The organism is Labrenzia sp. 011, assembly GCF_003075075.1.
GTDB lineage: Bacteria > Pseudomonadota > Alphaproteobacteria > Rhizobiales > Stappiaceae > Roseibium.
This window is the reverse complement of record NZ_QCYM01000001.1, coordinates 401,990-517,332: the sequence shown is the minus strand read 5'-3', so window position 1 is coordinate 517,332 and position 115,343 is coordinate 401,990. Positions and strand designations below refer to the sequence as shown.

The following is a 115,343-nucleotide window of genomic DNA, read 5'->3' as shown; positions in this document are numbered from 1 at the left end:
CATGAAAGACCAGACCGGCACAGGCATCGATGCTATTGGCGAGATGCAGCGCATCGGCCGGGGTCTGAACGCCGTTCCGGCCACCGCCGGTGTCACATTCGACCAGCACCTTCAGGGGCCGGTCCGCCTGAAAGCCGGCCGCAAGCGCTTCCACGACAACAGCGTTGTCGGCGACAACCTGAAGATCCACCCTGGCGTTCAGCGCCTTGAGCCGCTCCAGCCGCGCTGCGCCCAGCATGTTGAAGGTGATCAGAATGTCCGTGAACCCGGCATCGGCGAACACTTCCGCCTCGCTGATCTTCTGGCAATTGATGCCTTTCGCGCCCGCCGCCTGCTGCAGGGCGGCAAGGGCCGGTATCTTGTGCGTCTTGATATGCGGGCGGAAATTCCGGCCTATCCTGTCAAAATAGTCCTGCGCGACCCTGATGTTGTTTGCCATGACCGTTTCGTCGATCACCGCGACCGGCGTCATCAGATCATGGATGGAAAGTCCGACGGTCATTGATCACTCTCCCGGAGGAACGGCGGGTACAGGAGACATGCGGTGCGAAACAGGCCGGATGTCCCGTGGTGCTTTTCATAGGGTATTTTCCGCAAGTCCGACGGATAGGTACGTCCCGGCGAACAATACAGGATCAGCGGGCTCAGCCGCACGCATAACCGGTAACAATGCCCGGTCGATTTCACCACCGGAATTTTCCGCTGTCCCCGGACCTTCGGCCTCCTGCCAATTTTGTCGGGATGGCACTCCCCGGTGACGCTTTTTGTTTCAGTCAGGAATTCCCGCACTCGCCAAAGCGCTCGGCCCCTCTCCTGTCCGTCCGTTCCAGACGGTCGTCGACCGGACGCCGGCAGCGAGGCCTTCCCCATGGATCGCCATGACAGATTGAAAAACTGGCAAATTCCTGTACAATGGGGCTTCCTGACGCAATGAAGAGTCTTCCGTCTCTCGTGATGGAACGGATACTTCGTCGGGATTTTTCTGATTATTTTGAAACTTTATTCGCCGTCGGACATTAGTATACCAAGTCACAATCAATAATTGACGCCAAACAACACTGACAGTTTTGACAGGCCATAAAATTCACTTTGAAGTGAAATGTCTTGAATATTGGCGCCGAAACAACAGTTATTAACAAAAGGTAACTGAAAACGTTCCAAACTGTGATTAGAATTACACCTGGAACGCAGATTGTGGTGTGATAATGGCCAAATCGTGACAGGGCACCTGAGTGCGTTTCACGACATAACGACACGATAACGGTCAAATCTGCAAAAAGAGTCCAAAGGACCAATAACAAACGCCGATTGTGGTGAAGACAGTTGTATTAGCCCTGGGAGGCGAACATGCAACGGAATAGAAGAACTGGAATATTTGCGCTTGGTCTCATCCTCGCCTTCGCGGCGGGAAGCGCAGTCGCGGCCCCTCTTCCTCAGGAAACGATCACGTTGCCTGAGGACCAGCTTGCCGTCACGGTGGCCTCGGCCACGCAGGACCAGAGCGATCCGCTTGAAAGCGAACTCACGATCTGGGTTGGCGAGATCGAACTGGAAGGCAGAAAAGCCGTCTGGGTCGAACTGATCGATTCCTATGGTGAGGTCATTTACGACTCCGAGGTGAGCACCAACGAGACCCATCTGCTTCCGGACGGCCGCGCGGTCGTCGTGCGGGCGATGGATCCGGACATGGTCGTCGCCGGCAAGGATGAATCGCGCCTGGCAACGGAAGCGACCCTGACGGTCACCCGGCGGGTGATCAATGACGGAACAGCCGCCACGACCGTCGAATTGATCGAAACGCAGGACGAAGCCGACAAACGCGGCCCCATGCTGCAGGCAGCCGATTTCGGCCAGTCAGTCTGGGACCGGATCGTGTCCTTCTTCGACACGGCAAGATCGCGGGTTCAGGTCGCCTGGAACTGGATCGTCGGCACGCTGCAGGCCTGATCCCTCCACGCAGGGAAGTAGGCGGCTTGCCACGGCTCGCGATCAGTGACGTTCTCAGCCTCGCGCAGACAGGCATGCCTGCGCGAGACCGGTGCCGTACTTCAGGTGCGTCGCCCTCCTGCGACGGAATTTTATTGCATATTCATCCAACTACGTGATCCGCCTTGTTCCCGGCGCCGTAAGCCTCCAGACAACAGACAGGAACAAGTTCACCGCCGGGCGTCCCTGGGACCTGACCGGGGAGACCAAAGGATCGAATATGCGGATTGCCGTCATCGGCTCCGGAATTTCCGGAAACAGCGCAGCTTGGGCACTCAGCCAGACTCATGAAGTGGTCCTCTACGAAAAGCGGTTGAGGTCAGGCGGGCACAGCGCGACGGCCGACATCGACCATGACGGAACGAAGCTCTCCGTAGACACCGGGTTCATTGTCTATAACGAGCGCAACTATCCGAATTTCACCGCCCTTCTCGATCATCTGGGTGTCGCGAGCGAGACCAGCGACATGAGTTTCGCCCTTTCGGCCGACAACGGGATGCTGGAATGGTCCGGGCACAGCTTGAACGGGGTATTCGCGCAACGCAGGAATCTCGTGTCACCGCGTTTCCTGCGCATGCTCTGCGACATCCTGCGCTTCAACAAGCGCTCCGTGGAACATCTGAGAACAGGAGCGCTGCGCGGGCAGACCCTTGGCGGCTACCTGGACAGCCACGGCTATTCGCAAGGCTTCATAAACGACTACCTGCTGGCCATGGGCGCCGCCATCTGGTCCACTCCCCTAAGCGAAATGCACGCCTATCCGGCGGAGAGTTTCGTCGCCTTCTTCGAAAACCACCGCCTGCTGTCCTTTGAAAGGCCTCTGTGGCGAACCGTGTCCGGCGGCAGCCGAACCTATGTGGACCGGTTGCTGGCACCTCTCAGGGGCAAGATCAGGCTCGGCACACAGGTTGTCGGAATCGAACGCCGGAATGGCAAGGTCACAGTCACCGACACTTCGGGCAACATCGATGTTTTCGATCACATCATCCTTGCCGGCCACACAGACCAGAACCTGGCCATGCTGACCGACCCGAGCGCAGAGGAACGGGACATTCTGGGAGCGATCCGCTATCGCCCGAACGAAGTCTATCTGCATCGGGACGAGGATCTCATGCCGAGAAACAAGCGGGTCTGGGCGTCCTGGAATTACATGTCGGACAGGGATGCGGGCGAGACCCGGGATGTCACGGTCAGCTACTGGATGAACCGGCTGCAGAACATTGATCCCGCGAAGCCGGTCTTTGTCACCCTCAACCCCTTCAAGGCACCGCGCGAGGACAGGACCTTCGCAAGATATGTCTACGATCATCCCCAGTTCGACGCTGCCGCGCTCTCCGCCCAGAAGCGCCTGACCGACATTCAGGGTGTCGGCAACACCTGGTTCTGCGGCGCCTGGACCGGAAACGGTTTTCACGAAGATGGCCTCCGCTCGGGATTGGCAGTCGCCAGGGCTCTGGGTGCGCAGGTGCCCTGGGAACTGCCGGTATCGGACAACTGCTTTCTGGATGCCGCCGAATGAAGAAGGCATTCCGGTCAAACCGGCTGAGTGATAACGGCCCCCTGCCCGCCTGCGCCGCAGCGCTCTACTCCGGCGAGATCATGCATGCCCGCATGAAGCCGAAGGAACACCGCTTCACCTATTCGGTCTTTTCGCTCCTCCTCGATCTGGACCGTCTAGACGAAGCGCGGAGATCAAGCCGGCTTTTTTCGGTCAACCGCTTCAATCTTCTCTCATTTCACGAGAAGGACCACGGGCCGAGGGACGGCTCCGGTCTCAGGACTCATATCGAAGACCTGCTGGGTAGACAGGGGCTTGCGAAGCCCGACCGCATCCTTCTTCTCGCCTATCCGCGGGTACTTGGCTACGGTTTCAACCCGCTCAGCGTCTATTACGCCTATGGTGCCGACGGGCAATTGAGCGCGCTCGTCTATGAGGTACGCAACACGTTCGGTGGCATGCACACCTACGCGCTGCCGCTCGAACCGGGCCAGTTGAGCGATGCCGGCGTGCGCCAGGAGCAGCGGAAGGCATTCCATGTCTCGCCCTTTATCGACATGGATCAGAAGTACCACTTCCGCATGCTTCCCCCCGGCGACGCGGTCCGGGTGCGCATTCTTGAAAAGGACCCTGAGGGCCCGTTACTGTCCGCGACGTTTTCGGGAGTAAAGCTTCCTTTCACTAGCAGGTACATCCTGCGTGAATGCTTGCGCATTCCCTTCCTGACCTTCAAGGTGATGTTTGCCATTCACTGGGAAGCCGTTAAACTCTGGCGCAAACATATACCATTTCATTCCGCCCCCGCACCGGATCAGGGGGACCACAAAGATACCCGCCACACGTCGCTGGCATCAAAGAGCTGATATTTCAAGAGGTTCTGTCATGAATCAACTGATTGTCCTGACCCCAGACAATTTCAGAGACACCTTGAGGGGAACATCGCGCCTCGTCCGTATGGCCGCCGGTCTTGCGCTCAAGATACGGTACGGTTCGCTGGAAATCACCTTTCCGGACGGCAGGACATTCCTCATAAAGGGAACCGAAGAAGGCCCGCACGGTGTCGCGAAAATCCATGACTGGCGCTTTTTCCGCATGGTGGTTCAGTCGGGAGATGTCGGTGTCGGCGAGGCCTTCATGTCCGGGTACTGGTCCTCACCGGATGTGACCACCTTTCTGGAAGTCTTCTGCATCAATCAGGAGACGATGCTGGAGGCGCTGCAGGGCCGTCCGCTCACACGCATCCTTCTGTCCGTGCGCCACTGGCTGAACAGCAATACGAAACGCGGCTCAAGGCGAAACATTTCCGCCCATTACGATCTCGGCAACGCCTTCTACAAGGAGTGGCTCGACCCGTCGATGACCTATTCCTCGGCGATCTACAGCAACGAGACCAACAATCTGCAGCAGGCCCAGGCGGAAAAATACGCTTCCCTGGTCCGCCATACCGGCATCGAACCCGGGCACACGGTTCTGGAAATCGGTTGCGGCTGGGGTGGCTTTGCAGAACATGTCGCCAAGACGGTCGGCGCGCAAGTGCGTGCCCTGACCATCTCCAGGGAACAGTTCGACTATGCCAGAGAACGGATCTTCAAGGCCGGCCTCAACGACAAGGTTGAGGTCGTCTTTCAGGACTACCGCGACGAAAAGGGCACCTTCGACCGGATCGCGTCTATCGAGATGTTCGAGGCAGTGGGTGAAAAATACTGGCCGACCTATTTCGGCCAGTTGTCCCGATGCCTGAAACCCGGCGGCAAGGCCGGTCTCCAGATCATTACCATTCAGGACAGAATGTTCGACGACTACCGTCGGGGGACCGATTTCATTCAGCGCTACATCTTTCCCGGCGGCATGTTGCCACCGCCCGGAAGGCTTGCAGACATCAGTAAGTCGCTTGGCCTGAATCTGACGGAGCAGACCATATTCGGCCAGGACTATGCCCGCACGCTTGCCGAATGGCGGCAGAGCTTCCGAGAGGCCTGGCCGCGGATCCGGCCGCTTGGCTTTGACGACAAGTTCAAGCGGCTCTGGGAGTTCTATCTCCACTATTGCGAGGCCGGTTTCCGGGCGGGCAACATCGACGTTCGCCAGATGGTCTACGAAAAACCGCTCTGAGGCGCGATTGACTGCCGAGCGCCTCTCCCCCCTCAGTCAGCCGGCCGCTTGCCGCTCCAGCCCGTGGCTCTGGCAATGAGCGGGAAATACAATCCGTACGGGAGACAACGCAGCGCTTTCAGCTGGCGGACAAATGTCGCGGGAAAGGCGATTTCGAATTTCCGGGGATGGGCAAGTCCCTTGCGGATCTGCTTTACAGCCTCTTCCACGGAAACCAGATGCGGCATGGGGAACGGATTGGAGCTGGTAGCCGGCGTATCGACAAACCCCGGACTGACAAGCTGAATGCGGATGCCCGCACCGTCCAGGTCGAACTTGAGTGATTCGGCAAGATTGGCGAGACCGGCCTTGGTGGCCCCATAAGCAGCGGACGTGGGCAGACCGCTGTATCCGGCCACCGATGAAACCACGGCAATCTGCCCCCTTCCCTTTGCCTTCATCGTGTCGATCGCGGGAAGAATCGTGTTGACCGTCCCCATCAGATTGACGTCAAAACTGCTGCGGTACTCAGCGGCCTTGCCGTTCAATCCGTCCTGAGGCAGATAGATCCCGGCGTTGGCGACTACGAGCGCCGGAGCACCCAACTGCCGGATGATCGCACCGCAAAGCTCCCCCATTGCACCCGTGTCCGTGACATCTCCGGGAAAGGCGTGAATGTCTCCCGCAAGCCCTTCGGACAAGCTGCTGATTTCCTGAAGCGCGTCCACGGAACGCGCCGTCGCGGCGACCCGCCAGCCATCGCGGGCCAGATCGAGCGCCAGCGCCCGACCGATGCCGGAACTGGCGCCCGTCACCCAGGCGCATCCGTCCTCGGGACACGCGACATAAAATCTTGAGAACACGTCAGTCACCTCGCTTTTGCCTCATACGCGGACACCGGGAAACCGGATCGCTTTCAAGGCACGCGATGGGGCAGCCTGAGCGGATCGCGCAGAAGGCTCTAACTGATAAACGGATCGAACCAGCGTCCGATCGGGCCAGTCAATTCCAGACGTCCTGCCGTGACCGCGAAACAGATGCAGTCCTCGCCCTTGTCGGCGATCGGCTTGTGATCCACATCGCCGTCGGCAAAGGCGATGTCGCCGGTGACAAAATGACCGTCGTCGTCGCTGAATCCCCCCTGCAGGACCAGCGTCAGTTCGGCACCATGATGGGTGTGTGAAGGCAATGCCCGTCCGCCACGCACCCAAAGCAGACTCGTATTGCAGCCGTCAATTTCGCCGAACCTGCATTCGCGCACACCCGGCAGGAGTCTCTTCCAGGCGACATCGTCCAGGGACGTTCCGATGATGGCCTGCAGAGAGCGCGGCAAAGCAGGGACCGGCGAAAGGGATTCCCGCGAGCCCGATCCCAGGTTGCCGACGAAGGGGTCTTCGGTGCTGAAAATCGCGCCGAGAGCCGTATCACGATCGCTCAGCGCAACCGGTTCGGCCGCCTCCAGATCCAGGCCGGCCAGCGTTTCGAGAGAAGATACATACCCCCTGTTCCGGCCACTGAGTTCCAGATGCGCTCCAACGAGCGCCTGTGCCGGATAGGACAATGAACCGGCCGCGTATCCGGCCAGCAATTCATCCATCCCAGTCACATTCGTTTCCATTATCGCTCTCATTCGGCTCCGGACACCCAGATTGCTACAAGACTAATACGTCAGGCAGCGAATTGCGGATCAACCCATACACCAAAATTGTTGATTTTTGAATTTTCGCCGGGGGGCTTAAAACCGCCAACAGCATGCGAAAACCGGGTCGGTTGACGGGAAAACAGACCTGAGGCCGGTCAGAATGCTGGCATTCCGGACCTGACGCCTTACATTGCGCCCTTGATCCACTTGGTCGGGACAATTAGCGTCCGGTCTCATCAGATTCCATCAGGCCGCACCGGTTTCGGCCAGATCATCCGGGATTGTAAAAATGTCTGTGTCTGCTTCCGTTGTCGATGCCATCGGCAACACGCCCCTAATTCGCCTCAAGGCCCTCTCCGAAGAAACAGGATGCGAAATCCTGGGCAAGGCGGAATTCATGAACCCGGGCCAGTCGGTCAAGGATCGCCCTGCCCGTCAGATGATCCTGGCGGCCGAGGCGCGCGGTGATCTCCGGCCGGGAGGCGTGATCGTCGAGGGGACCGCCGGCAATACCGGTATCGGACTGGCCCTTGTGGCCAGCGCCCGCGGCTACAGGACGGTCATCGTCATTCCGGAGACCCAGACCCAGGAGAAGAAGGACATGCTGCGCCTTTGTGGCGCGGAGCTTGTCGAGGTTCCGGCAAAACCGTTCAAGGACCCGAACAACTATCAGCATGTTGCCCGGCGCCTTGCGGAAGAGCTGGCGAAAACCGAACCCAACGGCGTCATCTTCGCCGACCAGTGGAACAATCTCGACAACAGCAAAGCCCACTATCTGACGACCGGACCGGAGATTCTGGCACAGACGGACGGCAAGGTGGATGGCTTCATCTGCGCCGTCGGCTCCGGCGGAACCATCGCCGGTGTTTCCAGGTTTCTTCAGGAAAACAGACCCGGTGTGGTGATCGGCTGCGCCGATCCCCGCGGCGCGGCCATGCAGTCGCTCTTCACCACCGGCGAAGCCGTGGCTTCCGAAGGCGGCTCCATCGCCGAGGGCATAGGCCTTGGGCGCAGCACGCCGATCGTCCGCGATGTGAAGGCCGATTATGCCTATACGATTTCAGACGAGGAGGCCTTGCCGCTCGTCTTCGATCTTGCAGAGCATGAAGGGCTTCTGCTGGGCGGTTCCTCCGCGATCAATCTTGCCGGCGCGCGCCGGCTTGCCCGGGACATCGGGCCCGGGAAGACCATCGTCACGATCCTGTGCGACCACGGCACCCGCTCCCAGTCCAAGCTTTACAATCCGGAGTTCCTGCGGTCCAAAAACCTGCCGGTTCCGGCGTGGCTGGAGCGGTCTGCTTCCATCCAGCCGCCTCTGGTGTGATGAAAACCGAACGGAGCCCACATGGATCCTGCTGATCACGTCCTCATACAGGGTGGAACGGCTGTAGAAACCGTTGTCAGAGACACGGTGCAGGACGTCGACCTCCTCGACGTCATGGCGCAAAACCTCGGCCTGGTCGCGGCCTTCGTCGCGATCATGTATGTCACCGCCTGTATCTGCGCGGTCCGTGAGGTGATGAATTCGCGCACCTCGCAGGGATCGGTCGCCTGGCTCTTGTCCCTGTTCTTCCTGCCCTATATCACCGTGCCGCTGTATTTCATCTTCGGCTGGCGCTCGTTTTCGGATTACTCAAGGATCCAGGCCACTCTGGGCCGCGCGGAACGAGCGCGTCGGGCGGACGAGCTCGGCCTCACGGACCATGAGGAAACCCGCGACTGGCCGGTCCTGTCTCGCGTGGCGGGTGTCCCCTTCCTGGCCGGCAACAAGGCCGAGCTGCTGATCGACGGAGACGCAACGTTCTCCGCCATCAAGGAGGCCATCGCAGCGGCGCGGAAGGTGGTTTTCTTCCAGTTCTTTGCCGTGCATGAGGATGCGCTTGGCCGGGAAATGGCCGACGCGCTGATCGCAAGTGCCCGAAAGGGCGTGCGCGTCTATTTCCTTTATGACGACGTCGGCAGCCACTCGCTGTCCCGTGCCTATCTCAATCGTTTGCGCGCCGCAGGCATCGACGTCTGCGGCTTCAATGAAAACCACAAATTCCTTCGCCTGCTGGGACCGATGCGGCTCAATTACCGCAATCACCGCAAATTGGTGATCACGGATTACCGCACGGCTTTCGTTGGCGGCCACAATGTTGCCGATCAGTATGTCGGCCGCAACAAGTGGTTCGGCCGGTGGCGCGACACCCATGTGAAGGTGGAAGGGCCGGCCGCTGTCGGTTGTGCGCTGTCCTTTGTCGAGGACTGGCTGTGGGCAAGCGGCGAACGGATCGAACTGCCACCGGTGACCGACCTGCCGATGCCCGGCGATGAATCCGTGCTGGTGATGCCCACCGGACCTGCCGACAAGCTGGAGGAATGTGCGATCGCCTTTGTCGAGGCGGCTGCCCGAGCGAAAAAACGCTTCTGGATCACGACCCCCTACCTCGTCCCGTCCCTGGATGTACAGACAGCCCTTTGCGCAGCCGCGATGCGCGGTGTCGACGTGCGTATTCTGCTGCCCGAAAAACGCGATCACTGGACGGTCTGGCTCGCCAGTCACGCCTACGAAGACACGCTGGTCCAGCGGGGCGTGAAGGTCTACCGCTATACGGACGGCTTTCTGCACCAGAAGGTCACGCTTCTGGATGACGACCTCGTATCGGTCGGTACGGTGAACTTCGACAACCGCTCCTTCCAGATCAACTTTGAACTGACCCTGTGGTTCACTCATGAACGCATGATCCGCAATGTGGAGGCCATGCTGGAGACCGATTTCAAGAGTGCCAGGCTCACCTGGCCGGACGCCTTCCAGTCCCGCAGTTATGTCTTTCGCGTGCTGGCCCAGGGCGCACGGCTTCTTTCCCCAATTCTCTAGACCCAGAACTTGCGTTGCCGGGCAGTACTCCCGGCGCGTCATGGGACGATTGCCAGAACCGCTTCGATCTGATCTTTTTCCGTATGAATGATCCAAAGGAGTTTCTCATGACGACACCGCTGTTTCGCGACGATGCCTATCTGCGGACCTGTGAAGCGGAAGTGGTGGGCGTGAACGAGCGTGGCGGGGTTCTGCTGGACAGAACAGTCTTCTATGCCACCGGCGGTGGCCAGCCCGGCGACAGCGGCTATCTGGAACTGGAAGACGGCAACCGGATCACGATCGCCACGGCAGTTTATGACGAAGACAAGCGGACTGTTGTCCATGTGCCGTCGGAGGGGCAGGCTCTGCCTGCACCGGGCATGAAGCTGACCGCCCATATCGACTGGGCGCGTCGTTACCGGATGATGCGCATGCACACCGCCCTGCATCTTCTTTCGGTAGCATTGCCCTTTCCGGTCACCGGTGGCCAGATCGGCGATCCGGAAGGGCGGCTCGACTTCGACATGGGGGAAGAAACCATCGACAAGGAGAAACTTCTCGAAAAGATCAACGGTCTTGCCGGCGGCGATCATGAGGTCACCACGGAATGGATCACGGACGAAGAACTCGACGCCAATCCGGGGCTCGTCAAGACCATGGCCGTCAAGCCGCCGCGCGGGTCCGGACGGGTCCGGCTGGTGCGTATCGGGGGTGACGTGGACCTGCAGCCCTGTGGCGGAACCCATGTTTCCAGAACGTCCGAAATCGGTGCACTTGCGCTGGGCAAGATCGAAAAGAAGGGCAAGCAGAACAGGCGTGTCCGTATTCGTCTGACGGATTAAAGCCTTTCCCCGGGGCGCATGCCATGCGGGAAACGCGCAGAATCGGACATGTCCGAGGAGCGGTCAGGGCTCGGCCGGATACAAAAGGAAGTGGCGGGGGGACATGAAACTTTCAGGAAGTTGCCGGTGTGGCGCCGTGAAATTCGAGATGGAGAGCCGGACTCCCTACCCCTACATGCGCTGCTACTGTACCGTCTGCAGGAAGACTGCGGGCAGCGCGGGATATGCCATCAACCTCATGGCAGCCGCTGACAGCCTCGTGATCGTGGAAGACGGCGCAACGGCGGTCTACAATGCCACTATCAACGGACAGACCAGCCCGGCGGAACGGCACTTCTGCGCCCGTTGCGGCAGCCACCTCTGGCTCCGGGATCCACGCTGGCCTGACCTGATCCATCCCCACGCCGGAGCGATCGATTCCCCCTTGCCAACGCCGCCAGAGACCGTCCATATCATGCTTGAGTTCAAGGCGGACTGGGTCGAGGTACCGGAAGGGCCCGGACATGTTCACTTTCAGCGCTATCCGGACAAGTCCATCGAAGACTGGCACAAGTCCTGGGAACTTTATGAAACCTGAGGAGACAGAATGACCGACCACCCGCTCGTAACCACCCAATGGCTGGCCGATCACCTGTCGTCTCCCGATCTGGCCGTGATCAATGCATGGATGCCGCCGGTAACGACACCCGATGCACGTCCGGTCTATCCGAATGCGCATATCCCCGGCGCCGTGTTTTTCGATGTCAACGAGATCTGCGACAAGGATACCGACCTGCCGCATATGCTCCCGGCTCCGCATGTTTTTTCCTCCGCCATGCGAAAACTCGGCATCGGTGACGGGCAGACTCTCGTGGTCTATGACGATTTCGGACTCTATTCCTCGGCACGCGTCTGGTGGACATTTCGCAGCATGAGAGTCGAGCGGGTCTATGTTCTCGATGGCGGTCTGCCGAAGTGGCAGGCCGAAGACCGGCCGGTGGAAGACACGAAACCGTTGCGCGTGCCCAGCCACTTTACCGCCCGTATCGACCATGGCGCGGTGGCGGACATCGACCATATACGCTCTGTCAGCAGCAACGGTTCCAGACAGATCCTCGATGCAAGATCGTCCGCCCGTTTCGCCGGCACCGCCCCGGAGCCACGGGCCGGGTTGCGCGCCGGTCACATACCGGGTTCGCTGAACCTGCCATTTACGGAACTTCTCAATGAAGATGGAACCTTCCGCCCGAAGGAAGACCTTGAGGCAGCTTTCGTGAAAGCCGGGATCGATCTGAAAAAGCCGATCACGACAACCTGCGGCTCCGGCGTTACCGCCGCCATCCTCACCCTGGCGCTCACCATTGTGGGCGTGCGCGATCTCGCGCTCTATGACGGCTCATGGGCGGAATGGGGCAGCCGGGACGATACGGATGTAGTGACCGGCCCGGCCTGACCCGCGGGCCTTCAGGAGCCGGTCTTGAGCGTGTCAAAAAAGGTCCGGATTTCAGATGAAATCGCATTGGCGCTATCGGTCATCCGGTTTGCGGCCGATAGGAAGTTCTCTGCAACCCGGCCGGTCGACTCGATCGCGCCGCCCACGCCACCGATATTTTCATCCAGAGTATCGGCGCCGGCAGCAACGGTCTGAACGCTCATCGAAATTTCCTGGGTTGCAGCGCCCTGTTCTTCCACGGCCGCCGCAATGGTCGCCGTCATTTCATCGAGGCGATTGACCACCTCGGAAATCGCCTGAATGGATGTAACCGCACCATCTGTCGACTGCTGGATTTCGTTGACCTGCTGACTGATGTCCTCTGTCGCCCTGGCCGTTTGCTCCGCTAGGGTCTTGACCTCGCTGGCAACGACGGCAAACCCTTTGCCGGCATCCCCGGCGCGGGCCGCCTCGATGGTGGCATTGAGGGCGAGCAGATTCGTCTGTTCGGCGATGGCCTGGATCAATCCGACCACATCACCGATCTTCTGGGCAGCGCCGGCCAGACTTGAAACCTGCTCGCTGGAGCGCTCCGTATTGTCGGCTGCTTCACTCGCTGTCCTGGAGGCATTCGAGATCTGCTTGGCGATTTCCTGGATGGAAATCGACAGTTCCTCCGCGGCCGATGCCACGGTCTGTACGCTTCCGCTGGAATCCTTGGAAACGGCCTCCGCAACCGAGACCTGTTCCTGCGCGGATTTGGAGACGTCCATCAACTGACCGGCTTCCGCGGCCATGGCGCGCGCATCCTCGTCCACGTCCAGCAGAGGCTGTTCGACCTGTGCCTCGAACCGTTCGATCAATCGATTGAGACGCTCGGTCTGTTCGGCACGTTCCTGCAGAAGTCTGTCCTGGTATGTGGAGATCGCCAGATCCATGTCCAGCAGAACGGCTGACGTGACATGATCGAGCGCCTGCCCCAGATCCCTGAACGACAGTCTGTACTTGCGAATGATAATGTTCTGGAGCCGGGTGAGCACATAGCTGTAACCGGCGATATACCAACGCGGCTCGAGACCGATGCGGCAGTGTACATGGCCGATTCTGTTGATGCTTTCCAGATAGGACTTATCAAAGCCGCCGGTGAACAACTTTTCCCAATGGGTCTTCTGTGCCGAGATGAGCTGCGGTGACCGGGCGCCAATCATTGATGCCAACTCAGGCTGCGTCATGACATGCGCATAGAACCCTTGCAGCAGACCGTCCAGAGCCGGCTCGACGATCGGCCAAAGCTCTCTGAGCGAGGCAATGGCCTGCTGATCAATCTGGATGAACGCCAATCGGGACTGAAAATCGATATCGCTGTCGTGCATGGTGACCTACCGTTTGAGACTTCTCCCTAACTCGCCCCCCAACATTCAACAAATCTTTAACGGCCACCTTCAAACCATCTATTTTTACGGATGTTTTAAAGCCCGCGCGAGAAAACGATCTGGTGCTTCTACCCATGCTGGCGAGACCGCTCAGCACCAGCTCCCGGCCTGCACGACAAGTTCGTCTCCTCAGGTACATACTCGCTCAACTGCGAGGGCAGTCTCGCCGGAACCGGTTCACCGCCAGATGGCAAGCATGAGGCTTCAAGCACCGCATGTGCCGCACTTCGAAAATACCAGAGAACCAAAAGAAAGGCCCTGGAGCATCTGCTCCAGGGCCCGGTACGCGGTGAAGAAGGAAAACCGATGCGACCTCTGTCCGCATCCTGTTTCCCAGCTACCGTCAGTGATGCAGGATCTGGCTGAGGAACAATTGTGTGCGCTCATGCTGCGGATTGGTGAAGAACTCTTCCGGTTCGTTCTCTTCAACGATCTGGCCCGCATCCATGAAGATGACCCGGTTCGCAACCTTGCGGGCAAAGCCCATTTCGTGAGTGACGCACAGCATGGTCATGCCCTCTTCCGCAAGGCCGACCATGACGTCGAGAACTTCCTTGATCATTTCCGGATCTAGCGCCGACGTGGGTTCGTCGAACAGCATGATCTTCGGGTTCATGCAGAGCGACCGGGCAATCGCCACACGCTGCTGCTGACCGCCGGAAAGCTGACCGGGGTATTTCGCTGCCTGCTCGGGGATCTTCACGCGCTCCAGATAGTGCATCGCGATTTCCTCGGCTTCCCGCTTGGGCATCTTGCGGACCCAGATCGGCGCCAGCGTGCAGTTTTCCAGAATGGTGAGATGCGGAAACAGGTTGAAATGCTGAAAACACATGCCGACTTCGCGCCGGATTTCATCGATCTTTTTCAGATCGTCCGTGAGTTCGATGCCATCCACGAGAATTTCGCCGGCCTGATGCTCTTCAAGCCGGTTTATACAGCGGATCATTGTGGACTTTCCGGACCCGGAAGGGCCGCAGATGACGATCCGTTCGCCGCGCATCACTTTCAGGTTGATGTCGCGCAGAACGTGAAAATCGCCGTACCACTTGTTCATGTTCTTGATTTCGATCGCCACATCCGTATCGGAAATCGTCATTTTCGAGCGGTCGGCTGCGAGTTCCTCGTCGCGAACTGCGTTGTTTGTCATGATGTCTACTCCAAGAGTGTCTCGGGGTCGGGGCGCAGCGCATGTTCGCGCGCCCCGAATACGGATTTGCTAGCGTTTGTGTCCGGTATGCAGCTTGTTCTCCATGAAAATGGAATAGCGCGACATGCCGAAGCAGAAGCACCAGAACACCATCGCCGCAAAGAGATAGCCTGTGTGGCCCGTGCTTGGCGTCGACCAGGTCGGATCCGTGAAGGAGGACTGGATCTGGCCGAGCAGATCGAACATGCCGACGATCAGCACCAGGGTCGTATCCTTGAACAGACCGATGAAGGTGTTGACGATGCCCGGGATGACAAGCTTCAGCGCTTGAGGCAGGACAATGAGATACATCATCGGCCAGAAGCGCAGCCCGAGAGCCATTGCGCCTTCATACTGTCCCTTCGGAATCGCCTGAAGCCCGCCGCGAACCACCTCCGCCATATAGGCGGCGGAGAACAGCGTCACACCAATGAGCACGCGCAGCAGCTTGTCGAAAGTGACCCCTTCGGGCAGGAACAGCGGCAGCATCACCGAAGACATGAACAGGACGGTGATCAGCGGCACCCCCCGCCAGAATTCGATGAAGATGATCGACACCATCCTGATGATCGGCATTTTCGACCTGCGCCCGAGCGCCAGGGCGATACCGAGCGGCAGAGACGCGACGATGCCTGTCACGGCGATCACCAGGGTCACCAGGAGCCCGCCCCAGACGGCCGTTTCCACGATCGGAAGCACAACCTTGTCCCCGATGACCAGGCCGGTCAGCAGGAAGTAGGCGACGATCGGAAAGACGATGAGGAACAGCAAGGCATTCAGACGCTTGAACGGGACGCCCGGGATTGCCAGAGGCACCAGAAGCATCAGGAACAGGGCGTAGACGATATTGACCCTGTACACTTCTTCACTCGGATACCGCCCGTAGATGAACTGCGGGAAGTAAGCCTTCACATAGGCCCAGCAGGCACCGCTGTGAGCCCCGTCCTTCGGCAGGCAGGCCTCCCGATTCTCGCCGGTCCAGACCGCGTCGATCAATGCGAACTGAATGAGCGGCTGGATCAGGGAATAGGCAATCAGGATGCCGATGATCGTCAGCACCGTGTTGCCGATGGACGAGAACAGGTTCTTCCGCATCCAGCCGATAATGCCGGTGGTCGAGAGGGGCGCCGCCAGGTGCGGCGCCTCTTCGGTTCTGATGTGGAACATTTTTGTGGTTGCCATGATTTAAGCGCTCCTTACCGTTCCACGAGCGCCATGCGCTGGTTGTACCAGTTCATGAATGCCGAAGTGATCAGACTGAGCGACAGATAGACCGCCATCCAGATTCCGATGATTTCAATCGCCTGACCGGTCTGGTTCAGAACCGTGCCGCCCATGGACACGAGATCCGGATAGGCAATGGCAACCGCCAGTGACGAGTTCTTCGTCAGGTTCAGATACTGGCTGGTCAGCGGCGGAATGATCACGCGCATTGCCTGCGGTATGATCACCAGACGCAGCGTCGGCCCGTTGCGCAGGCCGAGCGCGTGCGCCGCCTCGGTCTGCCCGTGATTGACCGCCTGGATCCCGGCTCGCACAATCTCGGCAATGAAGGAAGCGGTGTAGATCGACAGGGCAGCTGTCAGAGCCAGAAACTCGGGAATCACGTTGATCCCGACATTCAACTCAAAGCCCCGAAGCATAATGGGACCGGTTTCGACGAAGTTCGGATGCTCCAGGGTCATGGGCATTCCGGTAACCAGGTACGTTATGATCGGCACACCGACAATGAGCCCCATCGCGGTCCAGAACACCGGAAACTGTTGCCCCGTATCTTCCTGGCGTTTGCGCGCCCAACGGGCGACGAAGAAGGATGCGGCGATACCGATGATCACGGCATAACCGATCCACTCGGCGCCGGGTTCCCAGATAGGCTTCGGAAGCCGCAATCCGCCGATGTTCAGGTGCACCGTGTCGAAGATCGACCATTTGTCCCGTTTGCCCGGAATGGACCGCAGCACTGCGAAATACCAGAAGAAGATCTGAAGCAGCAGCGGGATGTTGCGTACCAGCTCGACATAGCAATAAGCGAGCCGGTTGATCACCCAGTTGTTGGACAATCGAGCAATACCGATAATGAATCCAAGTATCGTCGCGAAAAGGATGCCGATTGCCGCAACAAGCAGAGTGTTCAGAAAACCGACGTAAAGAGCCCGGCCGTAACTGGACGTTTCGGAATATTGGACCAACGACTGGTTGGTGCCGAAGCCGGCCGTATTTTCAAGAAAGCCCCAACCGGACGCAATATTCTGTCGTTCCAGGTTGGTGATCGTGTTCGAAACGATGACATATCCCAGAGCCACCACAACAACAACCAGTAACACCTGGTAAAAGATGCTGCGGACTTTGGGATCGTACAACAGCGAAGCACGCGCCGGCGCCCCCGCCGAGTCCTGCTCCATTACTGACATAGAACCTCGCCCAAGTTATACGGAAAGAGCCCGGCACGAAGCCTCTCCTCTTTCACGCCTGAACCTGTCTCTGCAGAGCGCATTGCGCTTTCCCCTGTCGGTCGAGACAGTCTGTCCCCCACGCGCGTATCGGTATGTTCCGAATTCTGATGCGTGGAATTAATTAGGGGCTCCGGCAGGTATGCGCCGCCGGAACCCCATCAACCCTCGGATTAAATGAGGATTTTAGCGGACCGGCGGAGCGTACATGAAGCCGCCGTCGTTCCACAGAGCGTTCACGCCACGGGAGATACCGAGCGGAGTGTCCGGACCAACGTTGGCATTGAAGGACTCTTCGTAGTTGCCGACGTTCTTGACGATGCTATAGGCCCAGTCGTTGGACAGGCCGATCGCTTCACCAAAAGCGCCTTCGACGCCCAGAAGGCGTTTGACAGACGGATCGTCGGAAGACTTCATGTCGTCAACGTTCTCGGAGGTCACACCGAGTTCTTCGGCATTGAGCATCGCGTTGAGCGTCCACTTGGTGATGTTGAACCACTCATCGTCGCCCTGACGAACAACCGGACCCAGAGGCTCCTTGGAAATGATTTCCGGCAGAACCATGTGGTCGGCCGGGTTGGTCAGCTTCAGACGCTGTGCGTACAGGCCGGACGCATCCGTGGTGTAGACGTCGCAACGACCGGCATCATATGCAGCGACAACTTCGTCGGCTTTTTCGAAAGCGACGATTTCGTACGGCATATTGTTGGCACGGAAGTAGTCGGCAACGTTCAGCTCGGTGGTGGTGCCGGTGTTGGTGCAGACAGATGCGCCCGACAGTTCCAGAGCGGAAGTGACGCCAAGATCCTTGCGGACCATGAAGCCCTGTCCGTCATAGTAGTTCACACCAGCAAAGTTCAGGCCCAACTGGGTGTCGCGGGACATGGTCCAGGTGGTGTTGCGTGACAGAACGTCAATTTCGCCGGACTGCAGAGCGGTGAAGCGCTCCTTGGCAGACAGCGGAGTGAATTTCACAGCGGAGGCATCGCCGAACACTGCGGCTGCCATAGCGCGACAGAGGTCAACGTCCAGCCCGGTCCAGTTACCCTGTGAATCCGGATTGGAAAAACCCGGCAGGCCCTGGCTCACGCCACACTGAATGAAGCCCTTGGCCTTGACGTCTTCCAGCGTCGTTGCACCGGCAGCCGTCGTTGCGGCGACTCCCATAGCAGCGCCGAGTACGAGCGGAAGGAATTTTTTCGACATGGATATGCAGCCTTTATTTGTTACCCATACTTATTCCATCGGGCCGGATCAGAAGACGTCCTCATCGTCATTCTTCGAGGACGATTGCGGCCTTTCCGGCCACTTCCTCCAGACGTCTTTGGTCCCACCCAATGATCCCATACGATGGCATTTGGGGGTGCGGGTCAAGTACTTGGTGTCGCATTCTCGTCAAATTTCTTGACCGAACAGTCAATTCGCCCCGGCACGAATGCACAAAAGGCGAACATGGTCACTTTCTCCGCACAGGCTGCCCAAGTTGCAGTCAACACTCGGAGCCGACACGTCGCCGGATCTTGCGCAGCCCCCCGGAAACACGCCCCAAAGGGCCGCACGGCAGGCCGTTAAGTTGTTTGCAGACCGGCTGAAACTCGGCTCCCCTCCGGGCGAAACGCACCGCCGCGTCGTCCCGAAGCGCCGCCCGAACGAACACGCACGCGCCCCGCTCAGGCCCGCACTACGACGGCCGGCCTCTGCTCCGAAATTGCTGTCTCCAGCTTCATGGGTGGCAATCGGCCGAAGATGGCGCAATTGTGATACAGGCCGGGACGCAGGATGCGCCGCGACCTGGCTCCTCCCCCGGCACGAGACGACATCGGTTGAAGATACCGCCCGTTCCGCTATCGTTCACAGACAGTCAGGAACGATGATCGGGGGCCTCTGGCCGGTCATGATCATCGCTCCCGGCTACAGGCCTTGGCTCCTGGCCCTGACGCGGGAGCAAGGCATGCCAAACAAGCAGGACACCATGAACAACAACTCTTCTGACGCGCATAACAAGATCGACACGCTAATTGCCCATGCCGGCCGGCATCCGGAGACATTTCACGGCTTCGTCAATCCGCCTGTCGTTCACGCCTCGACCGTTCTTTTTCCTGATGTCGAAACAATGGTCGCGGGGAAGCAGACCTATTCCTACGGCAGACGCGGCAACCCGACCACGGACTCCCTGGAGGAAGCTCTTACGGAGTTGGAAGGCGCGGCAGGAACCAGACTGGCAAATTCCGGACTGAACGCGATAGCACTCGCCATACTGTCCTGCGTGAAAGCCGGCGACCATATCCTGATTGCCGATACGGCCTACGGACCGACCCGGAATTTCGCCGACACGGTGCTTCCGGGCTACGGGATCACGGTGGAATATTACGATCCCCTCATCGCGGGCGATATCCGCAAGCTGTTCCGCCCGGAAACCACCGCGGTGTTTACCGAGGCCCCGGGATCACTTTCCTTCGAGATGCAGGACGTTCCGGCAATTGCCGCGGCCGCGCATGAAATCGGCGCGACCGTCCTGATGGACAACACCTGGGCAAGCCCGATTTATTGCCGTCCGATCTCCCTCGGGGTCGATCTGTCGATTCAGGCGGGCACCAAATACATCGTCGGTCATTCCGACGTGATGCTCGGAACGATCTCCGCCAGCGAGCGGGCCTGGGAGAAACTGGACAGGCTGTGCGGCGCCATGGGCAGCCATGTCGCCCCCGACGATGTATACCTCGGCTTGCGCGGATTGCGGACCCTGTCCGTACGGCTCGAGCGGCACCAGAAGAACACCTTGACCGTGCTCGACTGGCTGAAGGATCAGCCGGGGATCGAGAAGATTCGATATCCGGCCCTTGACTCCGATCCGGGTCATGCGATCTGGAAACGCGACTTCAGCGGCAGTTCGGGTCTGTGCGCGTTCGATTTCCAGGCAGGAACAACCCGGGATGACGCCTATGCCTTCCTGAACGCCCTGGATCTGTTCGGACTCGGATATTCCTGGGGCGGCTTCGAGAGCCTGGCGATCCCGGTCCGGCTGAAGGGCATGCGCACGGTAACCCCGCTCGATGAGGATCTGCAATCCGTGCGGCTGCACATCGGCCTGGAAGATCCGCAGGATCTGATCGGCGATCTCGATCAGGCCCTGAAGCGGACTTTCGGCTGACGGCACGATTCACGGCAGGATCAGATCGTCGGATCCTGCCGCTTTTCCTTGAAGATCAGCCAGAGGTTCCGGAAATAGATCAGCAACCCCAGCCCCTGGCCGGCAATGAACACCGGATCCTGACGCTGGATGGAATAGATCAGCAGCAGTGTCCCGCCGGCGATGGAAAAGAACCAGAAGGCCACCGGCACAATGGAGCGGCCCACCCGCTCCGACGCGATCCACTGAATGACGAAGCGCATCATGAACATCGCCTGGGCAATGAAACCGAGGATGATCCAGAGATTCAATTGCTCGACGAATACCGCATGAATCCATTCAATAAGAGCGTCCATGTGAGGTCCTGTCAGTGTTTTCGTTCTGTCAGTGGTTTATCTAGCGCGCCCGTCACGTCAGCGGCCTGACTTCCGGAATTTTCTTGCGGCGCCGGCGCAGCCACCACACGCCGGCAAGATCGACGATTCCGACAAACGCCCGGTCGAAGATGCCGTATTTCGAGGTGCCGTGCCGCCGCTGACGGTCCTGCACATCGATATGGGTCACCCCGTAGCCTTCCCGGATGACAAGCGCCGGCAGAAACCGGTGCCAGCTGTCGAAATAAGGCAATTGCAGGAAGATTTCCCGACGCAGGGCCTTCAGGCCGCAGCCGCTGTCGCGCGTGTTGTCCTTCAGGACGGCGCCACGGATCCTGTTGGCGAATTTCGACGCATATCTCTTGGCGAGACTGGCCTTGCGGCCGAGCCTTTGTCCGGCCGCCAGCGCGACCGCGGGTCCCGCGGCTTCCAGCGCATCGAGAAGTGCCGGAATGTAGGCCGGGTTGTTTTCGCCGTCGCCGTCGATCGTCGCGACAACATCGCCCCGGGCATGCTGGAGTCCGGTGCGCACTGCACAGCTCTGCCCGCAGGAGCTTTCATGCCGGATCGGCCGCAGCCAGCCATGGGTTGCCGCGTAATCCTGCAGGACGATGTCCGTTCCGTCTGAGGAGCCGTCATCAATGACGATGACTTCAAAGGTCCGGCCCTCGAGGGCCGTTTCGATTTCATCGAGAAGGATCGGCAGGTTTTCCGCCTCGTCCTTGGCGGGAACGACAACGGTCACGGCGAGCGATCCCTTGTTTGCCGCCAGCCCTTCCAGGTAGCTTTGGGTCATGAGCCTGTCCGTTCTGCGTCTTCTGCCGTTTGCGCCGCCGGGAGAACCCGGTACACGCCGCGCTGTCCCCGGATGACCTGCCAGACAGCGCGCAGGCAGGCCTTTGCGGACAGGAGGTTCATGTTGGGCTCTATCTTGCCGGAAGAAGAAAGGTGAAAACCGATCCGCCGGCGCGCCATAGCCCGAACGGAAAAGAAGGTGAAGGTCATGCCCAGCAAGGTGCCTGCAATGACGTCGCTGGGATAATGAGCACCAACCATGACCCGGCTGAAGGCCAGCCAGAAGGCAGCCACGACAATCAACCAGCGGTAGGCGGGAAAGATAAAGGCCAGCGCGGTGGCAAGCGCCGCGACGGTGGTCGAATGGCCGGAAGGGAAACTCGTGTAGCTGCCGTCGAATGTGAGAAAGTCGAAGTGGACCGGGCCGACTTCCTCATAGAGTTTCGGCCGGGCCCGGCCGAGGGTCCACTTGAAGGCGATTGCCAGAAGGCCGGTGGCGGCGACCGAGTAGAAGATGAAGGCCGCATAGGTGAAGACGGCGCCGATGGTCATGCGCAGCCGGAAGGCATAGCGGCCCGCGTCGACCGCCAGCAGGGCAAGGCACGTCAGCCCCGTGGTTCCCAGAATCCAGTCCGACTTGCCAAGGTCGGTAAAGACCCGGAAGGCGGAGCGGTATTCGCCGGGCAGAGAATGCAGCCAGGGAAAAGTCGGAGCGTCGAAGGCGACAACCGCAATGCCGACGGTCAGCAGCAGCACCGCCAGGATGTCCTGCGGCCGCTGACCGGGCAGCAGCGGATCCCGATTGTGGCGTGCGCGCTCCTTGCGCCCGGCAAACAGGATTGCAGCCCGTCTCACATTCCCGCGCATGCGCGCCAGAATCCGCCAGACAAAATTACTGCTGCTCGTCATTGCCGACCTGTGTATCCGTGACCGAACCGGCGTTCTGATAAAGCGCGATATCGACCTTATCGCCACCATTGATGTTGAGGCCGTCTACCCTTTTTCGGACCACCGGCACAAGACCAATCTCTTTGGCGGCCGCCAAAAAGGCGGTTTCCTCCCGGCTTTCTACAGCCGCGACGCGGCACTCAGCTTGCGCGGACTGTCCGGCGTCCTCAAGAAATTCCGCGGCGCCTTTCGGCGAGATGATCCGGGTGCCCGTTCCCTCCAGAAAGATGAAGCTCGGTTCGTGGAAGCCGGTGGTGACCACCTGCCGGCTGTGCCGGTCGGCGCAGCCTGCAATCTCGTCAAGTGCCTGAACGAGCCTCGGACTGACCCACACGGGAGACAGCGCCGGCCCCACGAAGCCCCAGACCCCGACGGCCACGCAGATGGCCGTCATGGATACGGCGGGAAGCGCATGAACCGCCGGGCCGCGCAACAGGCGGGTGGAGGCGGCCACCGCGAACATCGCGCCGATGGCCACGAGAACCGCTCCGGGCGGTGACGGCCAGACGCCAAGGGCAAAAGGCCCTGCGAAGGCAGCAACAGCCAGACCGATCACCGGGAGGGTCAGCAGCACGGCCGCAATCCAGCGGATCCAGGTTCGCGTGTGTGTGCCCGCGCCGTCGAGCATTGCAGCGGCGACGGGAAGCGCCAGAGCCGGCAGAAGCGGCATGGTGTAATGCGGCAGCTTGGTGGACACCAGTTCGAACACGATCCAGCCGGGCACGAACCAGGCAAGAGAAAAGACCACAAGCGGGCTTGCCCGCTCGCGCCAGATCAGCGGCAGGGCCACCAGAAAGAAGGCAGGCAGCGGCCAGAAGACGCCGAACATGGCACCCAGATGCGTCAGAGGCGGTGCACCGTGTCCTTCCTGCCCCTGCCCGACCTTTCCGAGCAGATCCTTGCCGATCGCTTCGGTGAAAAAGCCCCCGTCGGTCGCAATCCATATGGCCACGAACCAGGGCGAGATCAGGAGCAGCATCCAGACGACGCCAACAATCGGAGAAGCTGCCTTGAACCACCGGACCTTGCGGCGCACGATCATCAGCCCCGCGATGGTCAGCCCGACAATCATGGGACCGACCGGCCCCTTGACGAGGACGCTTGCGGCAAGGGAGGTCCAGAAAAGGAACCCCAGACCCCACAGACGCCTGTCCGGATCCTTGAGCCATATTCGCGCCAATGCGCCCTGCGCGATGACGATCGTCGCAAACAGCACCGCGTCCGTCTTCGCCAGACGGGCCTCGACGCCAACAATGATCGCCATGGCCACGAAACCACCGACCAGAAGGGCCCCCGCCGGCCCCATGAAGGCGCGGGCCATCCAGAAGCTTGCCAGGACACTGATCACGGCGCCGATCACCGATGGCAGCCGGTAGACCCACAACGGTGCATCGGCGTCCTGTCCGGTCAGTTTCGCGGCGGCGGCCTGCAGCCAGTAGATGCCCACCGGCTTCTTGTAACGCGGCTCTTCCTGGAAACGGATGTCGATATAGTCCCCCGTCTCCAGCATCTGTTTGGTCGCCTGGGTGAACCTGGGCTCATCCCGGTCGAGGGGAGGCACGGTCCACTGTCCGGGGACGAAGAGCACCAGAGACAGAAGCAGAAGCAGGAAGGGGGCCGTCACGTCATGGCCGAATATACGGAGCCAGACCGGCTTGCGCAGTGCCGTAGCGGCCCCGGCGGCGGCATCCTGCTGCGCCGCCGATTGCCCGGTGGCCGCGGTGTCCGAACCCGCGCCGGCATTTGCGGGCCCGGTTGCCCCGTCCTGTGCGTTCATCTTGTGATCGTCGCTTTTGTCAGCCATCTGTTCCAGTTTCCGATACCTGCGCAGAGCCTGTCCCCCGGTCCCGGCACTCGAAGACATCTCCTACATGAGCTTTGCAAAAAGGGAAACAACCGCTTGCCTTGCCGGCCTGCTCGGCTATCGTCCGCAGACCTGAACCACCCGTTGACCCCCGAGATTTTCCAATGACTTTAATTGCACATATGACGGACCTGCACCTCCGCCCGAGAGGGCTCGCGTGCTACCGGGTTTCCGATACCAACATGTTGGCGGAACGGGCGATGCGGTCGCTCAGAGCCCTCAACTCCACCCCCGACGCCCTCGTAATCACCGGCGACCTGACCGACCGGAGCGACCCGCGCGAATACGCGCTCGCCCGCGAATTGCTCTCGCGGCTGGACATGCCGATCTACATGATTCCCGGCAATCATGACGGCAGCGCGGACATGCGCCGGGAGATGGGTCATTTTCCCGGAATCTCGGAAAACAGTGAAGGCAAGATCTTCTACAGGGCCGATATCGGCGATGTGCAGCTGATCGCACTGGATACCCATCTGCCCGGCCGACCAGAAGGCGAACTCGGTCAGGAACAGCTTTCCTGGCTCGACGCAACCCTGCGCGACTGCGCGAAGCCGGCACTTGTCGCTCTTCATCACCCGCCGGCACTTTCCGGCATCGCTCATATGGACAGGATCGGCCTGACCGACGCCCCTGCCCTTGCGGAGGTCATAGGGCCGTACAATCATGTCGAAAGGCTGCTCTGCGGTCATTTGCACCGGCCGATCATCGCCGGTTTTGCCGGCAAGATTATGACCCTTTCACCAAGCACGGGACACCAGGTGGTTCTGGACCTGAGGGAAAACGGCCCCGCGCATTTCAACTTCGAGCCGGCAGCCTATTTTCTCCATTTCCATTCCCCGGACACCGGCGTTGTGTCTCACATGGCCTATGTGGAAGACTTTCCCGGCCCGCATGACTTTTTTGCTGACGAGGGTGTTGTGTGGCCGGGAGATGAAACCTGATGCCGGCGCTCCACAGGCAGCTTGCACCGGCCTTTGTCTTGTCCGCCCTGCTCGCCTTGGCCCTGGCCGCATGCGGAGCCCTGCCGGGCGGCGGAGAGCTGGAAGAAAAGGCCGTTCTCACGGATCAGCCTGTCGACAAGTCGCAGATGCTGTCGATGATCAATTCCTATCGCAAGGAGCATGGTCTACCGGCACTCCAGCACGACCCGGCCCTGGACGCGGTCTCCCAGAAGATGGCGCGCCACATCGCCCAACGCGACAGCATGGACACCTGGGCCCACAGTGCCTTCGGCCTGTCGCAGCGTCTCGACAAGGCCGGATATGCCAATTACGCGGGTGCGGAAAATCTCGGTGCGGGCTACGCGGACCTTCCGGCCGCCTTTCGCGGCTGGCAGGGGTCGGAGGGTCACAACAAGAACCTGCTCAATCCCTATGTGACCCGCGTCGGCATCGCGCGCACCAACCGCAATACCGGCAAATGGCGCAATTTCTGGGTGATGACCCTTGCGCGCCCCCATGCGGACGGGCGTCCCACGCTGCGCTGACCGGCGAGACAAAAAAAGAGCGGGGTCTCCCCCGCCCGAAAGTCATTTCCAGAGATTGGATGACCCAGGATCATCCCGACGGCCGTCACTCTAATACATGAGTGTCAGTGTCATGTTTTTAGTAGCGTGCGCCAGGGTGCCTGTCAAACCCTTTGAGTCCGTGCGCAAATGCCTTGCATCGCATGACATTTTCAGAACGGAAACGGGCGGGCGGCGAATTCCGCCTCCGTTGCCGGCACCGCGCGAAGGCCCCGGTCAACGACCCCGTCAAACAGCCTGCGCTTGCCGAAACGGGGCTCCCAACTGCACAGATCCGGAGACAGAAGTTTGACACAGGGAACATTCACATCCGCGCGGGTTGCGTCGAATTCCCAGATTTCCAGCCCTTTTTCGATGCAGCTTTGCAGAAGCCCGTCATAGCAAAAGGTTCTTTCGCAAGTCGCCGGAGAAGCCGGGGACGCTTCTCTCAAAGGCATTTCCTCAAGGATCGACCGTTCCCTGGCGAACACCAGTTGCCGGGGCAGGGAGCCGGCTTTTTCCCCGGAGGCATCGGCTGCGGAATAAGCCTTTTCCATCAGCTCCAGAGCGTATTCCGACTGAAGCATTTCCTGCACCGCGCTTTCGCAGGCCGTGGCAAGATCCCAACCGGCCGAGGATCCGAACGCCGCACGACGACCGTCCTGCTCATGGGAAACGGCCATCACGACGACCGCGTCAAGATCCGTATCGACTGCAAACAGACCGGATTGACGGTGGCGATCCGACAAAAAAGCCGACAAGGAAGCCGGGAGAATTTCACCCAGGCGGCCGCTTTCCAGTGAAGTTATCCCCAAACGGTTGTACCAGGCCTGCGCAACAGCATCCCGCTCGACAAGCTCGAGCAGTGCCCGTTCACGCGCCCCTGCCAGATCGCTCCAGACTGCGCATCCGGCGCTTGAGGCAAGGGAAACCACTCCGTCAGCCGCCTGCTCCATTTCATTGAACAGAACCCCAATACTGGGAAACGGAACGCCGGCAGCAGCATGACCACCACTCCCGAGACGGCGGATCAGAACCTTGCGACCCGAAATCGCCGACCAATCGGGAGTCCCCTCTCCCTGCGCCGTCCCGCGGCAAACAATCCTGGCGGCAAGCGCTCTCTCCTGATCGCAGCTTAGCCCGAGCATCCGGGGCAAATCTACCTCTGGTTGTGATTTGTCGTCAGTAAAAATACGAGCGTCCCTTTTTCCCTGGGAGTAAAGGCTTATACGCTCAGCCAACTCACCGACACAACCAATAGCTGCACCCGCTGGTGTCCTGCCCTGCCCGCCTGCCGGAATGTTTTTTGACAGGCCGGCGTCAGAAGGCGATTCAGCGGAAGGTATTTTCAAAAGGCCCGAGCAGAAACGTACCGGACAGGCGTCATTCACCACCGGCACGAGTCTCACATCGAAAGACGCCAGCAAAGGCAAAAAGACGGCCAGTCCCGGATGAGCCATACGCAGTTGGCCTGTTCCGTTGTCATCGACCAGAAGCCCAGCCCTCACCAGATCCGTAACCACCTGGCCAGGCAGATCGACGTGTCTTTTTTCAGCCCCCACCGGCAACGACGGCCCCTCACCCATCGCGCAGCAACCCTGACACGTTAACCGTAAAATACGCACCTTCACCCTGCAATTGTACCACCTGTAGATTCAGCCGACCACTATTGAGAAAGTCCGTTAACCGTTCTTACATTGCTCTCGAAAGCAGTCAAACAACGGTAGCTACATCAAACATGTATCCACTCTACCAAGGTTTGCCTTTCTTCCGATTAGCCAGGTGACCATCCCGCCACCAGCTAGGTTACTGCATACCTTTAACTTCAGGAGGCCTGAAATGCACGCCCAAAAAACTTTCGACGAGAACCTCGAAATCGGCGCAAAACTTGGTGACATCATCCAGAATTCCGAAAGCCGCACGCAACTGATCGAGAATCCGGCAGAAGTCCTGGCAACCATCGGCGTTAACGCCGACGTCGAGATCTTTGCCGATACGGCTGACATGGTCCACCTGGTTGTTCCGGCCGAAATCGATGCTGCCCGTGTCGCAGCCGGTGACGAAGCCTATTTCGAAGAGCTCGGCAAGGCCGCTCTCGGCAACTGCTTCTATGAAGATCTGCCGAAATAGGCCTCCCGTTGCCCGAAACAATATCAGCCCGAACTTTCAAATTCCGGGAAGTTCGGGCTTGCATTTGGAGGTGATCAACATGGCCAGATTCCCATTTTACAAGAGCAACATAAAAGATCTTGGCAAGTTGATTGCCAAGGCTGCCCTGGATGAGGATTTCCGCCGATCGTTTACGGAAAATCCTTCTGCCCTGCTGGAAGAGATCGGCCTGCCGCCGCAATCGACAAAGCTGCTCACCTTCAAGGTGGTCGATCAGGGCGAAGTACCCAACGCCGTTGCCTTGCCCTACCGCCTCAGCACGGAAAAACTCAAAACCGGAAACGAGACCTACCTGAGAGACCTGTCCAGAACGTTTTCACTAAACTGACCCTGAACCGTCGAACAGGAACTTTTGCACCAGCGCAGCTCCCTTGTCGAAGTCGTGGCGAACCTTTTCATTCTGAAAGAAGTTGATTTTCAATCGCCACCCGACCGGGTCCTGTGCCGCTTTCGGAGAGTTCTTCAAGAACGAAGCACGATGCTCGCCATAGCGTTGCAGGGTCTGAAGGGCCTCGCCTTCACGACCGGCGCACATCAGCGCTGCTACACGTGTCGTTAGACCGCTGATACCAACGCCTGCACCGCGTTCGATCTGCTTGATTGCGTTTTCATAATCTTCGGCAGCAAAGTAGATATTGGCCAGATATTCATAGAAGACCCGCGGAACGAACGCGAAGAGCGAGAAAGCCCTTTGCGCCGTCGCACGTGCTTCGCTGACATCTCCGGAAAAGGCCAACCCCTCCGCCACTGACATCAGATTTGCCGGGTCTGCCGAGCTGAGCCGGCCGGCGTTGTGAAACGCGCGCCTGGCTTCCTCTGGCATGTTGGACAGAATCAGCGCCCATCCATAAACACGCTGGTTAACCGCCTGCCAGGGATCAAGCATTATGGACTTTTCTGCCAGATTGAGGAGGCTGTTCTCCCCTTCCCTGATCGTTCTGTCCAGAAGCGGGAAGTGCAGCTCCTGCTTCATCATGATCGATGCCTTGCCAGCATAGGTCATTGAAAATGACCCGTTCGTTCGCTCGAGATCGTCAAGCAATCGCATGGCTTTTTCATCTGATTGCTTGGTGAAGTCCCACAGGAGGGATTCTGCCTGACACCAGCGCGCGAATACCGACGTGTTCGCCGGATTTCTCAGTCTGGTCGTAGCGTGCATGTGGATGCGACTTACGATCTGACTGGCTACCGAGGTAAGTCCTTCAAACTGCGAAAGATCGACAATCTCATTGAAAACGATCTGGCCATTGCTGCGATCCTCGAACTGGATCACGATTTTCCGGGATCGTTCGTCCTGCCTGAAACGAAGCAGGTAGCACCCCAGTTCGTGGCCTTCCAGAAGGGTCGGTTTCGGTACGTTTTCGTCGCCAAAGTATTCCGATTCGAACAGATCAAATGACCGGAAGGAAGACAGACCGGAAACAATTTCTTCCCTGAGGTGCACCGCATCACTCAGACCCTTTTTCGAAAGAGACGACGATAAAATGGATATTTCAGGGAGCCGGACCACATCGTCGCTGTTGGGAAGATAGGCTCTGATGGGCTTCACTTTCGCGGGAAGCCCCGCGAGGCCTTCTATATCTTGTGCCCCGTCGCCATGGTGCAGGAGAATTTTGGTCTCCGCCTCCGGTTCGGCATCCAGATGCAGACGCAACTCGCGTTCACAGGCCCGCAACTGCTGTTCGGCCCGGTCGCGCTGCCCCAGCTTCAGATAAAGCCGGATAAGCACCCGGTGCCCGGCCTCGAACGCCGGATCGATCTTCAGCAGGAAGCGGCCGCCGGCCTCGACCTGCTTCCCGCCGTCCTCGATCGAAATCTGGTTGAGGTGGCGGAAGGCGGCGTTGGTCACTTCCGAGCGGACACGCTCGCGTTCCACCATCAGCCAGTCGGAAAAATCGGAATCGATATCCTCGAACCCGGTGAGAAAATCACCGCGCCACAACGCCTCCGCCTGCTGGAAGTCGGAAGTGCCGCCACGCTCCAGAAGGTCCATCACTCTGGTCAGGTCCGAGGAAAACAGCGCCGGATCGAGCTGGATATGTCCCGGGGAGGAAATCACGACATCGACACCGGCTTCCTGCTCGGCGGTCTTCAACTGGCGCAGGGCCTGACGTAGCGACTGCATGGCCTTATGGCGGTCAGCACCGCTCCAAAGCAGGTCCGCCAGAGCCTCCCTCTGGGCGGTCATCCCTCCCATTCGGCTCAGATATCCCATGACCGCCAGTGCCTTACGGGTTTTAACAGCTACAGGCTCCTGGTTATTATCCAGAAGCAACGGCCTCCCGAGGCAAGCGAAGCAGAACGCGTTTGCCATCAATTCCCCGCAATTGAATTGCACATTTTCGATTACGTGATATCGCAACCGCGAATATTGCGAAACCGGAAACACAACAGTACCTTATCACGCTCCTTTCACGCCGCAACATCATGATTTTCGTGGATGGTCACAGCAGCGCCGCTGCAATCGGTAACTATTACTGGTGGGTAGTATTATGTCTAAGTCAGTCGACAAACCGAACTCTGCAAGTTCCGTACAGGAACCTGCGATCGAAGCTATCAAGCGAATGATTCGCTACACCAAGAAGGAATCGGACAAGGACGGCAGAACCTTCTGCTCCTACTTCCTCGACATGGCGCTTCAGTCCCTGGAAGACGGGTCCGAGGATCTCGACATGATCCTGAAGACAAAAATCACCCCGCTCATGGTGGGCCAGCAGAACAGCTCTTCCAAGTCGGATTCCGCCTGACAGCCTCGACGAGGTTCAGAAAGTTTCTCCGGGTCGACCGGCCCTGCCAGCTGCCACAGGGCCGGTCTTTCCATGTCCGGACCGCCGCGGCGACCCGCCCCGTCCGGCATGCGGCCGCTTCGGTTGCGGAATTCCATCTGAAAATGAAGGTTGGCGACCCCGACAGGATTCGAACCTGTGACCATTCGCTTAGAAGGCGAGCGCTCTATCCAGCTGAGCTACGGGGCCTGTTTCGACCGCGGGTGCAGTCATTCCTGCCACGATCTTTTTAATGCGCCGAGAAGAATGTCCGTGTCGATACGAGAATCTGGGTTTCAACAGTCAATTCCAGCCTGGGCCGAAACGAACGGACAAGTTGCATCCGGCGCCTTGTCTTCAGTGGGTCCAGGGCGCGACACGGTTGAACTTGAAATTGTCCGCATAGGCCGAGCCACGTACCCGCCGGTCCTGAGCCTTTTCCACCCTGTAGGGAATTCCGTGCCGACGCGCATAGGCAACGGCATCATCCTGGGTTTCGAAGAACAGACGGATCTGCTGCTTCATGTCGGCAGACGAGGTATAGCCCATCAAAGGCTCCACGGATTTGGCGATCTCCGGCTCGTAGTCCAGAACCCAGCGATGGGTCTTCGCCTTGCCCGATTGCATGGCCGTTTTTGCCGGACGGTAAATGCGCGCAACCATGTTTCTGTGCCCTTCATTCAAGGTCCAGGAGTTTCACAACGTACCCAGAGCTTTTTCCCGCCTTTTCAGCGGAAGTCAACACCGTTCTTGGCCCAGCCCTCTGCGGGACCGACGCCGACAGGCTCGCCGGAAACAGAAAAGTTTGCATTAACGGTGTTTTCCGGTGCCGGAGCGAAGACCCCTATTTGTCGTGGCGCCGAAATACAACCTATGCTATCAGAGCCCGATCGTTATATGCCCCACAGCCCGATGGCGGTTCGCCGACCAGCGGGGATCGGGTTCAGACTGAAACATCCTGATCGGCGGTTATCGCTCGCCAATCAGGATGTTTCAGCGTTATACGATTGATCCGGCTCGGCGAAGCTGACGGATCTATCCGATGTTCAATCACGAAGGTTCCCGGAACCAAAACGACAAGACCCGCTCATGCACTATGGATTCATCAAGGGCTTAGGTGCCTATGTTCCGGAACATGTTCAGCCGAGCGCTGTCAAACCGGAAGATCTCAAGGCAGCCATCGATGCGGCAAATCTCACCGAGATGTGGGACATGATTCTGACACTGGACTACTCTGTGTCCGATCCTGCGGATCTGTCCGCCGACAGGCGCGAGGAATTCATGAATGTCATGTCCCTGCTTCTGAAGGCCTTCGACCGGTAATTTCACGGTCCGTCAACTTCCAGTACGATTTTTTCAGCTCCCGAGAGCCGCTTCATCACGGCAGCTCTTCGGCGTGTGCCCTGAGCGCACGGCAACACTGCACCGGTGGAATTTCCATTGCAGATGCCGCCGGACGGCACAGCCGATCGACCGGACGACTGGAATCCGCCGAGAAGTCTGAATATATGAGGAAAGTTGGTCGGGGCAGCAAGATTCGAACTTGCGACCCTCTGGTCCCAAACCAGATGCGCTACCAGGCTGCGCTATGCCCCGATCCGTTGATTTGTGGGGTGTATCCGTGATCCGGGCTTGCGTCAAGTGCGCGTGCACCCGAGGCATTCCCGCCTCTGTGGAAAGCCTCGCGCTGGCGCCCTGCCCCGGCCCGTTCTTCTTGTGAACCGCGCGTGATACCCGCTGCTAGTCTTTCGCCATGGACGGGCTGGACACCATGTCTCCGGGGTCAATTCCGAGCCGGGCGGACGTGCCCGCATTGAGCTCCAGAACGAATTTCGCCGGCCCTGCCGAGGGGATCACATCTTCCGAAAAGGGGGTCGTGTCGGCGGCAATGCTGACGATCCGGCCGGCAGCATTGATATAGATAATATCCAGCGGCAGTGGCGTGTTCTTCATCCAGAAATAACGGTCGCCCTCGGCCGCGAAGACGAACAGCATGCCCTTGTCGGCGGGCATTTCTTCCCGGAACATGAGACCCTTGGCCCTCTGGCGGTCGGTTTCGGCAACTTCCACCTCGAAATTGTGCTCCCGGTCTCCCGACCGGACCACCAGGCTTTCCGTGCGCAGCGGAGTCACGCCGTCCTCGGCGTTTGCGAAAAGGGGCGCCGTGAAAAAAATCACGCAGAGCGTGAAACCGGCGATGGCCAAACGGCGGAAGCGTGAAATCATCGTGAAAACCCGTAATCTGGTCAGAACAATCGAAACAGACTTCTACACCGATCCGCACCGGAAGGGCGAGCGATCAAGCTGTTGTTATCGATCCGAAGGGGAGCGGGGGGTTCCCGGTTTCAGGTTCGGCATACAAAAAGGCCGGAACAAGTCCGGCCTGAATCACTGTCTTCGAGACCGGAATCCGATCAATGGGATGCGGGGATATGGGTCCCTGCCCCCACCGGCCGGATTTCGGCGGCCATCCGGCCTTTCGGTCCCTGGCCGAACCGCACCAGAACATCCTGCCCGGGCCGCAACTCCGTGATCCCGAAACGGCGTAGCGTTTCCATGTGGATGAAGATATCTTCGGTTTCCTCACCCTGGGTGAGAAAACCGAATCCCTTGACCCGGTTGAACCATTTCACCGTCGCTTTTTCGAATCCGCCTTCGGGAACAACCTGAACATGGGTTCGCGATGGCGGCAGTTGCGAGGGATGGGTTGCCGTCGTTTCATCCATCGACAGGATCCGAAACGCCTGCAGCCCGCGTGGCCGGTCCAGCACTTCGCAGACGACCCGGGCACCTTCATAGGCGGTCTGGAAGCCGTCCCGCCTCAGGCAGGTCACATGCAGAAGAATGTCGTTTTCACCGCTGTCCGGTACGATAAAGCCGTAGCCCTTACCGACATCGAACCATTTAATCGTTCCGGCGATCTCATATACGTCCAGGGCGACATCATCCGCCAACGTATCGAGTGCGCGGGGTTCCCGTGCGGTTTTAACCCCCATAGCCATTTGTCCCGTCTCTGGTCCGTATCAAGTGGCTGGTAGGCAATTAACGACTCACCCTTCAGCCTATTTCTGACAAAAGGATAACATTGCGTATTATCGCGAGAAGCAAAATTGTGGGACTAACCACAGACCATTTACCTTATTTACGGCGTTTCTTCGCCAAAACTCGCAAAGGTCTCGGCCAGAGGCGTGCGAATGACCATAGAGGCCAGAGAATCGAGCGGTGTTTCCTGACCGTTCAGAATCACCAGTTCGGCACCGCCGCGCACGGCCAGCGCAGGCAGGGTGGCAGCCGGCTGGACGACAAGCGATGAGCCGAGCACCAGGAACAGGTCGCAGTCCTGTGCTTCCTCTGCGGCCACCTGCAGTTCCCGTTCCGGCATCTGCTGACCGAAACTGATCACGGCCGCCTTCAGGTAACCACCACAGCGACCGCAGAGCGGGCTGTGCCCGGCCTCCACCTGGGGCCGTTGCACCTCCAGCTCCGCCCGTTCGCCACAGGACAGGCACGTGGCATAGGTCGAATTGCCGTGAATCTCGATCAGCCGGTCCGCGGGAAATCCGCTGGCCTGATGCAGACCATCGACATTCTGCGTGACGAGCATTTTCAGAAAACCGGTGTGCGCGAGATGGACCAGAGCCCTGTGGGCGGCATTGGGGACGGCCCTGGAGAAGAACTCCATCATCTCGAAGCGCCGGTGCCAATCCTCCAGCCGGCTTTCCTCGAATGCCAGGAAGTCCCCGTATTGAACCGGACTGCGGGTTGACCATATGCCTCCAGGCGACCGGAAATCCGGAATTCCCGATTCCGTCGATATGCCGGCGCCTGTCAGCGCCACGATCCGCCGGTAGGCACCTCCCTGAAATTGTGCCACAAGGTGCCGGGCTTCCGGCAGGCTGGTGATTGGTGTCATGGCAGGTCCGGCGAGCTCCGCTAATTCCCTCGATCGAGGAAAAGGATAGGACATGCGTTATCTGCACACCATGGTTCGCGTAACCAATATCGAAGACTCCCTGGATTTTTACTGCAACAAGATGGGCATGCAGGAAATCCGCCGCCACGAGAACGAAAAGGGGCGCTTCACCCTGATCTTCCTGGCCGGGTCGCACGATGTGGAAGCCGGAAAAGCCAATTCGGCGCCTCTGCTCGAACTGACCTACAACTGGGACCCGGAGACCTATTCAGGCGGCCGCAATTTCGGGCACCTCGCCTATGAGGTCGATAACATCTATGACTTCTGCGAAGACCTGCAGAAAAAGGGCGTGACGATCAACCGGCCGCCGCGCGATGGCAGAATGGCGTTCGTTCGTTCGCCGGACAACATTTCCATCGAGCTGCTTCAAAAGGGCGAAGCCCTTGAAATCAAAGAACCCTGGGCATCCATGCCCAATATCGGCGAGTGGTGAAATCAGCCGGTTTTCAACAGTGGCAGGCCCGGATTTCCGGGCTTGCAAAAAATTGTCGTATTGGCCCTTGCGGGCAACTAATTTCCCGCCTATAAGCCTCCCCACGACGCAGCCGCGTCGACCGCGCGCCCATCGTCTAGCGGTCTAGGACGCCGCCCTTTCACGGCGGAAACACGGGTTCGAGTCCCGTTGGGCGTACCAACTTTCCCGAAAATAACATGACCGATGTCCGCCGCCAGTTCAGCCGGCGGCCGGTGATACGTAGCGGCCCTCGATCCGCTGCGCGGGATCGTCTTTTCGAAACAGTTCACGGGCGGGAAGTTCGCGCTGATAGATAGCGGCGATCCTCGCCGCCGTCGGACCGGCATAGTCAACCCGACCGTCCGGAAAGAACACATCCAGATCGTCGTCCTCATGTGAACACGCATAGGTTTCCTGCGATTCATGCAGGGCCATTGGAACACCTGTCCTGCTGTCGACGAAATTCCGGACATCAAGAAACTTCGGCGAGCGCGCATGGGTCTGGCCCAGTCTTTCCTCCCGGCATGAAGGATCCGGTCCGGCACGTCCATATCGACGATGCCATAGAGGTCGAAATCGCCGTGAATGCATTTTCCGGCGGCAATCAGCGAACCTGAGGTAAATTTCACGCAGCCGTAATAAGGGTCCTCGGGGTTGCATTCGACGAAATACTGGCCGCAGCCCGGACAGCGTGAAATCAGCAAAACCGGTTTGGCCGACGATGTGATACCGGTCACGCAAGCAGCGTCCCTTTCCCGGCCATGCCGAAAGCATGCCGGGCCAACGCGCGTATCGGCCAGAATTGGACGAAACGATGGCCTGTCCACGCATTCCGGGCGAGAATAGGCCAGAAACAAGACGTCAATTGTGGCGTTCCGGTGATCTATTCGATATAATGCGCCGGCAGATTTGATTTTTAACAACCGACCGGCTCGCTACAGAGCCGTTTTATTGGTCACCGGGGCAGGTTCCGCAAACACATGTTCCTGTGACGCTAATTACAGAAACATCATGCCGCACGAGGTAAACCCTTCTCCCAAGAGGAAAAACCTCGAGTGAAGATCGGTCGAACCGACTGGCAACATTGATCGACGAGAGGACAGGACATGTTCAAACGAATGATCGCCGTGCTGGCAATCGTGATTGCAGGAACGGCCCCGGCACTGGCCAAGCGCGTTGCCCTGGTTATCGGCAACGGCGCTTACGAACACACGGTGCAGCTGCCCAATCCGGCAAACGACGCCGAGTTGATGGCAACAAAACTGCGCGGCCTCGGTTTTGAGGTCGTTGCAGGTCAGGACCAGACCTATGGCGACATGCGCCGGACCGTCATGGAATTCGCGAAAAAGGCCTATGGCGCCGAAATCGCCCTTCTGTTTTACGCCGGACACGGCATGCAGATTGCCGGCCAGAATCTTCTGGTGCCGATCGACGCCAAGATCGAGGATGAAACCTCTCTCGATTTCGAAACGATCTCGGTCGACTTCATCCTGCGCCAGATGTCCAAGGACGTGAAAGTGCAGATGGTGTTCCTTGATGCCTGCCGCGACAATCCGCTTGCACGGACGCTGGCCCGCCGCATGGGCCCCAGCCGCTCTGGCAACGTGGGAGCAGGCCTTGCCGAGATCAAGGTGCAGGAAACCGGCGGTGAAGGCTCCGTTATCGCGTTCGCCACCAGCCCCGGCGATGTGGCTCTTGACGGTGACGGCAAGAACTCCCCGTTCACATCCGCGCTCATCCGTCATATCGACACGCCGAATGTCTCGATCCAGACCGTGATGACCCGCGTGACCGGCGATGTCTTCGACGAAACGGAAAAACGCCAGCGGCCGTGGGTGAATGCCTCCTTGATCGGCGAAGTGTTCCTGAACAAGCAGGAAACAGCCGCTGCGCCGACAACGGAAGTTGCCTCGCTCGGCACAAGCGCGACCACATCTCCCCAGGCCTCTGCCGCCAACCAGGCAGCCATCAGTACGGCCACGCAGTCCACCATCGCGTGGGAACGGGAAAAGCTGGTTTGGGAAACCGTCAAGGACAGCAATAACGTCGCCGATTACCAGTCCTATCTGGACACCTATCCGAACGGCACCTTCGCCGGGTTTGCCCGCAATTCGATCAAGCGGCTCGAATCCCAGTCGCAGGTTGCGTCCCTGACCCCTGCCGGCACCGCTCCGCAGACCGGGACCGGCGTAATCGCCAGCCTGCCGGATCCGCAGAAAGCGATTCCGGGAACCCAGGCCACCGAGGCCAGCCTTGGCTGGAACCGGACCGCACGGCGGGAAGTTCAGGCTCGCCTGAACCTGTCCGGACAGAATGTCGGTAATCCGGACGGTGCCTTCGGGCCGAAGACCCGTGCCGGTATCGCCGCCTGGCAAACCGCAAACGGAATTGTGGCAACAGGATATTTCACTGCAGCCCAATATGCCCTGCTGACCACGCAGACCGCCGTTCAATACACGGCCTATGCAGCTGAACAGCAACGCAAGCAGAAGGCAGCGGTTGCTTCCCGCAGCGCCAAGAGCACACGCAAGGCGTCAAACACGAAGACCCGAGCGAAAAACAACGGCGGGTCGATGAATCCGGCCGGTGCTGCCTTTCTCGGCGGTGTTGTCGGCGGTATCATCGGCGGTGCCATCGGTCGCTGACACGATCCGCAAACAAGCAACAAAAGCCCGGCACATCGCCGGGCTTTTCGATTCCCGGCCCCGACCGGTGCGGTTCCGCAATCGCTGTGCCTGCGGTGTTTCCGTCAGAAAGCCATCAACGGCCCCGTTCCGCATGGATACCATTGCCCCCCTTGATTGCCGGGGGCTGCAACGCCTCGGCCCGGTGTCTGTCAGTCCAGTTTCAGGCTCACTCGTTTTATCCGGGAGGATTTTGCTTCATCCAGAATGCGGACGACCTCCTGAAATCCGGTTCCGCCAGCAGGCATCAGGACGGCGCTTTCGGCACCGAGGCCGGCCAGCCTGTCGAGTTCGGCCGCTAGCTCTTCCAGCTCCACATCCAGACCGTTCACGTTCAGACGGAGCGTTCCCGTTGTGTGTTGCGTACGGGCAAGAATCAGCACCGAGGGCGCGGACTCCACCGCCGGGGGCGGGCTTTCACCCGCCGTTTCGCCCCCAAGCGAAATCTCCAGTGGCCGCCAGATGCCAAAGGTCGAGGACAACAGAAAGAACATCACCAGAATGAAGATCACATCGATCAACGGCGTCAGAGGAATACGCCTGCGTTTTGCAAGCGGTGTCCGGATTGAAATCATCAACTGGGCCTTTGTGATGCGTGGCCGCAAGGCGGTTTCACCCCACTGTCGGCAGTCTGCCCCTGCCGCAATCACTCCGTCAACTTTTCCGCGCCGGTCGCGCGCAACGGAGCGTCATGGGAAATTGACCCGCGCAGCGCATTTCCGTAGCGTGCCTGACAGGCAAGAAACCGGGTCAGCACGACGATGCGAACACCGCCATTGAAAAATCGGACCGAGGGTCTCAGGCACTGGCGGAATTCTGCAGCCGGGCTTCTGGCCTCCTGTGCCTTTCTGGCCTTTCCGAACATGGCCGAGGCCGGCTTGCGGGTCTGCAACGGGTCCGTTGACCTCGTGAATGTCGCCATAGGGTATGAAACCGATGAAGGTGTGCGGACAGAGGGCTGGTGGACAATCACCTCGAACGCCTGCAGCCAGGTGCTCCAGGAGGCGCTGACCAACAAACGCTATTATCTTCATGTCGCGGACGGTTTCAGCGAAAGCCGTCTTGGCGGTGACATTACCCTTTGCATTCGGGAAGAAAAATTCGTCTTGTATGACGGTGACCAGTGCTGGCAACGAGGCCTGATCGAGGCGGATTTTTTCCAGATCGAGACCGAAGGAGCCCAGGACTGGACCGTGCTGCTGTCTTATGACTGACGCCGTTTGCAGGGCATCGGATCGTGCCGGCCCGCCTTTTCGGTCGGCACATATTTTCGAGGGAGTTACATGCATTTTTCGATAAGGTTTGTCCTGGCTGGAATTTTGTCAGCCGCTTTCGCAGTCTCCGTCCAGGCGCAGGATGTGACCGGAAAAATCGGACTTGAGCTCAATCATGTCCAGCCCACGCAGGATGGCGGATGCCGCCTGTCGGTCATTGCCACGAACGGTCTGGAACGGCCGATCGACCAGCTCGGCCTGGAAATGGTCGCCTTCAATACGGATGGTCTGGTGGATCAGTTCCTGCGTCTCGACTTTTCCAGGATTTCCGCCGGAAAAACCAAGGTGCTGCAGTTCGACCTTGCCGGAAAACCGTGTGATGGCCTTTCCCGCCTCCATATCAACGATGTCCTGAACTGCGTCCCGCCAAGCATCACTGATGTCTATTGCCTCGATCTACTCGATCTGAAAAACCGCACCCCGATCCAGTTCGGGGATTGATGAGCCTGCACTCAGAGCACAAGGCGAGACTCCGTCCCGTGTTCGGACGAACAAGGAAACAGCGGCCGCATGATTGAGACCTCTTCCTCTTTGCTCGAACTCGGGGGACCGGTTGTCCTTGTCCTTCTGGGGATATCCGTTGCCGCGCTTGCGGTGATCCTCGCCAAGGCGTTCCAGTTCTCAAGCGCCCGTGTCGGTCGCCATGGCCAGGTCCGGCGCGCCGTCGCCCAATGGCGCACGGGCGAGAGAAACAAAGCGGCCCAGAATCTTCTCAAGGACCGCTCCCTGTCCGCCGCCCTAGTCCGAAACGCGATGGACGCAATTCAGTTGCTGGACCGGCAGTCACTGTCTTCCCAGGAACGTGACATCCGGGAAGAGCGACTGAGGGAAGAAATTTCCGCCCGGGCCGCCGACCGGCTTTTCGGTCTGGCAAGCTGGCTGCGGGCTCTGGATCTGATCACCCAGATCTCGCCGTTGCTCGGGCTTTTCGGGACGGTTCTCGGCATGATCGAAACCTTCCAGACCCTGCAGGACTCCGGCGCCGCGGCCAATCCGGCCACCCTTGCGGGCGGCATCTGGGTCGCGCTGCTCACCACAGCTTGCGGCCTGGCCGTCGCCATACCTGTTTCCGTGGCAGTCACTTGGTTCGAAACGCGGCTGGAAAAGGAACGGGTCGCGATCGAAGTGCTGCTGACGGGTGTCTTCACCGCCGGGTCCGGAAGCATGTCAGACCCGGCCTCCTCAACCGCCTGACGACGATCATGTCAGCGGGTTACCTTGAATGCCGTCAGGGAATAGACCCCGGGTGCGGACAGGACCTCGGCGACCCGGTCGGCAGGTAGACTGGAAAACCCTTCAGGTTGACGGTCCTCCGGCCGGTTCCAGATGGCGAGCAGAAGCGCTGTCTCGCTCTCCTGTTTCGACAGAAGCGTGACAGGCACGGAAAAGCGCCATCCGCCCGCGGTCAGCGCATTTGATGCCGGAAGGATATAGGCTCGGCCGTCGTGGATCTGTCCGCCATCGTCAATCAGATAGAGCTCCGGCGGTCCCTTTCCGTTCAAGGATACGCCGGTCCCTTCCGCCGCGGCGATCCGGTCCAGCGGCAGATCCCGCTGAACGACCCCGGAAACCCTGGTTCCGCTGGCAACGATCGTCCTGTCCAGTTCCACAAGTCCGGCCGCCTCGACGCCTTCCGACACGCCAAGTGCGTTCAGCAGAGCGCACTGCTCTCTGGTCACCAGGCGTACTTCGATTTTCGCCTCATAGCCCTGATCGGCGGCAAAACGCTGGTCGAAAATGGCAAACGGCGCAATACCGGCTCCATAGGCGGTGACCGCCGCGCTGTCGGCGCCGGCCGACATGACGGTCAGATGAGCACAGTCGCCCGGATCGTAGCTGGCAACATAACCGGAGACCTTCGCCAGCGGATCGATGCTCGCGACCTCGACCGGTGCAACGCCCTGGGCCGGTTCCGACGTCTGCGGCGCTGCCGGAACAGCAGATATTTCGGGCCGTGCAGGGTCTATGGCCGTGACATCCTCCTCGGCGGGGCGAAGCGTGGCGATCTGCTGCTCCACGGGCCTGACGGCCTGAACCGGTCCGGTGCCGGTCTGGCCGGAGCCCGAAACAGCTCCTCCTGTACCGACCGCACCAACCCTGGCCCCGCTCACCGGCACGAGCTTCTTTGGTGCCGAAACCGCTGCCTTCGGAGCCGAAGGAGCTGCGACGAGCGCGACACTGTCTTGAGCCGGACGGACATTCGAATTTTGCGGCACGGGCTCTGGTGCTTCCGCATTCCCGGAGGGCGGGCCGGTTACCGGTGAGACAAGCGAAACAGCCGGCTTGACGATGCGCCCGCCGACCTGAGCCGCACCAGCACGCGCGACCGGGCCCGGCTCCGCGACCGCCACCTGTTGAGCGGGTGTCAGGGTCTGGTCGACCGGACGCAGGGCCGTCAGGGTTTGAGGCTGTTGTGCGGGCACAACCGGAGCCGTGGCCACCGGGCTTGCCTGAGGTTTTGCCGCTGCGACAGCCTGCAGGACCGGAGCCTTGGAAGGTTGCGGCCTGTCGGGCCGGGACGCTTCCGGCTTGACCGGCTGCAAGGCGTCCCCTTCCACCGGTCGGGCGGAAACAACCGGTGCCGGAAGAACCGGTTGCGGCGTTGCCGAGGAGGATACGACAGGCGCCGCTCCCGGGACGGCTGTCTGAGAAGCCTCACTCTCGACGGCGGGCACGGGGGCAAACGTCAGACCGCCGCTTTCAATGATGACCTCGGTTTCATGCTGCGGCACCGGCTCGTCCGGAAGAAACGACATATCCGGCAGGCCGTAGATCAGAACCGAAATATGGATGGCGACCGAAGTACCGAGAACTGCCGGCCACAGGAACCCCGGAATGTCCCACTGACCGTCATCATTGTACGGCGCCGCACTCACGGCCCATCCGCCTCGATCGTTACCAGCGTCAGATGCTTGATGCCATTTGCCCTGAGCCTGTCCGCAAGGGCTGCGACGGCCTCCATTTTCGCGCGTTTGTCGACCTGAACCGCCAATCTGTCCGTCTCATCGGAAACGCCCTGCAGAAAAGTCTCGAGCTGGGCAGCCTCCAGCCGCTCGCCCTCGAACCACACCTCACCGCTGCGAACCAGAACGAGGCTTCCCTGAATACTGCCGTTTCCCGTCCCGGAAGATGTCTCCGCCCATTCAAAATGCTCAGGCAGTGTGGGTTTCAGGGTTCCGGCGACCAGAAGAAACACCAGCAGCAGAAACACCACATTGATCAGGGCCAGCGAACTGTCGGCCGCCCGATGCGCCATGGCCCGGGGAAGATGGATGGGTTTCGTATACCGCTTCATGCCTGTTTCACGCCCCTGTCACGAGTCCCCCGGCCTGTTCACGGCACGACCTTGATCGTCGTCGCGGTCGCCCGCAGAACCGGCACATCCTGCGACAGGCTTTCAAAGAATGGCTTTGCCTGTTTTTCGCTCCGGCTTCGAAGTGCAGAGGCGATGTCCGGTCCGACCATGGCGATGACCAGGCCGGTTTCCTCCGACGAGCTATTGAGACTGAGCGGAACCACGAACCCGGCGCCGCCGTCATCGCTCTGGATATAGGGCGACAGGTTGACCACTTCGCCGGTGCTGGAAATATAAAGCAGACCGAGACCACCGGTGGCCGGGTCATGGCCGGATATCCGCCCGGCCATGTTCTCGCCGTTCGGAATGACGGTACGTTGCATATCCAGGTAGAGCTTCGTCTTTGCGCCCCCCTGAGGTGTTGCCCTCAGGAACGCGATGGCCGGGCATTGCGCGTCGGTGACGAGATTGACCTGAATCTTGGCTTCGAAGCCCTGGCTTTCGGTGAAATCACTGTCGAAACTGATGAATGGCGGTGTGCGTGAGGCAAATCCCTCGATTTCCGCCTTGCGACTGGCGATCTCCACCGGCTGCAGATACATGCAGTCCCCCGCCTGATAGCTGCGGACGAAATTGCGGATACGGTCTTCCGGATTCACCGCCTCCGGCGGGTCCTCATTCACGGGAATGTCCGGCGGTGCGATATTGGCAACCTGATCGCCGGTTTCCTGCGAGACCGCGTCGCTCCCGCTCTCCTGCGCCCCGGAAGTCTGTCCCCCGCTTGCCGGGAGATCCACAACAGGGGGGACGGAAGGATCTGTCTGTCCGGGACTGGCCGGTCCCGTTTGCGTCTGGTCCGTCCCGGGATCCGGCGTTTCCAGGCGCACCGGGGCTGCAGGTGCGTTTTCGCGCGGCGCGGCCACCAGAACCGGCTTGTCTTCCAGATCCGGCACCGTCTGGCCGGCGAGAAAATAGACCCCGCCTGCCCCGAGCCCCGCAAAGCCCAGAAGGGACACGGCGACAAGAATGCGACGGCCCCATCTGACCGGCGGTGGTGTTTCGTCGAGCGCGGATTGTTCCGGCGGCGGTCCAGAGGGCCGGATGATCGTCGCCTCCTGAACGCGCCGGGTCATGGGGGCACCGAGCGTCCATTCGGCAATTTCCGCCATGGACGCCGGTCGGTTGGCCGGATCGGGCTGCAGCATAGCTTCCAGCAGCGGACGGAACCGGGCGTCGATTCCGTCGAGCGCGGGCACCTGACGTCGTTTTTCGACGATCTGCACCTGGGTGCCGCCCATGTCGATCTGTTTGCCCGTCAGCGCCTCCGCCAGAACAAGACCGAGCGAATAGATGTCGCTGCGCGGGGTAACCTTGCCGTCGTAAATGCCCACCTGCTCGGGGGATACGTAGTTCACCTTGCCGGCGAAACCGTCGCCGATGATCGTCGGGCCGCCGGTATTGGACCGGGAAATGCCGAAATCGATGATCTTGGCCTGACCGACATCGCCGTTCTGCAGGATGATGTTGTCCGGCGAAAGGTCGCGATGGATGACTTCCCGGTCGTGGACGGCCTGAAGCGCCGAGGCGACCCTGTGGAGGAGACGATAGACCGCTTCGGGCTCAAGGGGACCGGCTTCGATCCGCTTGCTCAGGGACGGACCGGCGACAAATTCCATGGCCAGATAATAGATGCCGAGCGTCGGCTCCTTGGCGAAGACGAAATACTGCGTCAGCGCATCATGCTTCAGTTTTCGCAGGATCTTGGCTTCGCGCTTGAACAGATCGAGGATCATCGGATCCCTGGCGAAACTCGCCAGCAGCACCTTGATGGCGACCGGGTCGCCGCTTTCCACATCCCGAGCCCGATACACGGTGCCAATGCCGCCGTCGGCGATATGCTCTTCAATCTCGTAAAGATTGTTGAGCCGTGTTCCTTTCGGCAGCAAGTTCTGAGCAGGGCTCATCTGTCGGTAGCTCCTTCACCCGCGGCAACGCGGTCAATATCCACGATCACCACGGTCACATTGTCCGAGCCGCCTCCATCGAGCGCCCCCTTGATCAGGCATTGCGCGGCCGCGTTCGGTGCACCGTTCATCAGGAAGGTTCCGATCACGGCATCGTCCAGATGCCCTGTCAATCCGTCCGAACATAGCAGAAAGCGGTCGCCCGGCAGCAGATTGCCGGAAACCATTTCCAGCTCGAGATCCAGACCGGAACCGATCGCGTGGGTTATGACATGACGCCGCGCGAAAGTCTTGGCCTCCTCCTCGGTCAGGACATTCTGGTCCACCAGCTCCTGGGCCTCGGTGTGATCCGTGGTCAATTGCTCCAGCTGACCGTTCCTGAACCGGTAGACCCGGCTGTCCCCCGCCCAGATGCAGGCAAAGTTTGTATCGTAGGTCAGAAGCGCGGCAATAGTTGTCCCCATGGGACCGTTTTCGGCCCGGTCGGCCGCACTTTCTATCCGGTCCTTTGCGACGATCACGCGGCTTTCGAACTGTTCCAGCAGATCCTCGGCACTGCGCGGGCGGGAGATGTTGCAAAGGGCCTGTCTGACGAGATCCGAGGCCATTGCCCCGCCACTCAGTCCTCCAGCCCCGTCCATGACCGCAAAAACGCCCTTGCCTTCGTCAACGAAATAGGTGTCCTGATTTTCTTCCCGCACCCGTCCGGTGTGCGTGACCCCGACCGCGAATCCGCGAAGGGCTTCCTGAGTTTTCCCGATCATGTCCGACTGTCCTCCGGATGATACAGCCCACGAGTTGTCCCTGCTCCGTCTTCATCGCCGGCAACCGTGCCACCATGGTTTTCCGGTAGTATCAGCCAGCGGAAGGCTGTCGCATGCGGCAGGCCGGCACAGGCAAACGCATATTCGCGATCCCCTGCCCGGCAGCGAAAACCGGCACTGAGCCACCTCCCGGTTTCCTCCATTGCCGCAAGCTCGGGCGTGCCGGAGGGAGCATCCGCCGGAGCCGTCTCCGCCGGCAGGCCGAGACCATCCACCGCGTCGCGAAATCCGTCCAGACCGGCATCCTCCCGCAATGTCTGCAGCAGGATCGCTTCGGTCGCCTCGTACCAGTCACCGACGGGCCTGCCGCCCTCCTGCTCCGCCGGGTTGACGGGTGCGACCACCGTCAGGGGGAATTTCCGCCCGACCCGATCCACATTGGGCATGAAAACTCCGGCCACGGCGCTTTCAAGTCTGCCGCCGTCCGTGGGTTTTACCCAGAATCGCCAAAGCGGCATGGTCATATAGGCCTCCTCCCAGGCGTCTTTCAGCTCCAGCCGGGACTGCGCAAGCCCCTGGATCAGGAACGGCTCCCACAGCCTCAGGAACCCTGCCGGGCAGGAACCGGTCACGAAGTCGGCCCGCGCCGGCAATTTGCCAAAATAGCCGCTGCCGGCCGTCCCGCCTGCCATGCCCTAAAAACTCGTCGGACAGCTGAAGTCCCCGACAGCCGACAGGAAGAACGGATTGGGTTTCGACCGCAAGGTGATCGTGAAGGCCACCTGCCGGCCGCCGAGCGTTTCCCGGACCACGAACTTGTTCGGATCGGAGCTCACCCGGTTGGAGCGGATGAAACGGTAGAAGGCCCAGTCGCCATGGATTTCCTGCCGCGACCGGTATCCCGGCACTTCCGGCTGGATCACCAGCACGACCCGCGGCGTTGCCGTGTTGCTCGGCCAGTCGAAACTTGCCGGGAGCGGCTCGATCTCCGCGTTGAATCCCGGTCCGCGCGTGACCAGAACCAGGTTGCCGTTCACCTCCAGGCTCGCGGCGTCCGCCTGTTGCGACAAGGCACGCGGAACAACCTGAAGACCGACGGAGGGAAAGGCGTTTCCTGTCGGAAAGAAGGCCTGCTTGATCAGGTCAGCACGCTCGAACTGACGCAAGGTGGCGTTGGACAGCCGGTCCGATTGCGAGACTTCCGGTTTCCACGTCCACGGCCGCACCGAGGTATCGACCAGGGGTTTCAGGTTTTCGTCGAAAAATCGCTGCATGATCCCCGAGGGCGAGAACAGTTTGGCGAATTCGGTCATCGGAACTTCCGAACGCCCGTTGGTGAAGGGGAAGTTCCTGCCGACGATCCCCTGACACTGGCCGACAACCTGCGACTTCAGCTTCTCGTTGAGCTGCGTGATCGAGGTTTCCTTGAACTCCTCGTCGAATTCCTTGGCCGCCTGCAGGATCAGTTTGTCGAAAGGATTGGGAAACCGCGTCGCATTGCTCCTGAGCAGGGACGCCTGGATCTGGACATTTGAGTTTGCCGTCTCGCTCTGCAGCGGGTTGTTGGCAACCACCAGAAGATTGTCGAGAATATTCTTGAAGTTGACCAGCAGGGCATCGATCTTGCGGCTGTTTTCCCCTTCCACCAGCACGTGGTAGGGGCGGAAATGATCCTCGATCGCCTTGCCGGGAATGATTTCCGGTCCGCCACCACCGCCCCCAGAAACCGCACCCAGCGCTCCCGAGACTCCATTCGGCGCAAGCGCCTTGATTCCGGCCTCGAGACCGATGCGTTTCAGACCACCGGAGGAATCGAGAACATAGCGCTGGAAGATCTTCTGCGCCGCTTCGCCACCGGCATCCTGCGCTTCCCCCCCGGAGGAGATTCCGGCAATGCCCTGGCTGGAAAGGTCCTGGGTCAGCAGCGTTTCCCGACGAATGCTTTCCAGAATCTGGACGACGGGTGACGTTGGAGCGGAAACCGCCTGAAGCGCCGTATAAAGCGGCTTGTCGTCCCGCATGGACTTGAACTTGAGGTTTCCGAGGGCATCTTCCCAAGCCTCTATGAAGTCCCTGGTATAGAGAGACAGGATTTCCCCCGGCAGCGACTGGTACTGATCGGCAAAGGCATCGGCTTCGCCGATGTCGCCGAAGACCCAGTTGTCACGTTTGAGTTCCTCCCGGATACCGGCCAGATTCGGCAGGACAGTCAGGTGGAACCCCGGGTAGGTAAAGAACTTGTCGACGGAGACCGTGTCCAGTGTATCGCCGTTTTCCGTCTCGAAAACGGTCTCCATGTCCGGGCCGCCACGCTCTTCGGCAATCCAGTTTTCGCTGGCCAGGCCCTTGGCCCGGGATTTCAGCAGGGCATAGCCGCGCTCGGCGACGCTGACGCGCGCAAGCTCGCGCTGGACCTCGGCAACCAGAACACCGTCGAGCTGGCTCGTCAGAACATTGCCGCCGAAATCCAGATCCAGCATGGCCCCGACATGGGAATTGAGTTCATTGCGCAGAACCTCTCCCTGGGGGCCGGGGAAACTCTGAAGGAAATCCGCACGGAAGGAATTCTTGATCTGCTCCTTGTCGATTTCCGGCGCGTCACCGGCCACCATACGGTAGAGCTTGGTAAGATTGTAGAGATCGTCGATGTCCTGCCCGCCTGGTCCCGTCCGGTTGTCGAGCACGTCGGTCATCTGCTCCTCGATCCTGAGCAGAAGACGCGGGCGCAGCAGGCGCTCAAGCCCGCTGCGGTAGGACGTGACGCCTGCCGCCTCGAGGCGTTCGCGCTGGCTGAGGCCGAATTTTTCCATGAAGGGCGTCGGATTGTTCCGGCTGTCATAGCCGGCAGGCAACGCGCGCAGCAGCGACAGGATATAGGCCGTGTCACGCAGGCTGTCGTCACGAACCACCCGCTGATCCAGCACCCCCTCACCTTCGGCGCGCACGGCCGCCACGGCCTTGGCGGTCTCGTCGATCAGGGCCCTATTGTTGAGATAGCTGACCGTCCACAGAGTGCCGAGGCCGATCGTGACCAGCGCTATGGCCGCATAGGCACCGATCCGCGCAGCCGTGGCCATGCGCACCGCCTGGCGGTTGTGGGTGACCCAGCCCGCTTCGCCGATGATGACCTTGGTCAGGAGATCCCGGAGAAAGTAGCTCTTGCCCTGACCGGACAGCGCGGCTGCCTGATAAGCCGTGCCGAAGGCCTGGCTCATGGAGCCAATGACCCGGTCGATCGCCGTTCCGGTCTGGGTGCCGGAGGTGAAGTAGAACCCGCGCAGGACCGCGTTGGGGTAATATCGGCTCGGCTCGAAGATCGCATTCAGGAAACCGGTCATCCGCTCCCTGAGAGCGGCGACCTGTGTCGGAAAGCCATAGAGCATCAGACGCGCGCGCGGATCGGGTTCCTCCTGCAGCCTGTCAGCCATCTCCTCGTTGAGGCGCTCGACAAGAAGATCGAATTCGGCGGGCACTTCCGCCACCATGTTCTTGTTCTTTTCGCGTGTCTGGAACGTCGCGCCCCATACGAGATTGCGGCGGCTTTCCGGATAGGAGCCGAAAAACTCCATGAAGCCGGCGATCGTGTCGGCCTTTGTGAAGATCACATAGACGGGAAAATCGATCTTCAGGGTCTTGTAGAGTTCGATCAGCCGCGACCGGATGGCGTCCGTATGAAGCTTCAGCTCCTCTTCCGACAGGGTCATCAGGTCTTCCAGGCTGATCGACACCATGACGCCGTTGACCGGCTGGCGCGGCCGCGCCTTGCGCAGCATCCTGAGGAAACCCAGCCAGCCCTCCCGGTCATGCTCGGCGTCGGAGTCCTGTGTGGTGTAGCGTCCCGCCGTATCGATCAGAACGGCATTTTCCGCAAACCACCAGTCGCAGTAGCGCGTGCCACCGAGGCCTTCGAGTTTCTGCGCTTCACCTTTGCCGCGGGCATTGGCGAATTTCAGACCCGAATGAACCAGAGCCGTCGTCTTTCCCGCGCCCGGCGGTCCGATCATCAGATACCAGGGAAGATCATAGAGATAGGTGCGTCCGCCGCCGCTGGCGGTTTTCAGGGTCTTCAGCGCATCCTTCATGCGCTCGGACAGGATCTCCATGTCCTCATCGCTGGCCTTCGGCTGCAGGATCTCCTGTTCCAGTGCCCGGTTGGCAGCAATGCGCCTGTAGATGCGGTAAGCGGTCCATCCGCCGATCGTCAGCACAATGAGCGACGCCAGAAGCAGGCGCACCCAAAGCGGCTCGAACGGGCGCACGCCGGCAATCGCCAGGAACGGTCCCCCGAACCAGATCAGTGCGACAAGGGCAAGAATGCCTATCAGAATTGCCGATATTCCAAGCCAGAATTTCATTGATACTGCCTTAATACTGCGGTTGCCCGGCCTTGAACTCTAATTGTTGATCACCAGACCCTTGGTCGGCGGCTTCAGGAAGACCTCGACACGGCGGTTGAGCGCCTTGCCTTCCCGGCTGGTATTGGGCGCGATCGGCTCATCGGCTCCGCGTCCTTCCACCTGCACCCGTCCGGGGTCCTGGAGGACGGCGTCCATCACCGCCGCGACGGACTTCGCCCGCTCGACGGACAGGTGCCAGTTGCTCGGAAAACGCGGATTGTTGCGGATCGGGTCGCTGTCGGTATGTCCGACGACGAGAATTTCCCCGTCCACCTCGCCGAGCGTCTGGGCCACCTGTTCGACCAGAAGCTGGAATTCCGGCCGCAAAGTCGCCGCGGCGACGTCGAACTGGGCGCGCATGCGCAGCATGATCGCAGGTCCCGCCTGCGAGATTTCCAGGCCGTCCAGACCCGCAAGCTGTTGCGAAACCGTGTCGATCGTGGCGTCCTGGGGCGGTGGAGGCGACGGCGGCGGTTTGGGCTGGTAGCCTTCGCGTGCCAGTTCCACCGGGCCGTTCGGATAAAGAGCGGCGGCACGGCTGGCGAGGACTTCACTGCCGCTGGACAGCAGCAGCATCAGGGTCACATATCCGCCGAGCAGCAAGGCCCCGGCGACAGCGGCCACCGACCAAATCGGAACGGAAAAGCCGGTCCGCTTCTGCAAGAGCTCCAGACCGCGCCAATGAGGCGACAGATCGTCTCCCGGCCGGGGCCGGACACGTCTGAGAATCTCGTGCAGGTCCCGCCGTTCGCGCTCAAGCCCCTGCTGACCGCCCTGAATGGCCCGGTATTTTCCGTAAAACCCAAGCGACAGGCAGGCATGCATCACCTCCAGGACACCGTAGTTCCGGCCCGGGTCCTGTTTTGCCTTTTCCAGGAGCTGGTAAAATTCGACACCGCCAGTGGCCTGCCCGAAAAACTGGGTCAGCATGGAATACTGCGTCCACTGATGCCGACCGGCGGACGGCAGGTTCTGAACGATATCGTCCGACGTGGCGCAAAGCGCATAGGCGGCGGAGCGAATCTGGTCATCGGTGATGCCGGCGCTGCGCAGATCCTTCTCGAAGGTCTTGATGGAATTGTAGACATCGCGCATCAAAGCATCGAACTGCGCGTCCGTCATCGTCAGATGCAGACGCCCCAGCAGCAGAAGCAACGGCGCGGCCGCGCGGGAAATCGGATTGCGATTGGCAACCCGGATCTGGTTGATATCCGGTGTCTGGGCCAATTGTCCGGCGCCCTGCGGCGCGGCGGGACCGGAAGCGCCATAGGGCGGCGGTGACGACTGGGGACCGGGGGGCGGCGTCCTAAGATCGGGGGCCTGCTGCTGGCCGTATTCGTAGCCGGCCGGCGTCGGCGCATAGGGGTCCGGCCCCGCTCCGGCGCCTCCCTGCCACGGGTCCGGCGCACTGGCCGGGCGCTGTGGCTGCGCAGGCTGTCCCGGAGGAGCCTGAGGCGGCGCAGGTGTCTGGGCCGGTGCCTGGGGCGCGCCGGGCTGCGTTTCGCTCCAGCGGCCGCCGGGATTGGGCCGGACAATGGTTTTTCCCTTGCGCTTGGATACACCAAAGGGATCGTCATTATCGGGCATCAGCGGCCCTCCCGGATGGCATAGAATTCAAGCTGCAGATCCGGCCAGTTGCCGGAGAACTGGAGCCCGATCGCGGAATCCTGGCTGAATTCGCGCCAGAGCGGCGTTGTCTTGTCGAGCCTGAAATAGACCCTGTCCGTCAGGGCCCTGATCTGCGCGGGCGGCACCGGCATGTGGATCAGGGGAATGCCCGGCAGGTTGGAATAGACGATCTGGCGCATCTGTCCGAAAGGCCCGACCTTGAAGAGACGCGGAAATTCGGTCTGAATTTCCGTCAGCGGACGGCGGGCGGCCACCTCGATCACGAAGCTTGCCTGAGAGAACAGGTTGCGATCGACGATCGTCGACTTGAAGGCATTGGGTGCCAGTTGTTCCAGAGGCAGGCGAATCGCACGGCGGTCGTAACCGGCGGAAAGGAACGCCTGGATATCCGCCAGGACCGGCTTGAAGATGTCGTGCAGCCTGTCATGGTCATAGACCGGATAGTTGCGTGCCCGGCGTTCATCGGTGGCGAAGGTCGCCAGTTCTCCGGCAAGCTGCAGGAACTCCGAATAGACGCGTTCGGGATGAACATAGGCCGACTTGCGCAGATGCATCAGCATCGGATGGGTCCGGTTGAGCATCTGCAGCGTCAGGTAATCGAAATTCTGCAGACCGCCGCCGGCGGAAGTATCGGCTGCATAGCGGGCCAGTTCGCTGAGCTTGCGTTCCACCCAGCCGATGACCGAATCGATCCAGCCGGTGACGACGGGATGCACATGACAGGCCAGAACCGGCGGCGCGAACGCTCCGTCGGTAATGACGATACGGTCCTTGATCTCGGTAATCCGGGCAACCGGAAGACAGACCTGGCCGGGGTGCGGCGTGGAGCGGATGGAATACATCAGCCGCGGATGGGCAACGTCGATTTCCTCTTCCTGACGGATTGCCGAGGTCGAATCGATGATCGTCTCGCGGCCCTGAAGATAACGGGTTGCCGCGTCCTCGCGCCCGTTCGACACTTCCACTGCATTGACCGTCGTTTCGGGTATCCCCAGCCAGACGATCTGGCCTGCGGCATCCTCGGGAACGTCGATCGCAGGCGGGGGCGTGCCATCCGCCGGAAAGTTGAACACCGTACCATCCGGAAATATGCCCCGGCCGTGACGCAGGGCGAAGCGGCATTGCTGGCCGACATCCTGATCGATCTCAAAATCGGAGAAGCCCCAGGGATAGGCGGACGCAAGCCTTACCCGTTCATCGAGCAGATGCTCCGCATAGCGATCGCTCTGCTGAAGGTGGTGCGGCCTCAAAAACAGCCCTTCGGTCCATGCGACCTTGCTATACCACGACATAAAGGCACTGCTCCTTGACATATGGAACGCCGTAGCGCTCTACGAATTCAAAATACGGTATTAATCAATCTGCCCGGATTGCTGCTCCGGGTCTTCGCTTGTCAATTCTTCATAGCTTTCCGTAAAATACTGAGTGAATACACCGACAAGACCATCGTCATATGCGCCGGACAGCGAGGTCCAGCGTTCTTCCATCCGTTCCCAGAGTTTGGCCTTCTGACTGCCGAACGGACTTTTCGCAGCCTTTCCCTCGCGTTCAATCGCCCTGGGTGACAGCGTATCATCAAAACGCGCAGCCGCCTTCTGCATGGCGGAATAAGTCCAGACGTGATGCTTTTGAATGTCCCGGAAGGCGGCCCGCATCGCCTGGCCCATCGGCAGATAACCGTTGTCTTCCGCTCCCTGGGAAAACATGGTCTGCAGGGCCATCTGCGGGGTTGGCGAGAATTTCAGGGCGTTGTTGCCGCTGCGGCTTATCAGGGTGCGATTGGCATTGCGGGTCATCGCCTTGACCTGGCTGCGGGCCTGCAGCAGGCCCATCAGATCGCCGGTAACCCCTTGCAGGATCGTTCCGAGTTCGCGGGCGAACTCTTCCGGATCCCGTCCCTGAAGCACATTCTCAGGAATGCCCGCCCCCTGTGCGAATGCCTTGATGAAATCGTCACGCGCAGGCGCTGGTGTGGCGGCTGCTGCGGCTGGAGTGTCAGCCGGCGACAATGCCGGAGCTGTTTCCGGCTCCGGATCAGCGGCAGATACGGTTGCCGGAACCGCTGCAGGTGATGGCGGCTGGAGCGGCGCAGGAGCCCCCTCGGGCGGGACGACCGGCGCTGCCGGGGTCTCCGCTTCAGCCGTCGCAGCGGGCGCGGCGGTTACAGGAGCTGTCCAGGAATCCGCCTCGGGAAACGGTGACGCGGCAGCCGGTTCCGCTACAGCCGGCGGAACCGGAGACGGTTGCGCGTTCTCCTGAGCCACTCCTCCACCGCCGAGATCGGGCATGTCGAACAGCGGCGGCCCCGGTTCGTCAGGGGCGCCGGACAAGGGTGGAAACGGCGAGGCAGGCGCCGGCTCGGACGGTGCGAGACTCGGCTGTGAAGCAAGGTGATCCAGGGGATCTGCCTGCGCGGGCCTCGCAGCTTCCCGATCGGGAAATTTTGCCTGCGGATCGTAGAGCGCGGGATCGGCGCTGCCCCATCCGTGTCCCTGCTGACTCCAGACATCGTCCGCAGGCGTGCCTATGCCGGGGGCCGACGATGGCGGAGCGTGCCGCCCTTCCATGCCGGACGAAGGCGCGCCCCAAGGACTGCCACCGGACTCCTGAACCGGGTAGGGCGCCGGATCCGGAAGGGTTGAACCTGATGGCCAGCCAGGATCAGGGGCGGCCGGTTGCGGCGCATTCCACAGGGGCGTTTCACCTTGGGGCATGGCAGCCGGGCCCGCGGACACCCCTCCCCCGATTGTTTCGCCTGCTTCCAGCGCAACGGAGATTATGTAATCGCCGATCATCAGCCGGTCGCCGGAGCGCAGCGCATGCGCCCTGTCCATACGATTGGGACTGCCGTTCAGGAAGGTGCCGTTTGTCGAGATGTCGTGGAGTACGAACTGGCCGCCCTCGAAACGCACTTCGCAGTGCTTGCCGGAAATCACACGGTGGGGATCGGGCAGACTCCAGTCGAGATGCTCGTGGCGACCGATATCGAATCCCCGGTCGGCGCAGCTGTAGGAGACCTGGCCTCCGCTCTCAAGCCGATCGACATTCTCGATCTGCAGCGTAATACGCATTCCAGCACATCCCTCGGATTGCTTACGACAGGACCGGAACCTGCCCCTTGAGGCTGACCACCGGCATTGAACCACCTTCGGCGAAGGACAACCCCGCGGAAAGGCATGATTTGAGCGCTTCGTCCCGCCTTGCGAGATCCACCGAGCCCAGCGCGATCAGCAAGGCCGTATTGACCGCCTTCGCAGTCAGATCGTCGGGCATATCGACCCGCTGCTCCGGATTCGGAGACAGGGACCCGCCGGACCAGCCGGCCGCCAGCCCGATCCATACTGCGGCGCTGTCCGATCTGGCGGCTTCGGCGGCCGCATGAACGGCCGCGCGGGCATCCTCGTCACCTTCCCGTACCCAGGTTTCGCTGAGCACCAGAATCTGACGGTCATCCTCTGTACTGTTTCCGTCCAGACCTGCGACGCATTTCATGCCCCACCACACGGATTCCCGTTTCGGCAGCACATGCGCGAAATAGGCAAGCGCGGTCACCGGCTCTTCGCCGTCCTGAAGCTCCAGCGTATAGTCCTGTGGCGCGATGTCGGAAGACGGCACTTTCACCGTCTCCGACAATTCAGGATAGGTTTCGAAAACCTGTTTTGCCCTGGTAAAGCGGATACGCGATCCCATCTGCTCTACTCCGTTTCTTCCCGTTGACGTCTGTTCCGATTGCCGCAATTCCAGTGACCGGTTCTAATTGATCAGAACAAGCCCGCCTTTCAGCGTCAATACCGCGCTGGCACTCACATTTGTCAGCGTGCCCTTGGCGGTCAGCGTCCCGGACGCCTTCACATCGATGATCGGTGACTCTATCTTGATCGAGGAGGGGGTCATGACGATCTTGCTGGCGCCGCAGATGAATTCGATCTTGCTCCCGGCAGTCACCTTCCAGGTCTTGCCGATGGTTTCCGTCGTGTTGTTGCCGACGTCTTCCGTGCGGTTCACGCCGATCCTGGTCTCGCGGCAGTTTTTGACGTGCAGGCTTTCATCATGCTCGATAACGGTCTCCATGTCCTTCTGGGCATGCATGCCAATGAGCTCCTGGCCCTTGGTGTCATCGAGAACGAACTCGTTGTAACCGCCGCCGCCCTGGGTGGAATCGGACTTGATTCCGGCCTTGTTCTTTTCCCCGGGCAGATCGTAAGGGGGCATGTTTTCGGCGTTATAGACGGTTCCGATGACGATCGGCTTGTCCGGATCGCCTTCCAGAAACTGGATAATCACCTCCTGGCCGACACGCGGGATATAGATGCCGCCCCAGTTCTTTCCGGACCACACCTGGGCGACGCGCACCCGGCGAGACTGGGTCTTGTCGCGGTCCCAGTGGAATTCGACCATGATCTGGCCGTACTCGTCCACATCGATTTCCCCCTGGCCGACAACCTTGGCCGTCTGGGGACCGGGAATGCGGGGCTTGCGGGTCGTGGCCGGCGTCCTGAAGGGAATATCGGAGGCAAGGACGTCGTAGCTCCCGGTATAGGCCTCCCCCTGGGCCCCACCGCCACCACCGCCAGTACGGTATTGTTCGGCAATGATCTGATGACTTGCCCGCACCACCAGAAATTCCCGGTTCTGCGGTTTGTGCGGATGATCCTTCAGGGTGAAGAGACCACCGGCGTAAAAGCGCGGAACCTCGCCGGCCGTCTGAATTCGCTTGTCGGCGGCCTGTTCCGCTTCCAGGCGGATGTTGCTGTATTTGGAGCCCTTGTCCTTCTCGGTATAACGGCCCGGATAATCGTAATGCTCCAGGGAGCCGGCCCGGTACTTGGACCCGGCGTCGCGTTCCGCCTCCAGCGAGGCACTCGGCTTTTCAAAGTCGTAGTCGTTGACCGCGAACTTGCCGGTCCGGAACTTCCGGCTCGGAATCCAGTGATAGACATGTTCCTCATCCCGTTGGCTGTCGCCGCCAAGCGGAATGAAGGGAATTGTGGAATCGCCGACGATCGGACTGAAGGACGATCTGGCGTCGGCCAGGATCATTTTATGCTTGCCGTCCAGATGCTCGAAGAAATAGGAAATTCCGAATTCCTCCATCAGGCGGCAGCAGAAGTCGTAATCCGACTCCCTGTACTGAACGCAATAATGGATCGGATCGTAGCTTTCGGTCAGCTTGTCCTGAAAATCTGCAAAATCATGGGCGCCGAGAACCTCCGCGATAATGTCCGGAGCCGATTTGTCCTTGAAAATCCGGCAGTTCGCATTCTTGGTCAGCAACCAGAACCAGGGTCGCAGGGTCAACCTGTAAACATAGTAGGCGTCCCGGTGCCCCTGCCACTTGGCATCGGTCAAAAGCCCGTCGAAATACCGCGTGTCACCGTTGTTGGTGACCACCTTGACCGTCATATGCGTGGCGATCGCCTTGTCGAAATCGAGATCTTCCTCCTGGCTGAAAACCTCCAGGCGGATCTCGAAATCCTCGCTCATGCCCTCGTCGCACTCAACGGTGACGACCGAGAGCTCGTCCTTCCCGTAAACCGAAGTCAGTTCGGCCATCCGGTTTGCTTGCTTGAGTTGTCCCTGGGCCACGAAATTCTCCTCGGAAATACGGTTCCTGACAGCGTCGGCACTCCGAACGCTTTCAGTCAGTATCTAAGGCGTTTCCGATAAAAATAATGTGCTCAACAGCACAGTTGTTGCAAATGCTTTAAACGCCGGTCCATGTCTTATCCGAACGTTTTAATACGCCCTGCACGATTGTCCATGAAATTCAGGCTGGCACGCACTAAGTTGTTTAACCTGCTCAACAACCTTCCCATCGTGCTCCCCCTCTTGCTAATTGAGCGCAAAAGGACATACTGCTATCAAATCGTACTTTAGTGACTTTCGCCACACCAATATATTTTGAAATCTGGCACGATGCATTTCTGAACCCATTGCCACAATGCATTCCAACACTCCACGAAGGAGGATTGATATCGTGACCACACCCTTGACCACGCGTGACCGGAGTTCCTTCCGGCACCTCAAGCCCGGCCGCCTTCTGCTGGCCGCAGCGCTGTCATGTACGATCACCGGACTTGCAGCCGGCTACGCAGCTGCACAGGATGCGACCTATTCCGCCGATGATGTCACCCGTCACTTCAAGCAGCTGAAAACCCGTTCCCTCAAGCCGACCGGCACGAGCCGGGCGCTGTGCATCGGGACCCGAGACGAATGCAACCCCGATGCCGCCAAGGCGGAAGGCGGCCAGGTCGCCGTTACATCGGAAACCGAGGCCGGCAGCAATTCGGACCAGAACGCTGGCGCTCTGGTCGCGGACCCGGACACCAAGGCCATCGGCGAAGGCTTCAACCTGCTTGTCTCCTTTGAATACGCCTCCGCACGGCTGAGCCCTTCGGCCAGGACCAATCTGCGCGAATTCGCCAAGGGGATCGCCGATCCGGACCTTTCAGGCGCCACCTTCGTCATCGAAGGGCACACGGACGGCATCGGATCCACCACCTACAACCAGCGCCTGTCGGAAGACCGGGCGCTCGCGGTGACGGAATTTCTGGTGTCCCTCGGGGTCGGCCGGGACCGTCTCAAGACTGTCGGCTACGGCAAGACACGCCCCAAGGTGGCCGATATCAACGACCCGGCCAACCGCCGCGTCGAAAGCAAGCTGGTGCTCGAATAAGAGCTATCCGCCAAATTGTCTCCAGCCAGCCTCGGGGCTGCTGGAGCAATTCGATCCGCGCCGGGAGGGTGCATGAGTTTTGATCCCGATACATACGGAACAGAAGTGTCCCCCGGCGCAGGCTGCGGTCCGGACCTTTATGACACCGAACCCGCTTTCGCCGCGCTGCTCGATTCATGCGAGGAAATGCTGCCGGAACGGTTCAGCGAATTTGACCGTTCAGAAATCGAATTCACCGACTTGTTCAAGCAGATGGACGGCTTCCTAAAGCAGTCCCGAGACGTCAGACTGCTTGTGCTTCTCGCCCAGTTCGGCCTGCTCAACGGCCAGATCCACCAGTTTGCCGATGCAGTGCGCATCATCCGGCGTCTGCTTGAGACCTACTGGGACGAAGTCCATCCTTCGGACTCCGATTTCGGTCACATGGAACGGATCGGCGCGCTCGAGGCACTGAACAACCGGCCGACCACCATCCTGCCTCTCGAAGCGGCGCCGCTGATCAGAACCCGCAGAGCGGGCCCGATCAGCTATCGCACCATTCAGGTCGCCGCAGGAACAGCCACCGCCCGGCCGGATGAACATACGATCTCCCTCGGGGCGATCGAGGCCGCCCTGACTTCCGGCGAGCTGGAGCAGCAGGACATCGACGAGGTGCTGAAGGATCTTTCGGAGACGCCCGAGGAACTTCAGGCGATCACCGCCATTTGTACCGAAAAGCTTCAGCAAGACGGTGCCAAGACAGCACCGCCGGATTACGAACACCTGGTCACGCTTCTGCAGGAGATGAGCCGGGAACTCAACACCCGCCTCGGACGCATTTCCCCCGACACCGAGGAACCGGACGAGGATACCGGCCTGGAGGAGGCGGACACCGCCTCCACGGGAGAAGCGTCACAATCGGAAATCAGGAACGCCGCCCAGGCCAAACTGATTCTGGATGCGGTCCAGGACTATTTCGCGTCCAGGGAACCGTCCCACCCTGCTCTCTTCCTCGTGCGCGAGGCGCGCGGTCTTGTCGGAAAATCCTATCTTGATGCCCTGAAGATCCTGATGCCACGCCGGTTTGACGACGTGTCTCTGATTCTGGGCACCAGCGGTCTTCAGCTGTCCAATGACAGGCTGGTAGACCTCAACGACGGCTCCGATCAGGAACTCGGCGACGTTGACGGCTTTTCCGTCATGGTCATCGAGAACCGGAACGACGCCATGAAAGGCATCGCGGCGGTGAAGGGCTATTATTCGTCCAACGAGCCCACGAGCCCCATTCCTCTGCTGCTGGAGGAGGCGCAAAACATGAGCTCCGGTTCCTTCACGGGCCTGCTCAACCTGTTCCTGAGACCGGAAGACGATTGACCAGGAAAAAGGAAAAATCGCGACACCGGTCCGCTCCCCAGGGGTTTCGGCGCTTCTTTCTTGACACTTAGAGCCAAGGGGTCCTCAATATTCCGGTTTTCAGCATTTAAAAAATTCCCAAAGCGGCCAACGTGTGACTGTCGTCACTTCCCCGCAACCGGTAATCGAATTACATAGAAATCAACAAGACGAAACGCAGTTTCTGAATAAAAGCAAAATCAAAAAGCCCTGCGTGAGTATTTGACGAAATTTGACCTTTCCTAATCCGGGTCAATTAAACGAAAGGCAAGTACAATGGCATCGAATAGCGGGCAAAGCTTTATCAAGCGCAACAGGCCTCCTCGCGTTCATATTTTCTACGAGGATCCGTTCGACGCGGAGCAGAAGGTCGAGTTGCCCTTCGTCATGGGGATCATGGCGGATCTTTCCGGCGACAACCCGGGCGTCGAGAAGGCTGATATCGACGAGCGCAAGCTTCTCGACATCGACATGGACAACTTCACCAAGCGGATGGAAGCCATCGAGCCCGGCACCTCCTTCACCGTGAAGGACAACCTCTCCGGAGAAGAAAATTCGAAGCTGAGCGTTCAGCTGCGGTTCAAGAGCATGGACGACTTCACTCCGGGCAAGGTTGCCGAGCAGGTTCCGGCCCTGAAAAAGCTTCTCGATGCGCGCCGCAGTCTTGCAGCCCTGCGCACCATGATGGACGGCCGCGTGCAAGCCATCAGCCAGCTTGAAGAGCTGACCCGGGATCCGGCCCTGATGGCGGCTCTCGCTCAGCAGATCGACGCCGAAAAAACGCAGCCTGACGGCGACGCGAAAGACGGCAGCGCGACGGAGGAGGCGTAAATGAGCAACACCGATACCAGTGCCCAGACAAGTGGCGCAGCTGCCGGCGAAGCCGCGGGCGAAAAAAGCCCCGAGGAATTTGCCTCCATCCTGAAACAGAATTTCCGCATCAAGAGCGAAAACGAGACTGCCAACGCGCTCGTCGACAACGCGATGTCCACGTTTCTCGCGGAAGCCCTGTCCGACCAGGCGCTCATCAAGGAAGATGTCTACGACACCATCGACGAGATGATCGCCAAGCTCGACGAGAAGCTCACGGCGCAGGTGAATGAAATCATTCACGCCCCGGAATTCCAGAAGCTGGAAAGCGCCTGGCGCGGGCTGGACTATCTCGTCCACCAGTCGGAAACCGATGCCTCCCTGAAACTCCGGTTTCTCAACATCTCCAAGAGCGAGCTGGCAGGTGTTCTCAAGAGCTACCGCGGCGCGAAGTGGGACCAGAGCCCGCTGTTCAAGCAGATCTACGAAGCCGAATTCGGCCAGCTCGGCGGCCAGCCATACGGTTGTCTCGTCGGCGACTACGAGTTCTCTCACGAGGCCCAGGACATCACCATCCTGCGCGGAATGGCCAAGATCGCTTCGGCGGCGCATGCACCGTTCCTCGCGGCAGCCGACCCGCAGCTCATGCAGATGGACAGCTGGACCGAGCTTCCGGCCAAGCGCGACCTGTCGAAGATCTTCGACACGGAACTCCACGCACAGTGGCGCACCCTGCGCGAATCCGAGGACGCCCGGTATCTGGGTCTGACCATGCCGCGTGTGCTTGCCCGCCAGCCCTATGGCGCCAAGTCCGACCCGGTCGAGGAATTCGCCTTCGAAGAAGAGTTCGGCGAGGACAGCCACGACAATTACTCCTGGATGAACTCCGCCTACGCCATGGCCTCGAATATCAACAAGGCCTACAAGGAATTCGGCTGGACCGTCCGCATTCGCGGTGTGGAAAGCGGCGGGCTGGTCGAGGAACTTCCGACCCACGTCTTCGAGACCGACGACGGCGGTGTCGACCAGAAGTGTCCGGCGGAAGTCGCGGTTTCCGACCGGCGGGAGCACGAGATTTCCCGCCTGGGCCTGATCCCGCTCATCCATCGCAAGAACACCGACCAGGCAGCTTTCCTGGGGGCCCAGTCGGTCTTCAAGCCAAGGCAGTTCTCCGGTCCGGACGGAAAGGATGCGACCGCATCCGACAATCTGTCCGCCCGCCTGCCCTACATGTTCGCGACCACCCGTTTCGCCCACTACCTGAAGGTGATGGTGCGCAACAAGATCGGTTCCACCAAGGAATCGGCGCAGCTTCAGCGGTGGCTCAACGACTGGATCATGGACTATGTCGATGGCGATCCGGACAATTCGACCGAGGAAACCAAGGCGCGCAAGCCGCTGCGGGAAGCCAAGGTCACCATCGTCCCGGACGAGGAGAACCCCGGATACTACCGGGCCCAGTTCTTCCTGCGTCCCCATTATCAGCTGGAAGGCATGGATATCGGCATGAGCCTGGCTTCCAGAATTCCGCAGGACGGAAGCTGATTTCAAGAATTGCCAGCGGGCGTGAGCCCGCCCGCTGGCAAGCATCCCTCGCGGATGCGATCCGGTCATTTCACCGGGTGGAGGTACAAACGGGCCATATACGGCTCAGGGGTTTGGACCGCGAGGTCCGAGGTAGTTGTCAAAAAAATAGCAGACTTAGTGCCAGGCAGATTTCCTGGCCGTCAACAACCAAGAGGATCTATTATCATGGCTGTCGATTTTTTTCTCGAGCTTGAAGGCATCAAAGGCGAAGCACAGGACAAGACCCACAAGGACAAGATCGACGTCCTGTCCTGGTCGTGGGGCGCGTCCCAGTCCGGCACCACGCATATGGGCGGCGGTTCCGGTTCGGGCAAGGCACATTTTCAGGATCTGAGCATCACCAAATTTGTCGACAAGTCGACCCCGGTGCTGCTGCAGCATGTGTCCACCGGCAAGCACATCACGAAAGGTACGATGTTTGTGCGCAAGGCTGCTGGGGACAGCCCGCTGGAATACATCAAGATCGAGATGAAAGACATTATCGTCACCAATGTCTCGACCGGTGGCAGCGGGTCTGACGACCGCATCACGGAAAGCATCACGCTGAACTTCGGTGAGTACAAGTACATCTACACCGAACAGAAGCCGGACGGCTCGAAGGGCGCGGCTCCGGAGTTTGGCTGGGACATCGCGGCAAACGAAAAGAAATAAGGCATTCTGCCTGGATTGGCTGCCGCAATATCCCGCGGCAGCCAATTCGTTTTCAGGTTCGAATGGCGGGATGCCGGGACCGGTCGGGAACCGCCGGTTTTTTCCAGGTCAATCAAGAGGCGGCAGTCAGCGTGGGCGTGGCCAATGGCTAAATCTAGTATGAAAATGCACTCGCCGCTGATGTGGGCATTCCGTGCGAGCGACGACCCGGACTACAAGGCCGCCCAGGCCCGCCAGAAGAGTCCCTCGGACGGACAGAAGATCAGGTCCGGCCGCCGCCTGTCACGGTCCTACGGGATTTCCGAACACACGCTTGTCGCGGAAGTCCGTCGTGACCTTCAGTCGCTTCTGAACACCGTGAACCTGAATTCCACCCAGAATCTCTCCGAGTTTCCGCAAGTCACCACTTCCATTCTCAACTATGGCCTGCCCGACCTGTCCGTGCATATCGTCGACACGGTCCGGATCGACAGGCTCGCGGACGATATCCGCGAAGCCCTTCTCCGGTTCGAGCCGCGCATGGACCCGCGCACGCTGCAGGTCATTCGGGACGAGGAAGGCAGCGGTGACTCCTTCAAGGTACGCTTTCTGATCAAGGCGGAGATCCGCTGCGATCCGGTCCGGATCGGCAGCGAATTCATTGCCGATGTCGATCCCGCCTTCGGCCGCATCAAGATAATCGGGGCTTCGGGATGAATCGGGAATTTCTGGATCTCTACAATCAGGAGCTGACCTATCTGCGCGAGCAGGGGTCGGCCTTCGCCGAAGCCTATCCCGCAGTGGCCGAGCGTCTCGGCGGGCTCCTGGAAGACCGGTCCGACCCCATGCTGTCCGGCCTGCTGGAGGGCGCGGCCTTCCTGGCGGCGCGGGTCCAGCTGAAGATGAAACATGAATTCTCCGAGTTCACGTCCAATCTTTTCGAACAGCTTTATCCTTCCGCGCTGGCCCCCATCCCCTCCATGGTGCTCGCCCGGATCACGCCGAAATACGGCGATGCGAATTTGCGCAACGGCATCAGGATCGCCCGGCACGCCCCCATGGAAGCCGTCTTTCGTGAGCGCCAGGGCGAAGTGCGCTGCCGCTTCACGCTCTCCGCGCCGATCACCCTGACACCGCTGGAACTGACAGGAGCCCGTTACCTGAGCTCTGCCGCCCAGATCTCCGGACTTGGCGCGGAAATGGCCGAAGACAAGCGGGCCCGGGCCGGACTGTCGATCACCTTCACCCACCGGATGGCTGAAGATCCGGAAAACGAGGTCTCGGCGGAAGAGGCACTCAAGAAGCCGGAATACCAGGTGGCCGGCTGCCGGATCGATGAGCTTCCCGTCCGGCTGATCGGACCTGTCGATCTTGCGGCGAAGGTCTATGAGCAGATCTTCGGTCATACGATCGCCCTATACCTGAGGACCGAGGATGCCTTCGGACAGACCTCCCTGCAGCGCCTGCCCGTTGATGCCATCAGGCAGCTCGGCTTCGACGAGGAGGATGCCCTGCTTCGCAACGACCGCAGGATGTTCACCGGCTTCGACTATCTGCGGGACTATTTCAATTTTCCCCGCAGCTTCCTTGGCATGCGTCTGACGGGATTGCGCCGCTACCTCGACCGGGTGCATGCAAAATCCTTCGACCTTGTATTTGTTTTCGACGAGACGGAAACCCGCCTGTCGGCGCATGTGGAACCCAAGATCTTCGCATTGCATTCGGCTCCCGCAGTCAACCTGTTCGAGCGCCAGACCGACCGGGTCCCGATCAAGAAGGGACAGCACGAATTCGCGGTGATCGCGGACCGGACCCGTCCGCTCGATTACGAGATTCATTCCGTGACGGAGGTCAACGCGCATTTTTCCGGCGGTGAAAAACGCGCCGTGGAACCGCTCTACAGTGTCGCGCCGGACACGGAAAAGGCGGGGCATGAATGGTTCTATTCCATCCGCCGCATGCCACGACGGCAATCCTCCTCGGAACTGCGGCGCATGCAGCCGAGTTCCTACATCGGCACGGAGACATTCGTTTCGATTTCCAGCGGCGCCCAGGCCGCCGCATTGCTCCAGAGCGGTGACAAGCGGCTTGCGGAGCTCTCGCTGAAGGTGATGGCATCCAACAGGGCCCTTGCTGCCGACCTTCCGGTCGGCACCAATCCGGACAAGTCCGATATCGGCGATTTCCGCGTTCTTGAGGATATCGGTCTCAAGGTCGAATGCATCGCCGGTCCCACCGCGCCGCGACCGCCTCTTCTTTCCTACAATGAAAGGCTCGGCGAGGAAGGCCATACCGGGGCAATCGCCTGGCGGCTGATCAATATTCTTGCCCTCAACCACACCGGACTGGTTCACGATGCCGCCGGTGAGGACGGCCGGTCGTTCCGCGACATCCTGAGCGTGTTCGCTCCGCTTGCCGACAATTCGGCCGACCGGCAGGCCCAGTCCGTACGCGCCGTCTCGACCCGTCCGGTGGTCCGCAGGCTGCAGCAAAAATCCGGCACTGGCGTCGCCAGGGGTCTGGAGGTCACCATAACGCTCGACGACAAGGCCTTCGAGGGCGCCAGCGCTTTCCTGCTGGGCGCGGTGCTCGACCGGTTCATCGCCGAATACGCCTCTTTCAACCACTTCACCCAATGCGTGATCGCCACCACGGAACGGGGAACGATCATGAAGTGGCCGCCCAGGATCGGTGCGAAGGGGATCCTATGAGCGGAGCGGACGACAAGGATCCGGAACAGGACCCGGACTTCCCGGACAGGCCCACGGCACGGGACAAGACGGTGCTGCGGCTCGCAGACAGTGCGCCAGCCGTCTGGCCGGACGACCGGCAGCCTTTCCCGGAGGCCTCCGACACCGACGCGCCGGCAGTGGAAGCCGTTGCCGAACCGGATGTGCCGCCAGCCGGCGAAGCCTTGCCCGACACAGATGACGCGATCCTGTCGCAAGCGATGGAATCGCCTGCCGGAGACTTGCCCGAGCCGCCTGCTCCAGCGTCACCCGCAGACACGGGATCCGGCGCAGAAGACGCTCATCAACTGACCGGAAGCGCGGCGGAAGACCACGAAGACATCTTCGGAGACAAGCAGGACGCGGAACCGGAAGCCGAAACGCCGCCGCCCGCCGAACCGAGAATAGAAGTTCCCGTCCAGCAGCAATATGCCTCGCTGCTGTCGGCGCTGAGCGCGCGGATCGAAAAACATCCCGGAGGACACGATCTTCTGGCGGTCCTGCGCATGCTTGAGGGCCAGACAGCCCCGGGCGCAAAGGTTCCGGGACTGGGCGGTCCCGCGAAGACGGAAGAACCCGCCCCGCCCCGGATCGGCAAGAGCCGCCGTCTCATGGAGGACATCGTCCGCTTCGGGCAGGATCCTTCCAGCGAATTCGCGACCTCGACCATTGAGCGCGCGACCCGTGACAACTCCGGCGGTCTTGTGCTGCTGGAACGGTTTCTCGGGCTGCTGGGCCCGCAAGGCGCCCTGCCCGCGCCCTATACCGATGAAGCCATCATGTGGGGACTGCGGGGAAACGACGAGTTCCCCCGTTTTCTGGACGTCTTCAATAACCGCTTCATCCAGCTCTTTTACCGAGCCTGGGCGGATGCAAGGCCGATCGTCCAGCATGACCGGCCCGACGACGACCGCTTCCTGGCCTATATCGGCTCTTCCATCGGGCTCGGTGCACCCATCTACCGTGATCTGGACCGGATAGACGACCGGCTGAAGCTGCTCTACGCGGGCCAGATGGCGCCCAAGACCAAAAGTGCGGCGCGCCTGAAGGCGCTGATCTCCGGTGTCTTCGGGGTCAAGGTTGAAATAGACCAGTGTGTCGGAACCTGGCTGCATCTGGACCGGGACGACCAGCTCAGCCTTGGCGGCCTCGGCCCCGGCGGCGCCGGCCGTCTGGGAGCGGACACCATCGTCGGCGCCCGGGTCTACAGCGTCAGCGACAAGATCCGCATCCGCATCTTCACCCGCTCGCTCGACGAATACCGCAAGTTTCTGCCCCCGACGCGGAGCAAACCCAATCCGTGGACAGAAAAGCTCTTCGATCTCATCGATTTTTATCTGGGTCTGGAGATCGAATACGAAATTGAACTCGCCCTTCCCAGACGCTGTGCCTCATCGGTGCAGATGAACCGGAACAGTTCGGCGACGCTTGGACATATCGGCTGGCTGAAACCGCCTGCCGGACCGGCCGTGGAAGACGCGGACATCGAGGAAGAGGACGAGGACATGCTGACCGACACCCGTTTCCGGCCCGTGCGCCGCCATACATCCGTTTATCAATAGGTCTCAAATTTGAAAGGCCGGTACCATGAGTGACATTCTGGTTGAAACCATTGCCAATAAACTTACGACTGTCAGCTACGACTGCCTGGAAAAGGCCATGCGGCTGACGAAAAGCTCAGGCCACCGGCACCTGGAGATCCTGCACTGGCTCTACTATCTGGCCCGCGACGAGACCACGGATTTCGTCCATATCCTGCGCCATTTCGGCATCGATGTCGCAACGGTCTACGATGACCTGCAGCAGGCGATCGCCAAGCTGAAAATCAACCAGACCGAACTGCCCTCCATGGCGGCGCCCTTTCAGGAAGCGCTGGAGCGCGCCTGGTTCGAAGGCACGCTGAGATATGGAGACTACAAGATCCGCTCCGCCTATGTGCTGATCGCCATGATGGGCGACCGGACCACATGGCGCGAGCTGCGCGGCTATTCCCCGGCCCTGGAACCCCTCAACCGCGATATCCTGGTCCGGGACCTCGACAAGATTGCCGGTGCGTCCGGTGAAACCGGGGCGCGACCCGTGGACGGCTCCGGCCCCAAGGCCGCGGCGCCGGGAACGGGCGGAGACAGTGCTCAGACGGCCCCGGGCGGCGGCGCCGGCGAAGATGCCCTCGCCCAGTTCACGGTCGATTTCACCGCCCGCGCCCGGGCGGAAGAATTCGATCCGATCGTCGGCCGCGACGAGGAAATCCGCCAGGTGATCGACGTGCTGATGCGCCGGCGCCAGAACAACCCCATCCTGACCGGGGAAGCCGGCGTCGGCAAAACCGCCATCGTGGAAGGCTTTGCCCAGAAGATCGTGTCCGGAGATGTTCCGCCTGCCCTTCTCGGCACCCGCCTGTGTGCGCTCGACCTCGGCCTGCTGCAGGCAGGAGCCTCGATGAAGGGGGAATTCGAGAAGCGCCTGCGCGCCGTCATCGATGCGGTTCATGCCTCCATCGTTCCGACGATCCTGTTCATCGACGAAGCCCACACGCTGGTCGGCGCGGGCGGCGCGGCGGGAACGGGCGACGCGGCGAACCTGCTGAAGCCGGCGCTCGCACGCGGCACCTTGCGCACGGTCGCGGCCACCACATGGTCCGAATACCGGCAGCATTTCGAGAAGGATCCTGCGCTGACCCGCCGCTTCCAGCCCGTCCAGGTGGACGAACCGGATGAGGAAAAGTGCTTTGCCATGGTGCGCGGCCTGCTTGGCCCCATGGAAGAGCATCACCAGGTCCGTATTCTCGACAGCGCGGTGAAGTCCGCCGTCTCCCTGTCGCACCGCTATATTCCGGCACGCCAGTTGCCGGACAAGGCGGTCAGCGTGCTCGATACCGCATCGGCGCGGGTGAACATTTCCCAGGCGGCGCAACCGGCCAGACTTTCGGATCTGGTTGCGAAAAAGGGATTCCTCGAAGCGGAACGCCAGGCGCTGGCCAATGACGCCGAGCTCGGCATGGAGCACCAGGAAAAGCTCGATACGCTCGACACCGCCATCCAGGACACCGAAACCGCGATAGACACCCTTCGCGGCGAATGGGAACGCGAGCGCAAGCTGGTGGCAGAGATCCGCCGCCTGAACGCCGCACTGATCGCCTTGAATGGCGGCGAAGCGGCCCCGCATCCGGAAAGTGCGGAAATCGGGGATCCGGAACACGAAGGCCCCGCACTGGTGGGTATCGACGAGATCGACCTGGATCTCGATGTCGACCTCGGGGATGAGGCGGCCATCCGCACCGCTCTCAAGGACAAACGGGACGCGCTGTCGAAGATCCCGGAAGACGACCGCATGGTCTATGCCTATGTGGACGACGAAGCCGTTGCCAGCATCATCTCCGACTGGACCGGCATCCCGGTCGGCCGGATGGTTCAGGACGAGATGCAGACGATCCTCAATCTCACGGAAAGCCTCAACAAGCGCGTCATCGGTCAGGCGCACGGCCTGGGCATGATCGCCAAGCGGATCGAGACAAGCCGCGCGCAGCTCGGCAATCCGGACAAGCCGATCGGCGTATTCATGCTGTGCGGCCCCTCCGGTGTCGGCAAGACGGAAACCGCGCTGGCGCTTGCGGAAACCCTTTACGGCGGCGAAGACAGCCTGATCACCATCAACATGTCCGAATTCCAGGAAGCCCATTCGGTTTCCGGCCTCAAGGGCGCACCTCCGGGCTATGTGGGCTACGGCGAAGGCGGCCGCCTGACGGAAGCGGTCCGGCGCAAGCCCTATTCCGTCGTCCTTCTGGACGAGGTGGAAAAGGCCCACCCGGATGTGCATGAGATCTTCTTCCAGGTCTTCGACAAGGGCTGGATGGAGGATGGCATGGGCCGGAGGATCGACTTCCGCAACACCCTGATCCTGCTGACCTCGAATGTCGGCACGGAAACCATCATGAACGCCGCCCGGCACATGCTGGACGCACCGGTTTCCAGCGACCCGGATCTTGCAGCCACCGATCCGAACGCGCCCGATGTGGAACAGCTGGCGGAAGCCCTGCGACCGGCGCTGCTCGACGTGTTCCCGCCAGCCCTGCTCGGCCGGATCGTGACCATCCCCTATTACCCCCTGTCACCGTCCATGCTCGGCTTCATCGTCCGCCTGCAGCTCAACCGGATCGTCAGGCGTGTTCTGGAAAACCGGGAGGCGGAGCTTGGCTATGGAGAGGATGTGGTTGCCCATATCGTCTCGCTGTGCCGCGACCCGGACAGCGGCGGACGGATGATCGACAATATCCTGACCAACGACCTGCTGCCCAAACTCTCCCGCGCCTTCCTGACGGCGCAGATGAATGGCGAGGCGATCACGAAGGTTTCGATCAGGGCCGGCGACGACGGCCTGGAAATTCAGCCGGAGGCGGTCGCGTAGACTTCAAGGAGCTCCTGCCAGCCAGGCGACCCATTTCCGCCCTCCACACCCTGTCGGCCCGCTTTCTCACGAAAGCGGGCCGAAGTGTTATTGGATGCTCAGGATTTCGCCTATCGAGGCGCGATAGTTCTTGAGATCGGTGTTTGCCACCGACTGCGGCGCATCCGCACCGGTTTGCATTTCGAATGCCAGTGGATCGGTCGGCTCGCCGCGTTGACGTATTTCGAAATGCAGATGGGGACCGGTCGACAATCCGGTCGTGCCCACATAGCCGATCAGGTCGCCTGCCTGAACCACCGACCCCAGCTCAATGCCGTCCGCGAATTCGTGCATATGCGCATATCGGCTGGTGATGCCATCCTTGTGGGTGAGTTCGATGAAATTACCGTATCCGCCGCGCACGGCACGATAGGTGACCTTGCCGGAAAAGGCCGCACGGATGGGCGTTCCGGTCGGCGCCGCCCAGTCGACCCCTGCATGCAGACGCTCCGTCTTCTTGATCGGATGAAAGCGCAACCCGAATTTCGACGTCAGAACCCCCTTGACCGGCACCAGCATCGCACCGGACAGGCTGACCTTGCCTCCTTCGTTGACACAGGCAAAGCCGCGATTTCCCGGCGCTTTCAGTACATAGCAGCGCACAGACCAGTCATCATCGCGGCGCACACCTGCGAAAAGGACCCGGCCACCGCCGCGCTTTTCGTCCCTCGGCATATCGGTGAACACCAGCGTGAACCGTTCATCCGGCTCAATCGTGCGCTTGAGATCCGTCGTCGGTGCCAGATAGGCAATCGCCTCGCCCACGATGGAAGCCGGAACCGCGTTGCGCACCGCCGTCGCATAAAGGCCGTCGATAAGACGGTGCTTCTTCGAACCGCCCGCCACCTTGTCGGGGGTGGGCTTTTCCTCGGCAATGGGTTTACCAAACCAGGGATCGGCACCATGAACATAGGAGGCACCCTCGCGCGACGTCGAATAGGCCGCCGTGCCGAGATATCCGTCCTTGCCGTAAAAGGAGATCTGCACCGGTCGGTAGTAGTCGCCGATGCGCCCGACCTTGTTCGGCATCCGGACGCCCCGTACCGCGATCCTGTCGCCTGCGATCAAATCGCTCTTCTGAAACTCTTCCGTTGCGAATTCGACAAGCGGTTTGCTGGCATCCTCGTCAAAGCCGTTTTCCTTCAGAAAGTCCGCAAGCGTCGTCGCTGCGGTAATTCCGGTGCGGATTTCAATTCGGCTTGGTCCCTGACCGATCGGACGCTCCGACAGGAACAGGTTCAGCGTATCCGTCGGTGGCTTGAGAAAAACCGGCAGATCCGGCGATGCGCCATCCGCCTGTTCGCCGGCCTCCTCGACCACGATCCCTTCGGAATCGTCACCGCCGCCGTAATTGCCGAACTGGAAATCCGTTTCACTGCCCGGCGCGCTGATCACCAGATTTCCGTCGTCGTCCAGCATCTGGCTGTCGAGAAAATAAGCGCTGGCCGCGGGTACATAGGCCGAATCTTCCGGCTTGGCACTCGCCGGAACCGGTCGTTCGGTCAGCTCGATCCGCCGCGTTGCGGCTCCGCGGCCGAGCAGCACGGGATCTCCGGCGAGCGGAATGACAGCGGACATCGCCATGTCGAAAAAGGGATCGGCGGGAATATCCAGATCTTCTTCGTTGAGGCGGTCCGCTTCGCTTTTCGCCGCTTCCGATGCGACGGGTCCGGGATCGGTATCCTCCGCAAGGAGTGTGGCGTCGGCGACCGGAGCAGGTGTATCCGGCTCTCCCGAGCTCTCCGGAGTCCCGAAGGCAGCTGTTTCCACGGGCGGCGAAAAGGAGATCGCACCGGATGCGAAAAGATGCGCCACACCGCCCGCCCCTGCGCCCACGACAAGAAACCCTATGGCCAGGCCGGCATACATCAGCTTCGTGGACCGTTTTGGCGCCGGACGGCCTGCCGATTGCGGACCGCTCTTGCCGGCACCGACAGACCCGGGCGCCGACGACGCCTTGCCGGACGGACGGATGATCGTCCGGTCGAAATCGGGCCGGTTCGCTCCGGGAGTCTGATTGTCGGGCCATTGAGCCATGCCGGGAACCCAGGTCTTCAAACGGACGTAAAGTGTCAAAGCATCTTGTCGACGTTCCTGCGAACCCCGGATACTCCAGAAAATTCAGCTTGCGCTCCACCGATCATGCCGGAGGAACCATCAGGATGCAAAACCGGCACGCTCTCCAGCTCGCGCACCGGGAGCGAGCATGACGCGGCAGTGCAGGCTCCGGCCCATACGGCTCTAACGAGGAAAATTCAACAGTTTGCTGCGATCCTGTTCGTCTTTGCTGACCGGACGTGTGTCGGACGGCTCCATATACATTTCCGGAACATCGAGTGTGAACACCGAGATATCGCTGCTGAGACCACGCAACTGTCCCGACCAGATTTCCCTGACAGGATAAGAGCCGGGCAGCTTTTCGGCGACCGACTGGCTGACGGCAAGGCGGACCTTTTGGTCCTTGGCAACGGATTCGATCCGGCTCGCGGTGTTGACCGTGGTTCCCATGACCGTGAAGGAGCGCCGGTGTTCGCCGCCGATATCGCCAACCAGAACCGGCCCGGCGTTGAGGGCAATGCGCAAATCCAGCGGCGGCTGGCCGGTGATTTCGCGTATGTGATCCAGCTTGCCGATGATCTCGCGGGCGGCATCCACCGCAGCCTGTTCGGGATGTTCGACGGTATTCGGCGCGTTCCAGACGGCCATGATCGCGTCGCCGATATATTTGTCGATATAACCGTGATGAGCGGTGATTTCCTGACCAATCGCATCGAAACAGGAATTGACCACCCGGACCACGTCCCTGTCGGCGAGTTTCTCGGACATCTTGGTGAAGCCGACGATATCGATGAAGGCGACAACCACATTGCGCGTATCGCCGCCCAGTTCCGGCAATTGTTCCGACTGCGCCATCCGGCTGATGACATCGGGTGCCAGATAATGACCGAACAGCCGCACGAGCGAGCGCTGTCTACGTTGCAGGATACCGACCTTGCCGATGCCGGAAACGATGATCGCGCTGACACAGGCAACCGGCGCGACCCCCGGCGATAACAGGACGCCGGCCTCCAGCCCCACCAGACTGGCTCCGAGCCCGACGAGAATTCCGCCGACCGCCACGAAGGGCAGCGCCACCAGGGGCAGGAGCAAGCCGGCTGCCGTACCGGCCACGGAGAACACCGATGCCAGTGCCGGGAGCGTACCGGCGGCAGGGGCGACCGCCATACGATCCGACAGCGCCGCGCCGATCAGATCCGCCAGAATGAAAACACCGGCAGTATAGGACTGGACCCGTGGCCGGCCGCTTGCCCCGGTTTCCGACAGATCCGCCGGCGTTCGCGGCAGGAAGCGATCGGAATACAGATGCTCGTCTTCATAGGGCAGCAAACCGCCGAAGAGAACGATCCGGCCATCGACGAACCGCCTGAGATCCTGCCTGCCCGTTTCGGTTTCCTGCATCTTCAGGACATCGAGCAGGGAGAGATACGGAATGGAAACCGCGAGCCGGGCGGATGGTATGGTGGTGTAGGCCTCTGTCACCTCGAAACCGGCCGCGCCGATCAGGGCATCGATGAGGGAGGAGGACTCCGTCAACGGAAACTCGGGAGAATGCCTGCGCACCACGCCGTCGTTTTCCGCCGTGACGGTGACCGAACGCACGCCGCCAGCGCCGGCGGCCGCGGAAAAGGACCGGTGCGGAACGCCGACCTCGGTGTGGGCGATAAACACATTGCCCCTGTTGCGGTAGAGAAACCGCTGGAACGGCTGGTCGAACCCTTTCAGCCGCGCCTCGCCTGTCCCGGGATCCGCGAAAGCATCGGCGCTGTAGGCGAAGACGAAATCATAGCCCAGCGCACGCGCACCCGCGTCGAGGACCGCCTGCCCCGCCTCGGCCATGACGGGGGTCATCAGGACGCGCGGGATCGGGGCCAGCCGCTCGGAATTGAGGGCGGTCTGGTCGAGGCCAACCACCACCACCGGCGCAGGGGCACTTTTCCGCCCCGGCGTCAGCATGGCCCGGACCTGAAAAAGCCGGTCTGTAACCCAGCCTTCCCAGATGGCCCCCTTGGCGGTCAACCCGATGGCGATGCCCGCCCCCACCGCAGCAAGGGCGATGAGGGCAAAAAGCGTCTTCCGGCCAAGGGGAGCGTCCGCAATCCGGCCGCCCGATGTCATTTTACGATGACAACAGCGGTTTTCCGCCCGACCTGTGCCGGATCGATGGTGAATTTGCGCATGACCACCCCATAGTCCGGAGCCTTGCCCTGCAGAAACAGTTCGACATCGATCGCTTCGTCTTCAGCCTCCCGGTCCGGCATTTCCGTCATGATGTTGTCCAGTACATCGAACCGTTTGGGCTCTCCGCCTTCGAAGGAGACGAAGACCGTGTCGTATTGGTCGCGCAGCCGGTCGTCGAAGCGCAGCATCAGTGAAGCGGCCTTCTTGTTCGACAGGGTCAGCCCGCGCAGGGTCACGGTCAGTCCCTTGTCGGCGGTCTCGGCACTGGAACCGCTATCCGCCTGAAGACAATTGCCGGCGCGCAGAACTTCCTGCTGTCCGCCCTCAATGGCGTATCCGGAGGAGGTCACGGAAATCGTGCCGGATTTGACACGCACCTCCTGGCAGGCAGCATAGTCCAGAAGATCGATATGGCCGTCCGCTCCCAGATCGACCACATCTCCGGGCATCAGCTCGGTAAAGGCCGAAACCTGAACCGCTTCGGACTTGTCCAGGATCAGCGCGATCGGGTCTGCAAGGGCCGGTCCTGTCAGGCCGGCAATCGCGAGTGTGAAGGCTGCCGCCAGTCCGGTGGCATAAAGGCTTTGCCGGACACGGCCTTTTTCAGGCAAATGCGTCATGACTGTCTCCCAAGTCTTTGGTCCACGTCTTTCGATCGGTGGCAGTATGCGCTCCGGTCGAGCGCGGTGCTGTTCGTGCGTTCATTTATAACAGAGGAATAGCGGGACGAGTGTGGCCATGGTCACATAAAAGGGGTTTCCGCATGGACGGCGTCCATCTCCGCTCTATCCGGCAGGCTCCGTGTAGACAGCGGCGATGCCGATGGCGTCGGCTGAATCGCCGATCAGTTTCAGCAGATTGGGAAGCAATCCGGCATTGAGCGGCCGCCCGTCGAGCGCGGACAGAACCCCGACAAGCCGTGGCATCGGGCTGGACGAGCGTACCATGACAATATGATCCGCTCCGAAGGGCAGCGCCGCGCGCAGATTGAGAACATAGGGATCCCCGGCTTCCACCGAAGTATCCTTGCCCAAAGGATCCGCCGCCTTGTCCGGAGCCAGCAGGCGCACCGTTCCGTCCGCTTCCAGTGCGAAGACCGCCATATATCCGGTCTGTTCCGATGTCAGTCCGACCTTGAAGGGCGACCCTTCGGAAATATGACCGACAGCAGGCTGCAACTTGCCTTCAATCGGCCGCAGGTTTCTCGACAGCCCGTAGAGATCGGAGAGAAAGACCCACTTGGTCACAACCTCCGAAAAACGGTCGGCATTCCCTGCCCCATCCTGAAGAACCACATCGCCGAACTTGGTCAGGACATCGCCTTCTTCAACATCCCAGAAGAGATCGGCGCCTCCCTCGCCCATGACCTTCACATGACCCTCATGCTGCTGGGCGAGCCTTTCGAGAACAGGATTGGCGGCCTCGGAGCTCGCGGCCAGCGTCAGCTCGCTTGCGCCGCGATCGAATATGGCGCCATCGACCCTGGGAAGGACCGCCGCGCGTGTCTCGCCGCCGATGCTGAGGCTTGGAGCTTGACGCCCCTCGGTGGCAACACGCACGGTTTCCTTCAGGAACCGGCTCAGCTCCGTCATGGAGATGCCGCCGTCCCGGTCCAGGTCCGCTCTTCCTTCGACGCCCCGCGCGAAGGCCCAGCTCAGGGCACCGCGCGGCTCACCTGCAATCAGCAATTCCGGTATCACCTGGCCATCGACGGTCGCACCGACGTAGATGACATTGTCGAGTTCCTGGAGGTCTTCTCCGTCGGCACCCGACTGCGCCAGAGCCGCCGGCAGGGGTGAGGATCTCAAGACGTCGTTTTCAAAGGGTGGCAGACCGACCAGCCGTGTTCCGAGCCGCTTGATGCGCGGATCGATCGACCTGGTCATGGTTCCGGAATGGCAGCTGTCTGCAAGAACCAGAACGCTGCGCCCGCCTGCTGCGCGCAGCATCGCGGCCACGTCGTCGTCGCGCAAACGCTCGCCGTTCCCGGGCGCGGCCACATCGAAGCCTGCCAGCAGGAAAACTTCGTCGAACCCGTCGTCCTCCGACCCCGGCACCCATTCAGGTTCCTGGGCGCCATGGCCTGCATAGGACAGGACAAGAACGTCATCGGGATCCGAGCGGGAAATCAGGGCCTGCCAGGACGACAGGATTGCCGCGCGCGATGCCTCGCCATCGTAAAGCGCAGTCAGGTCACGCACGCCGGCCGCTTCGAGCGTCTCGGCAATGTCGCGCGCATCATTGACCGCGCCTTTCAGCGGCGAGACATGCTCATAGGCATCGACCCCGATGACAAGAGCCCGCCATTCACCCGCCACCGAAGGAACGGAGAGCAATGCCAGACACATGAGGCCAAGACTGCTCTTTGCAAGCCATCGACCGGATCCTGCATGAAACAACATACCCATGAGGGAATTCCTTCAATCGGTACCGGGATCAGCCCCAGGAACCGCCACCGCCGCCGCCGGGACTTCCGCCACCACCGCCGCCGCCACTGCTTCCACCGCCACCGCTGCTATTACCACCTCCACTGTTGCCACCGCCCCCACTGTTGCCACCACTATTGCCGTTGTTCGTATCCCGCATCGCCGGGTCATTGATCGGGTCGACAACGCCGGACCGAGTGTCGGACTGTTGCTGGGTCTGGCAACCGGCAAGTGCGACCAGGGCCGTGACAGGAACGACATACAAAAGTGATCTCATTATCCATCTCCTCAAAATAGATCGTAGCGCGGACGATCTTGTTCCCATTGATGTTTGACCAATGAAATCAGAGCCTCGTCACCTTGAACAGGCTGACGTCCGGAAGCCTTGAAAAAGCCCGCGAGCGCTTCCCGGGTCTTGCGGCCCGGCTGGCCGTCCACCGGTCCCGGTTCGTAGCCGAGATCGGTTAGGGCCTGCTGCAGGACCTTGGCCTTGAGCCCTCTGTTCGCCTTGCCGAGCGCTTCCCTGCCCTGTTCGGCAGCCGGTGAGGACGGATCCACGGCAACAGCCATGGCCAGCATCCTGATCCGGTCGCGGCCTGCTTCTTCTCCCGACTGTTCGCCGAGCATGAAAGCGGTGTTGAAGGCGCCCCAGGCGTCACCCCGCATGGCGCTTTCGCGGAACCAACGGGTCGCCTCAGCGGCGTTTTTCTCCACGCCCTGGCCGTTGAAATACATCAGGCCGATGGCGGTTCCCGCTGCCGGATGGCCGCCTTCATGAGCTTTCTTGAACCAGCCGAGCGCCGCCTCGTAGTCCTGGGGCACACCTTTGCCGTCCCGGTACAGCGTGCCCATGTTCAGGAAGCCGTAAATGTCATTCCGTCCCGCGGACCTGTTGTAATAGTAAACCGCCCGGTCGACGTTTTCCGCCACGTGCTCGCCATTCAGATAGAAACCGCCGATGGCGTTGTAGGAGAACGTGTGCCCGGCCTCGACCGATTGCAGCAGTTTTTCCAGGCCGGCCTTTTCGTTCTGCGCCGTCCCGTCTCCCCTGATCTCGGCCAGACCGAGCGAATGCAGCGCATAGGCGTCGCCCCGTTCGGCGGCCTTGCGATACAGTTCCACGGCCTTCTTGCGGTCCCGGTCTATTCCTGCTCCCAGGAAGTACATGCGGCCAAGCACCTGTCCGGCGCGCACGTGTCCCATCTGATAGGCGCGATCGAAATAGGCAATCGCCTGATCCAGATCCCCCGCCGCGAAAGCGCCACGCCCGCGCTGGAACACGAAGCGGCCGATCTCGGGATAGGCTTCCATGGCCTCCGCACAGGCCGTCTCGATGGCCTTGGGATCGAGATCGTTCGCCAGGCGTCCTTCCGTGACGGCCTGAAGATCGAACGGCTGCGTGGCCAGCTGATCGCAACGGTCCACGCGCGGCTGTACGATCTGGGTGACGGTCTTGAGGGTTCCGCCGGATTCGGCCGGGAGTTCCAGTTCGAATTTTCGCGCGTTCCGCTCGCTGCCGATCTGCGGACGAACCGTCAGGGACGGCAGCGCGGAGACGGGGAAGCGGTCGCCGGCCTGGAGCAGACGGCCCTCCGTGGACAGTTGCAGATCGGAATCGACAGAAACCACCTTCAGCCAGTCGCTTGTGGCCGGAAGACCTTCCGCAGGCGCTTCGGGATAGATCGCCACAGGCCCAACGCCGATATCAGCCTCGACCGCCCCGGAGGCCGATCTTTCCGTCAGCCAGGCCAGCAGCGCGGCCAGACGCGCCTTGCGGGCTTCCAGCTCATCGTCTTTCACGACGGCGGTCGCCGCCTGTGCAACGGTGATGGAGGCAATGGCAGAGACGCTGCTGCCCCACTGGTCGGTAACTTCGTAGCCGATCAGTTCGACATCCCCGGCCCCGGCATCATTCGGAACGAACTCGAGTTCGGCAAGTTCCTCGGCCTGGAGAACATCTCCTTCGGCGACGGGTTTTCCGTCCGGAAGCCGCAGTTTTCCCTTTTCCGGTGCCAAGGTCAGCGTTGCTTCCAGCGTCCCGCCTTCAGGCTGAACCGGCGCGGGAATATTGAGCGCAACCGCGTCGCCCCCCGCCGAAACACTGACGCGGTGATGCGCCGTGACGATCGGCTCCGGCTTGGGCGGAACGAAATAGAAGTTGGTGACCAGCGTCGAGTCCTCATAGGGGATCTGCTGGCCGCCGGTCTTGCGGACAACCTCGTCACGGACCCTGGTCATCAGGTCCTTGATCTCCAGCTTGGGATCGAGAGCGTTGCCGACAACGGAGGATGTGAACGGGCTCAGCGGGCCATCACCGTCAAAGGCGACCTGGCCCGGGCGGGTGGCGTAGGAAATGAAAGTGCCGAGCTTGTTGGGAATCCGGCGCAGCCCCCTGGTCTTGCCGAGCGAATATTCCTCTTCGCCCCAGAACAGGCTGGCAATCTCGAAGGGATTGTCCCGGCAGGCATCCAGCATGACGATCTGCAGGCTGGATGCCGCTTTCATGTAGTCAAGCAGATGGGACACCTTGAGGCTTTCAAACTCGAGGTCATATTGCGACGACAGCTTTGCATCGACCGGCAGAATGAAGTTCGCCTCACCGACCTGCAAGGCATGGCCCGAATAGTAGAAAAGTGCGGTGTCGCCGTCATTGAGCTCGCGAAGGAACCGCCGGACGACCTGCTCCATTTCCTTCTTGTCGAGGTTCATTCCAAGCGTAACGTCGAAATCGGCTTCCTGCAGAATCCGTGAAATTTCCTTGGTGTCATTCACCGGATTGAGCAGTGGCTCCACATATTCGTAGTCCTGATTTCCGATGACGAGCGCGACCCTGCGGCCGGATTCGTCCGGCGTGGCAGCGCCCGCCTGCGCACAGGTCAGTGCAAGGCCGAGCGGCAGACTGAACAATCCGATGCGTACGGCGCGCCGCAAGCGCACTGTGGGCCGGACAGCATTTCCGGAAACCGGCCGGGGAGCAGGTCCATTGTCGAAAGGCAGAATGTTGCAATTCTTCATAACGTCCTCAGCGCTGAAATTCATGCTTCATATTGGCGCCTGAATCATTGTCTGTCTGTGACGAAACGCACATGGGGCACATCTGAACGACACCTGGCCCTGCCCCAAAAAGTAAAAAATATCCGATGCAGCTCTCTCGTCAGCGAAAAATCCATGAGAGCATTACCTTTGGTAAAGTGATGCACACTTGTCGCCCGGACGCAAGCTGACTTGCGATCGGGCGCGGGCTTTTACCGAGGGTACAAACGCAAAAGTGAAGGCAATCAAGCGGGAGGTTGCGCCGGAAGTCCTCTCAGAAATGCCGTCTCTTGCCAAAGCTCTTCGGCAAGAGACGATTTTCAATTCCGACCGAGTCATTTTAAGTTGCCGCGATCCAGATACACAAGCCGCAGCGGGAAGAGTACATGTCCGAACCCCTAGAGATCCGTCACCTGCAGGTGGACGAAATGCAGATCGCCCTCGATATGGCGAAGGAGGAAGGCTGGAATCCCGGTCTTGAGGACGGCGCGGCCTTCCATGCGGCAGATCCGAACGGCTTTTTCGCCGGAAAGGTTGCAGGCGAGCTCGTCACTGTCATCTCGGCCGTGCGGTATGGCGACGTGTTCGGATTCATCGGGTTTTACATCTGCAAGCCCGGCCATCGCCAGAAGGGCTACGGTCATCAGATCTGGCAGCGGGCGATGGACTATCTCGGCCCCAGGCTTTCAGGCCTCGATGCGGTCAAGGAACAGATCGCCAGTTATACCGAACACGGCTTCAAGCCGGTCTACCGCAATATCCGGCATGCCGGTACCTCCCTGTGCGACACGCCAATGGACCCGCGACTGGCGCCGCTCGGTCAGGGTATTTTCCCGGCGATCCGCGACTACGACCAGCGATTCTTTCCGGGGCCTCGGACCGAGTTCCTCAAGCTGTGGACAGCGCCGATGCTTGAAACCCGCCGCGGCTTCGCCTTTGCCGAAGATGGCCAGGTGAAGGGTTATGGCGTCATCCGCCAGTGTCATGACGGCTTCAAGATAGGACCGCTGTTCGCCGACACGCCTGAAATCGCCGATACCCTGTTCCGGGCACTGGCAGGACAGGTCAAGGGTCAGGCCGTCATACTGGATACGCCGGAACCCAACGGGGCCGCGCTTCTGCTGGCGGAAAAATACGAGCTCTCGCCGGAATTCGAGACCTTTCGCATGTATCGCGGCCCGGCGCCCGAGCTGCCGATAGATCAGACGTACGGCATCACGACCTTCGAACTCGGCTGAGCGCTTCCCCCTGCGCATCGCGGCAGGCAAGGATCGCGCCGGCCAGATCTTCCAGGTCCGCGCCGACCGATTTGAACAGGCGGAAGTCCGGCGAAACGGCACAATGCATCAGGCGATATCGAAAATCATCATCACATAGGCCGCAAACAGGGACAGATGCACGGCTCCCTGCAGATAATTTGTCGTTCGGGCACCGAAGGTCAGAATACTGACAACCAGCGTCAGGACCAGAAGAAGGATTTCCGGGGTGTCGAGCCCCATCTCGACTTCAAGACCCATGATCCAGCCGACCAGCAGAACCGCCGGAACGGTGAGGCCAATCGTTGCCACGGCAGACCCGAGGCAGATATTGACCGCACGCTGCAGCCGGTTGGCGACTGCCGCCTGCAAGGCGCTCAGGCCTTCGGGCATCAGGACCAGCGCCGCGACGAAGAAACCACTCAGCGCCAGCGGCGCCCCGATTCCGTCCATGCCGAAGTCCACATAGAGCGCGAGTTTCTTGGACAGCAATATGATCGGCAGCAACGCACCGAACAGCCCCACGACGTGAAAAGGTATGGACCGGACTTCGCCGCCATGATGGTCGTCGTCCTCTTCCACGCTTCCCTCGACAACCGGCTGGCGGAAGATATTGCTGTGGGTGACGGTCTGCATGGCCAGGAAGACGCCGTACAGCAACACAGACATGACCAGTGCAAATCCGGTCTGAAGAGCCGACAGTTCGCCTCCCGGCGCCGATTCCGTCATTCTCGGCAGAACAAGCGCGAAGATCGCCAAGGGCACCAGAATCGACAGAAAGGCGTTGGCACCCTGAAGATTGTAGGTCAGATGCTTGTGCCGCAATCCGCCCATGAGAAGGCAAAGTCCGATCAGTCCGTTCAGGACGATCATGATCACGGAAAACATCGTTTCACGGGCCAGCGTCGGCGCAGCGTCGCCCGAGAGCATGATCGCGACAATCAGGGCGACCTCGATACCGATAACGGCAAGGGTGAGTATCAAGGTGCCGAAGGGTTCTCCGAAGATGGACGCAAGACACCCGGCGTGGCGGACCACGGAAAAGGCGCACCACAGCACCGTCGCGAAAATCCCACCCAGAAGAACAAGGGAGACGCCGACGCCAACCGTTTCAGGTTTCAGACCGTCACCGGCCGCAACAAAGGCCGCAAACACAAGGAAGCCGACCAGGCTGGGTAATTCTGTTCTGAAAAGTTTCACAGGCCATACCGCGCTGGAGAATTCTTGAATTCGGCTGCGAGACTATAGTCTCCGGCCGCTTTTTCCCGCAACCGGCGCGTTCCGCACACCCATCAATGGCAAAACTGTCCACAAAAAAGACCGGCGCGGGATGCGCCGGTCTTCGGGTCTGGATGGGGCAATCATGGGCAGGGAAAATCCGGTTCCCCTGACTGCAATGGATTTACCGCATTGATATGGCTTGTTTTTCTTTTGGCGCGGAATGCTGCGAAAGAAGGCAGGCCTAGATGGCGAGATACTCCTGACGCAATTGGGCGTTGTCCAGGACTTCCTGTGCCGCACCGTCGAAAACTACTTCCCCCATGTCCAGAATCACCGCCCGGTCCGCCAGATGAAGGGCGGCGATGGCGTTCTGCTCGACAATGATGGTGGTGATTCCCAGGTCCTTGACGCCTTCGAGGATACGCTCGATTTCCTGCACGATCACCGGAGCCAGGCCTTCATAGGGCTCATCGAGGAGAAGCAGCTTGATGTCGCGCGCCAGAATGCGCGCCAGCGCCAGCATCTGCTGCTCCCCGCCGGACATGGTCACCGCGTCCTGTCCCCGGCGCTCGGCGAGGCGGGGGAAATGATCGTAGATCCGCTCGATCGACCAGCCCTTCGGTTCAGCGATCTGGGACAGCTGAAGATTTTCCTCAACGGTCAGACCGGGAATGATGCACCGGTCTTCCGGCACAAGCCCGACACCCACTCTCGCCGCCTGGTAACTTTTCATGTCGTGCAACGGCTGGTGGTCCAGCCATATTTCACCGTGGGTCAGATTCGGATTGTCCATGCGGGCGATGGTTCGCAGGGTCGAGGTCTTGCCGGCTCCGTTGCGGCCCAGCAACGCCAGGATCTCGCCCTCCCGAACGTCGAAGTTCACCCCCTGGACGATGTAGCTTTCGCCGTAATAGGCATGAATATCCCAGGCGGAGAAAAATGCCGGCGCGCCACCCTGCGCCCTGCGCGGCTGCACACCCGGCGCGGTTTTGCCTGAGAACTGATCTTCGGTAATGGTCACAGGTGTGCTCCTCCCAGATAGGCTTCCTGAACGCGCGGATCTCCCTTGATCTCCTCCGGCTTGCCTTCGCAGATCACCGTCCCTTGCGCGAGCACGCTCACCTTGTCGGCAAGCGAAAACACCACATGCATGTCGTGTTCGATCACCACCTTGGTGATGCCCCGGTCGCCGATGCGTTTCAACAGGTCGATCGTGTTGTTGGTATCCGCGCGCGACATGCCGGCGGTGGGCTCGTCAAGCAGCAGCAGTTTCGGATCCTGAACCAGACACATGGCCAGTTCCAGGCGTCGCTTGTCGCCGCGCGACAGGGAGGCGGCGATCACGTCCTTCTTCTCCGCCAGCCCGACGTCCTCGAGCATATGCATGGACTTGTCCAGGATCTCCGTGTCCTTGTCGATCCGCTTGAAGGCGTGAAGCGCGAACTCGCCGTCCCGCTTGGCCATTGTAGGGATCATGACATTTTCCAGAAGAGTGAGATCGGAGAAGATCTCCGGCGTTTGAAACACCCGGGAGACGCCGGCCTGGTTGATCTGGTGGGCCTTCAGTCCGATCAGCGAGGTGTTGCCGAACATGACGGTTCCGGTATCGGGGATCAGCCGCCCGACGAAACAGTTCAGCAGTGTCGACTTTCCTGCGCCGTTCGGTCCGATGATGGCGTGGACATTGCCTTCTTCGACGGCAAGGTTCACGTCGTTGAGCGCCTTGAGGCCACCAAAGGCCTTGTTCACGCCCGAGACTTTCAGAATTTCCATCAATGTGTTCCTTACTCGGCTGGCGCGGTGGCACCGCTTTGGTCCGACTTACCGGAGGAGCGCTTGAACAGGCGGCCGATGCGGGAGAAGCCTTCCATAAGCCCGCCCGGGAGGAAAACCACGATCAGCATGAACAGGACGCCAAGAGTCAGGTGCCAGCCTTCGCCAACGAACAGACTGGTCACCGCAACAACCGGGACCTCGATAAAATCCGGCAGGAACCCGAAGATCTCATGCAGGGTCTGTGCGTTGAATGCGGAGAAGATGTTTTCGAAGTACTTGATCAGCGCCGCGCCGAAGATCGGTCCGAGCAAGGTGCCGGCACCGCCGAGAATGGTCATCAGAACCACCTCGCCCGACGCCGTCCACTGCATGCGTTCCGCCCCGGCCAGCGGATCGGTGATGCACAGCAGGGCACCGGCCAGACCGGCATACATGCCGGAAATGACGAAGGCCGCAAGCGTGTAGGGACGCGGGTTGAGGCCCGTGTAGTTCATCCGGTTCTGGTTGGTCTTCACCGCCCGCAGCATGATGCCGAAGGGCGAGCGGAAGATCCGCTGGGCGATAAAGAAGGCGATGAGCAGAACCACCGCGCAGAAATAGAACCCCGCATAGCCGGTCATTTCGATGCCGAACAGATTGGCGATCAGCGGACCGTCAACGGCGTTCGAGGAATCGAACAGGCGCGGGTCGGTCCGCAGGACCCTCAGGCCGGTCTCGCCGTTGGTGATCGGTGTCAGCACGGAATAGGCCAGGTTGTAGGACATCTGCGCGAAGGCCAGGGTCAGGATCGAGAAGTAGATCCCGGACCGGCGCAATGAAACATAGCCGATTGCCAGGGCGAAGATCCCGGATGTGATCACCGCCACGATTGCTGCGGGGACCGGATTCATTCCGAGCAGCTTGAAGGTCCACACGGCCGAATAGGACCCGACGCCGAGAAATGCCGCGTGCCCGAAAGACAGATACCCGGTGAGACCGAAGAGAAGATTGAAACCCGTTGCGAACAGACCGTAGATCGCGAATTTCTGCAGCAGGTCCGGATAACCGGCACCGATCGGTGCCAGCCAGACAGGCATGGTGAGCACCGCGACTGCGAAGACGACAAAAAAGATCAGGTCGCGCATGGGAGATGTTTTGGTTGCCATGTTTCTAGCTCTCCATGACGCCTTTGCGGCCCATCAGCCCGCGCGGACGCACGAGCAGGATGACCACAGCAACGAGATAAATGATGATCTGGTCGATACCCGGCAGGATTGCCTTGACTTCGTTCATCGAAGCGAAGGACTGCAGGATGCCGAGCAGGAAGCCTGCAAGGACAGCACCGGGCAGCGAGCCCATCCCGCCGACGACGACAACAACGAAGCTGAGCACGAGGAAGTCCATGCCCATGTGATAGTCCGGCGGCAGGATCGGTGTGTACATGACCCCGGCAAGGCCGGCGACGACGGCGGCGATTGCGAAGACGACCGTGAAACGTCGCTCGATATTGATCCCGAGAAGACCGACCGTATCGCGATCCGCCATTCCGGCGCGCACGACCATCCCGAATGTGGTGAATTGCAGGAAGGCGAAGACGGCGCCAATCACGAGGCCGGCAAAAGCCAGATAGACCATGCGCCAGTAGGGATAGACGATGACACCGGGATCGAAACCGAATGCAGCCCCGATATCCGCAGCGCCGCGCACCAGCTCAGGCGCCGGCTGGGGGATCGGGTTGGCACCGTAGATTGCCTTGATGACTTCCTGAAGCACGATCGCGAGCCCGAAGGTCACCAGGATCTGGTCGGCATGCGCGCGCTTGTAAAAATGCTTGATCAGGCCGCGTTCCATGATGAAGCCGACCAGCAGCATCACCGGAATGGCGAGAAGAATGGACATGGGAACGGAATAGTTGAGCATCCAGGTTCCGAAATCCCCCAGAAACGCCTCGACGTATGGCGTGCGGATCTCCATCGGAGACCCCCAGGCCGTCGTCTGGGTCGGATCCGTGGTCACGACCTCCAGACTGAGCAACTTGTTGAAGGTGACCGCGCAGAACGCGCCGAGCATGAACAACGCCCCGTGGGCGAAGTTGACCACGCCGAGTGTTCCGAAAATAAGGGTAAGACCCAAGGCAATCAGTGCATAGGCACCGCCTTTGTCCAAACCGTTGAGCAATTGTAGAAGAATCACATCCATTGTTTTGCCGCTTTTTGCCTGGAGCAACCTGCGTTCAACTGAATGCAGACATGAGGCCCCACCACTTCAGGGTCGATCAACTATTCCACTTTTACACACGTCATGCGTAAGCGGGTTGATCTGTAGCAATCCACGTTCGAAAGAACGTAGATTTCACTCTCCACACTTTCTGGTTGCCGTGTTTTCCGCTGTCATGTGGAGACCAAAGGAGACTGCCCGCCATGGCCCCGCGCTGCGAAACGAACGGCAGCCGCCGGCGGTACAACACCGGCGGCTGCCAATTTCGAAGCGTCAGGCGCCGTTGTTGCAGGTGCCGAGTTCGCCACCGAGCATTTCCGCCGGGTATTCGACCTGGGACCGCGGCGTCACTTCGACAACTTCAAGAAGGTCGAACTGCGAGGTCGGGTTTTCCTTACCCTTCACCACCAGGACGTCCTTGAAGCACTGGTGATCGTCAGCCCTGTAAAGGGTCGGACCGTTGCCCATGCCGTCGAACTCGAAGCCTTCCAGCGCCGCTGCAATCGCGCAGGGATCGAAGGTTCCGGCCCGCTGCGCAGCATCCGCATAGAGCAGAGTCTGAACGTAGCAGGTGTGAGCGGCCTGGCTCGGCGGGAAGCCGTATTCCTGACCGAAGGATTTCACGAAGGCTTTCGAACCTTCGTCCTGCAGTGACCAGTGCCAGTTGGTGGAGCCGAAGATGCCCTTGACGTTCTCGCCGGCGCCCTGCGCCATCAGGCGGGAATAGAGCGGAACGACGATGACGAAGTCCTTGCCGTCCACCTGCTTGTCACGCAGACCGAACTGGACTGCCTGTGTCAGGGAATTCACCATGTCCTTGCCGTAGTGGTTCAGGACCAGAACATCAGCGCCGGAGTTCAGAACCGGAGTGATGTACTGCGAGAAGTCACCTGCGCCGAGCGGAGTGCGAACCGCAGCGGTCGTCTCCCAGCCCATGTCTTCGGTGTATTTCTTGATCGATTCTTCCTGCGACCAGCCCCAGGTATAATCGGCGGTCAGGTGATAGGCCTTGCGATCGGTGCCGTAGTTGTTCTTGAGCACCGGTGCCAGAGCCGCGCCGGACATTTCCGTGTTGAAGAAGTGACGGAAACCGTTCTTGCGCTTGTCCTTGCCCGTCGTGTCGTTGGAGTGGGTCAGGCCCGCCATGAAGATGACGCCGGCTTCCTGGCACAGGGACTGCACGGCGATAGCCACGCCGGAGGACGAACCGCCGGTGATCATGACCGCGCCGTCCTTCTCGATCATCCGCTTGGCGGATGCGCGGGCTGCGTCGGATTTGGTCTGCGTGTCACCGGTGACATAGGCGACCTTCTTGCCGTTCACGCCGCCCTGCAGGACCTTGGACGAAAACGTGTTGAGTAGACCGCCGTCTCCTTCACCGTTCAGATGCTTCACGGCGAGCTGATAAGCGCGCAACTCATCGGCGCCCTCATCGGCGTAGGCGCCGGTTTGCGGAACGTTGAAGCCGAGGACGACTTCAGCCCCTGTCGGCTCGTTCAGATAGCCCGCGGACCAGGCACCACTGGTGAAAATGGTCGGCGTTGCCAGGGCAGCGCCACCCATTGCACCCGCGCGCAGGATAGAACGGCGGTTTAGGGGTTTACGAATCAAGCTCATACTTTCCTCCCAGAAAGGCACGGCGGTCCACCTCGGACACACCTGCTGTGGCTGTTCAGCCGCAAGCAATCCTGGCTGTTCCCCGTCCGGAACTCCGGCTCCTCCGCGCCAAAATTGCAAGCTGCGGCGACTGTAAAAAAACGAAAGGCATTTCAGCAATACGACTATCGGCGCGCATCGGTCGTTTTCTCATTAGACTTTCGAAGTAAACACACCGAGGCCTGCGCAGAATTTATTGCAACGCACCATTGGTATTTTATATTTTATACATGCACTTAGATGAATTACTTGTGGCATTGCAAAAATTCGGTATGGAGGCGGCGCAAAAGCACCAACTGCCCCTTGGTTAGACGAAAGTGCAAGTCGCCCGCCCCCAATTCGCCACAGCCGGATAAATTGACGCTGACACTGGCCGAAAGATATGGTCGCCTTCGCACCACGGTTCACCGGATATCCGCCAAGCGAAAGCCTCACTCATGACCACCCTGTCCTCGCTTGACCAGCTCCACGCGCATTACGGAGAACCGGGCGAAGCTTCGCTGATCAAGGAAATCGGCCACCTCAATGCCTCATACCGGGCAATTGTCGAGGCCGCGCGCTTTTGCAGCCTGACGACTTGCGGTCCGGAAGGCCTGGATTGCTCGCCGAGAGGCGACGACGGGGCGGTTGTCCGCATCCGGGACGAGAGAACCCTGCTGCTGCCCGACCGGAGCGGGAACAACCGGATCGATTCGCTGCGCAATATTGTCCGCGATCCGCGTGTTTCGCTGATGTTCATGGTTTCGGGCTGGAACAACGTTCTGCGCGTCAACGGTGAGGCGGTTGTCTGCGTAGATCCTGAACTGCTGGCCTCCTTCGAAAAGGAAGGCAGGCTCCCCCGGTCGGTGATCGTCATCACGATCGACAGGGTGTATTTTCAATGCGCCCGGGCAATCATGCGCGCGCGCCTCTGGGATCCGGAAACCCGGGTTTCCAGGGGGGATTTGCCAACTCCGGGGATGATCATGCATGAAATACAGGACAGCTTTGACGGCAAGGCCTATGATGAGGACTGGCCCGAGCGCGCGGCAAAAAGCATGTGGTGACTTGTTCCACGCCCGACGGCGCATCGCGCCTGCGCGGATGTGACCCCGGCTTCCCCCTCCGGACAGTCTGGGAACCGGCGTCTGCCACACCTATCTGTATCCGACATACACAGCTCAAACCCTATCCAGCAGGACCTTCATGACCGCGAACCCAATGCTTGCCGAATGGACCACACCGTTCGAACTCCCGCCCTTCGGCGAAATCGAACCGGGTCATTTCGAAGAGGCCTTCGACGTTTCCATGGCGGAGGCGCGCAAGGAAATCGAAGAGATCGCCAATCAGCAGGCCGAGCCAACCTTTGAAAACACGATCGTTGCCCTGGAGAAATCCGCCAAGCAGCTCTCCCGGGTCGCGCGGACCTTCTTCAATCTCACCGGGGCCCATACCAACGAGGCCTTCCAGCAGATCGAACGCGATATCGCCCCCAAGCTGGCCAGGCATTCCTCGGACATGCTCCTGAACGCAAAGCTCTACGGCCGGGTGGCATCGCTCTGGGAAAGGCGCGATTCGCTGGACCTGAACGCCGAGCAGATGCGGGTCCTGGAGCGTTACAGCAAGATGTTTCAGCGGGCCGGCGCAGGCCTCGACGCGGCAGGCAAGGCCCGGATGGCGGAAATTTCCCAGCGCCTGGCGACCCTGGGCACGCAATTCGCGCAGAATGTCCTGAAGGATGAATCCGACTATCAGCTTGTTCTGGAAACCGAGGAGGATCGCGCCGGTCTGCCCGATTTCCTGCTTGCGGCCGCCGCGGAGGCCGCCAAGGAGCGTGGGCTGGAAGGCAAGCACGTCATTACCCTCTCCCGGTCGTCCATTGAACCGTTCCTGCAGTTTTCCACCAACCGGCGCCTGCGCGAAGAAGCCTTCCGGGCCTGGACGGCCCGCGGTGAAAACGGCGGCAGCACGGACAACAGGCAGATCATCGGCGAAACGCTGTCTCTGCGGGCGGAAAAAGCCAAACTGCTCGGTTTCGAGAATTTTGCCGCCTACAAGCTCGACGACACCATGGCAAAGACCCCCGCCAATGTGCGGGAATTGCTGACCAGGGTCTGGACACCGGCGGTTTCCCAGGCCCGCGAGGAAGAGACCAAGCTGTCCCAAATGGCTCAAAACCTCGGCGAGAATCATGACATCGAAGCCTGGGACTGGCGCTTCTATTCGGAAAAGGTCCGCAATGCGGAGCATGACCTGGACGAGTCCGAGATCAAGCCGTACCTGCAGCTCGACAACATCATCCAGGCCTCCTTCGACACCGCCTCCCGCCTCTTCGGTCTGAGTTTTGAAGAACTCGAAGGATTGCCGGTCTATCATCCGGACGTCCGCGTCTTCGAGGTGAAAAAGGACGGAAAGCATGTCGGGCTTTTCCTGGGCGACTATTTCGCGCGCTCGTCGAAGCGGTCCGGAGCCTGGATGAGCGCCTTCCGCTCCCAGCACAAGCTGGACGGGGACGTCACGCCGATCATCGTCAATGTGATGAACTTCTCCAAGGGCGCTCCGGGCGAGGCAACCCTGCTGACCTTCGACGATGCCAGAACATTGTTCCACGAATTCGGCCACGGTCTTCACGGCCTGTTGTCGAATGTGACCTATCCGTTCATTTCGGGAACAAGCGTCGCGCGCGATTTCGTAGAGCTTCCCTCGCAGCTCTACGAACACTGGCTGTCGGAACCGGAAGTCCTGTCGAAATTCGCGGTTCATTACAGAACCGGCGAACCGATGCCCCGAGCGCTTCTGGACAAGCTGCTTGCCGCTTCCAATTTCAACAAGGGATTCGAAACGGTCGAATATACCTCCTCCGCGCTGATCGATCTCGAACTGCATCTGCTGGACGATCCCGCGGATCTCGACATCGCGGACTTCGAACGCCGGGAGCTCGGCAGAATCGGCATGCCCAAAGCAATCACGATGCGCCACCGTATCCCGCACTTTCAGCATGTGTTCTCGGGTGACGGATATTCCGCGGGCTATTACAGCTACATGTGGTCCGAGGTGATGGACGCCGACGCCTTCGGGGCCTTTACGGAAAAGGGCAACCCGTTCGATCCGCAGACCGCTGAAAAGCTCCTGACACACATCTATTCGGCGGGAGGCCGGCAGGATCCGGAAGAAGCCTATGTTGCCTTCCGGGGCCGCGCACCGAAAATCGATGCCCTTCTGGCGAAACGCGGATTTGCCGCCTGAGAGGACCTGCCGATGAAACCGATGCGCTATGAAAACCAGTCAGATGCGGAGGCACCGACCTCCGGCCTTCTTCGGATCTGCCTTGTCCTGTCCGGGCTTTCGGGCGCGCTCGGCGTCATAAGCCTGGCGCTGTCCGCGCATGCGGCCGCATCCGCGCTGCTGGAAACGGCGGCGCAGATGCTTCTGCTGCATGCGCCGGTGTATCTCGGGCTCGGGATTCTGGCGCAGGTTCGCAAGGTTCTGTTCCTGCCGGTGGTCGTCCTGCTCATGAGCGCGGGACTGCTCCTGTTTTGCGGCGACATGTTTTCGCGCATCATCCTGGAGCAAAGACTGTTCTCCATGGCCGCGCCGACCGGAGGCATGTTCGTGATCCTGGGCTGGCTGGTGCTGGCGCTCAGCGCTTTACGTGTCAGGCCCAAGTGAGTAAAAGCGTGCCGGCGGGCTGTTCGCGGAGCATTCTGCGTTCGCCGGTGCGCAGACAAGGCGTTCCGCCACTTGAAGCAATTTGATTTTTCGCTTCCGTGAAAGTCCACACGGAAGCGTTTCTGTCCGGCCATGAAACATAAATCTGGATCATATTTGTGACTGTAACCGTGCCCAAGCCCAAAGGTGTTCAAAAAGTCGGAAAGCCTCGCTCCGCCCCGGCCAAGGATTTCGTACCGCCCTATCCGTTCCGGCATGAGGAAATGCCCCCGATCTGGACCCTCATCGGCATGGCGAAACGCAATTTCCTGTCGATCTGGGGCGTCGACGACTTTCAGAGCCGTCTGCGCAGCAAGAAGGTCTTCACCCGCAACCTGGTGGTTTGCAACCGGCCGGATGTCGTGCGTGAGGCCTTCCAGACAAATCACGCGGTCCTGCAACGCAAGAGCCCGCAGATGCGGCACGCGCTGGAACCCCTTCTGGGCGACGGCCTGTTCATCAGCGACACGGAAACCTGGGCAAAGCGCCGCAAGATCGTCGCGCCGATCATCCACGGCTCCCGCGTCAAGGGGTTTGCGCCGATCATGATCGACACCATCGGCGAGAAGCGCGCCGAATGGGCAAAACGGGGCGATGGCGCCGAAATCGATGCGCTGGCGGAAATGGCCCATCTGACCGCGGAAATCATCTGCCGGACAATTTTCGGCCGGCAGCTGGGCAAGGACTACGCCGCCGAAGTGGTTCAGGGGTTTTCCGAGTACCAGCGCCACATCGACCAGACCGATCTCTTTTCGCTCCTCGGCCTGCCCGACTGGCTGCCGCGCATCCGCGGCCGATCCGTCAAGAAGCCCGTCAAACGCATCATGACGGTGCTCGATCAGATCATCGACAGCTATGAAGCCCAGAAACAGAACGGCGAAGCCTCGGTCATCGGCGGCCTACTCGAAGCCCGCGACGAGGACGGCAATCCGCTGAGCCGGAACGCCATCCGTAGCGAAGCGGCTGTGATCTTCATGGCCGGCCACGAAACCACCGCCAACACACTCGCCTGGGCCTGGTTCCTGCTGTCCCAGTGTGACAAGACCCGCGGCAAACTGCAGGCGGAACTTGACACCGTTCTGGAAGGGCGCACACCAACCTTCCAGGATGTGGCCAGCCTGCCCTATACAAAAGCCGTGGTGGAAGAGACCCTGCGGCTTTATCCGCCGGTACCGATCCTTGCCCGCGAGGCAATGGCCGACACCACGATCGGCGGACAGCCGATCGCCAAGGGCTCCCTGGTCATGGTGGTGCCCTGGCTGATGCATCGCAATCCGAAACTCTGGGGACAGCCCGACGAGTTCAATCCGCAGAGGTTTCTCGATCCCAAGGCCAGAAAACCCAACAAATACGGCTATGTGCCCTTCAGCATCGGTCCGCGCATCTGTGCCGGGCTGCAATTCGGCATGACCGAGGCCATTCTCAGTCTTGCCATCCTGGCGCAGAATTTCGACCTGAAACTGAAGGAAGGCACGGATGTCCAGCCGGTTGCAAGGCTGACCCTGCGTCCCGGGGAACACCTGCCCATGACCCTGCATCCCCGGCGGACATGAAAAAAACGGTCCTGCTGGAAGACATCCCCTTTCAGGAAACCCTCGCGGAAGAGCCTGAAGCACCGCCATTGCGCAACGTTCTGGCGAGCGACCAGGAGCTGCGCCACCGGGCAGGTCTCCACTGGTTCCGGCACACCAAGGACGGCGTTCTCAACACGATCTTCCATTCGGGGCTGACACATTGCCCACCGGAATTCGTCTCCAACTTCGGCAAGACGATCACGCCCCTGGTGCGCTGGTCCTACCGCAACAAGCTGTTTCCGAAGCGCATCGAACGGAATTTTTCCGAGTTGACGCAGGGCCGCTGGCAGAGCGAGGCAGCGCAAGACGCGGGTCTGCACAGGTGGTGGCAGAACATCGGCAGAACCATTTCCGAATTCAGTATCGTCAATAAGTTATGGAAAAATTCTCATATAGAGATTGAAGGCAGGGAGAATCTTCTTGCTGCGCAGGCCGCCGGCGCTCCGCTGATTTTCACATCAATGCATCTGGCCACATGGGAGGCGTTGTTCGTCGCGGTCCACGAAGGCCTTGCCGGTCCCAGCATCGGACCGTTTCAACCGGAACCGAACCGCTTCAAGAACCGGATCGTCCATGCGATCCGGAAAGAGCGGAACCAGTATCTGTTCCCGCCCGGACAGCGCAGCGCATACCGGTTGCACCGGCTGATGACGAGCGGCCGTTATTCCATGACGATCTTCATTGACGAGGTTCGGGACAGGCAGGTTCACCTTCCCCTTTTCGGAAGAAAGATACCGGAACGAGGCAATGCCGTGGTTGCCGTGAAGATCGCGAATGCCTGTGGTGGCACACTCGTTCCGACCTACCTGACCCGGACAGGCCCCGCCCGGTTCAAACTGGTCATTCTCCCCGCCATCACGCGACCCGAATCCCCGGCGGACTATGACATTCCGGGCACGATCGAAAAGCTCAACCGGGTCTTCGAGCCGGTCGTCCTCGATCACATCGAGGAATGGTATATGCTCGGCGAATTGCGCCTGCCCCAGAGCTTTTCCAAATCGCCCTATGCCAGAAAACTTGCCCGGACGAACGCCGAAAAGCGTCAAGCCCCGGAGCGTTGAACGCGGGCGGGCGACTGCCGCATGACCGGACAGGCCTCTTGTCCGCTGGAAGCTGACCCGAACGACGTTTTCAGGGTCGGCTCTTCAGCCGTTCCGCATGCCAGATTACATGATCCCGGGCAAAGGACGAGACGAAATAATAGGAATGGTCGTAGCCTTGCTGAAGCCGGTATTGGTGACTGGTTTTCGTGTCCACCAGCGCGGTTACCAGTGAAGTCGGCTTGAGGAGATCATAGAACTGGTCGTCCGCCCCCTGATCGATGAGAATGTCTCCGCTCCACCCCGTTTCCTTCAGGAGAATCGAGGCATCGTGGGCGGCCCAGCTGTTCTCGTCGCCGCCCAGATAGGCCCCCAGCTGTTTGCGGCCCCAATCGGACGCGCTCGGATTGGCGATCGGCGCAAAGGCGGAAAGTGACTGGAAGTGCCCGGGATATTTCATCGCCAGGGTCAGTGCGCCGTGCCCACCCATCGAATGCCCCGTGATGCCGTGATGGACAGAAACGGCGAATTTCTCCGTCACAAGGTCACGCAATTCACTGGCGATATAGGTTTCCATCTGGAAGTGGGCCTTCCAGGGTGTCTCGGTGGCATTGACGTAGAAACCGGCCCCCTGCCCCAGATCATAGGCCTCATCGTCGGCCACGCCCTCGCCGCGCGGACTGGTGTCCGGAAAGACAATGGCAATTCCGGCCTCGGCGGCATGCGCCTGGAGGCCGGCCTTGGTCATCGCGTTTTCATGGGTGCAGGTCAGGCCCGAAAGATACCACAGGCACGGAACCGGTCCGCTTCTCGCCTGAGGCGGCATATAGACGGCAAAGGTCATGTCACAATGACAGGTATCCGACGTGTGGCTGTAAACGCCCTGAATGCCGCCGAAGGCCCTGTTTTCGGATACAGTTTTCATGGTCGTGGCTTTCCGTCTCGAATGCATGCGGTGCGCGAATGAAAGCAGACCGGATGCCCTGACACATTCATGTCAGGGCCCTCGTCCGCTGTCACGTCCATTCGCATGAAAGCAGTTTGCCGTCAGTAAAGCACAACGGAGCGGATCGATTCCCCGGCATGCATCAGATCGAAGCCCTTGTTGATGTCTTCGAGCGGCATGGTGTGGGTGATCATCGGGTCGATTTCGATCTTGCCGTCCATGTACCAGTCGACGATTCTCGGCACGTCGGTCCGGCCCCGGGCGCCGCCGAAGGCGGTTCCGCGCCAGGACCGCCCGGTCACGAGCTGGAACGGGCGCGTCGAAATTTCCGCTCCCGCCGGCGCGACACCGATGATGATGCTTTCGCCCCACCCCTTGTGAGCCGCTTCCAGCGCGGTGCGCATGACATTCACATTGCCGGTGGCGTCAAAGGTGTAGTCCGCCCCTCCCTTGGTGAGGTTCACCAGATAGGGCACCAGATCGCCTTCAACCTCGGAAGGATTGACGAAATCGGTCATGCCGAAACGTTCCGCCATCGGGATCTTGTCCGGGTTCAGGTCCACGCCGACGATCTGGTCCGCGCCGGCAAGCCGCAGGCCCTGGATCACGTTGAGGCCGATCCCGCCGAGACCGAAGACGATGGCCCGGGAGCCGATTTCCACCTTGGCCGTGTTGATCACCGCACCGATGCCGGTGGTGACGCCGCAGCCGATGTAGCAGACCTTGTCGAAAGGCGCGTCGGAGCGGATCTTCGCCAGCGCGATTTCCGGCACGACAGTGTAATTGGCAAAGGTGGATGTGCCCATGTAGTGCAGGATCGGATCGCCATCGAGCGTGGTAAAGCGGGACGAGCCGTCCGGCATCAGGCCTTGGCCCTGTGTGGTGCGGATGGCCTGGCAGAGATTGGTCTTGGGGTTCAGGCAGTACTCGCAAGTACGGCATTCGGGCGTATAGAGCGGAATCACGTGATCGCCCGGTTTCAGTGTCGTCACGCCGGGCCCAACCTCGACCACGACACCCGCCCCTTCATGACCGAGAATCGCCGGGAAAAGCCCCTCGGGATCGGCCCCGGAGAGGGTGAATTCATCCGTATGGCAGATACCTGTCGCCTTGATTTCGACAAGCACTTCGAAAGCGCGCGGGCCTTCCAGATTCACGGTCGTGACTTCGAGCGGTTTACCGGCCTCGATGGCGACGGCGGCACGAACTTCCATGGATGCATCTCCCAGGTTCCAGTATCTGGGGGAGACATAGCGGCCCATGCGTCAATTGCAAGAACCGTTGCGGCAGCCAGTGTCGCAATTACGATATCCGGCGAGAATGCCGCATGTTTTCCTGAGTGCCCTCCTCTTCGCAACCGCCCGTTTTCCGCCCTGTTCCCGAGGAATTCTCAAGACGGCCAACAGGCTTGCGACACTCATGTCGTATTCAGACAAGCAGGCGACTGAAACCTGATACGCAAGCCATTGTGCAATCGCGAAGATGCCGGCAATAGACGGGACCTGTTCCTATTCGCTAAGGTTCCGGTCACGAGAGTTCAACTGGACATGCCGCCGGTCCCTGTTCGACAGGGAAAGACGGACAGCAACGCGCGGAGCCGCAGCTAAATGAAGCGTTATTCCTTTCTGGAACTGGCGAAAAACGCCTTTTCAGCGCATCAGAACTGGGGCCGCCAGTGGCGCGCGCCGGAGCCCAAGGCTGAATATGACGTGGTTATTGTCGGCGCCGGCGGGCACGGGCTGGCGACAGCCTATTACCTCGCCCGGGAACACGGCATCCGCAATGTGGCGGTGATAGAAAAAGGCTGGCTCGGCGGGGGGAATACCGGCCGGAACACGACCATCGTGCGGTCCAATTATCTCTGGGAAGAAAGCGCGGCGCTGTATAACCATGCCATCGGGCTGTGGCAGAACCTTTCCCAGGAACTCAATTACAACGTCATGTATTCGGCACGCGGCGTGATGATGCTCGCCCATACGGTTCACGATGTTCAGGTATCGCAACGGCATATTCACGCCAACCGCCTGGCGGGTGTCCAGAACGAATGGCTGACCCCGGAAGAGGCCAAGGAATACTGCCCGCCGCTGAACATCTCCAGGAATATCCGCTATCCGGTGGTCGGGGCTGCCCTGCAAAGGGTCGGGGGCACGGCGCGCCACGATGCGGTCGCCTGGGGATATGCCCGAGGCGCGGATGATCTGGGCGTCGATATCATCCAGAACTGCGCGGTCACCGGCATCCGGCGCGGGCAGGACGGTTCCGTGGAAGGGGTCGAAACGGCCAAGGGTTTCATCAAGGCGAAGAAGGTCGGTGTCGTTGCTGCCGGACATACGTCCGTGGTCATGGAGATGGCCGGTGTTCGCCTGCCGCTGGAATCCTTCCCGCTGCAGGCTCTTGTGTCCGAGCCGGTCAAACCGGCCTTCCCCTGTGTTGTCATGTCCAACACCATCCACGCCTATATTTCGCAATCGGACAAGGGAGAACTGGTGATCGGAGCCGGCACGGATCAGTTCGTCTCCTACTCCCAGGCCGGCGGCCTGCACATCACCAATCACACCATCGACGCGATCTGCGAACTCTTCCCGCATTTCCGCCGCATGCGCATGCTGCGCAACTGGGGTGGCATCGTGGACACGACGCCGGATCGTTCGCCGATCCTGTCGAAGACACCGGTGCCGGGTCTCTACGTCAATTGCGGCTGGGGCACAGGCGGCTTCAAGGCGACCCCCGGATCGGGGCATGTCTTCGCACATACGATCGCCAAAGACGAGCCGCACCCGATCAATGCGCCGTTCACAATCGACCGGTTCCGAACCGGGCGGCTGATCGACGAAGCGGCGGCCGCCGCCGTGGCCCACTAGGCCGGGAAACGGAAAACGGATCGATACTGGAGAATTCGAGCATCTTACCAGCCTTTCACACGAAAGCAGGATGCTCCAAGGGAAGACTGCCGACATGCTGTTGATTTATTGTCCCTATTGCGAAATCGAACGCGCGGAAACCGAATTCCACTGCGGCGGCGAAGCGCATATCGCCCGGCCTTCCGACCCGGAAAAGGCGACCGATGACGACTGGGTCGAATTCCTCTACATGCGCTCCAACACCAAGGGCATCGCCGCGGAGCGCTGGCGTCACATTCACGGCTGCGGGCGTTTCTTCAATGCGGTGCGCGATACGGTCAGCGACAAGTTCCTGACATTCTACAAGGCCGGCGACCCCAGGCCCGACCTCGAAGCGCTAGCAAGGGAGGCAGGCAAATGAGCCAGCCATTCCGCACCGAAAAGGGCGGGCGGATCGACCGCACCGCAGAACTCACCTTCACCTTCGACGGCGAGGAAATGCATGGGTATGCGGGTGACACCCTCGCTTCCGCCCTTCTCGCCAATGGCGTGCATCTGGTCGGCCGGTCCTTCAAGTACCACCGTCCGCGCGGCATCCTGACCGCTGGCTCGGAAGAGCCGAACGCGCTGGTGGGCGTCTACCGGAACGGCGATCAGACACCGAACATCAGGGCGACCCAGGTTGAGCTGTACCAGGGACTGCAGGTCATTTCCCAGAACCGCTTCCCGTCACTCGGCTTCGACATCGGCGCCGTCAACGACCTGCTCTCCCCCCTCTTCCCGGCAGGGTTCTACTACAAGACCTTCATGTGGCCGAAGGCCTTCTGGGACAGGGTCTATGAACCGATCATCCGGTCTGCGGCCGGTCTTGGCAAACCGCCGAAAAATCCGGACCACGACACTTATGGCAACCTCTATGCCCATTGCGACGTTCTGATCGCCGGTTCCGGCCCCTCCGGGCTGGCGGCCGCTCTCGCCGCGGCAGAGACCGGCGCCAGCGTGATCCTGTGCGATGAGCAGGCGGAATTCGGCGGCTCGCTGCTCAGCGAAAACAGCGCGACCATCGATGGCAAGGACCCGGCGGTCTGGGTCAGCGAAACCGTCGCCAGGCTCGAGGCGATGGACAATGTCACGCTGCTGCGCCGCACCACCGCATTCGGCTATTTCGCGTACAACTTCGTCGCCCTGGCCGAACGGGTGACGGAACATCTGCCGGATCCCGATCCGAGACTGCCGCGCGAACGCCTGTGGCAGGTTCGTGCGAAGGAAGTTGTGATCGCGGCCGGCGCAATTGAACGGCCGATGGTGTTTCCGGAAAACGACCGGCCGGGAATTTTGCTCGCGGACGCCGGCCGCACCTATCTCAACCGCTACGGCGTCAAGGTCGGCCACAGGGTTCTGGTCGCAACGGCCTGCGACACCGCATGGCAGGCCGCCTTCGATCTGGCCGACCATGGTGTCGATGTGGTGGCGATTGCCGATCTGCGCGAATCGCCACCCGAGAGCCTTGTCGCCATCGCCGCCGCACGCGGCATCCGGGTGGAAACCGGTTGTGTTGTGACGGGGACACTGGGGCGCAACCGCATCAGGGCAGCACTGCTGGGCCGGTTGATGACCTCCGGCAAGGTCGCGTCCGGCGGCCAGGTCGACTGCGACGCCCTGCTCATGTCCGGCGGCTGGACACCCACCGTCAGCCTGTTCTCCCAGTCCCGCGGCAAGGTTGTCTGGGATTCTGAAGCCGGTGCCTTCGTGCCCGGCACCTCCGTCCAGAAAGAACGTTCCACCGGCGCGGCGAACGGATTGTATGGCTTGCAGGCTACCCTCGCGGACGGCTATGCCGCCGGTGAAGGCGCCGCAAGGGCCGCGACCGGCAAATCGGCCACTATCAGCCACAGCCGGGCGACAGGTGGCGAGGCGGGCAACGGCGGCATACTCGGCGCCCTGCCCCATGACCGCAATGCTGCGCGGGTGAAGGCTTTCGTCGACTTCCAGAACGACGTCACGGCCAAGGACGTCAAGCTCGCCGTGCGCGAGGGCATGCAGTCGATCGAGCATATCAAGCGCTACACGACCACCGGCATGGCGACCGATCAGGGCCGTCTGTCGAACATGAATGCCCTCCAGATCGCTTCGGGAGCCCTTGAGAAACCCCTGACGGATGTGGGCCTGACCACCTTCCGTCAGCCATTCACCCCAACCACTTTCGGCCTGTTTGCCGGCGTATCGCGCGGCGACTTCTTCGATCCGGTCCGCAAGACGCCGTCGCACGACTGGGTGGTTGACCATGGCGGCCTGTTCGAGGATGTCGGGCAATGGAAACGGGCCTGGTATTTCCCGAAAGACGGCGAGGACATGCATGCCGCCGTGGAACGGGAGTGTCGAATCGTGCGCAAGAGCGTCGGCCTGTTCGACGCCTCCACACTCGGCAAGATCGAGGTGGTGGGACCGGACGCGGCCGAATTCCTGGAGCGGATGTATACCAATCCCTGGAAGAAACTCGCACCGGGGCGCTGCCGCTACGGCCTGCTTCTGAATGATGCCGGTTACATCACCGATGACGGTGTTATCGGCCGCCTTGCCGATGACCGCTTCCATGTCACGACCACCACCGGCGGTGCGCCGAGCGTCTTCGCCACCATGGAAGATTACCTGCAGACCGAATGGCCGGATCTGGATGTGTGGATCACCTCCACCACGGATCAATATGCTGTTGCCGCCATCCAGGGCCCCAAGGCCCGTGAGGTGATCGCACCTTTCATCGAGGGGATCGATCTTTCGGCTGAAGCCCTGCCACACATGAGCGTCAGGGAAGCCACGTTCTGCGGTATTCCCTGCCGGCTTTTCCGCATTTCCTTTACCGGTGAACTCGGGTTTGAAATCAATGTCCCGCGCCGGCACGGAAAGATGATGTGGGATACTCTGGCCGGGGAGATCGAAAAGCACGATGGCACGGCCTACGGAACCGAAGCGATGCACGTGCTGCGCGCCGAGAAGGGCTATATCATCGTCGGTCAGGACACCGACGGCACGGTCACTCCGCAGGATGCGGGCATGAGCTGGGCCATCGGCAAGAAGAAGTTCGATTTCGTCGGCAAGCGCGGGCTCGAAAGACCCGACCTGAAGGCGGAAAACCGCAAGCAGCTCGTCGGTCTGCTGACCAGGGATCCGAAGGTCAAGCTGGAGGAAGGAGCACAGGTTACGAGACTGGAGCAGCCGCCCATCGGCACACCGGCGGAGGGGCACGTCACTTCGTCCTATTTCAGCCCCGCACTGGAGCGCACGATCGCCCTGGCCGTCGTCAAGAACGGCCACGCGCTGGTGGGCCAGACCCTTTACGTGCCGATGCCCGAAGGCAGCATACCGGTCGAGGTGACCGGCACGGTGTTTTATGACAAGGAAGGAGCACGGCTCAATGTCTGATCTTCTGGCTGGCGACCTGATCACGCCGGATGCAGGCGCGGCTCCCCTTCTCGGTCTGGCCAGCGTTTCCATCCTGAAGGCGGCCCCGCTTACCCGCCTCTCTTTGCGGGCGCGCGCGCCATCCCTGAAGACAGCGGGACTGGCTTTCGGCTCCTCCCTTCCCACCCGTCCGCTCACCAGCACGACAGCAGACCGGCGGGCCGCCTTGTGGATGGGGCCGGATGAATGGACGCTGCTGGCTCCGGTGGAGGATCTTCGGGCGGTGTTTGACGGGATCGAAGGCAAACTGGCCGGCGAACCGCATGCGCTGGTCGATGTTTCCGACCGCTCGGAAGCGATAATCGTCAGCGGCGAAAAGGCCTCCTGGCTGCTCAACACCGGTATCTTCGTCGATTTCTCGCTGGAAAGCTTTCCGGTCGGCACGGTGACGCGGACCCTCTTTCACAAGACGCCGGTCATGGTCTGGAGGATCGGTCCGGATACTTTCGTGGTCGAGGCCTGGGGGTCCTTCATGGACTATGTGTCCGGCCTGCTCGTTCAGTGCGCCCAGGAACTTCAGGCAGCCTGATCATCCCGGTCCGGGAAAAACATGCACGCCCCTTGCAGACGGTAACGAACTGCAAGGGGTTTGTTCGTATGCTTGTCTTGTCAAAACACCAATCCGGAAACCAGCGGCGTGGCACATCCCTCTTTCTGCGCGCTTGCAATTGCAGGCGAACGCCCGCCAATCTGTCCAGCATGATCAAAATCGGTTCCTACAACATTCAGAAATCCATCGGAGTGGACGCGCGCCGTCGCCCGGAGCGCACTCTCAAGGTCATCCAGGAACTGGATTGCGACATCCTCGCGCTTCAGGAGGCAGACAAGCGCTTCGGTCCGCGTGAAAGCACCTTGAACCGGCAGAGCATCCTGGCAGAAACCGGCTACCGGCCTGTGCCTTTCGCCACGAGCGACAAAAGTCTGGGCTGGCACGGCAATGCCCTCCTGATACGTGACACGATCGGAATACTGGATTTCCGGCGGATAGAGCTGCCGACTCTGGAGCCGCGCGGCGCCGTCGCCGCGGATCTTGTCGTCAACGGTGAAAAATTCCGTATCGCGGCAATGCATCTGAGTCTGGTGGGGCATTTCCGCAAGAAGCAGATTACGTCGCTGATGCACCAGCTTCACGAACATCTGGACTACCTGCCGACGGTGCTGATCGGTGACCTGAACGAATGGCGCGATGCCTCAGGCAGCCTGAAACTTTTCGAGCAGCGCTACGAGGTCACGACACCTGGGCGGAGCTTTCCCAGCCCGATGCCTGTCGGCAGTCTGGACAGGATCATCACCAGCCCCGAATTCACGGTGCAAGAGGCCGGCGTGCACAAATCCAAGACCGCGCGCGTTGCCTCCGACCATCTCCCGGTATGGGCAACGCTCACCCTCGAGCCATCGGGTCATATTCCCGCCTGACAGCAGACGCGGATAGTGGCATGGGTTGGGCTGATCAGGAAATCAGCGTTATGATCACGAAATAAAGCCCGCCCGACAAAACGGCGGCGGCCGGAACCGTCACGATCCATGCCGCGATGATGGTCATGAAATGCGCACGGCGCACCAGATGACGACGGGCCTGTTCCTCGCGGTTGCGGACCGGACGGACCACGTTGTTGCCGCCCTGTTTCTTGTTCACGTATTCAAGGCGCCGCAGGGAGCGCTCGGTATACCATTCCCGGAAGAACCCCACACCGAACACAGCCCCGACGGCGATATGCGTGGAACTGACCGGCAGCCCCAGCCCGGAGGCGATAATCACCGTGATCGCCGCGGAAAGTGAAACGCAATAGGCCCGCATCGGATTGAGTTTGGTGATCTGTTGCCCGACCATCCGGATCAGCTTCGGGCCGAACAGCAGCAGGCCGAAGGAAATGCCGAAAGCTCCGACCGCCATGACCCAGAGCGGAATGCTGACCTTGTCAACAACATCGCCCAGTTCTGCCGTATGCACGATGGCGGCCAGCGGGCCGACAGCGTTGGCAACATCGTTGGCTCCGTGCGCGAAGGACAACAGCGCGGCGGAGCAGACCAGAGGAAGGGAAAACAGGACACGGAGCGACTGATTACGGTTCTCCAGCCCTTCCGACTGACGCCGGATCAGGGGACGCACAATGAACCAGACGGCAAAACCGAATACGATGCCCAGGAGCAGCGACGTCGGCATGCCGATCCTGATGACGTTCTTCAAGCCTTTCAGCACCAGATAGCTGGCGAATGCTCCAGACATCACCCCGATCAGGACCGGCACCCAGGTCCGGGCGGCCTCGATCTTGTCGTCTCGGTAGATGATGAAGGTCTTGATGAAGGCCAGAAATCCGGCGGCGATCAGGCCGCCGAGAAAGGGCGAGATGATCCAGCTTGCCGCAATGCTGCTCATGGTGGTCCAGTTGACGGCATCGATCCCGGCAGCCGCGATGCCTGCGCCCATGACACCCCCGACGATCGAATGGGTCGTCGACACCGGAGCTCCGATCCAGGTTGCCAGATTGATCCATAGCGCCGAGGAAACCAGGGCCGCCATCATGGCCGCCATGAACACATTGGCGTCTGCCACCGATTGCGGGTCGATGATGCCCTTGGAGATCGTTCCGACCACATCACTGCCGGCGATCAGCGCCCCCGCGCTTTCAAATACCGCCGCAATCACCAGGGCCGTGAGCAGTGTCATCGCCCGGGAGCCGACCGCCGGTCCGACGTTGTTGGCAACATCATTGGCGCCGATATTGAGCGCCAGATATGCGCCGATCGCGGCAGCGGCGACGATGACGATGGCCCCGGGTGTGCCCGACATGGAAGCCCCGGCTGCCAGGGCGCACAGAACGATGAAGACCAGGGCGATGCCCGGCGCGATCAGGCCGCGGCCAAGCGACCCGGCCGCCTCTTCCATGTAACTGAATTTGTCGAGATCTTTGTCGAGCGTCGGCTTCTTCAGATTCGGCATGGGCGGTCCAATAGAGGGGGCCTCGCAAGTCACGTCCTGCCGGGCAGGCGCTTGTACGCGACTGCCATATAGAAACCTCTGGAAACGTCAACCAGTTGGATCTGTTTTCGCCGAAAAATGTTAGCCGGGTAAGCGTGCCAGCTTCCGAAGCACCTGCACAAGGCCCGGGTCCTCGGCAATCCTGACAGCTTCCTCGATCGACAACCAGCGCACGTCCCGTTCACCGCGCTCGGGAAACGCGTCCGTCGTGCTCTCGACATCAACCAGATAGACCAGCACCCTGGTCCTGAGCTTCAGCCCCCCTTCCCCGCCCTTGTAGGACTGGAAGCTGGCAAAAGGTTTCTTGCGCGCCCTGCCAATCACCCCGGCTTCCTCGAAAGCCTCGATGGCCGCCGTGCGATGGGCCCGGAGAGAGACGATCGGCCAGCCCTTGGGCAGGATCCACCTGCGGGTTGTCCTGGAGGTCACCATGAGCACTTCCCGCTTGCCATTGCGGTGACGCTGGCAAAGTGCCGCGATCTGCAGACGGGAGGGCCGCTGAAACAGAAGCAACAGGTTCTGCAACAGGGACGGTCGATAGACATCAGTGGAATTTATGGAAGACACGTTTCATTTCCGTACGTTACGTTTCCCACCACAGTAGTTCAATGCACGGACAAAGTCCAACAAAAGCGCACTCGATGCGCTCTCACTTCCCCGAAGCGACGGAGATATGCGCCGGAATCCTCAAGCCAGGATCAGCTGCAGCAACTGGAACAATGCGGCCGACAACAGGGCGGAAGCGGGCAATGTCACCACCCAGGCGGCTACGATGGTGAGCAGGTAGGCACGGCGCACCAGCAAACGGCGACGGCGCTCCTCTCGGTTCTTCAGCATCTTTCGGGGTTTCATCACCCCGGCGTCCGCGACATAGCGGTTGCGGTACCATTCCCGGTAAAAGCCGACACCGAACAGCGCGCCGACCGCGATGTGAGTCGACGATACGGGCATGCCAAAGGCAGAAGCAGCCAGCACGGTGGCGGCCGTCGACAGTGTGATGCAGAAAGCGCGGACAGGGCTCAGTTTGGTGATTTTCTTGCCGACCACGGTCACCAGGCGACGCCCGAACAGCAACAGCCCTGCCGAGATGCCGAAGGCACCGACCGCGCTCACCCAGATCGGGACGACCGGATCGAGCGATTCCATGTACCAGAAGATCAGATCCGGAAAGTCGTTCGACTGGCTGAGCACGATAGCCGCCAGCGGCCCGATGGCGTTGGCAACATCATTGGCGCCGTGAGCGAACGACAGGAGACCCGCCGTGATCATGAGCGGTACAGCGAACAGGCTCCGCAGGCTGCGGGCGCTGTTGGTCAATGTCACCGACTGGTCACGGACGACGCCTCGGTAGAACCACCAGACACCAAGACCGGTCAGCAGTGACAGGCAGATTGCCGCCCATTCGGGGATGGTGATTACCCTGTGCGACGACTTCAGCAGAATGTATCCGGTGAACACCGTTCCCATGATTCCCAACAGGACCGGCAGCCAGATCCTGGCCGCCTTCAATCGGTCCGGCGCATAGACCACCCGGGCATTGACGAATGCCATCAGGGCAGCACCGATGACGCCGCCCAGAACGGGGGACATGACCCAGGTCGCGGCGATGGTGGAGATTGTGGTCCAGTTGATTGCGGCAAAGCCGCTGGCGGCGATGCCGGCGCCGACGACGCCGCCAATGATGGAATGGGTGGTCGAGACCGGCGCGCCGATAACGGTCGCAAAGTTGATCCAGAGCGCGGAAGCCGCCATGGCCGTCAGCATGACCTGCATGAACTCGAAACTGTCGCGCACGTCATTCTGACTGAGGATGTCACCTGAAACCGTCGAGACGACGTCCGCCCCGGCAAGCAAGGCCCCGGCACTTTCGCAGACCGCTGCGATCAGAAGCGCCGCGGTCAGACTCATCACGCGGGCGCCAACGGCAGGGCCGACATTGTTGGCGACGTCGTTCGCACCGATATTGAGCGCCAGATAGCCCCCGATCGCGCTGGCAGCGACCAGAATGAGCGCGTCGGAAAAAGTGCTGGAGGTCACCTGGGAGGCGGCAAAGGCGGCACAGATAACCAGAAAGACAAGAGCTACGCCCGGCCCTGCGAGCCGCCGGCCCATGGACTCCGCCGCATCGCTGACAAATCCGATCCGGTCGAGATCCTTGTCCATGGCCCTGGACTTCAGGTCCTTTTGTGTCAGCACGCAACAAGCCTTCTAAAGGTCACGGACTTAATTTGGGAAAGAGCCGCCAGACAGTGTCCACGTCATGTGACGGATCGCACTATGAGAACGACATGGATGCGGCAGGCAAAGAGCAGATTCAACAATTATCCGTATAATTTACATGATCTCCGACCGCTTGCGGCGCAGGAAACGCTTCAGCGCCGGCTCGTTGACCGCTTCAATGGCTTCGGACAGCGGCAGCCACACGCATTGGCGTTGTCCGATTTCCGGAAAATCCTCGAGTTGCTTTTCGAAGCGGATCTTGAAGACGAGGACCTTCGTGCGGATCTTCACCCCTTTGGACAGCCCCTTGTAGGAGCGGAAACTCCCCATCGGTCTGGGTTCCGCTTTCCCCACCACCCCGGCTTCCTCATAGGCTTCGATAATTGCGGTCTGATGGGCAGGCTTGTCTTTTTCCGGCCAGCCCTTGGGCAGAATCAAGCGGCCGGTATCGCGTGTGGACACCAGGAGAATTTCGGGTTCCTTGTCGCCGGGCCGAAAGCACAGGGCCGCGATCTGCAATCTGGCGGGTTTGACAAACAAACCACCGAGACCTTGCAGCCACGAACTATCCGGTAACAATATAGCCTTTGCGAATCTCATCTCCACACCCGGTCTCTGACAACAAGGCGTGTATAGAGATTCGGCGCGATGCAGTCCATTGAAAAGTGCACTTTGTGCGCAAATTTAAACTGCAGAAATGTTAATATTTTCTGTCCGGCTCGGCGGTGACCGCCACATGATCCGCGGTCCAGGCTCCCGGCCAGACCTCGGCTTTTCCTGATCTCAGAGCACGCATCTGTTCAAAGGGAACAGGCGCGATCAGAAAAGGCTCCTCGCCGGCAGCCCCTCCCGTAGGCGGTACGTCCGCCGCAACACCCGTGTGCCCGAATTCCTCCTCGCACGGCAGGTAGAGCGCCGCACCGGAAAAGTTGGTGTCGTTCTGCGTCGTTCCCTTCGACGTCCCGACCACACCACAAACCCCGACGGCGCACATGAGTTCCACGGCGCGCGCCCGGGCGCAGCCGAACACCCGGTGATAACCGGAAGGCTTTTCCGTCATGGACGGCACCAGCAGCAGATCCAGACTGTGCCCGGCCAGCAGACTGCTGAGCGCGGGCATTTCCACATCAAGGCAGATCAGGATGGCCATCTTCAATCCATCCAGGTCGAAAACCCGCAATGTGCTGCCCGGCGTCAAATGCCAGGTGTCGGGGCTTTGTTCGAAGGGGGTCAGACAGAGTTTGTCCTGACGGATTTCCCGTCCGTCTGCGGTCAGCAGAACGGCCGTGTTGGTCATTCCCTCTTCTGTCGACACCGGCATCGAGCCTGCGAGCAGGGAAACACCATAGGTCTGCGGCAAGGGCCTGAGCAGGGAGATCAGTTCAGCTCCCACAGTGGCCAGAAACCCCATTTCCTCTTCCGGCGGCAATCCGTCCGGCTTGAAGGCCAGGCAGCATTCAACCAGATATTCCGGCAGCATCAGCAGCCTGGCTCCACCATCGGCGGCACGCCTGACGCCTTCCTCGATCCTCTCGGCCAGACCGGCAACCGACTCCGGTGCGCAGCCGAGATTGAAGGACCACAAAGCAACTGAATAGTCTGACATGGCGCCACGCGACATCACTCCGGACCTGCCCGCCCTCCCATGAGCAGGAAGGAGCACAGACGGATGGGCTTCGGGAAATCGGAGCCTCCCGGCAACGTTCAACCGAACGCGAAGAGGGCTCCGGGAAGCGCCAGAGATAGATGAGTTGAACGGGGAAGATCAAGGCTGAAACGACAGCCGGCCGGATCAGATGAGAAACAGGCCGACAAATGCCGCGAGAACGATCAGGAATCCGGTACCGACCATGACGGCTTTCGGTTCTGGCGGCAGGGCCTGCAGTTTTGCCGACCGGCGAACCTCCCGGATGCCCGCCAGAGCGCGATCCGTGCGCCGGTCAATTTCCGCAAAATACGGCGAAAGCTCATTCTGAGCGCGCATGATTGCCCCTCGCGATTCCTTCGTGAGCATTCACGGTAGGTGAAGGGCGTTAGCTTTTCGTAAACGGCTTCAGGCACCACGGCAGCGCGGTCAGGGCTTAGACGCGCACCTTCTGCGGGTCCGCCACATCAAGAATGCGCAATTGAACCTTGGGGGTTCCCTGCCATGTATCGATCGACAGCGTTCCGGCTACATGCAGGGAACGGCCCCTCTCGCGCAGCAGCATCTGTCCGTGCGGCTTGTCCTCGGCCTTGAAACAGATGCCCTTGAGCGTGCTGCCGTCGCCGGCCGCCAGGGTCGCCCGCACATGGCCCTTGCCGACCACATCGGCAAACGAAACCCGATGCGAGGGGAATGCGAAAACCGGATCCGGATGGCCGGCGCCATAAGGGCCGGCCTTTTCAAGGAGTTCCAGCAGGTCGAGCGTTGCGCCGGTCGCAGTCAGCGCCGCATCGACCTTGAGCTCCCGGTGCGCGGAGGCCGCTTCCACGTCGGCACCCAGGGTGTCATTGAAAAAGGCTTCCAGCTCCGCCACCTTGTCCCGGCGCACGGTCAGGCCGGCCGCCATCGCATGGCCGCCGCCTTTTTCCAGAAGTCCCTCGTCAACCGCCTTGCGGACAGCCTTGCCGAGATCCACACCCGCGATCGATCGACCCGAGCCTGTTCCCTTGCCGCTCTCGTCATAGGCTATGGCAAAGGCCGGCCGTCGGTGAGCGTCTTTCAGCCGGGAGGCTATGAGGCCGACGATGCCCGGATGCCAGCCATCGGACCCGGTCAGCAGAACCAAGGGATCGCGCGCCTCGATGGCCATCGCCGCTTCCGCGCCCGCCTGTTCCAGCATCACCGCTTCCATCGCCTGGCGCTCGGAATTGAGCAGATCGAGACGTTCGGCAATTGCCCGCGCCTCGTGCGGATCCTGCGTCGTGAGCAGTCTGGCCCCAAGCGCGGCATCCCCGATCCGTCCGCCGGCATTGATCCGCGGGCCAAGCAGAAAGCCGAGGTGATAGCTGGCGGGCTTGCCGCTCACACGGGCGGCATCCGACAGGGCCGTCAGTCCGTAATTCTGCCTTTGATGCATGACTGCCAGGCCGCGGGTGACATAGGCCCGGTTCAATCCCTGCAGGGGCACAACATCACAGACCGTGCCGAGGGCGACAAGATCCAGAAGCGCCATCAGATCGGGCGCAGGCCTGCCTTGAAAGGCGCCCCGGCGCCGCAGTTCCCGGTTCAGTCCGACGAGGAAGAGAAAGGTCACGCCGACAGCCGCCAGATGCCCCTGCCCCGAAAGGTCGTCCTGCCGGTTGGGATTGACCAGCGCCCTGACGTCGGGAAGGGTCTCGCCGACCTGGTGGTGATCGATCACCACGACGTCAAGATCAAGCTTGCGCGCCGTCTCGAAGGCTTCAAAGGACGTGCTGCCGCAGTCCAGCGTCACCAGCAACTGCGCGCCATCCTGCCGCAATTGTTCGATCGCCGGACCATTGGGGCCGTACCCTTCGATGATCCGGTCGGGAATGTGAATGACGGGATCAAGCCCCAGACCCTGAAGATATTTCGCGAAGATTGCCGAGGATGTGGCCCCGTCGACATCGTAGTCGCCGAAAATGGCAATTTTCTTTTCCGCCTGAACGGCGTCGGCGATACGGGCCACGGCGGCATCCATATCCACCAGCGTCGACGGGTCCGGCATCAGGGACTTGATCGTGGGCTCGAGAAATTCGGACGCCTCATCGGGCAGCACGCTGCGGGCTGCCATTACCCGGGAGAGAACATCCGGCAATCCGTGCGTCTGGGCAATGGCTGTTGCCGTGCGCGCCTGCGCCGCGTTGAGGCGTTCGCGCCAGGCATTGTCGTTTGCCGAACGGGCGACTCCCAGCACGAGCCGCCTCTCCTCTTCTCCTGAATTCCCGATCATTCACTGCCTAAATTTCAACGGAGCCTCGGTCCCCTCGTCCGGGTCCCGATGCTCACGGCTTCAGGATCGTCCTGCACCCGCAGCTCCCGATCCGTTTCCGGTTGAGGCCACCGAAACATGGTCAGTACCCGATCCCCCCGGGAACTGCCCTCAGTCCATATGGAATTTTTCCAGATCCGTATGCTGGGCCTTGATATAGCGGACCGTGCCGGTAGACGACCTCATGACAACGGTATGGGTCGTTATGTTGTGGCGTCCGAAGCGAACCCCCTGCAGAAAGTTTCCGTCGGTCACGCCGGTGGCCGCGAACAGGACATCCGGCCCGGCCATTTCTTCCAGGGTGTATTTCTTCTTGATGTCCTCAATGCCCATCCGGTGCGCCCGCTCCACCTGCTCGTCGCGGGTGATCACCAGACGCGACTGCATCTGGCCGCCGATGCAGCGCAGGGCGGCCGCGGCCAGCACGCCTTCGGGCGCCCCGCCGATGCCGACATAAAGATCGATTCCGGTTTCATCCGGATCGGTCGTGTGGATCACGCCGGCAACATCGCCGTCGCCGATCAGGCGGATCGACGCGCCGGTTGCCCGTATATCCTCGATCAGCCGGGCATGGCGCGGCCGGTCCAGAACGCAGGCGGTGACCTCGTTGATCTTGACACCCTTTTCCCTGGCGACGGCAGCAATGTTCTCGGCAATGGGCGCATCCAGATCGATGACGCCGTCCGGATATCCCGGGCCGATCGCGATCTTGTCCATATAGCTGTCCGGCGCGTTCAGCAGGTCGCCTTCCGGCGCCAGGGCGATGACGGCCAGGGAGTTCGGAAGATTCTTGGCGCAGATCGTCGTGCCTTCAAGCGGATCGAGGGCGATGTCCACCTTGGGGCCGTTTTTGGTGCCGACGTTTTCGCCGATATAGAGCATGGGCGCTTCGTCGCGCTCCCCTTCGCCGATCACCACAGTACCGTCGATCGGCAACCTGTTCAGCTCGCGCCGCATTGCGTCCACAGCGGCCTGATCAGCGGCCATTTCGTCGCCGCGACCACGCAGCCGGGCTGCCGAGACAGCCGCTCTTTCGCTGACACGGGCCAATTCAAGCGTCAGAATTCGGTCCAGGCCGCTTGCCGGCTGTTTTTCGGTATCGGACATCAACTTCTCCAGTCTCTCCCCGCAGGATCCCCGCGCGGCACACTCAAGTTCAAGAATTCAATTCAATTTCTCGATGCGGATCATCTTCGGCTCTTCGGAAACCACGCCTTTCGAAAGGATGGTTTCGAGCGCCTCCCGGATCGCGACTTCGGTCGTTTCATACGTGATCAGGATGACAGGCTGAGGCACCTGCGCGTCAAATTTCGCCGGTGTCCCGTCAGTCGAATGGCGCTTCTGGACGATCGACTCGAGCGAAATGCCGGCATCGCCCATGCAGCGGGCAATCTCGGCAAAGGCTCCCGGACGGTCATAGACGGACAGGCGGATATAGTAGCCGCCCTCATGCATGCGCATCCGTGCCCGCTGGTAGTCCTTCAGATCGACCGCCGGCATGCCCAGGACGGGGGTTTCATCGCCCCTGGCGATATCCGCGATGTCGGCGACGACGGACGACGCCGTCGCATTGCCACCAGCGCCCGGCCCGACGAGAACGATCTCTCCGACATAGTCCCCATCGACGGCAACCGCGTTCAGCACACCGTCAATGCGGGCGATCGCCGAGGTTTTCGGCACCATTGTGGGATGAACGCGCTGTTCTATGCCGGTCTCCGTCCGCTGGGCGATTCCCAGAAGCTTGATCCGGAACCCGAGTTCGTCCGCGGCCTGGATATCGGCGGTCGAAATGGAGGTGATCCCCTCCACATAGATGTCGTCATCGGCGATCCTGGTACCGAATGCGAGGCTCGTGAGGATCGCAAGCTTGTGCGCCGTGTCATTGCCCTCGATATCGAAGGTCGGATCGGCTTCGGCGTATCCCAGACGCTGTGCCTCGGCAAGGCAAGCGTCGAAGCCGATGCCCTCGGCCTCCATACGGGACAGGATATAGTTGCAGGTGCCGTTCAAGATGCCGTAGACGCGGCTGATGTCGTTGCCGGACATGGATTCCCGCAACGTCTTGACGATCGGGATGCCTCCGGCCACGGCAGCCTCGTAGTTCAGGCAGGCCCCGTTGTTCTCGGCAAGAAGCGCAAGATCGACACCGTGCCGGGCAAGCAGGGCCTTGTTGGCGGTGACCACATGAATGCCGCGCCTGAGCGCCGCGCGGACACTGTCCTCCGCCGGTCCGCTGTCGCCGCCGACGAGTTCGACAAAAATATCGATCTGCGCCTTCTCGGCCATCTCGACCGGATCGGAAAACCACTCCATTGCCGAGACATCAAAACCGCGGTCCTTGCTGCGGTCACGGGCGCTGACCGCCGTCACGGTGACGACGCGCCCGGATTTGCGGGCGATCTGACCCGAGTGTTTCGCGAGTAGCTGCACAACGGACATGCCCACGGTGCCAAGGCCGGCGACACCCACTTTCAATGCTTCTGCCATATGGGAATGATTCCAGTTCTATTCAGCCTGAGGTCCCGAGCGGGATGACGTTGTGCAGCTTTTGCTCTGCGGTTTCAAGGAAGCGGCGGATATTTCTTGCTGCCTGACGCAGCCGCTGCTCGTTTTCCACCAGTCCGATTCGCACGTACTCATCGCCGTGTTCCCCGAAACCGATGCCCGGCGCGACGGCGACCTCGGCTCTCTCCAGCAGCAGTTTGGAATATTCGAGACTTCCCAGGGAACGGAACTTTTCGGGGATCGGTGCCCAGCAGAACATGCTGGCTTCGGGCGCCGGAATATCCCAGCCCGCCCGGCCGAAACTGTCGACGACGACATCGCGGCGGCGTTTGTAGACTTCGCGTGTCTCCCGGATGCAGTCGTCGGGACCGTTCAGCGCTGCCGTGGCAGCGACCTGAATGGGGGTGAAGGCCCCGTAATCGAGATAGGACTTGACCCGTGACAGCGCGGAGATCAGGCGCTCGTTGCCCACGGCAAACCCCATGCGCCAACCGGGCATGGAAAAGGTCTTGGACAATGAGGTGAATTCGACCGCGATATCCATCGCCCCGGGCACCTGCAGCACGGATGGCGGCGGCGTGTCGCCGAAATAGATCTCCGAATAGGCCAGATCGGAGAGGATGAAGATGTCGTGCTTGCGCGCGAAGGCGACAACATCCTTGTAAAAGTCGAGATCGGCGCAGTAGGCGGTCGGATTGGACGGATAGCACAATATGAGCGCGATCGGCTTGGGTACGGAATGAATGACCGCCCGTTCCAGCGCATCGAAAAAGGCCGTCCCCGGTTCTGCGGGCACATTGCGGATAGACGCGCCGGCCATGAGAAAACCGAAGGTGTGGATCGGATAGCTCGGATTCGGACTCAGGATCACGTCACCGGGCGCGGAGATCGCCTGGGCCATGTTGGCGAAGCCTTCCTTGGAGCCCAGCGTCGCGATCACCTGGCTTTCCGGGTCGAGCTTCACGCCGAACCGGCGACCGTAATAGGCAGCCTGCGCCTTGCGCAGCCCGTGAATACCCTTGGAAGCGGAATAGCGGTGCGTGCGCGGATCCTGGACTACCTCGGTCAGCTTGTCGACGATATGTCTGGGGGTCGGCAGATCCGGATTGCCCATGCCCAGATCAATGATGTCCGCTCCCGCAGCGCGCGCCTTCGCCTTCAGACGGTTGACCTGTTCGAAGACATACGGCGGAAGCCGTTTGATCTTGTGGAATTCCTCCATGGCGCGGATCCTTGCGTGTTGACGATAGGGACCGCGCGGCACTTCAGGGGCAGCGACGGCGCGGCGGGGATCTTTTAGCAGCCTCAAAAACAATACGCACCCGTCTTTATGTCACGCGTGCATATTCTGGAAACCGGATCAACCGGCACGGGGCGGAGACCGCTAAATCCGCACCCGTACGCGGCGCGACGGCACCGCTCAGGCGGCTTTTCTGCGCGGGGAAGAAAATCCTTCGCCGACCCTGGAATTCTGCGCGCCGCCATCCGGCGTAAAATCGAGTGTGACGATCTGCGCCTTTCCCTGGCGTTTGGCCTTGTAGAGCCCCTTGTCCGCTGCTTCCAGCGCACGATCGAGATTCACCTTGCCGTTGGCGGACACCACTCCGGCACTTGCGGTGACGGCGAGCTTCCCATCCGAGGCCTCCCGGCATTCCACCTTGAACCGCCGGCAGATCCGCTGCGCGGTGAGCAGCGCCGTTTCCCTGTCGCAATCCGGCAGGAACACTGCAAATTCCTCGCCCCCGAGCCGTCCGGAAACGGCGGTGACACCGAGAGTATCCTTGAGCACGCGGCCGAACAGCTGAAGCACCGCGTCGCCCATGGCATGGCCGAACCTGTCGTTGACGGACTTGAACTTGTCCAGATCCAGCATGATCACACTGAAAGCCTGGCTGCCGGTGGCGTGCTCGGACATCCAGCCTTGCGCGCTGTTCAGAAAGGCGCGCCGGTTGGCAAGCCCTGTCAGTACATCCTGATTGGCCTGCTCCCTGAAACCGTTCAGCGAGCGTTCGACGATCATGCAGGCCGGCAGCAGGATGGTCATGACGATGGCCAGCAGGATCGTGACGAGATACACCGTCATGAAGTTCTCCCGGAATGCGGTCGGGAAATCCGGATAGAGCATCACGTTCTGGTTCACTGTGAACCACACATATCCGGTACATTCGATCAATGTGGTCACGCCAAGCAGCCGGACCGTGTGGAGCTTCTCCCTGTTCTGCCGAAAGGCCACCCAGACTATGGAGAGGCAGGTCAGGATCAGGTAGCTCTGGATGAAGTTGACGCGCGCCTGGAAGCTGCCGAAAAACGGCGGATAGATGCAAAGGGCTACCCATAGGCCGGCGACGGCGAAATTCAGCCAGATGACGGGCCGGTTTCCAAGGAAAACCAGGAAGCCGCTACGCCCCAGCCCGACTCCCAGAATGACCAGCGTATTGGCCACCAGAATACTGACGCCATCCGGAATGACGCCGCGCATGGCAATCAGGAACGCCCCGCTTCCGGCAAGAAACATGCCGCAAGACCAGATTACAAGACTACGCGCACAGGCCGGGCACCGCGCTTTCCAGAAAAGAAAAAACAGCATCAGGACCGCGCTGCCGGCCAATTTTGCGACCATCACGCTGGCAAACAAGGTAGGGGTATCAAAATTCATCAAAAATCCGTCCTGCCACTACCGGATACTTGCCCAGAAGTTGTAAAAAAATACTTTCGCTCATGCCAAAAATATCAGTGTCCTT

The 115,343-nt window shown here is 60.5% G+C and carries 98 protein-coding genes and 3 tRNA genes (2 of these 101 running past the window's edge); 42 read left to right on the top strand and 59 right to left on the bottom strand.

Annotated elements, in window-relative coordinates; genetic code table 11:
* Window positions 1-502: the beginning of an alanine racemase gene (locus DCO57_RS02250; RefSeq protein WP_165814605.1), read on the bottom strand. The gene continues 566 nt to the left of window position 1, outside the view; 502 of the gene's 1,068 nt are visible here — the first part of the coding sequence; its start codon is at window positions 500-502; the stop codon falls past the left edge of the window.
* Window positions 503-1,449: 947 nt separating this feature from the next.
* Between DCO57_RS02250 and DCO57_RS02245 the strand changes: the two genes are divergently transcribed.
* The 4 genes from DCO57_RS02245 (at window position 1,450) to DCO57_RS02230 (ending at window position 5,596) form a co-directional block, all read left to right on the top strand.
* Window positions 1,450-1,947, top strand: a complete 498-nt coding sequence (locus DCO57_RS02245; protein WP_208977742.1) for a hypothetical protein — start codon at window positions 1,450-1,452, stop codon at window positions 1,945-1,947.
* A 259-nt stretch (window positions 1,948-2,206) separates the two neighbouring features.
* On the top strand, window positions 2,207-3,505 hold the full coding sequence (locus DCO57_RS02240) for an FAD-dependent oxidoreductase (RefSeq protein WP_116697355.1): 1,299 nt from the start codon (window positions 2,207-2,209) through the stop codon (window positions 3,503-3,505).
* Window positions 3,502-4,347, top strand: coding sequence for a DUF1365 domain-containing protein (locus DCO57_RS02235; protein WP_116697193.1), 846 nt, complete (start codon window positions 3,502-3,504; stop codon window positions 4,345-4,347). The genes DCO57_RS02240 and DCO57_RS02235 overlap by 4 nt, the downstream gene beginning before the upstream one ends.
* A 19-nt stretch (window positions 4,348-4,366) precedes the next feature.
* A complete protein-coding gene (locus tag DCO57_RS02230) occupies window positions 4,367-5,596 on the top strand; it encodes a cyclopropane-fatty-acyl-phospholipid synthase family protein (RefSeq protein WP_116697192.1) in 1,230 nt (409 codons plus the stop codon).
* 32 nt (window positions 5,597-5,628) lie between these two features.
* On the opposite strand, the gene DCO57_RS02225 is transcribed toward DCO57_RS02230, so the two are convergent.
* Entirely contained in the window at window positions 5,629-6,438 is an 810-nt protein-coding gene (locus DCO57_RS02225) for an SDR family NAD(P)-dependent oxidoreductase (protein ID WP_116697191.1), read from the bottom strand.
* Window positions 6,439-6,536: 98 nt separating this feature from the next.
* Window positions 6,537-7,172 carry a ChrR family anti-sigma-E factor gene (locus DCO57_RS02220; protein WP_244287867.1) on the bottom strand — a complete coding sequence of 212 codons (636 nt, stop codon included), beginning with the start codon at window positions 7,170-7,172 and terminating at the stop codon, window positions 6,537-6,539.
* Between the two features lie 334 nt (window positions 7,173-7,506).
* On the opposite strand from DCO57_RS02220, the gene DCO57_RS02215 reads away from it, so the two are divergent.
* The 5 genes from DCO57_RS02215 to sseA all read left to right on the top strand — a co-directional run bounded on the left by DCO57_RS02215 (window position 7,507) and on the right by sseA (window position 12,333).
* The gene (locus tag DCO57_RS02215) at window positions 7,507-8,541 is read left to right on the top strand and encodes a cysteine synthase A (protein ID WP_116697189.1); all 1,035 of its coding nucleotides are present in this window, start codon (window positions 7,507-7,509) and stop codon (window positions 8,539-8,541) included.
* A gap of 21 nt (window positions 8,542-8,562) precedes the next feature.
* On the top strand, window positions 8,563-10,077 hold the full coding sequence (cls, locus tag DCO57_RS02210) for a cardiolipin synthase (protein WP_116697188.1): 1,515 nt from the start codon (window positions 8,563-8,565) through the stop codon (window positions 10,075-10,077).
* 107 nt (window positions 10,078-10,184) lie between these two features.
* Window positions 10,185-10,901, top strand: a complete 717-nt coding sequence (locus DCO57_RS02205) for an alanyl-tRNA editing protein (RefSeq protein WP_116697354.1) — start codon at window positions 10,185-10,187, stop codon at window positions 10,899-10,901.
* A 103-nt stretch (window positions 10,902-11,004) separates the two neighbouring features.
* Window positions 11,005-11,478: a GFA family protein gene (locus tag DCO57_RS02200; RefSeq protein WP_116697187.1), complete on the top strand. Its 474-nt coding sequence runs from the start codon at window positions 11,005-11,007 to the stop codon at window positions 11,476-11,478.
* 9 nt (window positions 11,479-11,487) lie between these two features.
* Window positions 11,488-12,333, top strand: coding sequence for a 3-mercaptopyruvate sulfurtransferase (gene sseA, locus DCO57_RS02195; protein ID WP_116697186.1), 846 nt, complete (start codon window positions 11,488-11,490; stop codon window positions 12,331-12,333).
* Between the two features lie 11 nt (window positions 12,334-12,344).
* Here the strand turns inward: sseA and DCO57_RS02190 are convergent, their stop codons facing one another.
* From DCO57_RS02190 to DCO57_RS02170, 5 genes are all read right to left on the bottom strand, one after another.
* Window positions 12,345-13,685: a globin-coupled sensor protein gene (locus tag DCO57_RS02190; RefSeq protein WP_116697185.1), complete on the bottom strand. Its 1,341-nt coding sequence runs from the start codon at window positions 13,683-13,685 to the stop codon at window positions 12,345-12,347.
* Window positions 13,686-14,088: 403 nt separating this feature from the next.
* The gene (locus tag DCO57_RS02185; protein WP_116697184.1) at window positions 14,089-14,892 is read right to left on the bottom strand and encodes an amino acid ABC transporter ATP-binding protein; all 804 of its coding nucleotides are present in this window, start codon (window positions 14,890-14,892) and stop codon (window positions 14,089-14,091) included.
* Between the two features lie 69 nt (window positions 14,893-14,961).
* The gene (locus DCO57_RS02180; RefSeq protein ID WP_244287866.1) at window positions 14,962-16,098 is read right to left on the bottom strand and encodes an amino acid ABC transporter permease; all 1,137 of its coding nucleotides are present in this window, start codon (window positions 16,096-16,098) and stop codon (window positions 14,962-14,964) included.
* 29 nt (window positions 16,099-16,127) lie between these two features.
* A complete protein-coding gene (locus tag DCO57_RS02175) occupies window positions 16,128-17,342 on the bottom strand; it encodes an amino acid ABC transporter permease (protein WP_165814604.1) in 1,215 nt (404 codons plus the stop codon).
* Between the two features lie 225 nt (window positions 17,343-17,567).
* Window positions 17,568-18,587: an amino acid ABC transporter substrate-binding protein gene (locus DCO57_RS02170; RefSeq protein ID WP_116697181.1), complete on the bottom strand. Its 1,020-nt coding sequence runs from the start codon at window positions 18,585-18,587 to the stop codon at window positions 17,568-17,570.
* Window positions 18,588-19,332: 745 nt separating this feature from the next.
* On the opposite strand from DCO57_RS02170, the gene metC reads away from it, so the two are divergent.
* On the top strand, window positions 19,333-20,532 hold the full coding sequence (gene metC, locus DCO57_RS02165) for a cystathionine beta-lyase (RefSeq protein ID WP_244287855.1): 1,200 nt from the start codon (window positions 19,333-19,335) through the stop codon (window positions 20,530-20,532).
* Window positions 20,533-20,552: 20 nt separating this feature from the next.
* On the opposite strand, the gene DCO57_RS02160 is transcribed toward metC, so the two are convergent.
* From DCO57_RS02160 to DCO57_RS02145, 4 genes are read right to left on the bottom strand one after another with little or no spacing between them, the layout of a single operon-like run.
* A complete protein-coding gene (locus DCO57_RS02160) occupies window positions 20,553-20,867 on the bottom strand; it encodes a lipid-A-disaccharide synthase N-terminal domain-containing protein (protein ID WP_116697180.1) in 315 nt (104 codons plus the stop codon).
* A gap of 52 nt (window positions 20,868-20,919) precedes the next feature.
* On the bottom strand, window positions 20,920-21,681 hold the full coding sequence (locus tag DCO57_RS02155) for a glycosyltransferase family 2 protein (RefSeq protein WP_116697179.1): 762 nt from the start codon (window positions 21,679-21,681) through the stop codon (window positions 20,920-20,922).
* A complete protein-coding gene (locus DCO57_RS02150) occupies window positions 21,678-22,589 on the bottom strand; it encodes a phosphatase PAP2 family protein (protein ID WP_116697178.1) in 912 nt (303 codons plus the stop codon). Before DCO57_RS02150 ends, DCO57_RS02155 begins: the two co-directional genes overlap by 4 nt.
* The gene (locus DCO57_RS02145) at window positions 22,573-24,432 is read right to left on the bottom strand and encodes a glycosyltransferase family 39 protein (protein WP_208977741.1); all 1,860 of its coding nucleotides are present in this window, start codon (window positions 24,430-24,432) and stop codon (window positions 22,573-22,575) included. Before DCO57_RS02145 ends, DCO57_RS02150 begins: the two co-directional genes overlap by 17 nt.
* A gap of 164 nt (window positions 24,433-24,596) precedes the next feature.
* Between DCO57_RS02145 and DCO57_RS02140 the strand changes: the two genes are divergently transcribed.
* Window positions 24,597-25,433, top strand: coding sequence for a phosphodiesterase (locus DCO57_RS02140; protein ID WP_116697177.1), 837 nt, complete (start codon window positions 24,597-24,599; stop codon window positions 25,431-25,433).
* Window positions 25,433-25,978 carry a CAP domain-containing protein gene (locus DCO57_RS02135; RefSeq protein ID WP_116697176.1) on the top strand — a complete coding sequence of 182 codons (546 nt, stop codon included), beginning with the start codon at window positions 25,433-25,435 and terminating at the stop codon, window positions 25,976-25,978. Before DCO57_RS02140 ends, DCO57_RS02135 begins: the two co-directional genes overlap by 1 nt.
* A 191-nt stretch (window positions 25,979-26,169) precedes the next feature.
* Here the strand turns inward: DCO57_RS02135 and DCO57_RS02130 are convergent, their stop codons facing one another.
* Window positions 26,170-27,558, bottom strand: coding sequence for a YcaO-like family protein (locus tag DCO57_RS02130; protein ID WP_165814603.1), 1,389 nt, complete (start codon window positions 27,556-27,558; stop codon window positions 26,170-26,172).
* 277 nt (window positions 27,559-27,835) lie between these two features.
* Here DCO57_RS02130 and DCO57_RS02125 point away from each other — a divergent pair, with 277 nt between their 5' ends.
* Window positions 27,836-28,126: a hypothetical protein gene (locus tag DCO57_RS02125; protein WP_116697174.1), complete on the top strand. Its 291-nt coding sequence runs from the start codon at window positions 27,836-27,838 to the stop codon at window positions 28,124-28,126.
* Window positions 28,127-28,184: 58 nt separating this feature from the next.
* Complete coding sequence (locus tag DCO57_RS02120; RefSeq protein WP_133192614.1) at window positions 28,185-28,493, top strand: hypothetical protein; 309 nt, start codon at window positions 28,185-28,187, stop codon at window positions 28,491-28,493.
* Here the strand turns inward: DCO57_RS02120 and DCO57_RS02115 are convergent.
* Entirely contained in the window at window positions 28,485-30,479 is a 1,995-nt protein-coding gene (locus DCO57_RS02115) for a BTAD domain-containing putative transcriptional regulator (RefSeq protein ID WP_116697172.1), read from the bottom strand. The genes DCO57_RS02120 and DCO57_RS02115 overlap by 9 nt on opposite strands.
* Window positions 30,480-30,729: 250 nt before the next feature.
* Here DCO57_RS02115 and DCO57_RS02110 point away from each other — a divergent pair, with 250 nt between their 5' ends.
* A complete protein-coding gene (locus tag DCO57_RS02110) occupies window positions 30,730-30,912 on the top strand; it encodes a hypothetical protein (protein WP_208977740.1) in 183 nt (60 codons plus the stop codon).
* A 151-nt stretch (window positions 30,913-31,063) separates the two neighbouring features.
* Here the strand turns inward: DCO57_RS02110 and DCO57_RS02105 are convergent.
* A tRNA-Arg gene (locus DCO57_RS02105) sits at window positions 31,064-31,140 on the bottom strand.
* A 147-nt stretch (window positions 31,141-31,287) separates the two neighbouring features.
* The gene (locus DCO57_RS02100) at window positions 31,288-31,593 is read right to left on the bottom strand and encodes an ETC complex I subunit (RefSeq protein WP_116697170.1); all 306 of its coding nucleotides are present in this window, start codon (window positions 31,591-31,593) and stop codon (window positions 31,288-31,290) included.
* Between the two features lie 426 nt (window positions 31,594-32,019).
* On the opposite strand from DCO57_RS02100, the gene DCO57_RS02095 reads away from it, so the two are divergent.
* On the top strand, window positions 32,020-32,253 hold the full coding sequence (locus DCO57_RS02095) for a hypothetical protein (protein ID WP_116697169.1): 234 nt from the start codon (window positions 32,020-32,022) through the stop codon (window positions 32,251-32,253).
* 196 nt (window positions 32,254-32,449) lie between these two features.
* On the opposite strand, the gene DCO57_RS02090 is transcribed toward DCO57_RS02095, so the two are convergent.
* The 4 genes from DCO57_RS02090 to DCO57_RS02075 all read right to left on the bottom strand — a co-directional run bounded on the left by DCO57_RS02090 (window position 32,450) and on the right by DCO57_RS02075 (window position 34,843).
* Window positions 32,450-32,526: transfer RNA gene (locus DCO57_RS02090), tRNA-Pro, on the bottom strand.
* Window positions 32,527-32,670: 144 nt separating this feature from the next.
* Window positions 32,671-33,156 carry a DUF192 domain-containing protein gene (locus DCO57_RS02085; protein ID WP_116697168.1) on the bottom strand — a complete coding sequence of 162 codons (486 nt, stop codon included), beginning with the start codon at window positions 33,154-33,156 and terminating at the stop codon, window positions 32,671-32,673.
* A gap of 188 nt (window positions 33,157-33,344) precedes the next feature.
* A complete protein-coding gene (locus DCO57_RS02080) occupies window positions 33,345-33,926 on the bottom strand; it encodes a cold-shock protein (protein WP_116697167.1) in 582 nt (193 codons plus the stop codon).
* Window positions 33,927-34,072: 146 nt separating this feature from the next.
* Window positions 34,073-34,843 (bottom strand): Sir2 family NAD-dependent protein deacetylase, encoded by a 771-nt coding sequence (locus tag DCO57_RS02075; protein WP_116697166.1) that lies wholly within the window; start codon window positions 34,841-34,843, stop codon window positions 34,073-34,075.
* Window positions 34,844-34,895: 52 nt separating this feature from the next.
* Here DCO57_RS02075 and DCO57_RS02070 point away from each other — a divergent pair, with 52 nt between their 5' ends.
* Both DCO57_RS02070 and DCO57_RS02065 read left to right on the top strand, forming a co-directional pair.
* Window positions 34,896-35,336 carry a VOC family protein gene (locus DCO57_RS02070; protein ID WP_116697165.1) on the top strand — a complete coding sequence of 147 codons (441 nt, stop codon included), beginning with the start codon at window positions 34,896-34,898 and terminating at the stop codon, window positions 35,334-35,336.
* A gap of 125 nt (window positions 35,337-35,461) precedes the next feature.
* Window positions 35,462-35,537: transfer RNA gene (locus DCO57_RS02065), tRNA-Glu, on the top strand.
* Window positions 35,538-35,576: 39 nt separating this feature from the next.
* Here DCO57_RS02065 and DCO57_RS02060 read toward each other — a convergent pair.
* Window positions 35,577-35,792 carry a hypothetical protein gene (locus DCO57_RS02060; RefSeq protein WP_116697164.1) on the bottom strand — a complete coding sequence of 72 codons (216 nt, stop codon included), beginning with the start codon at window positions 35,790-35,792 and terminating at the stop codon, window positions 35,577-35,579.
* Between the two features lie 671 nt (window positions 35,793-36,463).
* On the opposite strand from DCO57_RS02060, the gene DCO57_RS02055 reads away from it, so the two are divergent.
* Window positions 36,464-38,002 carry a caspase family protein gene (locus tag DCO57_RS02055; RefSeq protein WP_116697163.1) on the top strand — a complete coding sequence of 513 codons (1,539 nt, stop codon included), beginning with the start codon at window positions 36,464-36,466 and terminating at the stop codon, window positions 38,000-38,002.
* A gap of 191 nt (window positions 38,003-38,193) precedes the next feature.
* Here DCO57_RS02055 and DCO57_RS02050 read toward each other — a convergent pair whose 3' ends face one another.
* Window positions 38,194-38,616 carry a biopolymer transporter ExbD gene (locus tag DCO57_RS02050; protein WP_116697162.1) on the bottom strand — a complete coding sequence of 141 codons (423 nt, stop codon included), beginning with the start codon at window positions 38,614-38,616 and terminating at the stop codon, window positions 38,194-38,196.
* 201 nt (window positions 38,617-38,817) lie between these two features.
* Here DCO57_RS02050 and DCO57_RS02045 point away from each other — a divergent pair, with 201 nt between their 5' ends.
* The 3 genes from DCO57_RS02045 (at window position 38,818) to DCO57_RS02035 (ending at window position 40,509) form a co-directional block, all read left to right on the top strand.
* Entirely contained in the window at window positions 38,818-39,255 is a 438-nt protein-coding gene (locus DCO57_RS02045; RefSeq protein WP_165814602.1) for a DUF1036 domain-containing protein, read from the top strand.
* Window positions 39,256-39,399: 144 nt separating this feature from the next.
* The gene (locus tag DCO57_RS02040) at window positions 39,400-39,756 is read left to right on the top strand and encodes a hypothetical protein (RefSeq protein ID WP_133192613.1); all 357 of its coding nucleotides are present in this window, start codon (window positions 39,400-39,402) and stop codon (window positions 39,754-39,756) included.
* 69 nt (window positions 39,757-39,825) lie between these two features.
* Window positions 39,826-40,509: a MotA/TolQ/ExbB proton channel family protein gene (locus tag DCO57_RS02035; protein ID WP_116697159.1), complete on the top strand. Its 684-nt coding sequence runs from the start codon at window positions 39,826-39,828 to the stop codon at window positions 40,507-40,509.
* A gap of 11 nt (window positions 40,510-40,520) precedes the next feature.
* Here the strand turns inward: DCO57_RS02035 and DCO57_RS02030 are convergent, their stop codons facing one another.
* The 11 genes from DCO57_RS02030 to tssI all read right to left on the bottom strand — a co-directional run bounded on the left by DCO57_RS02030 (window position 40,521) and on the right by tssI (window position 56,950).
* Window positions 40,521-42,191, bottom strand: coding sequence for a hypothetical protein (locus DCO57_RS02030; RefSeq protein WP_116697158.1), 1,671 nt, complete (start codon window positions 42,189-42,191; stop codon window positions 40,521-40,523).
* On the bottom strand, window positions 42,188-42,610 hold the full coding sequence (locus DCO57_RS02025; RefSeq protein WP_116697157.1) for a biopolymer transporter ExbD: 423 nt from the start codon (window positions 42,608-42,610) through the stop codon (window positions 42,188-42,190). Before DCO57_RS02025 ends, DCO57_RS02030 begins: the two co-directional genes overlap by 4 nt.
* Window positions 42,611-42,648: 38 nt before the next feature.
* A complete protein-coding gene (locus DCO57_RS02020; RefSeq protein WP_116697156.1) occupies window positions 42,649-44,574 on the bottom strand; it encodes a serine/threonine-protein kinase in 1,926 nt (641 codons plus the stop codon).
* Window positions 44,571-45,338 carry a protein phosphatase 2C domain-containing protein gene (locus tag DCO57_RS02015; RefSeq protein ID WP_116697155.1) on the bottom strand — a complete coding sequence of 256 codons (768 nt, stop codon included), beginning with the start codon at window positions 45,336-45,338 and terminating at the stop codon, window positions 44,571-44,573. The genes DCO57_RS02020 and DCO57_RS02015 overlap by 4 nt, the downstream gene beginning before the upstream one ends.
* Window positions 45,335-46,030: a type VI secretion system-associated protein TagF gene (gene tagF, locus DCO57_RS02010; protein ID WP_116697154.1), complete on the bottom strand. Its 696-nt coding sequence runs from the start codon at window positions 46,028-46,030 to the stop codon at window positions 45,335-45,337. The genes DCO57_RS02015 and tagF overlap by 4 nt, the downstream gene beginning before the upstream one ends.
* Window positions 46,031-46,033: 3 nt before the next feature.
* On the bottom strand, window positions 46,034-49,693 hold the full coding sequence (gene tssM / locus DCO57_RS02005; RefSeq protein ID WP_116697153.1) for a type VI secretion system membrane subunit TssM: 3,660 nt from the start codon (window positions 49,691-49,693) through the stop codon (window positions 46,034-46,036).
* Between the two features lie 39 nt (window positions 49,694-49,732).
* Complete coding sequence (gene icmH / locus DCO57_RS02000) at window positions 49,733-51,322, bottom strand: type IVB secretion system protein IcmH/DotU (RefSeq protein WP_116697152.1); 1,590 nt, start codon at window positions 51,320-51,322, stop codon at window positions 49,733-49,735.
* The gene (tssK, locus tag DCO57_RS01995; RefSeq protein WP_116697151.1) at window positions 51,322-52,656 is read right to left on the bottom strand and encodes a type VI secretion system baseplate subunit TssK; all 1,335 of its coding nucleotides are present in this window, start codon (window positions 52,654-52,656) and stop codon (window positions 51,322-51,324) included. Before tssK ends, icmH begins: the two co-directional genes overlap by 1 nt.
* Window positions 52,657-52,716: 60 nt before the next feature.
* Window positions 52,717-54,435 carry a type VI secretion system-associated FHA domain protein TagH gene (tagH, locus tag DCO57_RS01990; protein ID WP_116697150.1) on the bottom strand — a complete coding sequence of 573 codons (1,719 nt, stop codon included), beginning with the start codon at window positions 54,433-54,435 and terminating at the stop codon, window positions 52,717-52,719.
* Between the two features lie 22 nt (window positions 54,436-54,457).
* Window positions 54,458-55,054 carry a hypothetical protein gene (locus DCO57_RS01985; RefSeq protein ID WP_116697149.1) on the bottom strand — a complete coding sequence of 199 codons (597 nt, stop codon included), beginning with the start codon at window positions 55,052-55,054 and terminating at the stop codon, window positions 54,458-54,460.
* 63 nt (window positions 55,055-55,117) lie between these two features.
* On the bottom strand, window positions 55,118-56,950 hold the full coding sequence (gene tssI / locus DCO57_RS01980; protein ID WP_133192612.1) for a type VI secretion system tip protein TssI/VgrG: 1,833 nt from the start codon (window positions 56,948-56,950) through the stop codon (window positions 55,118-55,120).
* A 391-nt stretch (window positions 56,951-57,341) separates the two neighbouring features.
* On the opposite strand from tssI, the gene DCO57_RS01975 reads away from it, so the two are divergent.
* The 9 genes from DCO57_RS01975 (at window position 57,342) to tssH (ending at window position 69,571) form a co-directional block, all read left to right on the top strand.
* Entirely contained in the window at window positions 57,342-58,040 is a 699-nt protein-coding gene (locus tag DCO57_RS01975; RefSeq protein ID WP_165814601.1) for an OmpA family protein, read from the top strand.
* A gap of 72 nt (window positions 58,041-58,112) precedes the next feature.
* Window positions 58,113-59,393, top strand: a complete 1,281-nt coding sequence (locus tag DCO57_RS01970; protein WP_116697146.1) for a type VI secretion system ImpA family N-terminal domain-containing protein — start codon at window positions 58,113-58,115, stop codon at window positions 59,391-59,393.
* A gap of 294 nt (window positions 59,394-59,687) precedes the next feature.
* Complete coding sequence (tssB, locus tag DCO57_RS01965; protein WP_116697145.1) at window positions 59,688-60,242, top strand: type VI secretion system contractile sheath small subunit; 555 nt, start codon at window positions 59,688-59,690, stop codon at window positions 60,240-60,242.
* Entirely contained in the window at window positions 60,243-61,766 is a 1,524-nt protein-coding gene (gene tssC / locus DCO57_RS01960; RefSeq protein WP_116697144.1) for a type VI secretion system contractile sheath large subunit, read from the top strand. It abuts the gene before it with no gap.
* Between the two features lie 207 nt (window positions 61,767-61,973).
* Window positions 61,974-62,459 carry a type VI secretion system tube protein Hcp gene (locus tag DCO57_RS01955; RefSeq protein WP_116697143.1) on the top strand — a complete coding sequence of 162 codons (486 nt, stop codon included), beginning with the start codon at window positions 61,974-61,976 and terminating at the stop codon, window positions 62,457-62,459.
* Window positions 62,460-62,603: 144 nt separating this feature from the next.
* Entirely contained in the window at window positions 62,604-63,155 is a 552-nt protein-coding gene (gene tssE / locus DCO57_RS01950; RefSeq protein WP_116697142.1) for a type VI secretion system baseplate subunit TssE, read from the top strand.
* A complete protein-coding gene (gene tssF / locus DCO57_RS01945) occupies window positions 63,152-65,149 on the top strand; it encodes a type VI secretion system baseplate subunit TssF (RefSeq protein WP_116697141.1) in 1,998 nt (665 codons plus the stop codon). The genes tssE and tssF overlap by 4 nt, the downstream gene beginning before the upstream one ends.
* Window positions 65,146-66,729 (top strand): type VI secretion system baseplate subunit TssG, encoded by a 1,584-nt coding sequence (gene tssG / locus DCO57_RS01940; RefSeq protein ID WP_165814600.1) that lies wholly within the window; start codon window positions 65,146-65,148, stop codon window positions 66,727-66,729. The genes tssF and tssG overlap by 4 nt, the downstream gene beginning before the upstream one ends.
* 25 nt (window positions 66,730-66,754) lie before the next feature.
* Window positions 66,755-69,571: a type VI secretion system ATPase TssH gene (tssH, locus tag DCO57_RS01935; protein WP_116697139.1), complete on the top strand. Its 2,817-nt coding sequence runs from the start codon at window positions 66,755-66,757 to the stop codon at window positions 69,569-69,571.
* A gap of 87 nt (window positions 69,572-69,658) precedes the next feature.
* Here the strand turns inward: tssH and DCO57_RS01930 are convergent, their stop codons facing one another.
* From DCO57_RS01930 to DCO57_RS01905, 6 genes are all read right to left on the bottom strand, one after another.
* Window positions 69,659-71,647, bottom strand: a complete 1,989-nt coding sequence (locus DCO57_RS01930) for a M23 family metallopeptidase (RefSeq protein ID WP_116697138.1) — start codon at window positions 71,645-71,647, stop codon at window positions 69,659-69,661.
* 204 nt (window positions 71,648-71,851) lie between these two features.
* Window positions 71,852-73,786 (bottom strand): adenylate/guanylate cyclase domain-containing protein, encoded by a 1,935-nt coding sequence (locus tag DCO57_RS01925; RefSeq protein WP_116697137.1) that lies wholly within the window; start codon window positions 73,784-73,786, stop codon window positions 71,852-71,854.
* Window positions 73,783-74,469, bottom strand: coding sequence for a hypothetical protein (locus tag DCO57_RS01920; RefSeq protein WP_208977739.1), 687 nt, complete (start codon window positions 74,467-74,469; stop codon window positions 73,783-73,785). The genes DCO57_RS01925 and DCO57_RS01920 overlap by 4 nt, the downstream gene beginning before the upstream one ends.
* A gap of 165 nt (window positions 74,470-74,634) precedes the next feature.
* Complete coding sequence (locus tag DCO57_RS01915; protein WP_116697136.1) at window positions 74,635-76,257, bottom strand: caspase family protein; 1,623 nt, start codon at window positions 76,255-76,257, stop codon at window positions 74,635-74,637.
* 28 nt (window positions 76,258-76,285) lie between these two features.
* Complete coding sequence (locus DCO57_RS01910; protein WP_133192611.1) at window positions 76,286-76,552, bottom strand: hypothetical protein; 267 nt, start codon at window positions 76,550-76,552, stop codon at window positions 76,286-76,288.
* Window positions 76,553-76,563: 11 nt separating this feature from the next.
* Complete coding sequence (locus tag DCO57_RS01905) at window positions 76,564-79,290, bottom strand: caspase family protein (RefSeq protein ID WP_165814599.1); 2,727 nt, start codon at window positions 79,288-79,290, stop codon at window positions 76,564-76,566.
* 404 nt (window positions 79,291-79,694) lie between these two features.
* Here DCO57_RS01905 and DCO57_RS01900 point away from each other — a divergent pair, with 404 nt between their 5' ends.
* Window positions 79,695-80,546, top strand: a complete 852-nt coding sequence (locus tag DCO57_RS01900) for a GNAT family N-acetyltransferase (protein ID WP_116697133.1) — start codon at window positions 79,695-79,697, stop codon at window positions 80,544-80,546.
* 108 nt (window positions 80,547-80,654) lie between these two features.
* Here DCO57_RS01900 and DCO57_RS01895 read toward each other — a convergent pair whose 3' ends face one another.
* The 6 genes from DCO57_RS01895 to DCO57_RS01870 all read right to left on the bottom strand — a co-directional run bounded on the left by DCO57_RS01895 (window position 80,655) and on the right by DCO57_RS01870 (window position 87,374).
* Window positions 80,655-81,764: a calcium:proton antiporter gene (locus tag DCO57_RS01895; RefSeq protein WP_116697132.1), complete on the bottom strand. Its 1,110-nt coding sequence runs from the start codon at window positions 81,762-81,764 to the stop codon at window positions 80,655-80,657.
* Window positions 81,765-82,026: 262 nt separating this feature from the next.
* Complete coding sequence (locus DCO57_RS01890) at window positions 82,027-82,806, bottom strand: ABC transporter ATP-binding protein (RefSeq protein ID WP_116697131.1); 780 nt, start codon at window positions 82,804-82,806, stop codon at window positions 82,027-82,029.
* Complete coding sequence (locus DCO57_RS01885; protein ID WP_116697130.1) at window positions 82,803-83,558, bottom strand: ABC transporter ATP-binding protein; 756 nt, start codon at window positions 83,556-83,558, stop codon at window positions 82,803-82,805. Before DCO57_RS01885 ends, DCO57_RS01890 begins: the two co-directional genes overlap by 4 nt.
* Window positions 83,559-83,569: 11 nt before the next feature.
* Window positions 83,570-84,706 carry a branched-chain amino acid ABC transporter permease gene (locus tag DCO57_RS01880; RefSeq protein ID WP_116697129.1) on the bottom strand — a complete coding sequence of 379 codons (1,137 nt, stop codon included), beginning with the start codon at window positions 84,704-84,706 and terminating at the stop codon, window positions 83,570-83,572.
* Window positions 84,707-84,710: 4 nt separating this feature from the next.
* On the bottom strand, window positions 84,711-85,739 hold the full coding sequence (locus tag DCO57_RS01875) for a branched-chain amino acid ABC transporter permease (protein WP_116697128.1): 1,029 nt from the start codon (window positions 85,737-85,739) through the stop codon (window positions 84,711-84,713).
* Window positions 85,740-86,030: 291 nt separating this feature from the next.
* Entirely contained in the window at window positions 86,031-87,374 is a 1,344-nt protein-coding gene (locus tag DCO57_RS01870) for a substrate-binding protein (RefSeq protein WP_208977738.1), read from the bottom strand.
* Window positions 87,375-87,850: 476 nt separating this feature from the next.
* Between DCO57_RS01870 and DCO57_RS01865 the strand changes: the two genes are divergently transcribed.
* From DCO57_RS01865 to DCO57_RS01845, 5 genes are all read left to right on the top strand, one after another.
* On the top strand, window positions 87,851-88,459 hold the full coding sequence (locus tag DCO57_RS01865; protein ID WP_116697127.1) for a pyridoxamine 5'-phosphate oxidase family protein: 609 nt from the start codon (window positions 87,851-87,853) through the stop codon (window positions 88,457-88,459).
* Between the two features lie 139 nt (window positions 88,460-88,598).
* Window positions 88,599-90,638 carry a M3 family metallopeptidase gene (locus tag DCO57_RS01860; protein ID WP_116697126.1) on the top strand — a complete coding sequence of 680 codons (2,040 nt, stop codon included), beginning with the start codon at window positions 88,599-88,601 and terminating at the stop codon, window positions 90,636-90,638.
* A 12-nt stretch (window positions 90,639-90,650) separates the two neighbouring features.
* Window positions 90,651-91,061 (top strand): DUF423 domain-containing protein, encoded by a 411-nt coding sequence (locus tag DCO57_RS01855; RefSeq protein WP_208977737.1) that lies wholly within the window; start codon window positions 90,651-90,653, stop codon window positions 91,059-91,061.
* A gap of 158 nt (window positions 91,062-91,219) precedes the next feature.
* Complete coding sequence (locus tag DCO57_RS01850; protein ID WP_208977736.1) at window positions 91,220-92,653, top strand: cytochrome P450; 1,434 nt, start codon at window positions 91,220-91,222, stop codon at window positions 92,651-92,653.
* On the top strand, window positions 92,650-93,735 hold the full coding sequence (locus DCO57_RS01845; RefSeq protein ID WP_116697125.1) for a lysophospholipid acyltransferase family protein: 1,086 nt from the start codon (window positions 92,650-92,652) through the stop codon (window positions 93,733-93,735). The genes DCO57_RS01850 and DCO57_RS01845 overlap by 4 nt, the downstream gene beginning before the upstream one ends.
* Before the next feature lie 70 nt (window positions 93,736-93,805).
* On the opposite strand, the gene fghA is transcribed toward DCO57_RS01845, so the two are convergent.
* Complete coding sequence (gene fghA, locus DCO57_RS01840) at window positions 93,806-94,639, bottom strand: S-formylglutathione hydrolase (protein ID WP_116697124.1); 834 nt, start codon at window positions 94,637-94,639, stop codon at window positions 93,806-93,808.
* 122 nt (window positions 94,640-94,761) lie between these two features.
* Window positions 94,762-95,874, bottom strand: coding sequence for an S-(hydroxymethyl)glutathione dehydrogenase/class III alcohol dehydrogenase (locus DCO57_RS01835; protein ID WP_116697123.1), 1,113 nt, complete (start codon window positions 95,872-95,874; stop codon window positions 94,762-94,764).
* A gap of 393 nt (window positions 95,875-96,267) precedes the next feature.
* Between DCO57_RS01835 and DCO57_RS01830 the strand changes: the two genes are divergently transcribed.
* The 5 genes from DCO57_RS01830 to DCO57_RS01810 all read left to right on the top strand — a co-directional run bounded on the left by DCO57_RS01830 (window position 96,268) and on the right by DCO57_RS01810 (window position 102,375).
* Window positions 96,268-97,521, top strand: a complete 1,254-nt coding sequence (locus DCO57_RS01830; protein WP_116697122.1) for a sarcosine oxidase subunit beta family protein — start codon at window positions 96,268-96,270, stop codon at window positions 97,519-97,521.
* A 94-nt stretch (window positions 97,522-97,615) separates the two neighbouring features.
* Entirely contained in the window at window positions 97,616-97,921 is a 306-nt protein-coding gene (locus DCO57_RS01825) for a sarcosine oxidase subunit delta (RefSeq protein WP_116697121.1), read from the top strand.
* A complete protein-coding gene (locus tag DCO57_RS01820) occupies window positions 97,918-100,920 on the top strand; it encodes a sarcosine oxidase subunit alpha family protein (RefSeq protein WP_116697120.1) in 3,003 nt (1,000 codons plus the stop codon). Before DCO57_RS01825 ends, DCO57_RS01820 begins: the two co-directional genes overlap by 4 nt.
* Window positions 100,913-101,488: a sarcosine oxidase subunit gamma family protein gene (locus tag DCO57_RS01815; protein ID WP_116697119.1), complete on the top strand. Its 576-nt coding sequence runs from the start codon at window positions 100,913-100,915 to the stop codon at window positions 101,486-101,488. Before DCO57_RS01820 ends, DCO57_RS01815 begins: the two co-directional genes overlap by 8 nt.
* Window positions 101,489-101,658: 170 nt before the next feature.
* Window positions 101,659-102,375, top strand: a complete 717-nt coding sequence (locus DCO57_RS01810; RefSeq protein ID WP_116697118.1) for an endonuclease/exonuclease/phosphatase family protein — start codon at window positions 101,659-101,661, stop codon at window positions 102,373-102,375.
* Between the two features lie 34 nt (window positions 102,376-102,409).
* Here the strand turns inward: DCO57_RS01810 and DCO57_RS01805 are convergent, their stop codons facing one another.
* The 12 genes from DCO57_RS01805 to DCO57_RS23240 form a co-directional block, all read right to left on the bottom strand.
* Window positions 102,410-103,900: an inorganic phosphate transporter gene (locus tag DCO57_RS01805; RefSeq protein WP_116697117.1), complete on the bottom strand. Its 1,491-nt coding sequence runs from the start codon at window positions 103,898-103,900 to the stop codon at window positions 102,410-102,412.
* A gap of 120 nt (window positions 103,901-104,020) precedes the next feature.
* Entirely contained in the window at window positions 104,021-104,506 is a 486-nt protein-coding gene (locus DCO57_RS01800) for an NUDIX hydrolase (protein WP_116697116.1), read from the bottom strand.
* 120 nt (window positions 104,507-104,626) lie between these two features.
* A complete protein-coding gene (locus DCO57_RS01795; RefSeq protein WP_347876545.1) occupies window positions 104,627-106,135 on the bottom strand; it encodes an inorganic phosphate transporter in 1,509 nt (502 codons plus the stop codon).
* Between the two features lie 138 nt (window positions 106,136-106,273).
* Window positions 106,274-106,699: an NUDIX hydrolase gene (locus DCO57_RS01790; protein ID WP_116697115.1), complete on the bottom strand. Its 426-nt coding sequence runs from the start codon at window positions 106,697-106,699 to the stop codon at window positions 106,274-106,276.
* Window positions 106,700-106,859: 160 nt separating this feature from the next.
* Window positions 106,860-107,765, bottom strand: a complete 906-nt coding sequence (locus tag DCO57_RS01785; RefSeq protein WP_116697346.1) for a nitrilase-related carbon-nitrogen hydrolase — start codon at window positions 107,763-107,765, stop codon at window positions 106,860-106,862.
* A gap of 186 nt (window positions 107,766-107,951) precedes the next feature.
* On the bottom strand, window positions 107,952-108,143 hold the full coding sequence (locus tag DCO57_RS01780; RefSeq protein ID WP_116697345.1) for a hypothetical protein: 192 nt from the start codon (window positions 108,141-108,143) through the stop codon (window positions 107,952-107,954).
* 97 nt (window positions 108,144-108,240) lie between these two features.
* Window positions 108,241-110,058, bottom strand: a complete 1,818-nt coding sequence (gene recJ, locus DCO57_RS01775) for a single-stranded-DNA-specific exonuclease RecJ (protein WP_116697114.1) — start codon at window positions 110,056-110,058, stop codon at window positions 108,241-108,243.
* A 150-nt stretch (window positions 110,059-110,208) separates the two neighbouring features.
* Complete coding sequence (glpX, locus tag DCO57_RS01770) at window positions 110,209-111,204, bottom strand: class II fructose-bisphosphatase (protein WP_116697113.1); 996 nt, start codon at window positions 111,202-111,204, stop codon at window positions 110,209-110,211.
* A 57-nt stretch (window positions 111,205-111,261) separates the two neighbouring features.
* Window positions 111,262-112,584 (bottom strand): homoserine dehydrogenase, encoded by a 1,323-nt coding sequence (locus DCO57_RS01765; protein WP_116697112.1) that lies wholly within the window; start codon window positions 112,582-112,584, stop codon window positions 111,262-111,264.
* Window positions 112,585-112,606: 22 nt separating this feature from the next.
* Window positions 112,607-113,824 (bottom strand): LL-diaminopimelate aminotransferase, encoded by a 1,218-nt coding sequence (locus DCO57_RS01760; RefSeq protein WP_116697111.1) that lies wholly within the window; start codon window positions 113,822-113,824, stop codon window positions 112,607-112,609.
* A gap of 198 nt (window positions 113,825-114,022) precedes the next feature.
* A complete protein-coding gene (locus DCO57_RS01755) occupies window positions 114,023-115,117 on the bottom strand; it encodes a GGDEF domain-containing protein (protein WP_165814598.1) in 1,095 nt (364 codons plus the stop codon).
* A gap of 130 nt (window positions 115,118-115,247) precedes the next feature.
* Window positions 115,248-115,343, bottom strand: the 3' portion of a protein-coding gene (locus DCO57_RS23240; protein WP_133192610.1) for a hypothetical protein. Its footprint extends 111 nt past the window's final position; the window shows 96 of its 207 coding nt (coding positions 112-207); its start codon lies off the right edge, out of view; the stop codon is at window positions 115,248-115,250.

Bases quoted from the DNA above. Each gene is read 5' to 3' on its own strand.
- DCO57_RS02235 (WP_116697193.1), top strand. From the start codon at position 3,502: ATGAAGAAGGCATTCCGGTCAAACCGGCTGAGTGATAACGGCCCCCTG.
- DCO57_RS01855 (WP_208977737.1), top strand. From the start codon at position 90,651: ATGAAACCGATGCGCTATGAAAACCAGTCAGATGCGGAGGCACCGACC.
- tssB (WP_116697145.1), top strand. From the start codon at position 59,688: ATGGCATCGAATAGCGGGCAAAGCTTTATCAAGCGCAACAGGCCTCCT.
- DCO57_RS02200 (WP_116697187.1), top strand. From the start codon at position 11,005: ATGAAACTTTCAGGAAGTTGCCGGTGTGGCGCCGTGAAATTCGAGATG.
- DCO57_RS02050 (WP_116697162.1), bottom strand. From the start codon at position 38,616: ATGATTTCAATCCGGACACCGCTTGCAAAACGCAGGCGTATTCCTCTG.
- DCO57_RS02060 (WP_116697164.1), bottom strand. From the start codon at position 35,792: ATGGCCCTGCATGAATCGCAGGAAACCTATGCGTGTTCACATGAGGAC.
- DCO57_RS01755 (WP_165814598.1), bottom strand. From the start codon at position 115,117: ATGTTTCTTGCCGGAAGCGGGGCGTTCCTGATTGCCATGCGCGGCGTC.
- tssK (WP_116697151.1), bottom strand. From the start codon at position 52,656: ATGTCGTGGTATAGCAAGGTCGCATGGACCGAAGGGCTGTTTTTGAGG.
- DCO57_RS02100 (WP_116697170.1), bottom strand. From the start codon at position 31,593: ATGGTTGCGCGCATTTACCGTCCGGCAAAAACGGCCATGCAATCGGGC.
- DCO57_RS02035 (WP_116697159.1), top strand. From the start codon at position 39,826: ATGATTGAGACCTCTTCCTCTTTGCTCGAACTCGGGGGACCGGTTGTC.
- DCO57_RS02055 (WP_116697163.1), top strand. From the start codon at position 36,464: ATGTTCAAACGAATGATCGCCGTGCTGGCAATCGTGATTGCAGGAACG.
- sseA (WP_116697186.1), top strand. From the start codon at position 11,488: ATGACCGACCACCCGCTCGTAACCACCCAATGGCTGGCCGATCACCTG.
- DCO57_RS01825 (WP_116697121.1), top strand. From the start codon at position 97,616: ATGCTGTTGATTTATTGTCCCTATTGCGAAATCGAACGCGCGGAAACC.
- DCO57_RS01885 (WP_116697130.1), bottom strand. From the start codon at position 83,558: ATGGAAATTCTGAAAGTCTCGGGCGTGAACAAGGCCTTTGGTGGCCTC.
- tagF (WP_116697154.1), bottom strand. From the start codon at position 46,030: ATGGCAGGCGGGACGGCCGGCAGCGGCTATTTTGGCAAATTGCCGGCG.
- DCO57_RS01905 (WP_165814599.1), bottom strand. From the start codon at position 79,290: ATGAAGAATTGCAACATTCTGCCTTTCGACAATGGACCTGCTCCCCGG.
- DCO57_RS01780 (WP_116697345.1), bottom strand. From the start codon at position 108,143: ATGCGCGCTCAGAATGAGCTTTCGCCGTATTTTGCGGAAATTGACCGG.
- DCO57_RS02145 (WP_208977741.1), bottom strand. From the start codon at position 24,432: ATGGCTGACAAAAGCGACGATCACAAGATGAACGCACAGGACGGGGCA.
- DCO57_RS01900 (WP_116697133.1), top strand. From the start codon at position 79,695: ATGTCCGAACCCCTAGAGATCCGTCACCTGCAGGTGGACGAAATGCAG.
- DCO57_RS01910 (WP_133192611.1), bottom strand. From the start codon at position 76,552: ATGAGATCACTTTTGTATGTCGTTCCTGTCACGGCCCTGGTCGCACTT.
- DCO57_RS02135 (WP_116697176.1), top strand. From the start codon at position 25,433: ATGCCGGCGCTCCACAGGCAGCTTGCACCGGCCTTTGTCTTGTCCGCC.
- DCO57_RS02205 (WP_116697354.1), top strand. From the start codon at position 10,185: ATGACGACACCGCTGTTTCGCGACGATGCCTATCTGCGGACCTGTGAA.
- DCO57_RS02025 (WP_116697157.1), bottom strand. From the start codon at position 42,610: ATGAAGCGGTATACGAAACCCATCCATCTTCCCCGGGCCATGGCGCAT.
- DCO57_RS01875 (WP_116697128.1), bottom strand. From the start codon at position 85,739: ATGGATGTGATTCTTCTACAATTGCTCAACGGTTTGGACAAAGGCGGT.
- tssM (WP_116697153.1), bottom strand. From the start codon at position 49,693: ATGAAATTCTGGCTTGGAATATCGGCAATTCTGATAGGCATTCTTGCC.
- DCO57_RS02095 (WP_116697169.1), top strand. From the start codon at position 32,020: ATGCACTATGGATTCATCAAGGGCTTAGGTGCCTATGTTCCGGAACAT.
- DCO57_RS01830 (WP_116697122.1), top strand. From the start codon at position 96,268: ATGAAGCGTTATTCCTTTCTGGAACTGGCGAAAAACGCCTTTTCAGCG.
- DCO57_RS01920 (WP_208977739.1), bottom strand. From the start codon at position 74,469: ATGACGCATTTGCCTGAAAAAGGCCGTGTCCGGCAAAGCCTTTATGCC.
- DCO57_RS01880 (WP_116697129.1), bottom strand. From the start codon at position 84,706: ATGGCAACCAAAACATCTCCCATGCGCGACCTGATCTTTTTTGTCGTC.
- DCO57_RS02125 (WP_116697174.1), top strand. From the start codon at position 27,836: ATGCACGCCCAAAAAACTTTCGACGAGAACCTCGAAATCGGCGCAAAA.
- DCO57_RS01985 (WP_116697149.1), bottom strand. From the start codon at position 55,054: ATGGGATCGCGTATCCGCTTTACCAGGGCAAAACAGGTTTTCGAAACC.
- DCO57_RS02230 (WP_116697192.1), top strand. From the start codon at position 4,367: ATGAATCAACTGATTGTCCTGACCCCAGACAATTTCAGAGACACCTTG.
- DCO57_RS01970 (WP_116697146.1), top strand. From the start codon at position 58,113: ATGAGTTTTGATCCCGATACATACGGAACAGAAGTGTCCCCCGGCGCA.
- tssG (WP_165814600.1), top strand. From the start codon at position 65,146: ATGAGCGGAGCGGACGACAAGGATCCGGAACAGGACCCGGACTTCCCG.
- cls (WP_116697188.1), top strand. From the start codon at position 8,563: ATGGATCCTGCTGATCACGTCCTCATACAGGGTGGAACGGCTGTAGAA.
- DCO57_RS02240 (WP_116697355.1), top strand. From the start codon at position 2,207: ATGCGGATTGCCGTCATCGGCTCCGGAATTTCCGGAAACAGCGCAGCT.
- DCO57_RS02020 (WP_116697156.1), bottom strand. From the start codon at position 44,574: ATGAGCCCTGCTCAGAACTTGCTGCCGAAAGGAACACGGCTCAACAAT.
- DCO57_RS02070 (WP_116697165.1), top strand. From the start codon at position 34,896: ATGCGTTATCTGCACACCATGGTTCGCGTAACCAATATCGAAGACTCC.
- metC (WP_244287855.1), top strand. From the start codon at position 19,333: ATGCCAAACAAGCAGGACACCATGAACAACAACTCTTCTGACGCGCAT.
- DCO57_RS02180 (WP_244287866.1), bottom strand. From the start codon at position 16,098: ATGTTCCACATCAGAACCGAAGAGGCGCCGCACCTGGCGGCGCCCCTC.
- DCO57_RS02175 (WP_165814604.1), bottom strand. From the start codon at position 17,342: ATGTCAGTAATGGAGCAGGACTCGGCGGGGGCGCCGGCGCGTGCTTCG.
- DCO57_RS02160 (WP_116697180.1), bottom strand. From the start codon at position 20,867: ATGGACGCTCTTATTGAATGGATTCATGCGGTATTCGTCGAGCAATTG.
- DCO57_RS02185 (WP_116697184.1), bottom strand. From the start codon at position 14,892: ATGACAAACAACGCAGTTCGCGACGAGGAACTCGCAGCCGACCGCTCG.
- DCO57_RS01835 (WP_116697123.1), bottom strand. From the start codon at position 95,874: ATGGAAGTTCGTGCCGCCGTCGCCATCGAGGCCGGTAAACCGCTCGAA.
- DCO57_RS01870 (WP_208977738.1), bottom strand. From the start codon at position 87,374: ATGAGCTTGATTCGTAAACCCCTAAACCGCCGTTCTATCCTGCGCGCG.
- tssE (WP_116697142.1), top strand. From the start codon at position 62,604: ATGGCTAAATCTAGTATGAAAATGCACTCGCCGCTGATGTGGGCATTC.
- icmH (WP_116697152.1), bottom strand. From the start codon at position 51,322: ATGCCCGATAATGACGATCCCTTTGGTGTATCCAAGCGCAAGGGAAAA.
- DCO57_RS02150 (WP_116697178.1), bottom strand. From the start codon at position 22,589: ATGACGAGCAGCAGTAATTTTGTCTGGCGGATTCTGGCGCGCATGCGC.
- DCO57_RS01845 (WP_116697125.1), top strand. From the start codon at position 92,650: ATGAAAAAAACGGTCCTGCTGGAAGACATCCCCTTTCAGGAAACCCTC.
- DCO57_RS02015 (WP_116697155.1), bottom strand. From the start codon at position 45,338: ATGATCGGGAAAACTCAGGAAGCCCTTCGCGGATTCGCGGTCGGGGTC.
- fghA (WP_116697124.1), bottom strand. From the start codon at position 94,639: ATGAAAACTGTATCCGAAAACAGGGCCTTCGGCGGCATTCAGGGCGTT.
- DCO57_RS01925 (WP_116697137.1), bottom strand. From the start codon at position 73,786: ATGACATCGGGCGGCCGGATTGCGGACGCTCCCCTTGGCCGGAAGACG.
- DCO57_RS01955 (WP_116697143.1), top strand. From the start codon at position 61,974: ATGGCTGTCGATTTTTTTCTCGAGCTTGAAGGCATCAAAGGCGAAGCA.
- DCO57_RS01860 (WP_116697126.1), top strand. From the start codon at position 88,599: ATGACCGCGAACCCAATGCTTGCCGAATGGACCACACCGTTCGAACTC.
- DCO57_RS02110 (WP_208977740.1), top strand. From the start codon at position 30,730: ATGATTCGCTACACCAAGAAGGAATCGGACAAGGACGGCAGAACCTTC.
- DCO57_RS02215 (WP_116697189.1), top strand. From the start codon at position 7,507: ATGTCTGTGTCTGCTTCCGTTGTCGATGCCATCGGCAACACGCCCCTA.
- DCO57_RS02170 (WP_116697181.1), bottom strand. From the start codon at position 18,587: ATGTCGAAAAAATTCCTTCCGCTCGTACTCGGCGCTGCTATGGGAGTC.
- DCO57_RS01930 (WP_116697138.1), bottom strand. From the start codon at position 71,647: ATGGCTCAATGGCCCGACAATCAGACTCCCGGAGCGAACCGGCCCGAT.
- DCO57_RS02190 (WP_116697185.1), bottom strand. From the start codon at position 13,685: ATGCACGACAGCGATATCGATTTTCAGTCCCGATTGGCGTTCATCCAG.
- DCO57_RS02220 (WP_244287867.1), bottom strand. From the start codon at position 7,172: ATGGATGAATTGCTGGCCGGATACGCGGCCGGTTCATTGTCCTATCCG.
- DCO57_RS01760 (WP_116697111.1), bottom strand. From the start codon at position 113,824: ATGGAGGAATTCCACAAGATCAAACGGCTTCCGCCGTATGTCTTCGAA.
- DCO57_RS01915 (WP_116697136.1), bottom strand. From the start codon at position 76,257: ATGGGTATGTTGTTTCATGCAGGATCCGGTCGATGGCTTGCAAAGAGC.
- DCO57_RS01785 (WP_116697346.1), bottom strand. From the start codon at position 107,765: ATGTCAGACTATTCAGTTGCTTTGTGGTCCTTCAATCTCGGCTGCGCA.
- DCO57_RS01810 (WP_116697118.1), top strand. From the start codon at position 101,659: ATGATCAAAATCGGTTCCTACAACATTCAGAAATCCATCGGAGTGGAC.
- DCO57_RS01765 (WP_116697112.1), bottom strand. From the start codon at position 112,584: ATGGCAGAAGCATTGAAAGTGGGTGTCGCCGGCCTTGGCACCGTGGGC.
- DCO57_RS02075 (WP_116697166.1), bottom strand. From the start codon at position 34,843: ATGACACCAATCACCAGCCTGCCGGAAGCCCGGCACCTTGTGGCACAA.
- tssF (WP_116697141.1), top strand. From the start codon at position 63,152: ATGAATCGGGAATTTCTGGATCTCTACAATCAGGAGCTGACCTATCTG.
- glpX (WP_116697113.1), bottom strand. From the start codon at position 111,204: ATGTCCGATACCGAAAAACAGCCGGCAAGCGGCCTGGACCGAATTCTG.
- DCO57_RS02115 (WP_116697172.1), bottom strand. From the start codon at position 30,479: ATGGCAAACGCGTTCTGCTTCGCTTGCCTCGGGAGGCCGTTGCTTCTG.
- DCO57_RS01815 (WP_116697119.1), top strand. From the start codon at position 100,913: ATGTCTGATCTTCTGGCTGGCGACCTGATCACGCCGGATGCAGGCGCG.
- DCO57_RS02080 (WP_116697167.1), bottom strand. From the start codon at position 33,926: ATGGGGGTTAAAACCGCACGGGAACCCCGCGCACTCGATACGTTGGCG.
- DCO57_RS01865 (WP_116697127.1), top strand. From the start codon at position 87,851: ATGACCACCCTGTCCTCGCTTGACCAGCTCCACGCGCATTACGGAGAA.
- DCO57_RS02155 (WP_116697179.1), bottom strand. From the start codon at position 21,681: ATGACCCAAAGCTACCTGGAAGGGCTGGCGGCAAACAAGGGATCGCTC.
- tssH (WP_116697139.1), top strand. From the start codon at position 66,755: ATGAGTGACATTCTGGTTGAAACCATTGCCAATAAACTTACGACTGTC.
- DCO57_RS01805 (WP_116697117.1), bottom strand. From the start codon at position 103,900: ATGCCGAATCTGAAGAAGCCGACGCTCGACAAAGATCTCGACAAATTC.
- recJ (WP_116697114.1), bottom strand. From the start codon at position 110,058: ATGATCGGGAATTCAGGAGAAGAGGAGAGGCGGCTCGTGCTGGGAGTC.
- DCO57_RS02140 (WP_116697177.1), top strand. From the start codon at position 24,597: ATGACTTTAATTGCACATATGACGGACCTGCACCTCCGCCCGAGAGGG.
- tssC (WP_116697144.1), top strand. From the start codon at position 60,243: ATGAGCAACACCGATACCAGTGCCCAGACAAGTGGCGCAGCTGCCGGC.
- DCO57_RS02085 (WP_116697168.1), bottom strand. From the start codon at position 33,156: ATGATTTCACGCTTCCGCCGTTTGGCCATCGCCGGTTTCACGCTCTGC.
- tagH (WP_116697150.1), bottom strand. From the start codon at position 54,435: ATGCGTATTACGCTGCAGATCGAGAATGTCGATCGGCTTGAGAGCGGA.
- DCO57_RS01820 (WP_116697120.1), top strand. From the start codon at position 97,918: ATGAGCCAGCCATTCCGCACCGAAAAGGGCGGGCGGATCGACCGCACC.